Here is a 115,343-nt window from a genome sequence, read left to right as displayed (position 1 = left end):
CGGCCTCCAGCGTGCCGGTCTGCGCCTCGATGCCCAGCGCCTTGGCGGCGTTGGCGGTCATCCAGGTGATCGCGCGTTCCGGCGCAATCTCCGGCATGTGCGCGCGGCGCGCGGCGGCCATCACCTTGGCTGCTTCCTGGTTCAGGCGCTGGATGCCCTCGGGCGAGTCGGAGTGGACGATGGCGCAGCTGTTCTTCGGCCGGTCGACCAGCGCGATGTTCTCGGCGATGCCGTCGAAGGCTTCCATCTTGAAGCCCCACCAGTCGGCCCACAGTGCCCCGCACACGCCTTCGGCCGCCAGCCGGTCGGCCAGTTTGTAGGCCTCCACGCCGTGGTGGAAGGCGGCCACCTTGAAGCCGAATTCCTTGGACAGGTCGAGCATGGTGGCCATTTCATCGGCGCGATAGCAGTGGATGTGCACGCGGATATCGCCCTGGATCGCACCGGCGAGCGTATCCAGCTTGAGGTCGCGCTTGCCGCCGGCATCACCGGCGCTGTCACCCTTGTCGCTGCCGAACCAGCCCTTGCGCTTGGCCGGCTTCGGCTTGTTCTTGGCGATGTAGTCGGCTGCGTCGATGAAGGCTGCGCGGTAACCGGCCACGTTGCCCATCCGCGTTGCAGGTGCCACGCCCTTGCCGCCACCGTAGACGCGCTTGGGGTTTTCGCCGCAGGCCATTTTCAGGCCCCACGGCGCGCCGGGGAACTTCATCGCCTGGTAGGTGGTGGCAGGCACGTTCTTCAGCGTTACGCCGCGGCCACCGACCAGGTTGGCCGAGCCGGGCAGCACCTGCATGCTGGTCACTCCGCCTGCCAGCGCCGCCTGGAAACCGGGGTCCTGCGGCCATACCGAGTGCTCGGCCCAGACGTTGGCGGTGACCGGCGCGGTCATCTCGTTGCCGTCGCTGTGCGCGCCGACACCGGGGCTGGGATAGACGCCCAGGTGCGAGTGCACGTCGATCAGGCCGGGCGTCACCCACTTGCCGTCGGCGTTGATGCGGGTGACGCTGGCATCGACCTGCAGCGCATCGCCGACGGCGACGATGCGGCCATCGCGCAGCAGCACATCGGCGTTGTCGAGGCGCTGGCCGGTGCCGGTCAGCACCGTTGCGTTCTGGATCAGCAGCGGCCCATCGGGGTGCGCCTGGTAGGTGCTCGGGTAGGGGTCGGCCACGAAGCGCGAAGCGCCCACGGCCGGCGCCGTGCTCAGCGATACCAGCGCCAGACCCAACCCGGCGCGCAACAACGTCGATGTCATGCAGATCCCCTTGGCAGCGTGTTCAACCCACCGACGCTAGCCGGGGAGCGGCGTGCTTGCCAAGTGTCCTTTTTCACGGGTCGCCATCGGCCATCTCGACGGCAACGACCGCCTCCCGGAAAATGGTGCTCCCCACGCCGTACCGGAGCGCCCATGAAGAGCAAGCAGGACATCGTCGACAACTGGCTTCCGCGCTATACCGGCGTGCCTCTGGACCAGTTCGGCCAGTACATCCTGCTGACCAACTTCGGGGGCTACCTGCATACGTTCTCCGCGCTGACCGGGGCGCCGGTGATCGGCCTGGACCGGCCGATGGCCAGCGCCACCATCGACGGCATCACCATGATCAACTTCGGCATGGGCAGCCCCAATGCCGCGATCATCATGGATCTGCTGTCGGCGGTGATGCCCAAGGCCGTGCTGTTCCTGGGCAAGTGCGGCGGGCTGAAACGCAAGAACGAGCTGGGCGACCTGGTGCTGCCGATCGCGGCCATCCGCGGCGAGGGGACCTCGGGCGACTACCTGCCGCCGGAAGTGCCGGCCTTGCCGGCCTTCGCCCTGCAGCGTGCGGTTTCGACCATGATCCGCGACCTCGGCCATGATTACTGGACCGGCACCGTCTACACCACCAACCGCCGGGTCTGGGAGCACGACGAGGCCTTCAAGGAGCGGCTGCGGGCGATGCGCTGCATGGCCATCGACATGGAAACCGCGACGATCTTCGCTGCCGGCTTCGCCAACCACATTCCCAGCGGGGCCCTGCTGCTGGTTTCAGACCAGCCGATGATCCCGGACGGGGTGAAAACCGAGGCGTCCGACGCCAAGGTCAGCTCGCAGTTCGTGGAAAACCATATCCAGATCGGCATCGAGGCGCTTAAGCTTATCCGGCGCAACGGCAAGTCGGTCCGCCACCTGCGCTTCGACGAATGATGATGATGGCCTGGCGCGGCGCGCCGGCCCTGGGGAGTAGGTGATGGACGTTGCCGCGCAAGTGGTGGATTTCTGGAAAGACGCGGGCCCTGAAAAGTGGTTCACCCGCGATGATGCGTTCGACGCGCGGTTCCGTACGCTGTTCGCGGACGAACACCACGCTGCCGCATCGCGCGCGCGCGAGCACTGGCTGGGCAGCGCCGAGGGCGCGCTGGCGCTGATGCTGCTGCTGGACCAGTTCCCGCGCAACTGCTTCCGCGGCACGGCCCATTCCTATGCCACCGATGGCCTGGCACGGCACTACGCCACGCGCGCGATCGAAGAGGGGCTGGACCTGCAGCTGGTCCCCAAGCTGCGCGCCTTCATCTACCTGCCGTTCGAGCACTCCGAAGATCCGCTGGACCAGGACCGCTCGGTCGCGATGTTCGACGTGCTGGGTGACAAGGAATACCTGCAGTACGCCGAACTGCACCGCGACATCATCCGCCGCTTCGGCCGGTTCCCGCACCGCAATGCGGTGCTTGGCCGCATTCCGTCGCCGGAAGAACTGGATTACCTGGCCGAAGGCGGGTTTGCCGGGTAACCGGAACGTCAGCCCCCGCGCTTGGGGCACGGAAGGAGTAGATCCACGCCATGCGTGGATGGGCTCAACAGAAAACGCCGGCTTTCGCCGGCGTTTTTCCTATGCATCAAGCGCAGCCGATCAGTACTTCGGCACGCCGTTGTCCACTTCGTCCGACCAGGCATCGATGCCGCCGGTGACGTTGAACACCTTGCTGAAGCCCAGCGCACGGAACTGCTCTGCTGCCTGCGCGCTGCGGCCACCGTGATGGCACAGGAAGGCCAGGGCGGTGTCCTTGGGCAGGGCTTCCAGCTCGGCGCGGCCGTTGCCATCGAAGCTCTTGAACGGCACGCCGACAGCGGCAATGGCGCGTTCTTCGGCCGGGCGCACGTCCACCAGCATCACGTTGCCGGCACGCACCAGGTCGTCGGCATCACGCACGCTGATTTCCTGCACCGGCTTGGGCGCGTTCGGGTTGTCGATCGCCAGGCCCTTGCCACGGATGTCGTCGACCCAGTCGATGGTGATGCCATCGGCGCGGCGGGCGCTGGCCAGGTCGAACTGCACGCGCAGGCCGTTGGACTCGGCGGCGATCGCGCCTTCATCGTACGGGGCCAGCTGGAAGTTCGGCTGGAAGCGGGCATCGATGCCCAATTGCAGCGACGCACCCGGCGAATCGGCCAGCGCGCCCTTCAGCATTTCCACCGCGGCCGGGGTGACGGTGATGCGCGGCGGGGTGCGGTCCGGTGCAGCCAGGCCCAGCACGCTGCTCAGCTCACCGCTCGCGGCCATCTGCAGCACGATGTCGCTGCCGCCGACCAGTTCGCCGTCGATGTACAGCTGCGGGATGGTCGGCCAGTCGCCATAGGCCTTGATGCCTTCACGGATCTCCGCGTCAGCCAGCACGTTGACGTGGGCGAACTCCACGCCCAGGTCCTGCAGGGCACCCACGGCCTTGGCCGAGAAGCCGCACTGCGGCATCGACGGCTGGCCCTTCATGAACAGCACGACGCGGTTGTCGTTGAGGATGGTTTCGATGCGCGAACGCAGGGCGGGATCGAGGGACATGGCAGTCATGGGTCCGAAAAATTCGAATCATCAATTCTACCCCCCATGGCATCATGGGGCATGACCAACGCAGGAACATTGCATCGCATCCCGACCCGGCCCTGGCGCTGGGTGCCCTGGCTGGGGCTGTCGCAGCTGGCCGTGATCCTGGTCTGGGTGCTGGCGGGCTGGCACTGGGGTCTGGCCCTGATGGTGGCAAGCCACGCGTTGTTCATGGTGCCGGTGTTCCTGCCCAACAGCCGCTTCTACGCGCCGGTGCTGAGCCGGTTGCCCGAGGCCGGCAACAGCGTCTGGCTGACCATCGACGACGGCCCCAGTGAACAGACCCCGGCGGTGCTGGATCTGCTGGACCGGCACCAGGCGAAGGCGACCTTTTTCCTGGTCGGCGAGCGCGTATTGGCCCATCCGGCCCTGGTGGAGGAGATCCTGCGTCGTGGACACGACCTCGGCAACCACAGCCACAGCCATCCGCAGGCGCGCTTCTGGCGGCTGGGCCCGGGCACGATGGCGGCGGAGATCGAGGGCTGCCAGCAGGCGCTGCAGGCGGTGAGTGGGCGACCGGTGCGCTGGTACCGCTCGGTGGTGGGCATGACCAACCCGTTCGTGGCGCCGGTACTGCGCAAGCTGGGCCTGGTGCGCGTGGGCTGGAGCGCCCGCGGTTATGACGGCGTCGGCTGCACCCCGGATGGCGTGCTGGCGCGTCTGCTCCCGGACCTGCGCCCGGGCGCGATCGTGCTGCTGCATGAAGGTGCCGCACATGGCCACAACCTGGCCATCATCGAACGGGTGCTGCAGGTGCTGGACGAGCGCGGCCTGAAAGCCGAACTGCCGGCCAGGTGACCGGTAGCGCCGGGCCACGCCCGGCAAGCGCGCAGCGCGGCAAGAGCGAAGCGACCCGCGTTTGCCCTTCGCTTTTCTCCTGTCTTCCGTGGTGGACGCGCCCGTAAACCGTCCGTGCCCGGGTGGGATGGGCTGCGCGGGGTATCCGCGCCATGGATGGCGCGGCTAAGCCCCCAAGGAGGGGTTCACGGCGTCCCCGCGCAGCCCATCCCGCCCGGGCAGCCCCCGTAGACAGCCGCCCACCACGAGGGGCTCAGCCGTTGGCCGCAGTTCCCGGCCGCTCGGCCACCAGCAACCAGCTGTTGAACGGCGTGCGCCCATGCAGCGGACGCAACGGAGCCACCTGCATGCCGGCAGCCGCCAGCGTGGCCTGCAGCCGCTGCGGATCCGGGTAGTGGCGCGGTTGCGTGCCCATCCAGCCGACCAGCCAGGCAAGGCGGTCAGCCACCCGCGTGGTGCGGTCGCGGCGGTCGCCGGTCGCCAGCGGCGTGCGCAGCAGCAGGCGGCCACCGGGCGCGACCCGCGCGCTCACCGCGCGCAGCAGCTCCAGTTGCGGCGCTTCGTCCAGGTACTGCAGCACATCCAGCAGCAGCACATGCCCACCATGCGCCGGCAACGGCGCCTGCACATCCAGACAGTCGAACCGTACGTCGGCCAGGCCGCTGCCGGCGCGCTGCGCACGGGCGATCTTGTCGCTGTCCACGTCCACCCCGAGGTACCCCTGCTGGCGACCGCGCTGGCGCAGCACATGCGCGAACAGGCCCAGCCCGCAGCCCAGGTCGAGCACCGGCTGGCCGTCATCGGGAAGGTGCTGCAGCACGCCGTCATACAGCGGGTCGCTGCCCAGCTTGCCGCGCGTGTAGTAGTAATCGCGGCGGCTGCCCCAGGCCTGCATCGGCCGGAAGGACTCGGCGATCAGGCGCGCCTGCCCGGCATCCAGCGGCGAGCAGGGCAGGGGCGTGCCGTTCCGTGGCGTGCCGTCCATCGTCTCAGTCCGTCCTGCCCAGCAGGTGTGCGGCCACCGGCAGCGCACGCGCGCTCCACAGCGCGTACATCCGTGCGGACGGGTGCAGGCCATCCTCGGCGATCATCGCCGGGTCAGCGCCGGTGTCGCGGCTGATATCGGTGATGTCGACGAAGGCCACGCCCTGCTGGGTGCTGATCACCTCGGCGGCAGCGTTGAACTCGTCGGTTTCCAGTTCGATCTGGCCCAGGTCGCGGCCGCTGCCTGCACCGTACGGCGTGGTGCCCCAATCCGGGAAGGACAGCACCAGGACCCGGTCCGCACGGCCGCCGGCAAAACCAATCGCGCGCTGCAGCAGGGCCTGGAACTGCACCTGGTACTCGTCCAGCGGACGCCCGCGATACTGGTTGTTGACGCCGATCAGCAGGCTGACGAAGTCGAACGGCCCTTGCGGCGCAACGTCGTTGATGCCGGCGTCGAGCTCGTCGGTGGTCCAGCCGGTGGTGGCGATGGTCTGCGGGTCGCCCAGCGCGATGCCCTGCGCGCGCAGGGCGGCGGCGAGCTGATGCGGCCAACGGCCGTCGACCGCGACCGCTTCACCGATGGTGTAGGAATCGCCCAGGGCCAGATACGACAAGCCCATCGATCAAGCCACCGACCGGCGGGGCTTCATCGGCACCACCTTGGTGGCGTCTTCGGCACGGCGGGCGAGGGCGCGGTCGATACGGGCGAACACGTCGCGCATCACCGACGCCTCCGGCAGCAGGGTCACGCGGAAGTGATGGCGGTAAGGCACGTTGAAGCTCGAGCCCGGCACCACCAGCACGCCGTCGTTGTTCATCAGGTCCAGCGCGAAATTATGATCGTCGAAGCCCTTGGCAGCGGCACCGACCACGGCCGGGAACGCATACAGCGCGCCGGCGGGGGCAACCAGCGACAGGTGCTCGCTGGCCTCGCAGGCTTCGATCACCGCACGACGGGTTTCATACAGGCGGCCACCCGGTGCGCACAGCTCCGAAATGGTGTCCGGACCGTTCACTGCGGCGTCGATGGCGTACTGGCCCGGCACGTTGGCGCACAGGCGCAGCGCGCCCAGCAGGTCCAGCGCGGCGCGGAAGTCGCCCAGCCGCGCGTCGTCGCCGCTGAGGTGCGCCCAGCCCACCCGCCAGCCGCAGGCGCGGTGCACCTTGCTCAGGCCGCCGAAGGTCAGGCAGGGATGGTCACCGGCCAGCGGTGCGACCGGCTGGAACACCGCGTCGTCGTACAGGATCTGGTCGTAGATCTCATCGACCAGCAGCAGCAGGTTGTGGCGGCGCGCGATCTCCACCACCTGCTCCAGCAGCTCGCGCGGGTAGCTGGCACCGCTGGGGTTGTTCGGATTGATCAGCACGATGGCGCGGGTGCGCGAGGACACCAGCGTCTCGATCTCGCTCGGGTCCGGCTGGAAGCCGTTCTCGGCGGCGCAGCGGTAATACACCGGGCGGCCATCGTTGAGGATGGTCGAGGCCGACCACAGCGGGTAGTCCGGCGAGGGCACCAGCACTTCATCGCCCGGGTTGAGCAGCGCACGCAGCGACAGGTCGATCAGCTCGCTGACACCGTTGCCGACGAACACGCGGTCCGGATGGGCATCCGGTGCGCCACGGCGGGCGTAGGCAGCGGCGATGGCCTCGCGGGCGACCGGCAGGCCCTGCTGGTGGGTATACGGATCGGTGCGGCCCATGTCATCGGCGATCGCGCGCTGCAGGTGTTCCGGTGCACGGAAGCCGAAAGCGCCGGGATTGCCGATGTTGAGCTTGATCAGCTTGTGGCCCTGCGCTTCCAGCTCCCGGGCTCGCCGTGCCAGTTCTCCGCGGATTTCGTAGCGCACTTCGGAAAGGCGCTCGCGGATGACCAGGGGTTTGGGCGAGGGAGTGGACATGGGCGGTGGGCCGCAAAAGGCATGGGGCTTCCATGGTAGCGGAATTGCTGCAGCGCATGGCAAGGGCCGCAGGGCCCGCCAACATTGGGCTGGGCGGCACCACACAGGTAGAATGGCGGCGATGACCCATACCCCCGATTTCACCGCTCTGCAGACCATTGGCTGGCCCTGGCCGGGCCCGCCGCAGCAGGCCGACTGGCAGGCTGTGATGGCCGCACACCCGCAGGCCCACCCGGCGCGGGTGATCGAGCAGCATCGCACCCACTATGTGGTGGCTGATGGCCCGGAGGCATCGATCAAGGCCGAATCGCTGCCGGAGTGGCAGCGCCCGCGCTTCCCCAGCCACGAACGGCCGGCGGTGGGCGACTGGGTGCTGCTGGATGGCATCCGCATCGTTGCCCTGTTGCCGCGACGTACCGCCATCAAACGTGGCGCTGCCGGTGAGCATTACCACCAGCAGGTGATCGCCGCCAACATCGATACCGTCTTCATCGTCTGTGGCCTGGATGCGGACTTCAATCCGCGTCGTATTGAACGCTACCTGCTGCTGGTGGGCGGTGGCGGTGCCGAACCGGTGGTGGTGCTGACCAAGGCCGACCAGACCGAGTACAGCGAAGATGCGCTGGCGGTGCTGGAAGAACTGGAGATGCAGGGCATCGCCCTGCACGCGATCAATGGCCTGGATGCCGACAGTGTTGCAGTGCTGGAGCCGTGGTTGGGCCCCGGCCGCACGGTAGTGCTGGTGGGTTCTTCCGGTGCGGGCAAGTCGACGCTGACCAACACGCTGCTGGGCGAACAGCGGATGAAGACCAATACGGTGCGCGCCAACGATTCGCGCGGCCGCCATACCACCACCCACCGCGCACTGATGCCACTGCCGATGGGCGCCTGCCTGATCGATACGCCGGGCATGCGCGAACTGAAGCCGACCGGCGAAGAAACGCTGGCCGAAGGCGGTTTCGCCGACATCGAAGCGCTGGCCGCGCAGTGCCGCTTCCGCGACTGCATGCACCAGCAGGAACCCGGCTGTGCCGTGCGTGCGGCGATCGATGCCGGCGAGATCGAAGAGAGCCGGCTGCTGAATTACTTCAAGTTGAAGGAAGAAGTGGCCGCCGCCGCCGCCAAGCTGGCCGTGCGCCAGGCCGAGACCGCGCAGGAACGCGGTGGCAGGAAGGGCAAGAGCCAGCAGTTCCGCCCGGCGGGCAAACCGCGCCGGCGTTGACCCCGCGGTGCCGGAAACCCGCTTCCGGTAGGTGCCAACCTTGGTTGGCACGGAGGCGTCCGAAGCCGGCCTCTGCCCGCTCTTGGTGGGTGCCAACCTTGGTTGGCACGGAGGTGTCCGAAGCCCGCCGTCGGCGGATGCCAACCAAGGTTGGCACCTACCAATGCGCGGGCAGGGCGTTATAGTCCGCCCATGGAACCGACCGCGACGCTGGACCGTGACGTGGCCCACCATGCAGCGCTCGATGCGCGCCTGGTCGAGGCCGTAGGAGGCATCCGCCTGCTGGGCCTGACCAGCTGGCCGGCGACACTGCAGGCACCCTTCCTGGACAGCGTGGCCCGTGGCCAGCCGACGCTGCCGGTGGTCGACTACCCGAAGCTGGACTTCAGCGACGAGCGTCGCGCGCTGGCCGCGCTCGCTGCCGAGTGTGACGAAAGCCATCCGCTGGGCCATTACGTGCGGCAATCCGCGCAGAGCTGGGATCTGGCAGCGCAGCTGCTGGAAGGCCTCGGCACCGCGGCCGTGGATGCTTGTTCGATGCAGTTGTTCGGTTCGCCCGAGCAGCCGTTGCCGGGCAACGGACCGAGCACGCGCGATGCGGCGCGCCACTTCATCCAGATTGCTGCCGAACTGGATCACGAACTGCTGGCACCGGAAGAGCAGGTGCCGGTTTCGGCCATCGCCCTGCAGCTGCAGCTGCAGAATGATCTCGATGCGTTCTTTGAATCACGCATCATCCAGGTGCAGCTGGACCCGGCGCTGGTCTCGAAGGCGGCTGCCGGATCGACCCGCATCCGCCTGCGCACCAGCGCGCGTTTCAGCGCCTACGACCGCGCGCAGCTGTTCCACCACGAAGCGCTGGTGCATTCGTTGACGGCGTTGAACGGTCGCGCGCAGCCGGTGCTGCCGAGCCTGGCGCTGTCCTCGCCACGGGTGACGGCCACCCAGGAAGGACTGGCGACGTTTGCCGAGCAGATCACCGGCAGCATCGACATCGAGCGCCTGAAGCGCATCAGCCTGCGTACCGAGGCGATCGCGATGGCGCGCGAAGGTGCGGACTTCATCGAGGTGTTCCGCTACTTCTGCGATGCCGGGCAGAACCCGGAAGAGAGCTTCGCCTCGGCGCAGCGGGTGTTCCGCGGAGTGCCGCCAAGTGGCGGCCTGGCCTTCACCAAGGACACGGTGTACCTGCGCGGGCTGGTGTCGGTGCATACCTTCTTCCGCCACATGCTGGCCGAGGATCGCCTGCAGGTCTGCCGCTGGTTGTTCGCCGGCAAGATGAGCCTGACCGATGCGATTGCGTTCGCCCCGCTGTTCGAATCGGGTGTGCTGAAGCCACCGCGCTGGCTGCCGCACTGGATGAGCCGGGCCAACGGCCTGGCTGGCATGCTGGCGTTCTCGCTGTTCGCCAACCGCATCCGGATGGACCAGCTGGCGCCGGAATGAAATGCGTTGGCGGGATGATGCGCTGGCGCCTCGATTGATATCGGTTGGCGGCGGTGGGGCACCCTGGCCAGGACACGCCGTAAACCCATCCATGGGGGCTCGATCGGCGCATCCATGCGCCTCACGGTCCTGGCCAGGGTGCCCCACCGCCGCCAGACAGTTTCCCGCGCGGGCGGCAGCACATCACCGCGCCGAAGGGATTGCGCTTGAAAAGCAAAGAGCCGGGCACTGCCCGGCTCTTTGCTTTTGCTTTTGCTCTTGCTTTCCATTGCCTCCGCGCCGGCGCGGGGAACTGTCCAGCGCGGGTAGGCAGGCCCATGCAGGACCGTTGGCGCCATGGATGGCGCCATCGAGCCCCCATGGATGGGTTTACGGCGTGTCCTGCATGGGCCTGCCTACCCACGCCATGCAGGAACAATCAACGCGCCGCAGCGCCCGCTTTCGACTTAGAACTCCGCCTCCACCGTAATGAAGATCTGCCGCGGCGCACTCGCATGGATTGCATACCGCGTGCCCTTCGGATCGGTCGGTGCGAACGAACTCAGCTGGCCCGCATAGCGCTTGTTGGTCAGGTTGGTCGCGTTCAACGACACCCGCACGTTGCGCAGGCCCATGCCCGGGCCGAAGTCGTAGCCGGCGCCGGCATCGAAGGTGGTCACGCCCGGCACCGACTGGTCGTTGGTGTAGGTGTAGTACCGCTTGCCGGTGTACTTGGCGCGCAGGCTGGCGAAGAAGCCATCGCGGTTCCAGCTGATCTCGCTGGACGCCATGCGCTGCGGCGTATCCACGGTGATCTTGCCGGCCACCGGTACGATCGCACCGCCCGAGGTGTAGTCATCCTCGTAGGTGGTCTTGTTCCAGGACAGCGCGTTGTACCACTGCAGGCCATCGACCGGCTTGAGGATGAAGGTCAGCTCTGCGCCATGGCTCTTCACCGAACCGACGTTGATGAAGCGCGTCACGCACTCCGGACGCGTGCCTACCTCGATGCTCGAGCACGGGTTCAACGACAGCAGACGGTTGTCGAACTTCACGTTGTAGGCCGCGATCGACGCCTGGTATTTCTCGCCGAAGGTACGGAAACCAGCTTCCAGGCTCTTGGACTTCTCCGGCTCCAGGCCGGCGCTGGCCGCGAACGATTCCGGCGACACCTGCAGCGGGCCACCGCTGCCGCCGCCGACGAAGGCGGCGATGTTCTCGGCGTACGAGGCGAACACTTCATTGTTGGCATTGAGCTTGAAGCCCACGCCCAGCTGCGGCAGCACCGATTCCTTGGCGGTCAGCGTACCCGAGGCGATGCTGGTTTCCATGCCCGGCTGGGCCTTGGCAGTCATGCGCGTGTTGGGGCTCTTGATGCCCACGTCCACGGTCAGGCGCTGGTCGAGGAAGCGCATGCGGTCCTGCACATAGAACTGGCGGGTACGGATGTCGAAGTCCTGGTTGAACAGGCGACGGTCCGGATTCTGCAGGTACAGGTCGTCCAGGAACGGGCCGCTGATGTAGTAGAAGTTGCGCGAGACGTTATGGTCGTTCTGCTCGTACCACACGCCGGCTTCCAGTTCGTGGATGCCCAGCGTCCACGACAGCGCAGCGGTCACGCCATCGCGGTTGATGGTGTAGTTGGTGCTGCGGATCGAGATCGGCAGCATCCTGTCGGTGCCCGGGTAGGACGGCTGGCCCGGTGCCCACCAGTGGCCCTGGCCACGGTTTTCGTGGTGGTAGCCCAGCAGTTTCAGGCGGCCCTGTTCACCCAGGCGGATGTCGGCGTCGATCGAGTACAGGTTGTCATCGCGCAGCGCACGGCTCTGGTAGTAGGCATCGTCGATGCTGTTGACGCCGCCGCTGAATGCACAGCGTGCCTTGTTGTAGGTGCCCGGTGCGCAGTATGCAGCCGCGACGGCGCGATCCCAGTCCGGTGCATAGATGTTCCAGTCATAACCCAGTCCGCGCGCCAGCATGTCCTTGGACAGGTAGGCATAGTTGGCCTGGCTGGCGCGCGAGGTGGCGACGAAGGCACCGAAGCGGTTGTCGCCCACGTTCCATACCGCCTTGGCATTGAACTGGCGGGTGGTCTGGTTCTGGTACGGCGCGGCCCACATGTCCTGGTCCTGATGCACGCCGGACACGTAGGCCGAGAAGCCGTTGATGTCGCCGGTGTCCACCCGCAGGTAGCCGCGGCGCTGGTTGTCATCGCCGACGGTGATGCTGGCGCGGCCGCCGAATTCGGTGGACGGGTCCATCGAGAAGTACTGGATGGTGCCGCCAAGGTTGCTGGTCGAGGCCACGCCCAGCGAGCCGATGCCCTGCGACAGCTCGGCGCCGGCCAGGTTCTCGGCGATCAGTGCACGGGCGATGCTCAGGCCGTTGTAGTTGCCGTAGCTGTTGTCGCCCAGCGGGACGCCGTCCAGCGTGTAACCCAGGCGGCTCTTGTCGAAGCCACGCAGGCTGATGGTCTGCGATTCCTCATTGGCACCGAATGCATCGTTGGACTGCACCGACACGCCGGGCAGGCGGTCGAGGATCTTCTGGCCGCTGGTACCCGGCGGCAGCACCTGCTTGTCGACGGTGGTGATGCGCTGCACCTGGCGGGTCTCGCCCTGGCCGATGACCGAGACGGTATCCAGCGTCTGCGCGCTCAGCGCGGTGTCGGCGGTGGCGTCGGTGGCTTCAGCGGCGTGGGCGCTGGCGGCGGAAAGCGCGATCGCCACGGCGATCGTCAGGTATCGGGTCTGCATGATGGTCCGTTGCATGGGGGATGGTCACCGGCCCGGGGGCGTGGTGCACGGCCACTATGCGAACGGAACATGAAACCTTGTTTACGGAAAAACAACGAACGGCGTCGTGGGGGAAGCCGCGCAGGGCGTGAATCTGCCGGGGGAGGGAAGCAGACCCACGCCCTGCGCGGAGAGGGCTAGCCCATGTACAGGCCACCGTTGACCGGATAGTCGGCACCGGTCACGTAGGAGGCTTCATCCGAAGCCAGCCAGGCACACAGGCCGGCCACTTCTTCCGGGCGACCCAGGCGCCGCACTGGTACCGACGCGGCCAGTCGATCCAGCACGTCCGGTGGGAAGCTGCTGATCGCCTGGCTGGCGATGTAGCCCGGCGACAGCGTGTTGACGGTGACCCCGCGCGAGGCGACTTCAGCGGCCAGCGCACGGCTGAAACCGTGCATCGCGGCTTTTGCCGTGGCGTAGTTCACCTGGCCGATCTGGCCCTTGTGGGCGCTGACCGAACCGATGTTGATGATGCGGCCCCAGCCACGCGTGGCCATGCCATCGACCACCTGCTTGGTCAGGTTGAACAGCGAATTGAGATTGGAGGCGATCACCGCATTCCAGTCCTCCACCGTCATCTGCCGGAACAGCAGGTCGCGGCTGCCGCCGGAGTTGTTGACCAGCACGTCCACCTCGCCGACCTCGGCACGCACCTTGGCGAAGGCCGCCGTGGTCGACGCCCAATCGGTGGCGTTGCCTTCGGAGGCGATGAAATCAAAGCCCTGTTCGCGCTGCTCGCGCAGCCAGTTGGCCTTGCGCGGCGAGTTGGGCGCGCAGCCGGCGACCACGGTATGGCCGGAACGGGCCAGGCTCTGGCAGATGGCAGTGCCGACACTGCCCATCCCGCTGGTGACGTAGGCGATGCGAAGAGTCATTGCAGAACGCTCCTTGGTAAGGAAATCAGGCCGTGAAGGGATAGAGCCCGAACAACAGGCCGCCGATCATCAGCAGCAGCGAAATGGCGATCGCCCACTTCAGGGTGAATTTCTGGTGGTCGGCGAATTCAACCTTGGCCAGCCCGACCAGCAGATAGGTGGAAGGCACCAGCGGGCTGAGCAGGTGCACCGGCTGCCCGGCCAGCGACGCGCGGGCCATTTCCACCGGGGTGATGCCGTAGTTGCCGGCCGCCTCGGACAGGATCGGCAGCACGCCGAAGTAGAACGCGTCGTTGGACATGAAGAAGGTGAACGGCATCGAGGCCACGGCGGTGATCACCGCCAGGTACGGGCCCCAGCTGTCGGGGATGATCGCCAGGAAGCTGTGCGACATCGCCTCGACCATGCCGGTGTTGTTGAGGATGCCGGTGAAGATGCCTGCGGCGAAGATCAGCGCCACCACCGACAGCACGCTGCCGGCATGGCTGACCACGCGGCGGCGCTGTTCGGCCAGGTTCGGGTAGTTGATCACCAGCGCGATGGCGAAGCCGATCATGAACAGCACCGGCATCGGCAGCACACCGATGATGAGCGCGCTCATCAGCGCCAGGGTCAGCACCAGGTTCACCCACAGCAGCTTCGGGCGCTTGGTGTCTTCGGCGTCTTCGACGGTCGGCAGCGTGTTGCCGTCATCGGACACGCTGTTGTCCATCCAGCTGCCGCCCTTGGGCAGGGTCACCACGCCCAGGCGACGACGCTCCTTCAGGCCCAGGTACCAGGCCAGCAGCAGCACGCCAGCGCAGGCGATCACCATCGAGGGAATCAGTGGCACGAACACATCGGCCGGATCCACGTGCAGTGCGGTGGCCGCGCGTGCGGTCGGGCCGCCCCACGGGGTCAGGTTCATCACGCCACCGGCGAGAATGGTCACGCAGGTCATGTTCAGCGCGTTCATGCCCAGCCGCTGGTACAGCGGCAGCATCGCCGAGACGGTGATCATGTAGGTGGTCGAGCCATCGCCGTCGAGCGAGATCAGCATCGCCAGCACGGCGGTGCCAAGCACGATCTTCATCGGGTCGCCCTTGACGAAGCGCAGGATGATCCGCACCAGCGGATCGAACAGGCCTGCATCGATCATCACGCCGAAGTAGAGAATGGCGAACATCAACATCACGCCGGTCGGCGCGATCTTCTTGATGCCTTCCAGCATCATCTCGTCGATGCCGGCGGCGAAGCCACCGATCAGGGCGAAGATGATGGGAATGGTGATCAGGGCAACGAGCGGCGACAGTCGTTTGCTCATGATCAAGTACATGAACGTAATGACCATGCCAAAGCCGAGGATGCTCAGCATCATCTGCGGACTCCTAGAGGAAACAGGACGTGGGACGTGGAAGGGGCCCGAGCGGGCGTGCCCGGGGAAAACGCGTTAGAAGTCGAACTGCAGGCGCCCGGTGACCGCGCGCGTGCGATCCACCGTGGTACCGGCGAGGCGGTCGCGGTTGCGGCTTTCGATCGCGTTGAGCATGAAGCGCAGGTTGTCGCGCAGGTACCAGTTGCCGCCCAGCGTCCAGCCCTCGGTACTGCCACGGCGCAGGTCCGGCGCACCATCGAGGTGCTGCGCGCCCCACATCTGGTCGTAGCGCAGGGCCACTTCGAAGGCACCGGCCTTGTGGCGGATGTTCTTGACCCGGGCGAAGCGGCCGGTCTTGCGGTCGTAGGCGCGGCTTTCGCCGGTAACGAACCAGCTGAGCATGCCGTAGGCGGCCATCACGTCACCGCGCTGGGCGCCATCATCGAAGGTGGCGCCGCTGAACTCGCCCTGCCATGACAGCGGGCCGCGCACCTGCGCATATTCCAGCGACCACTTGTTGACGTCGGTATCGCGGCCAGCGGAGAAGTCGACCAGGGTCAGGCGGCTTTCGTCGGACAGATGGCCGGCCGGACGCGGACGGATCTTCAGGCCCGGGGTGCCGTTGCCGCCCGGGTTGTCATAGGCCTCGCGGGCCAGCGACAGGCCCAGGTGCAGCACGTCGCCCTCGCTGGGTGACGGCGCCCAGGTAACGCGTCCACCTGCAGCGCGGCCCTTGACCTGCCAGGCATCGATGCTCTCCAGGCTGTAGACGCTGGCCGCCCAGGTGAAATCGCCCGGGTTGGCCTGCCACGAGGCGCCCAGCCGGTACAGCGGCGCCAGCGTGGTGCCGGCGTTGCCGCGCTCCAGGAAGCTGCCGTAGTTGGAACCGGTGCGGTCGTCCAGCGAGAAATACTGCTTGAACTGGCCCACGGTGAGGCGGCCGGCATCGCCGAAGCTGCGGCTCAGGTAGACGTCTTTGGCCTCGACACGGTCGCCGGAGAAATCGGCTTCCAGCTTGTAGTCGACCACGAAGAACTTGCCGGACACGTCAACCCAGGCGCGGCGGATCTCGGTGTCGTCCTTGTTCGGCGTACCCCGGTTGTCGTTGTCGAAGGTGGCGAAGTCCAGGTGCAGGCGGCCGCCCACCGTGGCGGTCACTGGACGTTCGTCTTCGGCGAAGGCCGGCGCGGCCAGCGCAGCCAGGGCCATCATGGCGGCAGGACGCCGCCAGGCAATGCTCAATTCCACAAACCCTCCCAGGTGCGCGCCAGGCGCGCGGCAATCGTGGGCACCGGACGGTGCGCGGCCGCAGTCTGTGTCGCGCAAGCTGTCATCGTCCTGTCAGCGGTTTGTGCGGTGCAGCGTAAATGGTCTCCGCTGCGCTCCCCGGGCATGGCCCGGCGCTACCCGGCGACGATGCACCCGGGGGCGCCGATCCATGACCGGCGGAACAGGTCAGCATCGGTAGCGCCCGGCCATGCCTGGCGAGCGCAGCGGCGCCATGCGGTAGCATTCGTTTCCCCTCCCACTGTTGTGCCCATGCGCCTGCTGCTGGTCGAAGACAACCCGGACCTGGCCGATGCGATCATCCGTCGCATGCGCCGCAGTGGTCACGCGGTGGACTGGCAGGCCGACGGCCTGGCCGCCGCCAGCGTGTTGCGTTACCAGAGTTTCGATCTGGTGGTGCTGGATATCGGCCTGCCAAAACTGGATGGGCTGCGGGTGCTGGCCGGCATGCGCGAGCGTGGTGACAGCACACCGGTGCTGATGCTGACCGCACGCGATGGCATCGAAGATCGCGTGCAGGCACTCGATGTCGGTGCTGACGACTACCTCGGCAAGCCATTCGACTTCCGTGAATTCGAAGCGCGCTGCCGCGTGCTGCTGCGACGTGCACGCGGGCAAGCCAGCGAAGTGGTGCAGATCGGTGGCTTCCAGTTCGACAACGCTGCGCACCGGGTGACCCTGGATGGCGAGCCGATCGAGCTGCCCAACCGCGAGTATCGGTTGCTGGAGATCCTGGTCGGGCGCTTGGGCCAGGTGGTGGGCAAGGATGAGATCGGCAATGGCCTGTTCGGCTTCGATGACGAAGCCGGGCCGAATGCCATCGAGCTGTACATCGGTCGCCTGCGCAGAAAGCTGGCGGGCGCGCCGCTGCGCATCACCACGGTGCGTGGTGTCGGCTATCTGCTTGAAGCCAGCGACGGCCCGGCCGATGCCGATGGCTGACGCGCGCAGCGCAAGTGCCGCCCCCGGGTCGCTGCGGCGCACCCTGCTGCTGTACCTGGGCGCGTTGCTGGCGGTGTTCGCGGTGGCGCTGCTGTTCGCTGCACGCGACTACGGCCAGCGTGCCGCCAACCGCTCCTACGACCATCTGCTGGTGTCGTCGGCCCTGTCGATCGCCGATTCGGTGGCATTGGTCGATGGCCAGTGGCAGGTGGACCTTCCGTATGCCGCGCTGGACCTTCTGGCGATGGCGCCGGAAGACCGCGTGTTCTACCGGATCGCCGACAGCCGCGGCAACCTGATCACCGGCTACGGTGACCTGCCTGCGTCGCCGCGGCGGCCGGGCACGCAACCGCAGTTGTTCGATGCGCCCTACAGCGGCGAGATCGTGCGTTTCGTCGTGGTCGGCCGCAGCTTTGCCGCGGCCTCCGCGCAGGGCGAGGTGCAGGTGCAGGTGGGGCAGACCCGGCGTGCGCGCGAAGCGGTGGCGCAGGAGCTGGTCACCCGCGCGCTGTTGGCCATCGGCGTGTTGTCGGGATTGCTGCTGGCACTGGTGGCGTTCGGCGTGCACCGCGCGTTCCGGCCGCTGGTGCGGGTCGAGCGCGAGCTGTCACGCCGTGAGCCGTCCGACCTGAAACCGCTCGATGCGCGCGTGCCACGGGAGATGGACCAGATGGTGGCCGCGCTGAACCGCTTCATGGAGCGCCTGTCCAGCAGCAATGAAACCCTGCGCGCGTTCATGGCCGAGGCCGCGCACCAGATGCGCACGCCGTTGGCCGCGCTGCGTGCGCAGGCACAGCTGGCGCTGGACGACGACGATCCGGAAGACATGCGGCGCAGCCTGCAGGCGATCGAGCGCAACGCCACCCACATGAGCCGGCTGCTCAACCAGCTGCTCAGCGATGCCAGCGTGATCCATCGGTCACATCTGCAGCGCTTCGCCACCGTGGACCTGGCCGAGACCGTGCACCAGGCCCTGCATGAAGCGCTGCCGCAGGCAGGGCCCGCCCCGCGCGTGCAGCTGGCGATGACGGCCGAGCCGGTGCAGGTGCATGGCGACGCGCTGCTGCTGCGCGAAGCCATCAAGAATCTGGTCGACAACGCGCTGAAGTACGGCGGCGATGGCCCCTTGCAGATCGCGCTGACCGCTGAAGGCGGGCAGGCCGTGCTGACCATCGCCGACCACGGCACCGGCATCGCCGCCGCCGATGCCGAACGCGTGTTCGAGCGTTTCGCGCGCGGCGAAGGCGCACCCTCCGGCGGTGCAGGCCTTGGCCTGGCCATCGTCAAGCGGGTGGTCGACAGCCATGGCGGCCAGATCGATCTCAGCAATCGACCGCAGGGTGGCCTGGTCGCCACCATCCGCCTGCCCCGGAGCAGCACATGATCCGCCTGTTCGTCGTTGTTGTTGCCCTGTTGCTGGCGGTGCCGGTCCTTGCCGCGCCGGGCGATGTACGCCGCTTCCCCGCCCAGGGCGCCGCCACCGCGCAGCTGCGCATCCACGGCACCACCGATATCGAGGTCTTCGCCGAGGTCATCGCCGACTACCAGCGGCTGCATCCGGGCAGCGAGGTGGTGTACGAAGACATCATCACCCAGGACCTGTACGCGCGTTACCTGCGCGACCGCAGCGGGCCTGCGTCGCCGGACCTGCTGATCTCCAGCGGCATGGACCTGCAGACCAAGCTGGTCAACGACGGCCACGCGTTGCCACACCGCTCGCTGCAGACCCAGGCGCTGCCAGCGTGGGCGCAATGGCGTGGCGAGGCATTCGGCATCAGCTACGAGCCGGTGGTGATGGTCTACAACACCCGCAGGCTGCCGGCCGCGAAGGCGCCGCACACGCGTCGACAGCTGCTGGACCTGCTGCGCGCGGAAGGGGCGCCGTTGCGCGGCAAGGTCGGTACCTACGATATCGAACGCAGCAGCGTGGGCTACCTGCTGGCGACCCAGGACGCCCAGCGCGGCAGCATCGCCGGTGCGTTGCTCGGTGCGCTGGGCGACAATGCGGTGGTGCGCGAGGAGCGTACCGGGGTGCTGCTGGACCAGGTAGCCAGCGGCCAGTTGTCGCTGGTCTACAACGTGCTGGGCTCGTATGCGCAGGCGCGTATCGATGCGGGCGCACCGCTGGCCATCGTCGAGCCGGAAGACTACACGCTGGTGGTACTGCGTACGGCGGTGATTCCGCGTACCGGCGCGCACCCGCAGGAAGCGCGGCGTTTCCTCGACTACCTGCTGTCGCCGCGCGGCCAGCAGGTGCTCGCGCGGGAAGCGCGGCTGATGCCGATCGTGCGCAGCGATGCAGGCGGCGGGGACGCCCCTGGCCGCAGCCGTCGCCCGATCCAGCTCGGCCCCGGCCTGCTGGTCTACCTGGATGCGCTCAAGCGCCGCCAGTTCCTGGATGCATGGCGCAGCAGCGTGGAGCCGGCGGGGCGGTAGCGCCCGTACTGGTGCTCCGGTAGCGCCGGGCCATGCCCGGCGGAGGCAGTTCGCTGCCCGTACAATGGCCGCATGAGCGAATACACCATCCTGATCGCCGATGACCATCCGCTGCTGCGTTCGGCGGTGGTGCAGTCGTTGCGGCAGAGTCTGCCGCTGGCGCAGGTACGCGAGGTGGCCAGCGCCGAAGCACTGGCCACCTCGCTGGACGCACAGCCCGATGTGGATCTGGTGCTGCTGGACCTGACCATGCCGGGCGCACACGGATTCTCCGCGCTGCTGCACGTGCGCGGTTCGCACCCGGATATTCCGGTGGTGATCCTGTCCTCCAACGACCACCCGCGGGTGATCCGTCGCGCGCAGCAGTTCGGCGCGGCCGGATTCATTCCCAAGTCCGCGCCTGCCGAAACCATCGGTGAAGCGGTGGCAGCGGTGCTCGATGGTGGCCTGTGGTTCCCGGCGATGGCCGCTGAGCGTTCCGAGGCCGACGCGTTGCTGGCCAGCCGCCTGGCGCAGCTGACGCCACAGCAGTTCCGGGTGCTGCTGTGCCTGGCCGACGGGCTGCTCAACAAGCAGATCGCCTATGAACTGGGCTTGGCCGAAAACACGGTGAAGGTGCACGTGACCGCCATCCTGAAGAAGCTCGAATGCCACAGCCGCACGCAGGCGGCAGTGCTGGTGAAGGCGCTGGAGCCGGAAGGCGATGCGCGCGTTGGATTGGATGGCTGACAGAGACGGGACGTTGGCGCATGTACTGCGTCGTTGTGGATGCTGTTCCGCTTTCCTGATCAGTTCCCGCTGATCGAATTCAGTTCGGGATCGGTAGAGAACATGAATCTGTTCTCGTATCCCTCGCCGAGCTTCTCAGATACTTCGGCGTAGCTGTATGTGGGAGATGATCGGTCTGACGCCAGTCTGTGGCCCTCGCTCAGGTGCGACTGACTTACCCGCGATGCCGCAACAGCAGCTGCGTCATCAACGCCCGCAGCGCCGGCGGCCGCACGGGCTTGAGCAGGAAGCCCCAACCGTTCTCGGCAGCATGCACTTTCAGCGCATCATCGCGCTCAGCGGTCACCAGGATCACCGGTGGCCGCGCCTTCCACAGCGTGCACAGCGCTTCATACAGGTCCGGTCCGTGCCACTGCCCCATGCGCACGTCCAGCAGCAACAGCTGCGGCACGTTCAGCGCACTGGCGATTTCCAGTGCCCCCTGGGGGCCATCGGCAAGTTCCACATGGCAGCCCCAGCGTTCCAGCAGGGCACGGGTCGCCGCACAGACATGCGGGTCATCATCGATGCTCCAGACCCGACATTGCCGCAGCGGGCTGTCATCAGACGGCTCGGTTGCGATGACCGGCGCCGCCGGCGGTGCAATCACCTCGTCGGCGCGCCCGAGTGCCACGCTCACGGTGAATACGCTGCCCTTGCCCAGCGTGGAACGCAGGCTGATGCGGTGTCCGAGCAGTCGACCGATACGCTCGACGATGGCCAGGCCCAGGCCGGCGCCCCGTTCCTGCTCCACGCCGTCGTTCAGGCGCCGGAATTCCTCGAAGATCTCGCCCTGCAGGCTTTCCGGAATACCTGGTCCCTGGTCATGCACCTCGATGCGCAGCTGGTCGCCTGCACGCCGGCAGCCGATCAGTACGCGGCCACGTGGCGTATAGCGCAGCGCATTGGACAGGAAGTTCTGCAGGATGCGCCGCAGCAGTGCTTCGTCGCTGACGATCACCGCACGGGTGTCCACCCAGTCCAGCTGCAGGCCGCGGCTCTGTGCGGCGATGCCGAACTCGCGCGCCAGGGTTTCCAGCAAGGGAGACAGCGCGAATGCGCGCACCCGTACCTGCAACGACCCCGACTCCAGCCGTGAAATATCCAGCAGGCTGTTGAGGATCGCGTCCTGCGCGGCCAGTGCGGCGTCGATATGGTCGCTGGTCTGTTGCTGTTCGGGGTCGGTGAGCTTGCCGCGCAGCACCGACACGAACATGCGCGCGGCATTCAGCGGCTGCAGCAGGTCATGCACGGCCGAGGCGACGAAGCGGGTCTTGTAACGGTTGGCCTGCTCGGCTTCGCGGCGGGCTTCGTCCAGATCCTGGGTGCGTTCGGCCACGCGGTGTTCCAGCGCATCGGCCAGCGAGCGCAGTTCGCGTGCAGCGTTCTTGTAGCTGGTGATGTCGGCATAGCTGGTGACGAAGCCACCGTCGGGCAGCGGGTTGCCGCGGATCTCCAGCACCGTGCCGTCGTCCTTCTCGCTCTCGCGCATGTGTGGGCGGCCACTGCGCAGGTGGGTCAGGCGGCGTTCGATGGCCTCGTCGATCGGGCCGGGCCCCAACAGGCCGCGACGTGCGTTGAAGCGGAACAGTTCCTCGATCGGGCGGCCCACCCGCACCAGCCCCGCCGGGAAGCGGAACAATTCCAGATAGCGCGAATTCCACGCGACCAGACGCTGTTCCTTGTCGATCACCACCACGCCCTGCGGCAGATGTTCGAGGCTGCGGCTCAAGCCAACGTCGGCATCGGTCGCGGCTTCCAGCAAGCCGTCCTGGGCGGTCCGCAGTTCCTGTGCATGCTGCTTGAGCAGGGTTTCCAGTTCACGCCGGCTGCGCTGGCGGTGCTTGGACAGACGACGCCGTTGCTGCACGAACAGCACCAGGAAACCCAGCGCCAGCCAAGCGGCGGCGCCGGCCACTGCCGCACCGCGGCCGGCGCTGGTGGCCGCGCTGGCGTCGTGCAGCAGGTGCAGGCTCCAGTCTTCGTCGGGCAGCGCCAGGGTCTGCCACAGCATCGCCTGTGGCAGTGCCGGGTCGAGCAGGCGCACCATGCGGCCACCATCGGCCAGCACGTCCTCGGTGCGCACGCGCAGCGGCTGCAGCGAGCGGTCGGCATACTGCCGCGCCGCGCGCATCTCGCGGCGTTCCTCCGTGCCGAGCGGACGCAGCAGGCGGTAGCGCCACGCATCGCGGTTGGCCAGGAACACCACGTCGTGGTTGTCGCTGGTCAGCACCACGTCCGGGCTGTTCAACCATTCCTGTTCCAGTGCCGACAGCTCGATCTTGATCACGATCACGCCGATGCGCTGGCTGTCGGCATCGAGGATGGCCTCGGACATGAAGTAGCCGGGCACGCCGGTGGTCATGCCGATGCCGTAGAAGCGACCACGACCATGGGCCAGCGCCTGCTGGTAGTACGGACGGTAGCTGTAATCCTCGCCGACGTTGCTGGTCGGCTGGTCCCAGTTGCTGGCGGCCACGGCCACGCCATCGCGGCCGACCAGGGTCAGTGTCGAGGTGCGGGTAACCTGGTTGGCGCGCTGCAGTTTGAGGTTCAGGCGCTGCCGCTCGGCGGGCGGGGGCGGTACCTGCAGTGCATGTAGCAGGTCCGGGTCCAGCGCCATCACCTGCGGCAGGGTGCCGAACCGGTCGATGCGCTGTTGCAGGCCCTGGCCATACAGCTGCAGCTGCCGCTGCACCTGCGCGCTTTCGGTGCCCAGCGCGCGACGCCAGGCGTAGTGGCCTGCGGCGGCCGCGCACAGCACGGTGCCGGCCACCATCACCAGAATAGTCAGCAACTGCAGGCGGTGTCGGCTGAGCCAGTACATGGCGGCAGTCTACGCAGGGCCGGCGGGCGTGGCATGCACGCCCGCCGGGATCTGACGCGTGGAAGGGATCAGAAGTGCATCTGCGCGCGAAGTTCGAAGATCTCCGGGGTGCTGCGCACACCGCGACGGCTGGCGTCGACCTTCACGTAGTTGGCCTGGAACTTGAAGTGGCTGGTCAGGTACCAGTTCGCGCCCAGGGTCAGGTCGTGCTGGCGGCCACCGAGGATGCTGCCGTCGTCCAGGTCCAGGCGGCTGTAGCGGGCCACCAGTTCCACCGCACCGTAGTCGTGCGCCGGCTTGATGTTGGCAACGGCGCCGGCGTTGTACGGGCGTGATTCGCCGGTCAGCACCCAGCTGGCCATCGCGTACTGGCCGTGGCCGGTGTAGTCGGGCTTGCCATCATTGCGGGTGACGGTGGCCTGCAGCGCTTCGGCCTGCAGCGAGAACGGACCGCGGATCCAGATGCCTTCCAGGCCGGTGCGGCGGATCTGGTCGGCGGTGACCAGCGCCCCCGAATCGACCAGGCGGATGTCGGTCAGGCCGGCTTCCGGACGGGCCCGCAGGCGCGCGCTGGCTTCGTGGTGCACGTCGCGGCCATCGTGGTAACCGCGCGGATTTTCCTGCGAATAAGCCAGGCCGAGGTGGATCACATCGCCCGGTGCCTTCACCGGCGTCCACACCGCACGCACCGCCTGGGTGGTGCCGGGGTTGTCGCCCTGCAGGTCCTTGCCGCCATAGGCGCCGGCCTGCAGCAGGTACTGCGGACGCTCCAGCACCCATTCCACGCCGGTGCGGCGGCCTGCGTAGAACGCCTGCACGGGCAGCGCGGTTTCGAGGAAGCTGCCCGCGCGCGAGGAGGTGTTGGCATCCAGGCCGACCGGGGTCTTCATATAGCCGAAGCGGAAGCGGCCGACATCGCGGCCGAAGAACGCCTTGCTCTCCAAGCGCACGAACACGTCCAGCCAGGTATCGGCCTGGAAATCGTAGTAGACCATCGCGTCGTACACGCCCTTCTTTTTCAGGGTCGCGCCGAACTCCTTGCGACGCACCGCATCGTCATCCTCGATGCCGCTGGCGGACGAGAAGTCGTTGTAGTCGTAGGCGATGTTGGCGGTAGCGGCCAGCTCGGTGCCGTCGCCGAAGGCGTACTTGGTCGGCCAGTTGTCGAAATCCGCAGCGGATGCGAAGGCGGGGAGGGCGGCCAGGGAAAGGGCCAGCAAGGTGGGAATCGGGCGCATGGGTGGTGCGGCTCTCTCGGATTGCGTGTGGACAGGACAACAACGGCCGCGATGGCCGGAACTTTCGCAATGACGCGCCCGGCCGTTCAGGTCGGGCCACCGGCGTCCCCGCGATCAGGGGTGCGGCGCCAGTGTAGGCAGCGCAGCCACCTGAACCGGGGGGCTAGTACCAATAGGTTATCTGCGCCGGCGTGCCCGGCGCGTACAAAGGCGTCCATTGGTCGCACCCCTGCGCCTGCAGTCACGGGGCGTGCGGTCAGTTTCCACGGTAACGGTTCCCGTGCATTTCCGGGGCCGTACGTGCCTGAAAACGCCCCTTCCGGAGTCCGCCATGCACATCCCGACCGCTGCGCCGGTGCCCAGCAAGCCGTTGCCGCTCTACCGCCAACTGTATTTCCAGGTGATCGTGGCGATCGTCCTGGGTGCTGTCCTCGGCCACTACGAGCCGCTGATCGGCGAGAAGATGAAGCCGCTCGGCGATGCCTTCATCAACCTGGTGAAGATGATCATCGCCCCGGTGATCTTCCTGACCATCGTCACCGGCATCGCCGGCATGACCCACCTGCGCACGGTGGGCCGGGTGTTCGCCAAGGCGATGGCGTATTTCCTGTTCTTCTCCACGCTGGCGCTGATCGTCGGCATGATCGTGGCGCACGTGGTGCAGCCCGGCGCCGGCATGAACATCAACCCGGCCGAGCTGGACCAGACCGCGGTGCACAGCTATGTCGAGAAGTCGCACGACCTGACCCTGGTCGGCTTCCTGATGGACATCATCCCGAAGACGCTGATCAGCGCCTTCGTTGACGGCAACATCCTGCAGGTGCTGTTCGTGGCGGTGCTGTTCGGCATCGCGCTGGCCTCGGTGGGCGAGAAGGGCAAGCCGATCCAGAACTTCCTGGAAGCGCTGGTCGCGCCGGTGTTCAAGCTGGTGCACATCCTGATGAAGGCCGCGCCGATCGGTGCCTTCGGTGCCATCGCCTTCACCATCGGCAAGTACGGCGTCGGCTCGCTGGTCAACCTGGCCTGGCTGGTCGGCTCGTTCTACCTCACCGCGTTCCTGTTCGTTGCGGTGATCCTGGGCGTGGTCTGCCGCCTGTGTGGCTTCTCGGTGTTCAAGCTGGCCCGTTACCTGAAGGCCGAGCTGCTGCTGGTGCTGGGCACCTCGTCGTCGGAGTCGGCGCTGCCGTCGCTGATGGAGAAGATGGAACGTGCCGGCTGCAGCAAGTCGGTGGTCGGCCTGGTGGTCCCCACCGGTTACTCGTTCAACCTGGACGGCACCAACATCTACATGACCCTGGCCGCGCTGTTCATCGCCCAGGCCACCAACACCGAGCTGACCCTGGGCCACCAGATCGCGCTGCTGCTGGTGGCGATGCTCAGCTCCAAGGGCGCTGCCGGCGTCACCGGTGCCGGCTTCATCACCTTGGCCGCCACCCTGGCGGTGGTGCCGGAAGTGCCGGTGGCCGGCATGGCGCTGATCCTGGGCGTGGACCGCTTCATGAGCGAGTGCCGCTCGCTGACCAACTTCATCGGCAACGCGGTGGCCACGGTGGTGGTCTCGCGCTGGGAAGGTGCGCTGGACCGCGACCGCCTGAAGCTGGCGCTGGATGGTCGCGAAAGCGAACTGCCGCCGCCGGTCGATGCCGTGCCGCTGGCGATGACCGAGGCGCTGCCCGCCAAGGGCTGATCCGGGTGTGTGGTACTGCGGGGCCGGTCACGACAGTGGCACGGCCCCGCAGCGTTTCAAGGCGTCCCACGGCTGTCATCGCCAGCGCCGAAGCTGTGCTCTGGTAACGTCGCATACGCCATGGAATTGTGCGGTCGCAGCATCACTGCGACAGCATAGCGACAGGTCCGACCGCTCCAACGGGGGTATGATCCCCTGTCCCTTCTGCCCATTCATGTAACCCACATCGATGTCCAACGAAGATTTCAAACAGGCCGCCCTCGATTACCACCGGATGTCTCCGCCCGGCAAGATCAAGGTTTCCGCTACCAAGCCCATGCTGACCCAGCGCGACCTGTCGCTGGCGTATTCGCCGGGCGTGGCGTACGCCTGTGAAGCGATCAAGGCCGATCCGCAGCAGGCCAGCGAGCTGACCGCCCGCGGCAACCTGGTGGCGGTGATCTCCAACGGCACCGCGGTGCTGGGCCTGGGCAACATCGGCGCGCTGGCCGGCAAGCCGGTGATGGAAGGCAAGGGCGTGCTGTTCCAGAAGTTCGCCGGCATCGATGTGTTCGACATCGAAGTGGACGAGAACGACCCGGACAAGCTGGTCGACATCATCGCCTCGTTGGAGCCGACCTTCGGCGGCATCAACCTGGAAGACATCAAGGCACCGGAGTGCTTCATCGTCGAGCGCAAGCTGCGCGAGCGCATGAAGATCCCGGTGTTCCATGACGACCAGCACGGCACGGCGATCATCGTCGGTGCTGCGGTGCTGAACGCCATGGCGATCACCGGCAAGAAGATCGAAGAAGTGAAGCTGGCGACCACGGGCATGGGCGCGGCCGGCATTTCCTGCGTGAACATGCTGGTGCAGCTGGGCCTGAAGCCGGAGAACATCCTGGCCTTCGACCGCGAAGGCGTGATCCACACCGGCCGTACCGACCTGGACCCGGAAAAGCTGCGCTATGCGCGCGACACCGACAAGCGCACCCTGGCCGAGATCGTCGATGGCGCGGACATCTTCCTGGGCCTGTCGGCGCCGGGCATCCTGACCGCCGAGATGGTCAAGACGATGGCGCCGGACCCGGTGATCTTCGCCCTGGCCAACCCGACCCCGGAAATCATGCCGGAACTGGTGCGCGCCGCGCGTCCGGACGCGATCATCGGTACCGGCCGTTCGGACTACCCGAACCAGGTCAACAACGTGCTGTGCTTCCCGTACCTGTTCCGCGGTGCGCTGGACGTCGGTGCGACCGCGATCAACGAGGAAATGAAGATCGCCTGCGTGCGCGCGATCGCCGCGCTGGCCCGCCGCGCCGCCACCGACATGGGCTCTGCCTATGGCGGTGAGACCCCCAGCTTCGGCCGCGAATACCTGATCCCGCGTCCGTTCGACCGCCGCCTGCTGGTGGAGCTGTCGGCCGCCGTGGCCCAGGCCGCAATGGATTCGGGCGTGGCCGCCCGTCCGATCGCCGACATGGAAGCCTACCGGCAGAAGCTGTCGCAGTTCGTCTACCGCACCAGCCTGATGATGAAGCCGGTCTACGATCGCGCGCGCAGCGACAAGCAGCGCGTGGTGTATGCCGAGGGCGAAGAAGAAGTGGTGCTGCAGGCGGTGCAGAACGTGGTCGACGACGGCCTGGCACATCCGATCCTGATCGGCCGCCCGGAAGTGATCGAATCGCGCATCGAGCGCCTCGGCCTGCGCCTGAAGATCGGCGAGAACATTGAAGTCACCAACATCAATGACGACCCGCGCTTCAACGAATACTGGCAGTACTACCACGGCCTGACCGGCCGTCGTGGCGTCACCGTGGCCGCTGCCAAGAACCTGATGCGTTCGCGCCCGACCCTGATCGCTGCAGTGATGGTGGCCCGTGGCGAAGCCGATGCGATGCTGACCGGCATCGTCGGCCGCTTCCACAAGAAGCTGGGTTACGTGCGCAGCGTGCTGCCGCTGGAATCGAAGGTCACCTCGACCTCGGCGATGACCGGCGTGATCAACCAGCAGGGTGTGTTCTTCTTCGTCGATACCCATGTGCAGGAAGACCCGACCGCAGAGCAGCTGTGCGAAGCGACCCTGCAGGCCGCTTACCGCATGAAGTTGTTCGGCGTCGAACCGAAGGTGGCACTGCTGTCGCACTCCAACTTCGGCAGCCACGATTCGAAGGATGCGCTGAAGATGCGCCAGGTGCGCGAGCTGCTGCTCAAGCGCAACCCGCGTCTGAACGTGGACGGCGAAATGCAGGGCGACACCGCATGGGATGAAGCCCTGCGCCAGAAGCTGCTGCCGGGCTCGACCCTGCAGGGCCGTGCCAACCTGTTCGTGCTGCCGAACCTGGAAGCGGCCAACATCGCCTACAACCTGGTGCGCGTGTTCACCGATGGCGTGGCGATCGGTCCGATCCTGATGGGCGTCAACAAGCCGGTGCACATCCTGACCACCAGCGCGACCTCGCGCCGGATCCTGAACATGACCGCGATCGCCGCGGTTGATGCGCAGATCCGTAAGCAGATCGAAGCGGAAAAGAAGGCATAAGCCTTCGTTCCGCTGCGATCTGCAGAAACGCGCCCCACGGGGCGCGTTTCTGTTTCCGCAACGCGGAAACGGTAGTGCCGGCCGCTGGCCGGCAACCGCGCAGCGCGGCGCTTCCCGTATTCCGCCGGGCATGGCCCGGCGCTACCGGAGAAGCAGCGCGGAAACGGTAGTGCCGGCCGTTGGCCGGCGAGCGCGCAGCGCGGCGCTTCCTGTATTCCGCCGGGCATGGCCCGGCGCTACCGGAGAAGCAACGCGGGAACGGTAGTGCCGGCCGTTGGCCGGCGAGCGCGCAGCGCGGCGCTTCCCGTGTTCCGCCGGGCATGTTCCGCCGGGCATGCCCCGGCGCTACCGGAGAACTGCAGCCGCCCGGTAATCGCCCTGCAACCTCGCTGCGGCCCAATACGCCCACGCGGCCTGGCCGTGGGAAGGGACCGGACCGGCCTTCCCACTCTGGGCCCGACCAACTTTCCATGGGCGGAGCAGTGTCATGCGCAGTCGAGTGAGCAAGCGGTATTTCCAGCAGTTGTTCGCGCTGTACGCCGGCTTCGTGCAGTCGCGTTGAAAGCCGGGGCATCGCCCCGGCGTCGAGCTTACCGCCGCTTCGCGCGTCGCGCGGGCGGCGGCGCAGGGGCCGGGGAGCGCGGCTTGGCATACTCCGCCCACAGCGCCGGCAGGGTCTTGCCGGTGTGCTTCTGCCACAGCGCCGGTGCATAGCGCCCGTCGCGCAGATCCTTGTCCAGTGCCAGCACCAGTCCCGGGTGCGCCGCTTCGGCCCACTTCAGGAAGGCACCGGTCACCCGGTAGCCGCTTTCCACCGTCTGGCCCTGGCTCAGCTTGTCCGGCAACGCCCAGCCGGCAGCGGCGTTGTTCATGCCGTAGCGATCGCGGGCGTAGTCGGCGATGCCCTCCACCAGCCAGCCCGGCACGCGCTTGTCGCCATAGCTGGGGTAGCCCTGCACGATGTGCATCGCTTCGTGGGTGACCAGATCGATGTCATCCGGGTGCTGGACCAGCCAGCCCGGATTGATCGTGATCGTGCTGGCCTTGTCCTTGTCGCCGACGAAGGCGACGCCGTTGTACGCCGGATCGATCACGATGCGCACTTCGTTCGGCGCGGCCGGGCGGAAGTCCGCACGCTCGCGCAGGTAAGCAAAGTAGAACGTATCGATGATGCGCTTGCGCACCGGCGCGGCCAGCGCGCCGGTGGCATCCTGGTAGTACAGGGTCACCCCGTCACGGCTGACCTGGCCATCGAAGGCCTGGGTCTGCGGTTGTGCGTGGCTGAGGCTGGGAAATACAAGGGCGGCAAGAGCGAGGGGGAGCAAACGTAGGCGCATGGACGTCATTGTAGGGGGGAGGGCGCCAACAGTTCGATCTCGGCCAGCTGCAGGCGCCCCGGCGCAGCCAGGCGCAGACGGTACTCGGCGTAGCGTGAGGGCGAGGCGATACGGAACGGGCGGGTCTGCCGCGCCGAGGTGAAGTCTTCGCCGCGTCGCTGGTCCAGCGTTACCCAGCGCCGGTTGCCGGCACGCGCTTCCAGCGTCCACTCACCGCCACGGATCGTGCCGTCACCGCTGGTCAGCGTGTACATCGTCGGTACGCCATCGCCCACGTGGCTCAGTGCGATGGTCACGCCGCCGCCCAGCGGCACGGCCGTGTTGGCATCGTCGTCGATCAGCGCGGGCAGGGCACGGCCATCAGCCAGTGCCGCCTGCGCGCCGTTGCCGAGCAGATCGTGCAGCAACTGCGGGCGCTGGCCACGGGCGGTCAGCGAGCGCGGTACATCATCCACGCCGCTGCCCCAGCGTGACGGCTGCGGGCCCATCACGAAGTCCAGGGTTGCACCCTTGGCGATCACTTCGTGCGGCACCCAGGTTTTGCTCCACGGCTTGCCGTTGATCTTCAGCGACTGCACGTACACGTTCTCCGGCGAATTCTGCGGTGCATTGACGGTCAACACCGCGCCGCCCTGCAGCTCGACGCGCGCATGCTGGAACGCTGGCGAACCAATCACGTACTCCGGCGCACCCATGCGCAGCGGATACAGGCCCAGCGAGGCCAGCACGTACCACGCCGAGGTCTCGCCGTTGTCCTCGTCGCCCGGATAGCCCTGGCCGATCTCGCTGCCGACATACAGCCGCGACAGGATCTCGCGCACATGCTGCTGGGTCTTCCACGGCTGCCCGGCATACAGGTACATCCACGGGATGTGGTGTGCCGGCTGGTTGCTGTGCGCGTACATGCCCATGCGCACGTCGCGCGCTTCGGTCATCTCATGGATGGTGCCGCCGTAGGAGCCGGCGAATGCGGCGTCGGCGGTTTCCGGGGTGGCGAAGAAGGTATCGAGCTTGGCGGCCAGCTTGTCGCGGCCACCGTACAGCGCGGCCAAGCCTTCGCCATCGTGCGCGGCGGTGAAGGCGAACGTCCAGCCATTGGACTCGGTGTAGTCGTGGCCCCACACGCGCGGGTCGTAGTCCTTGGCCTGCAGGCGCCAACTGCCATCGGGCCTGCGGCCCTGGAAGAAGCCGGCGGCCGGATCGAACAACGTCGCGTAGCTGCCGGCGCGGTGGCGGAAGTAGTCGGCCTCGGTGGCGTAGCGTTCGCGTGCGGACGGTGTGGTCGCGCGCTTGGCCAGGGCATCGGCCATGTTGGCGATGCCGAAATCATTGAGCGCACCTTCCATCGTCCACGACATGCCTTCATGCACGTCGGCGCTGGCATAGCCGCGGAACGTCGAACGATCCATGCCCTTGCGGCCGACGTGGCGGTCCGGTGGCACCACGGTGGCGTTCTTCAGCGCTGCGGCGTAGGCCTCTTCCGGATCGAAGCCACCGATGCCCTTCAGCCACGCATCGGCGAAGGCGACGTCCGAGCTGGTGCCGACCATCAGGTCCGCGTAGCCCGGCGAGGACCAGCGCGCGACCCAGCCACCGGCGCGGTACTGCTCGATGAAGCCCTGTACCAGCTGCCCGGCATCATCCGGGGTGAACAGCGCATACGCCGGCCAGGTGGTGCGGAACGTGTCCCAGAAGCCGTTGTTGACGAAGACCTTGCCGTCGCGCACCGGTGCGAAGCTGCGCGTCGCGCTGCCGTCGGTGTTGTCATCGGCGGCGCTGGCCTGGCTGGCATAGCGCCACTCGGGCGCGGCGGCGGTGCCCACATTCTCGTGGCCGGAATTGGGGTACAGGTACAGCCGGTACAGGCTGGAGTACAGCGTGGTCTTCTGGTCGTCACTGGCATTGCCGATGTCGAAACGGGCCAGGCGTGCATCCCACGCATCCTGTGCGCGTCCGGCCACGCTTTCCAGCGTATCGGCGGCGGCGATTTCCAGTGCCAGGTTGTGCCGCGCCTGCTCGACGGAGATCAACGAGGTGGCGATGCGCATCGTCACCCGGCGCTCGCTGCCTGGGTCGAACTTGATGTAGCCGGTCGGGCGGCCGGTGCCGATCTGGCCGCTGCTGCGCCACGGCCTGTCGAAGCTGGCCACCACGTACATGCGGGTGGCGCCGTTGGACAGGCCGCTGCGGGTATCGGTGTAGCCGGTCAACGTCTGCGTGGCGGCATCGAGGGTGAGTCCGCCGCGGGCATCGACGTTGTCGAACAGCAGGTTGGCGTCGCCGCCTTCGGGGAACTCGAAGCGGAACAGCGCGGCATGGTCGGTGGGGGCGATGGACGCGGCGATGCCGTTGTCGAAGCGCACGTCGTAGCGGTACGGGCGCGCGTTTTCCTGCGTGCGGTCGAAGGACAACGCCCGCTTGCTGCGGTCCGCTTCGGGCACACCGCGCGTGGCGGAGGGCATCACCTGGAAGGTCTGGCGGTCGCCCATCCACGGGCTGGGCTGGTGGCTCAGCGCCAACGCCTGCAGCTGCGGCCGGTTCTTCGCATCGTTCTGCTCGTTCCAGCGGTACAGCCAGTTCAGTGCGCCGGCATCGGTCACCGGCGTCCAGAAGTTGAAACCGTGCGGTACCGCAGTGGCCGGGAAGTTGTTGCCGCGCGAGAAGGTGCCGTTGGCCTGGGTTCCGCGCGTGGTCAGTACCCAGTTGGAGACCCGCTGCGGCGCCTGCCGTGGCTGCACGTCCAGGCGCACGTCGTCGATCCAGCCCGACACAGGCGCGCCATTGGCGCTGGCCACCTCGAGCTCGATGGCCAGCACGCGGCGGCCCTTCAGCGCCGGCATGTCGCCCAGCCTGACCGCCTTGCGCGCCCACTGCTGCGGGTACAACGTCTTCGAATCGCCCTGCGCCCGTGCGCCCAGCGCTACGCCGTGCTGGTCGCGCGCGCCGCTGGCGGAGACGCGGCTGCCATCGTCCAGCAGCAGGTCCAGCGAGACATAGGTGGAGGCCACGGTGTCCTTGCCGACGATCTCCGGCAATACCAGCCAGGACAGCGTGGTGTCGGTGTCGATGGGCAGATCGGTCTTGAACAGTTCGCGGCGTGCCTGGCCGCCACTGGTGCTGTAGTGCAACGCATGCAGGCCGCTGTAGCCGACGTTGCGCTTGGCCGCGTACGGCGCGCCGGGGCCACTGCCGACGTCGATGGACAAGGTGCCATCGGACCTGGCCGGTGCCGGTTCGCCCGGCTCGAAGGAGGTCTGCAGCCCTTGCGCCAGCACCGGCGTCGCAGTGGTCGCACAGGCCAGGGCCAGGGCGAGCGGAAGCAGGGCGCGGCGCGGATCGTACAGGGTCATGCAGGGTCTCCCGGTAGGGCAGGCGGCAGGCAGAACCCGCATCGGCGAACACCACGGACAGCATCGCCCCGTCCGCCGCAGGGCAGTCGGGAGGCGATGCAGGTCCGGTGGGGGGCGGGCCATGCGATCGGGTCAGGAATGGATCGCTGCCGATGCTGCAACAGCCGGCAGCGCCCTGACAAGTGCCATTTAGTTCGATCCAAATGCGGGGAATTCGAACGACGACCGATTCCGCGCGGAACTGACTGGCCTGCCTGGGATTTCCCGCCGATGGGGCAGGGCGACGGCGGCGCGGGAGGGGCAGGGCGGTCGCACGTGGCTGCACCGGCGAAGGCTGCAAGCGGGCCGCCGCGCGCAGCGGCCACGCCGCGCACGGTGTTTGCCGGGCCCAGATGCTAGAATCGCAGGCCTCGCAATCCGTTCATCGACATCCGCCATGAGCCATACCGCCACCGCGCCCGCCAACGCCGAAAAGCGCTACACCGTGCACCGCAGCGATCTGCCGCTGAGCTGCCCGACCCCGGAAATGGCGCTGTGGAACTCGCATCCGCGGGTGTACCTGCCGATCGAAGACGAACCCAACGGGCAAGCGCAGTGTGCTTACTGCGGCGCCGTGTTCGTGCTGGCCGACTAAACGGCTGCCCCCTCGATGCGCCGATTGACCGTGGTGCAGTTGCTGCCGGCGCTGCACTCCGGCGGTGTCGAGCGCTCGACCCTTGAAATCGCCGCGGCCCTGGTCGCTGCCGGCCATCGCGCGCTGGTGGTGTCCGCTGGTGGTCGCCTGGTGCAGCCGCTGCTCGACAGCGGTGCCGAGCACCTGACCCTGGATATCGGCCGCAAGTCGCTGCTGACGCTGCGCCATCTGCCTACCCTGCGTCGCCTGTTCACCGAAGTGGGCGCCGACATCGTCCACGCCCGTTCGCGCCTGCCGGCGTGGCTGGGGCTGTACGCGATCCGTGCGATGCAGCCGGCGCAACGCCCGCATTGGGTGACTACCGTGCATGGGCTGAATTCGCCCAGCCGCTACAGCGCGGTGATGACCAGCGGCGAACGCGTGATCTGTGTGTCCAACAGCGTGCGCGACTACGTACACACGCATTACCCGACGGTGCCGCACGACAGGCTGCAGGTGATCCCGCGCGGGGTGGATGTCAGCCAGTTCCCGCGCGTGGCACGCGCTGATCGGCGCCCCCGGCTGGCGCTGGCGGCCGACTACCCGTGGCTGGCCCAGGTCGACGGACCGCTGTTGATGCTGCCCGGTCGCGGCACCCGCCTGAAAGGCCACGCCCACGCGTTGCAGCTGCTTGCCGATGTCCGTGCAGCAGGCGTGCCGGCACAGTTGTGGATGCTGGGCACCGACGAGCCTGGCCGGGAAGCCTATGTGGCAGAGCTGCGCAGGCAGGCGGCCGCACTGGGCGTGACCGGGGCGGTGCACATCAGTACGCCGACTGCGCGCATCGCCCAGGCGTACGCCGCCAGCGATCTGGTGCTGCAGCTGTCGGACAAACCGGAAGCTTTTGGTCGCACCGTGGTCGAAGCGTTGTCGGTCGGCCGCCCGGTGCTGGGTTGGAACCATGGTGGGGTCGGCGAACTGCTGCAGCAGCTGCAACCCAGTGGCGCAGTGCAGTTGGGCAATGCGCAGTTGCTGGGTGAACGTGCGCTGGCCCTGTTGGCACAGCCGCCGTCGCTGCCGGGCCGTATCCCGTTTACCCTGCAGGCCATGCAGCGCGATACCCTCCGTCTTTATGCCGACCTCGCTGGCTGACGCCACGCCGCCCCTGCGCGATGAGCGCGCCGGCCGCTGGGCACCTTGGTGGGTGCTGGCCTACGTCGCGTTGTGGCCGCTGCCGGGTATCGCCGAAACAGTGCTGGGCCTGGGGGCGTTGTACGCCGCCGCACGCATGGTCATCCGCCGGGTGCAGCATCGCCCTCATCTGCTGAGCCCGGCAGCGTGGGCACTGACATCGATTCTTTTCCTTGGCTACTGGTTGCCGCAGGCCTTCTCGGCCTTCGATGCCGTGGACCCTTCGGCGTCGTGGACCAAGGCTGCGGCCGGGCTGCGCTATCTGCCTTTCATGTGGCTGGTGGCGATCGCCGCGGCCAACCCGCAGCGGCGGCGCCTGACCTTGGGTGGGTTGGCGGTGATCACCGGCCTGTGGACGCTCGATGCGCTGGTGCAGGCACTGGCAGGCACCAGCCCCTGGTTCTGGTCGCTGCAGCAGATCAAGCTGGCCATCAGCGGCAATGCATTGTGCCCGGCTGAAGAAGCCGCGCTGGCCGACCGTCTCAGCGGCGCGCTTGGGCCGTGCAACCTGAAATTCGGCCAGGTGCTGGCCAGTCTTTCGCCGTTCCTGTTGTTGCCGGTGGCGCGCCGTTTCGGCAATGCGGGCTGGTTGCTGGCCGTCGCCGCGGTGGGCGTGGTGCTGCTGCTGGCCGGCTCGCGTGCCTCATGGATCACCTTCGGCCTGGTGGTCGCCTACAGCGGCGTGCGCCAACTGGGATGGAAGCGGCTGGGCCTGCTCGCGCTGGTGGGTATTCTCTCGGCGAGCGTACTGGCCGCCAGCGTGCCGCAGCTGCGTGAGCGTGTGGCGCGAACGGCAATGGCCTGGGACGGTGGCGAGGATGGGGTCGAGCAGGCCCTGTCCGGCCGTACCCGCATCTGGAGCGCGGCGGCCTGCATGATCGAAGCACACCCGATCAATGGTGTCGGTGCACGTGGCTTCCGCGATGCCTATCCCCACTGCGTTGCGGATGAAGGACCGGCGGTGTGGGGCACCATGCCCGCGCTGCACGCCCATCAGATCGTGCTGGAGATCCTGGCCGAGACAGGTGTGCTGGGGCTGCTGCTGTGGCTGGCGGCGGTGGCACAGGCATGGCGGGCATGGCGTTTCGCCCCGGCCCCGGCGCGCGAACGTGCACGCCCGGCAATGCTGGCACTGGCGGTCACCGTGTTCCCGCTCAATACGCACCTGGCGTTCTATTCCGCGTTCTGGGGCGGCTTGACCGTCCTGCTCGCCGCGCTGTTCGTCGGCACGTTGCTGGCGCGCGAACCGGACGATCAGCCGGGCGCCGGGTAATTTCCGCATCCACGCATGGCGTGGATCTACTGGATTGTGCGGGGGTGGGGAACGTCTCGTCCACGCATGGCGTGGATCTACTTGCGTGTGCGGGTTGGGCCCTATCCACGCATGGCGTGGATCTACTGGATTGTGCGGGGTGGCTGGTCGTATCCACGCATGGCGTGGATCTCCGGGGACGTGTCTGGCGGGGGAGCAGTAGATCCACGCCATGCGTGGATGGGCTTTCCCATGAACATTGGCCGGTGTCGCGGCTTTTCCCGACTGGCCGCAGGGTGGTCCGCCAATGCAAGGATGACCGGGCAAACCGCAGTCTGTCCCCATGGCAAGCCCCAGACTCCGCTACGGTCGCTACTCCCGCACGGGAAATGTCTATTCCCTGACCACGACAACACACGGCCGGGAGCCATTCTTCTCCGACGCAGGCAATGTCGCTGTGCTGGTGGACGCGCTGCGCTTCGTCGAACGCAGCGGCATCAGCCACAGCCTCGCCTGGGTGGCGATGCCCGACCACCTGCACTGGTTGATGGAGCTGCAGAAGGGAACGCTGGCCCAGTGCATGGCGTTGCTGAAATCACGCAGCAGCCGGCAGCTGAACCGGATATCGGGACGAAAAGGGCCGCTCTGGCAGCACGGCTATCACGACCATGCGGTGTGTACCGATGAATCCCTTCATGACAAGGCGATGTACATCCTGGGCAATCCGGTGCGGGCCGGATTGGCTGGTGGGCTGGGGGACTACCCTCACGCCTGGTGTCGTTGGCCGTTGTAGATTCCGGCATCGGAAGAGAGAACATCCACGCATGGCGTGGATCTACTGATCGGCATTCCCAGTAGATCCACGCCATGCGTGGATGGGACGTTCCTTCCCTACCACCCGTCACTTGTAGAAATCGCTGCGCCCACCGGGCTGGCGCTTGAAGCGGCGATGGATCCACAGGTACTGGTCCGGTGCCTCGCGCACCATCTGCTCGATGGCCTGGTTGACCCGCGTGGTATCGGCTTCGACGTCCTCGCTGGGGAAATTCTCCAGCGGCGCGCCGATCTTCAGGAAGTACTTCCCGCCTTCGCGGCGATGGAAGTAGGGGATGACCGCACAACCGGTCATCCGCGCCAGCTGGTGGGTTGCGGTGATGGTGGAGGCAGTGTGGCCGAAGAACGGCACGAACACGGTGTCCTTGCCGCGCATGTCCTGGTCGGGTGCGTACCAGAGGAAGCCGCCCTTTTTCAGGTGGCGCACCGTCGCGCGGATGTCCTCGTTGGCGTACATCGCCTTGGCATAGCGCAGGCGGCCGAACTTCACCGCCCACTCGTACACCGGGTTCTTGTGCTTGCGGTACATGCCGGACAGGTCGACGTGGTCGCACAGCAGGCGGCCGCACATTTCCAGAGTCATGAAGTGGCCCGAGACCAGCAGCACGCCGCGGCCTTCGGCCTGCATCTGCTTGAGGTGTTCCAGCCCTTCGATGTGCACCTGCGGACGGATGCTGTCGATGCTGCCCCACCAGGAACGCGCGCATTCGAAGATGCCCACACCCAAGGCGTCGAAGCTGTCGCGCACCAGGCGCTTGCGCCAGGCCTCGTCCTTCTCGGGGAAGCACAGCTTGAGGTTGACCTCGGCGGCATGGCGGCGGCTGCCGGCCAGGCGCCAGGCGATCGAGCCGACCCCGCGGCCCAGCACGCGCTGCAGCGTCCACGGCAGCCGGGCGATCCCGAAGGCAGTGAACATGACGGCAAACATCGGCCAGTTGCGTGGATCACGCAGCGACGGACGGACGGCGGTGGTGGCATCGGACATGCCGCCATTCTACCAACCCGGCCGCGTGTCTTTCCCGGGGGGCTCCCGTATCCTTGCCGCATGCGTAAAGACCCTGTCGAATGGATCCTGCGTGGCCTGTACTCGGCCGTGCTGTACCTCCTGCTGCCGATCACCGTGTACCACCTGGTCTGGCGCGGCTTCCGGGTCCGTGAATACTTCCGGCGCTGGGATGAACGCTATGCGTCCTATCCGCAGCCCAGCGGCCAGCCCCGGGTCTGGCTGCATGCGGTCTCGGTGGGCGAGGTCAACGCCGCTGCGCCGCTGGTCAATGCGCTGCGCGCGCAGCGGCCGGACATCCGCTGGGTCATCACCACCATCACCCCGACCGGCTCGGAACGGGTGCGCGCGCTGTGGGGCGATGCGCTGGACCATGTGTACCTGCCGTACGACGTGCCGGGCAGCGTCAACCGCTTCCTGGGGCACTTCCAGCCCAGCCTGGCGCTGATCCTGGAAACCGAGCTGTGGCCGAACATGCTGTTCGGCTGCCGCGACCGTCGCATTCCGGTGTACATCCTCAATGCGCGCCTGTCGGCCCGATCGCTGCGCGGCTACCGCGTGCTGGCGGCGTTGATCCGGCGTGCGCTGCGCACGGTCACCTGCGTGGCCGCACAGTCGCAGGATGACGCTGCGCGGTTCGTGCAGCTGGGCGCGGCGCCGGAACAGGTGCAGGCACTGGGCAACCTGAAGTTCGACATCGCCACGCCGGACGTGCAGCCCTTCATCGAACAGTTCCATGCCCATGTGCCGGCCACGCGCCCGGTGTGGATCGCGGCCAGCACGCATGATGGTGAAGAGCAGGCAGTGATCGACCTGCACCGCCGCCTGCGCCAGCAGCATCCGGACCTGCTGCTGCTGTGGGCGCCGCGGCATCCGGAGCGCTTCCCCAAGGTGGAGGCGCTGGCCCGCGAGCAGGGCTGGAACGTGTCGACACGGCGCGCACAGCAGTGGCCGGACGCGCGTAGCGATGTCTTCGTCATCGACACGCTGGGCGAACTGATGCCGTTCTACGGCTGTGCCCAGGTCGCCTTCGTCGGTGGCAGCCTGCAGGCCATCGGCGGCCACAACCTGCTGGAACCGGCAGCGATGGGCACCGCAGCGGTGACCGGCCCGCATCTGCACAACTTCGCCGAGATCTCGCGGCGCATGCGCGAGGCCGGTGCACTGCTGATCGGCGAGGACGTGCAGGCGGTGGGTGATCTGCTGCTGCACCTGCTCGACGACGTGCAGGCGCGCGAAGACATGGCCCGCGCCGGTTGCACGCTGGTCAGCAATGGCCGCGGCGCGCTGCAGCGGACCCTGCAGCTGGTGGCTCCACACCTGCCGCCGCCGCTGGCCTGAGACCCCGCCTGTCGCCCTCAGATGTTTCAAGGGCGCCCTGCCTTTGCGCTGTCGTGAACGCCTGCATCAAGCCCGCTTGATGGTGGTGAATCTGTCGTAGCTGGACCGCTCGCGCCGACCACGGCGTGCAAGCTGTCACATCATCGTTCGTATGGCGCAGATTCCGATTCCGCTTACCGCGTCAGGCTGCCAGCCTGTTGTCGACCACGCTTGGGCGACATCAAGGGAGCTTTGAATGATCGGTGACAACGGAGGCGCGCTGCACGCCAGCGCGAAGCCCGGGAGGCTGGGCACCGACCATCTGCTGGTGGTGGCGCTGACCCTGCTGTTGGGCGGCAGCGTTGTCGCCCTGGTCGGGCAGCACACGGCGGCACAGGCGGGGCCCGCCATTGTCCTCAGCCTGTTGCTGGCGGCGTTGGGCGCAGTGCCGATGCTGTATTGCCTGCGCATGGCGATGCGGCGCCTGCCGGATGCTTCGGGTCTGCATGGTCTGCTGCGTGCCGCCTGGGGCAGGCTGCCTGCCGACGTACTGGTGATTGCCCTGCTGCTGGAACTGATGGCGACCATCGCAGGGCTGGCGCAATCGATGGCGCGTCATCTGTACGCAGCCGCCGAGGTCATCGACGCCGCACCCGGGCAGTGGCTGCCCTTGCCGCTGGCGGCGGCGATCCTGGTGCTGCTGCTGGGGGCTGCCACTGCAGTGCTGCGGACGCCGCGCGCGCTGTTGTTGGCCAGTGCACTGTTGACGGTGAAGCTGGGCGTGGGCCTGCTGCTGTTGTTGCTGGCAGCACGCCATGTGCACTACGCGCATTGGATTCCGTGGCTGCCATCGGCTACCGCGCCCTATCGCTTCGGGTTGGGTGGCGTGTTGGCAGCGGGCGTGGCATTGCTCGGCGTCCTGCTGGGTGCAGGTCTGCTGGCAGGGTTTTCCGGGCGGGTGCCGCGCCCTCGTTCGCAGGTTTCCAGAGCCGCTGGCGCAGCGGTGCTGATGGCGATGTTGTGGCTGATGGTATTGGCTGCGCTGCAGTCGGGCCTCGTCGAGTTTGCCGCGTTGGCCAGCACGCGGCCGCTGTCGGTGGCGTTGCAGGGGATCCCGCAGCTGCAGTGGTTGCTGCCACTGTTGCCGTTGGCGGGCGGCGCGGGGCTGGCGGCCCTGCAGTTGGTGCTGCTGCTGTTGGCCGCGCGGCTGGGGGTGGAAGTCTGGCCGCCGAAGTCCGGCGAAGTGGGTACCGGTGCGCGTTTGCTGCTGACGCTGGCGCTGACCGTGCTGTCGGCGGCGTTGGCGCTGTCGCTGCCGGAGGGGTGGCTCCCACAGCTGCCGGGGCCTGCAGGCCTGCTGGTCCTGGCCGCCGTGTGCCTCGGCGTTGCCCGCAGCCAGTGGCAGGTGCGGGCCGCGGCCGGCGAACGGCGGCTGATCCCGATGGTGCTCTCCCCAGTGGCAACCGCACTGTGCCTGTTGCCGGCAGCCACGTCGCGGCTGTTTCTACCGGTGCTGGTGGTGCTGGCGGTCGTGTTGGCAGGCGTCCTGTTGCGTCGGCGCGCCGGGCGTTCGCGCTAGCGCACCCCCACACACCGCAGGCCATCTGCAATCAATAAAAAAGCCACCCTCGCGGGTGGCTTTGTGACCAGGCCGGTCGCGCCGACTCAGTTCGTGGTCGTCGACGGGTTGCCCGCGTCCTGGGTCAGCAGGCGGTTGATGTCCTGCAGTTCGGCGACATCCAGGCCACCCACGGCCTGGCTCAGCAGCAGGCGGTTCTGCAGGAAGTTGTAGCGGGCCTGCGCGTAATCCAGCTGTGCGGAGAACAGGATGCGCTGGTTCTGGATCACGTCCAGCACGGTGCGGGTACCCACTTCCAGGCCAACCTGCGAGGCATCGTAGGCGCTCTGCGCGGAAACCACGGCCAAACGGCGCGCTTCCACTTCGCTGATGCCCTGCACCAGGGTCTGGTAGGCATTGCGGGTGTTGCGGTCCAGCGCGCGCTTCTGCTGCTCGAAACCATCCTGGGCGATGTCACGCTGGGCCAGCGCCTGGCGCACGCCGGACTGGGTGGCGCCGCCGGAGAAGATCGGCACGCTCAGGGTCAGGCCGATGCTGTTGGTGCGTGCATCGGGGGAGAGCGAACCGGCACCGACGCTGTCGCCCCAGGTCGCGCTCTTGCCCCAGCTGCCGCCCAGCGACAGGGTCGGGTAGTGACCGCCACGGGCGGCCTGCACGCCGGCTTCGGCGGCGCCGACCTTCAGCTCCTGCGCCTTCAGCGCCGGATTCTGCGTGGTCGCCTGCTGCACCAGCTGGTCCAGGTTGCCGCGGTTGGCCGGCACTTCCGGACGGAAATCGGCCGGCAGGCCCTTCAGGTTGACCACCGGCTGGCCGGTCAGTTCGGTCAGGGCCTGGTAGTTATCGGCCAGGGTGTTCTGCGCAACGATGGTGTTGGCGCGCGCCTGGTCGTACTGGGCGCGTGCTTCATGCACGTCGGTGATCGGCGCCAGGCCCACTTCCAGGCGCTTGTCGGCGAAGTCGAACTGCTTCTTCGCGGCCGCTTCATTGGTCTGTGCGGCGTTCAGCGATTCGATCGCCACCAGCACGTTGAAGTAGGCCGCCGAGGTGCGCACGATCAGGTTGTCGTTGGCCGAGTCGAGGGTGAAATCAGCCGCCTTGCTCAGCTCGCGCTGCGAGCGCAGGTTGTTGATCTGCGTCCAGTTGAACAGCGTCTGCGAACCGTCGATCGTGTAGTTGCGGCGCTTGCTGGTGACCGTGCCGGAGTTGGCGTCATGGTCGGCTTCGGTGCGGGTGCGGCTCAACTGGGCCTGGCCATTGATCTGCGGCAGCAGGGCAGCACGCGCCTGCACGGCGCCTTCCTTGTCGTACAGCCGGGTGGATTCGGCGGCGGACAGCTGCGGGTCACCATTGCGCGCCATTTCATAGACCTGCAGCAGGTCGGCGGCATGGGCGGACAACGGCAGCAGGGCAGTGGCCAGCGCAACAGCGAGGGATCGGCGGATCATTGCGGCTTCCTTGGACTCAGAGGTGGAACTGGGGGGCCGGGGCGGCACCACGCAGGTAATCGATATCGGTCTCGAACAGCGACTCGGTGCTGCCATCGGCCTTCACCAGCAGTGCTTCCATTGCCGGCGAACGGCCCTGGATGACATACAGGCGACCACCCGGACGCAACCACGAAGCAAACTGTGACGGCACCACGTCGACGGCGCCAGTGACACAGATCACGTCGAAGCGGCGTTCGGTCTGCCAGGCCAGGCCATCGGCCACTTCCACGCGCACGTTGGTGCCCAGGCCGGTGGCATCCAGGCGGGCGCGCGCAGCGGCGGCCAGTTCCGGATCGATTTCCAGGCTCAGCACGTCGCGCGCCAGCGCGCCGATGCAGGCCGACAGGAAGCCGCTGCCGGTGCCGATTTCCAGCACTTCGTCACCCGGCTGCAGATCCAGTGCCTGCAGGGTACGGCCCTCGATGACCGGCTTCATCATCTTCTGGCCGTTGCCGATCGGCAGTTCGACATCGGCATAGGCCAGCGCCCGGTGCGCGTCGGCGACGAAGGCCTCGCGCGGCAGGCGGGCCAGGACGTCGAGCACCTTGATGTCCAGCACGTCCCAGGGACGGATCTGCTGTTCCACCATCAGTTCGCGGGCGTGGGCGTAATCAATCGTCATGAGGTTCAAATCCAGCGCAGTGGGCCGGCCATTTTACCGGTGCCGGGGGCCGGCGGCGCGCCCAGAGCATCAGCTGCGGGGTGGCCGGGGTCGCAGTGCCGGAAGTCATCGCGACCTCCGGTTCGTTCAGTTTTGGTTATCCAGCATTCCCAGCCCCCCGCGGCGCGTAGGCGCGCAGGAAGAAATCCACACTGGCGGCCACATGGATCGCAGCATCGGTCTCGACGGGGGACAGTGGCATGCCGCACATCATATGCATGTGCACTTCGCCCTTCACCAGGGTCAGGAACTGCTGGCCGGCGATGTAGCAGTCGGGGATATCCAGTTCGCCGCGCTCGGCACGCGAACGCATGAAGTCGGCCAGTGCCTCGCAGGTGCGTTGCGGGCCCGCCTGCCAGAACAGTTCGCGCAGGCGCTCGTCGGTCTCCGGCGCCATCATCATCCGCTGGATCGACAGGGCCGCGTCGGAGGTGATCATCTCGAAGAACGCCATGCCGATGCCCAGCAACTGGTCACGCAGGGGGCCTTCGACGTCGGCCACGAACAGCGCGTCGGGCAGCATCTCGATGCACTTGGACTGCACAGCTTCGGAGAACAGGGTCTCTTTGTCGCCGAAATGGCTGTAAACGGTCAGCTTCGAGACGCCGGCCTGGGCAGCAATGCTGTCCATGCTCACGCCGCTGTAGCCCTGTTCGATGAACAGTGTCTTGGCTGCCTCGAGTATTGCCGCGCGCTTGCCCAGATCCTTGGGGCGCCCGGGACCGGCAGCCTTGGCAGCGGGCTTGGCCGTCGGCTTTCGGGAAGTGGAAGAACTCATTCCGCTAATACTAGACCAAGCGGTTCGATATTTATACTATACCGGCTGGTTCACTAATGTCCGCGTTGCAACAGTATGTTGCCGGCGCGTTCCCCCCGGATTTCTTTTCAGGTCCTGTACCTCATGAAAAACATGCGTTGGTTGGGCGTAGGCGTACTGGTCGTGGTGTTGGCAGCGTGCGGCAAGCAGGCCGCCGAGCCGGCGGCGGCCATCCCGGTGCTGGTGGTGCATCCCACCACGCAGGATGGACAGGCCGCGGCCGCCTACCCCGGCGAGGTGCGTGCCCGCCAGGAAAGCCCACTGTCGTTCCGGGTTGGCGGCAACCTGGTCAGGCGCCTCGTCGACGCAGGCGAGCGGGTGAAGAAGGGCCAGCTGCTGGCCGAGCTGGATGCGGCCGACTACGCCTCGCAGGCGGCGGCGTCGCAGGCGCAGCTGGCGGCGGCGGAAGCAGACCTGGTGCGCGCGCGCGATGACCAGAAGCGCTATGCCAAGCTGGCGGAAGACCAGCTGGTGAGCCGCTCGGCACTGGACCAGCAGACGGCGGCATTCAAGGCTGCACAGGGCCAGGCCAACGCCGCCCGGGCCAACCTCGCCGTGGCCCGCAACCAGGCCGAGTACGCGCAGCTGCGCGCACCCGCCGATGGCGTGATCGCCAGCCGCCAGGCCGAAGCCGGGCAGGTCGTGAGCGCGGGGCAGACGGTGTTCACCCTGGCCGCCGATGGTGGCCGTGAGGTGCTGATCGCGCTGCCGGAAAGCAGCATCCGCGACTACAAGGTCGGCCAGTCGGTGCAGGTGGAACTGTGGAACCGTCCGGGCCAGCTGCTGCCGGGCACCCTGCGCGAGATCGCCCCGGCCGCCGATGCACAGGCGCGCACCTATGCCACGCGCGTGAGCCTGGCGCCGGAAGCACTGAGCGAAGTGGAACTGGGCCAGAGTGCGCGGGTGTTTGCCACCGCCGGGCGCAGTGGTGCGTTGCAGCTGCCGCTGGCGGCTGTGCTGCGCGGCAGTGATGGCAAGGCCAGCGTGTGGGTGGTCAATCCGTCCAACGGTGCATTGAAGGCAACGCCGGTGCAGGTGGGTGCCTACGGCGCGCAGGCCGTGCCGGTCGTGTCCGGCGTGGGCGCGAAGGACTGGGTGGTCGCTGCCGGCGGCCATCTGCTGCGCGAAGGCCAGGTGGTGACGCCGGTCGACCGCCAGAACCGCCCGGTGCTGGCACCGTCGGCCGCCAAGCCGGCGCCGGCCGCAGGCAAGGGGCACTGACCCGTGCGCCGCTTCAATCTCTCCGAATGGGCGCTGGGCAACCGTGCGCTGGTGTTGTTCGCGATGCTGGCGTTCGCCGTCATCGGTGCCTGGTCGTACAAGCACCTGGGCCAGTCCGAAGATCCGCCCTTCACCTTCAAGGCGATGGTGGTACGCACGATGTGGCCGGGCGCCACCGCCGAGCAGGTCTCGCGGCAGGTGACCGAGCCGATCGAAAAAGCGCTGATGAACACCGGCGAGTACGAATTCATCCGTTCGTACTCGCGGCCGGGCGAATCGCAGGTGATCTTCATGGCGCGCGACAGCCTGCGCTCCAAGCAGATTCCGGACCTGTGGTACCAGGTGCGCAAGCGCGTGGGCGATATCCGCGCGACGCTGCCGAGGGAGATCGTCGGGCCCTTCTACAACGATGAGTTCGGCGACACCTTCGGCAACATCTATGCGTTGACCGGCGAAGGCTTCGACTACGCGGTGAAGCGCGACTATGCCGACCGCATCCAGCTGGAGCTGCAGCGCGTGCCCGACGTCGGCAAGATCGACCTGGTCGGCCTGCAGGACGAGAAGGTGTGGATCGAGCTGTCCAACACCAAGCTGGCCACGCTGGGCGTATCGCTGCAACAGGTGCAGCAGGCGCTGGCCGACCAGAACGCGGTCAGCGCCACCAGCTTCTTCGAAACCCCGACCGACCGCGTGCAGCTGCGCGTGACCGGTCAGTTCGATTCGATCGAGGACATCCGCAAATTCCCGATCCAGGCCGGCGAACGCACGCTGCATCTGGGCGACATCGCCGAGGTCAAGCGTGGCTTTGCCGATCCGGCCTCGCCGAAGATGCGCTTCATGGGCCAGGATGCGATCGGCCTGGCGGTGGCGATGAAGGACGGCGGTGACATCCTCAAGCTCGGTGCCACCCTGGATGCCGAGTTCGAACGCCTGCAGAAGACTCTGCCGGCCGGTATGCAGCTGCGCAAGGTGTCCGACCAGCCGCATGCGGTGGAAGAGTCGGTGGGCGAGTTCGTGCAGGTGCTCACCGAAGCGGTGGTGATCGTGCTGCTGGTCAGCTTCTTCTCGCTGGGCCTGCGTACCGGCCTGGTGGTGGGCGTGACCATCCCGCTGGTGCTGGCGATGACCTTCTTCGTCATGCACTACTTCGATATCGGCCTGCACAAGATTTCGCTGGGTGCACTGGTGCTGGCACTGGGCCTGCTGGTGGACGATGCGATCATCGCGGTGGAGATGATGGCCACCAAGATGGAGCAGGGCTACGACCGCCTGCGCGCGGCCAGTTTCGCCTGGGAATCCACCGCCTTCCCGATGTTGACCGGTACCCTGATCACTGCCGCTGGCTTCCTGCCCATCGCCACGGCGGCATCCAGCACGGGTGAGTACACCCGTTCGCTGTTCCAGGTGGTGACCATCGCGCTGGTGGTGTCGTGGATCGCGGCAGTGCTGTTCATCCCGTACCTGGGTGACAAGATGCTGCCGGACCTGTTCAACCCGCAGCTGCCGAAGCCGGACAGCCTGGCCGGCCGCTGGCGCGCCAAGCGCCTGCAGTGGGCCGACCGGCATCCGTCACTCGCGCGCTGGATCGCACCGAAGGAGCATGCGCACGATCATGATCCATACCAGCGGCCGTTCTACACGCGCTTCCGGGCGTTCCTGGATACCTGCCTGCGCCATCGCTGGTGGGTGATCGCTGCGACCATTGCCCTGTTCATCGGTTCGCTGATGCTGTTCCGCTTCGTGCCACAGCAGTTCTTCCCCGACTCGACCCGCCCGGAGCTGATGGTGGACATCGAGCTGGCCGAAGGTGCGTCGCTGGCCGCGACCCAGGCACAGGCCGACAAGCTGGAGAAGCTGCTGAAGGGGCGCGAAGGCATCAGCAACTACGTGGCCTACGTCGGCACCGGTTCGCCGCGCTTCTACCTGCCGCTGGACCAGCAGCTGCCGGCCACCAACTTCGCCCAGTTCGTGGTGCTCACCGAAGACGCCAAGGCCCGCGAATCGACCCGCGATTGGATGCTGAAGGACGTGATCAGTCAGTTCCCGGATGTGCAGATGCGGGTGACGCGCCTGGAGAACGGGCCGCCGGTCGGTTATCCGGTGCAGATGCGCGTGTCCGGCGAGCACATCGCGCAGGTGCAGGCGATCGCGCGCCAGGTCGAGGCCAAGGTGCGCGAGAACCCGCACGTGATGAACGTGAACCTGGACTGGAGCGAGCCGAGCAAGGTGGTGCGGCTGGTGATCGACCAGGACCGCGCCCGCGCGCTGGGCGTCAGCAGTGCGCAGGTCAGCCAGTTCCTCAGCAGCTCGTTGTCGGGCATGAGCGTGAGCACCTATCGCGAAGGCAACCGCCAGATCGAGATGCTGCTGCGTGGCCCGGACAACGAGCGCGCGCAGCTGGACCTGCTCGGCAGCCTGGCGATTCCGACCAGCAGTGGTACCGCGGTGACGCTGTCGCAGGTCGCGCGGCTGGAATACGCCTTCGAGGACGGCATCATCTGGCACCGCAATCGCCTGCCGACGGTGACCGTGCGTGCCGACATCAGCGATGGCATGCAGCCGCTGGACGTGGTGCAGCAGATCGTGCCGACCCTGGATGGCATCCGTGCCGACCTGCCCAGCGGCTACCTGCTGGAGACCGGCGGCTCGGTGGAGGATTCGGCTCGCGGGCAGAACTCGATCAAGGCCGGCATGCCGTTGTTCCTGATCGTGGTGGCCACGTTGCTGATGCTGCAGCTGCGCAGCTTCTCGCGTGCGGCGATGGTGCTGGTGACCGCACCGCTGGGCATCATCGGCGCGACGCTGTTCCTGTTGCTGTTCCGCGCGCCGTTCGGCTTCGTGGCGCTGCTGGGCACCATCGCGCTGGCGGGCATGATCATGCGCAACTCGGTGATCCTGATCGACCAGATCCAGCAGGACATCGATGCCGGGCATGACCGCTGGCATTCGATCATCGATGCGACGGTGCGGCGTTTCCGCCCGATCGTGCTGACTGCGCTGGCGGCGGTGCTGGCGATGATCCCGCTGTCGCGCAGCGCTTTCTATGGCTCGATGGCGATTTCGATCATGGGCGGTTTGATCGTGGGCACGGTGCTGACGCTGGTGTTCCTGCCGGCGCTGTATGCGGCGTGGTTCCGGGTCAAGCCGGATGAATCCGGGGCGTGATGCCCCGGGTTTCCCGGCCACCGGGCTGAGCCCCCTCTGCGGTGGGTTCAGAAGCGGGATCGCTGGTCCGGGCCGGGTGGGTGGGCTGTTCGGGGGGCGCCGCAAGTACGTCCTTGTAGGCTTGGCAGCCGCATCCATGCGGCTGACACCCCCGCCCAGCCCACCCACCCGGCCCCTGACAGTTTCCCGTGGCCTGCACCGCAGGAAGAGAAAGAAGAAGAGCGAAAAGCAACAGCAACAGCCGCGTGCTGATGGTTGGGGTCGGATCCGTTTTCCATTGGAAAACGGATCCGACCCCTTCTTGCTTTCCGATACACCTCATCCACGCACGGCGTGGATCCACCAACCGTCATCGGGAAATTGTCGAAGGCGGGGAGGGGGCAGCTGGCGGGACCGTCCACGGCATGGATGCCGTGGCCGAGCCTACAGGGACGTACTTGCGGCGTGTCCCACCAGCTGCCCCCTCCCCGCCAACCAAGCAACAACCCAGAGCCGCTCCGGCTTTTGTAGTTGCTTTTGCAGTTGCAGTTGCCTCGGCGGGCGCCGGGCAGCCGCCCGGCCGATCACCCCTGTAACTGCAGCCGCTCACGCAGCAGCGGCACCAGCCAATCCAGGAACACCTGCACACGTTGCGCGCGATGCTGCCGGTGCGGCAGCAACAGGGTCACCGGCAGCGGCTGCGCCGCGTGCTGGGGCATCACTTCCACCAGTGCACCGGTTTGCAGTTCCGCCTGCACGTCGTAGCGTGGAATCTGCAGCAGTCCCAGCCCTGCTACGCAGCAGGCAATCGACGCCTCGGCGCTGTTCACCCGCACCCAGCCGGGCATCGGCAGCGTGCGCAGCTGCGCGCCGTCCTGCCATTCCCACGGCTCCACCCGCGCCGTGGTCGGCGACGCATAGTTCACCGCGCGGTGCTGCTGCAGGTCGGTGGGGTGCTGCGGTACGCCGTGCGCGTGCAGGTACGCTGGCGCGGCAACGTTGACGAAGTCCAGCTGGCCCAGCGTGCGGGCCACCAGGCTGGAGTCACCCAGCTGGCCCACCCTCAGCACCGCATCGCAGCCGTCCTCGATCAGATTCACCGCGCGATCGGTCATGCCCAGGTCCAGCTCGACCTGGGGGTGCCGTGCGAAGAAGTCCGGCAGCGCCGGGGCGATGATGCGGCGGCCGATCCGGCTGGGTACATCGATCTTCAACAGGCCACTCGGCTGTGCGCCGTTCTGGCGGAACAGCGACTCGGCGTCTTCCACCTCGGCGATCAGGCGCAGGCAGCGCACGTAGAAGGTGTCGCCGTCGTGGGTGGTGGAGACCCTGCGGGTGGACCGCTGCAGCAGGCGCGTGCCCAGGCGCTGCTCGAGTTCCGCCACGGCCGCCGAGACGGTGGAGCGGGGCAGGCCGAGCTGGTCGGCGGCGCGGGTGAAGCTGGTGCACTCCACCACCCGGGCAAAGATGCGGAAACGCTCGATCCGGTCCATTGTTCGCCCGCTTTGGAAAGTTAAGTCAATGTTGCGGTCTTTATCCGCAATTTCTGCACGATATCGTCGTCGGCACAGGGTTGCCAGCCCGGCAGCCTCTTCCCGAGACCGATGCCATGACCGACCACCGTATCCAGGGCAAGACCGTGCTGATCGCCGGCGGTGCCAAGAACCTCGGCGGGCTGATCGCCCGCGACTTCGCCGAACAGGGCGCCAAGGCCATCGTCATCCACTACAACAGCGCCGCCACCCAGGCCGACGCCGAGGCGACCGTTGCGGCGGTGCAGGCCGCAGGTGCCAAGGCCGTGGCGCTGCAGGCCGATCTGACCTCGGCCGCTGCGATGGAGCGGCTGTTCGCCAACGCGGTCGCCGCCGTCGGTCGTCCCGACATCGCCATCAACACCGTCGGCAAAGTGCTGAAGAAGCCGATGCTGGACATCAGCGAAGCGGAGTACGACCAGATGAGCGCGGTCAATGCGAAGACGGCCTTCTTCTTCCTCAAGGAGGCAGGACGCCATGTCAACGACGGCGGCCGCATCTGCACGCTGGTCACGTCGCTGCTGGGCGCGTTCACGCCGTTCTATTCCAGCTACGCGGGCACCAAGGCGCCGGTGGAACACTTCACCCGCGCGGCATCGAAGGAGTTTGGCGAGCGTGGAATCTCGGTGACCGCGATCGGCCCCGGGCCGATGGATACGCCGTTCTTCTATCCGGCCGAGAGTGCCGATGCGCAGGCCTACCACAAGACCGCCGCGGCGCTGTCGGCGTTCACCCGCACCGGCCTGACCGATATCGCCGACATCGTGCCGTGGATCCGCTTCCTGGTGACCGACGGTTGGTGGATGACCGGGCAGACCATCCTGGTCAATGGCGGTTACACCACCAAGTAGAGACACGCGAGACTTGGGTTTGCGCAGTAGATCCCCAAGTGGACAGCTTCAGGGCGTTCACGGGCACAATAGCGGGCTGTCCCGGGGCCGGAGAGCCTGCATGTTCCCTCGCACGATCCGCGCTTGCGTGCTGATGCTGGTTGCCTGCTGCGGTCATGCCGATGCAGAGCCGGCGCAGACCGAGGCCCTGCGCTTCCAGCAGAACCTGCTTGCCGTGCTCGAATGCCGTGCCAGTGCAGATACCCGGCAGACCGTCGCCAGCACCCTGCGGGCGGCACGCTACGGCGATCCGGCCGGTCGCCCGTTGCATCTGCGTGACTGGCATTTCGAGCAGGCCGGAGACGCCGACGCTGCTTCGGTGACGATCATCGATATGCCGGTGCCGTTGACCGCGCAGGGCGTCCGGACCCAGCGCGTTTTCGCAGACGCGCAGGGGTTGTCCATTGCCATCGACGCTGCAGCGCGTGATCGTATCGTTGCCCGCCACGGCCTGCAGCTGCAGTCGAGCACGCTGCGTGAACCCTTCCGGGTGTGGTCCGCACGATCGGTTGATGGCAACACGTCGGCCACGTCGATCATGGTGAGCAGCGATGGCGACGGCTATCGGTTGGGATGTACTGCCGCAGCTGCCAGCACGCAGGGAACGTTGCCACTGGATCGGCAGCAGCATGCAGATGCCAATGACCTCACAGCGGCCATCGTTTGCCGTGCCGACGATGCGGCCCTGCGCCGCGTCGGGCGCTTGCTGCAGCAGGTGATGGAACAGCCGCAGGGCGAATGGCCGGCAGAGGTGCACGCAGTGTCGGCACCCACGCATGCGATCAACGGCACGGTGCTTCCCGTCTTCCAGATCGAACTGCCGACGCCGCTGCAGATCCAGGGCATCGCCACCGACAAGGTGCTGGCCGCACCGGCCGGCCTGTTCGCTGCAGACCTTGGCAGAATCAACGTGGCAAGCGTGTTGCTCGATGCCGGTCTGACAACTGCTCACCAGCAGGCCGGCGTGCAGGTCTGGCAACGCGAAGCATCGCGCAGCGGCTTGCCTTCAGGCAGCATCCGAATCCATGAACGCGTGGTGGCCAGAGCTGACGACGGCACTGTCCTGACCGGATGCAGCAGCTCGCAGATGCGCGCGGCCGCGAGCGATCCGCAGAGCGCGAACATCCCGCACTGAGTGAGTCAGTGCGGGATGCGCAGAGAGAACGGGCACCGGACGCCGTCCGGTACCCCGATCACTCATCCCAGTTTGGCCAGCACCGCGTCGGTGGCCGTCGCCGTGCTCACTGCGTGCCCCTTGGCGGCCAGGTCTGCGGTGAACACGCCATCGTCCAGCACCGCGTGCACCGCCGCTTCCACCGCCGCTGCTTCGTCTTCCAGCCCCAGCGAATGGCGCAGCAGCATCGCCGCGCTGAAGATCGTCGCGTACGGGTTGGCGATGCCCTTGCCGGCGATGTCCGGTGCCGAGCCGTGGATCGGCTCGTAGATACCCACCGCACCCGGCTCGCCCAGCGATGCCGATGGCAGCAGGCCCAGCGAACCGGCCAGCATGGAGGCCTCATCGGTGAGGATGTCGCCGAACATGTTCTCGGTCACGATCACGTCGTACTCGCGTGGCTTGGCCAGCAGATGCATCGCCATGGAATCGACCAGCTGGTGTTCCAGCGCCACGTCCGGGAATTCCTCGCGGCCGATGCGCGCGGCCACGTCACGCCATAGGCGTGAGGTTTCCAGCACGTTGGCCTTGTCCACCGAAGTGACCTTGCCGCGACGCTGCTGCGCCAGCCGGAAGGCACTGCGCAGCACACGCTCGATCTCGGCCACGGTGTAGCGGCACAGATCGCTGGCGCTGTCGGTATCGCGGGTCTTGTCGCCGAAGTAGATGCCACCGGTCAGTTCGCGCACCACGACGAAGTCCACGCCCTGCAGCAGCTCGGCCTTGATCGGCGAGGCGTGCAGTGCGGCTTCATGGGTGCGCACCGGACGCAGGTTGGCATACAGGCCCAGCGCCTTGCGGATCGCCAGCAGGCCCTGTTCCGGGCGGACCTTGGCGTTCGGGTCGGACCACTTCGGCCCGCCCACGGCGCCCAGCAGCACAGCGTTGGCGGCCTGGCAGGCGGCCAGGGTCGACGCCGGCAGCGGTTCGCCGTGGCGGTCGATGGCGATGCCACCGAGGTCGTGCTCGCTGAAGGTGAAGGTGTGGTTGAAGCGCTTGGCGACGGCGTTCAGAACGGCGACCGCGGCGGCGGCCACTTCCGGGCCGATGCCATCACCGGGCAGGACAACAATTTCAGCGTGCATGCTCACTCTCGTAATGTTCGATTTCAGGGACACGGCCCAACAGATAACCCAGTTGATCGACGCCTTCCAGCAGGCAGGTCTGCGAGAAGCCGTCCAACGGGAAGGAGTAGACGCGGCCATCGGGCGTGCGCAGCTCGCGCGCCGCAACGTCGATGGTCAGCTCATCGTCAGGGCGCTGCATCAGCAGCTGCACGTCGGCCTCGTCCAGTACGATCGGCAGCAGGCCGTTCTTCAGCGAATTGCCGCGGAAGATGTCGGCGATCTCGCTGCTGACGATGGCACGCAGGCCGAGATCGGTCAGTGCCCACGGCGCATGCTCGCGCGATGAGCCGCAGCCGAAGTTGCGCCCGGCCAGCAGGATGCTGCGGCCGGCGTTGTGCGGTTGGTTGAAGGCGAAGTCCGCCACGGGCGAGCCATCGGCCTGCCAGCGCCAGTCGTTGAACGCATTGCGGCCCAGGCCAGCACGTTCGGTGGTGGACAGGAACCGCGCCGGAATGATCTGGTCGGTGTCGATGTTGGTCTGGCGCAGCACCACGCTGGCCGAGCTCAGGGTGCGGAAGCCGCTCATCAGGCCACCTCCTGGGCGAACAGCTCACGGGCATCGGCGACGTGGCCCTGCACAGCGGCCCAGGCAGCACTCATCGGCGAGGCCAGCAGCGTGCGCGAGCCCGGGCCCTGGCGGCCTTCGAAGTTGCGGTTGCTGGTGCTGACCGCCAGTTGGCCGGGGGCGACCAGGTCGCCATTCATGGCAATGCACATCGAACAGCCCGGCTCGCGCCATTCGGCACCGGCCGCGCGCACGATCTCATGGATGCCTTCGGCCTCGGCCTGGCGCTTGACGATTTCAGAACCAGGCACCACCAGCATGCGCACGCGCTCGGCGATGCGACGGCCACGCAGCACCTGTGCCACTTCGCGCATGTCGCTCAGCCGGCCATTGGTGCAGGAGCCGACGAACACCACGTCCACGGGCGTGCCGGCCAGCGTCTGTCCCGCCTGGAAGTGCATGTAATCCAGGCCCTTCTGCGCGGCGGCATCGTTGGCCGCCGGGATCGGCGCATCCACCGCGATGGCGGTGCCAGGGTGGGTGCCCCAGGTCAGGGTCGGGCGGATATCGGCGGCATCGATGTGCACCTCGCTGTCGAAGCGCGCGCCCTCATCGCTGCGCAGCTGCGTCCAGCGGGCAACGGCAGCGTCGAAGTCGGCGCCCTTGGGGCCACGCGGCGTATTGGCGACGAAGTCGAATGTCACCTGGTCGGGCGCGACCATGCCGGCGCGTGCACCGGCTTCGATCGACATGTTGCACAGGGTCATGCGCTGTTCCATGTCCATCGCTTCGATGGTGCTGCCGCGGAACTCGATCACGTGCCCGGTGCCGCCATTGACGCCGATCACGCCGATGATGTGCAGGACCACGTCCTTGGCGCCGATACCCGGCGCGACCTTGCCATCAACGGTGATCGCCAGCGTCTTCGCCTTGCGCTGCAGCAGGCACTGCGTGGCCAGCACATGGCCGACTTCGCTGGTGCCGATGCCGAAGGCCAGCGACCCGAATGCGCCGTGGGTGGAGGTGTGGCTGTCGCCGCAGACGATGGTCATGCCCGGCTGGGTGAAGCCCTGTTCCGGTGCGATCACGTGGACGATGCCGCGGTTGTCCGAGGCCATGTCGAACAGTTCGATGCCGTGCTCGGCGCAGTTGCGCGCCAGCATCGCGACCTGTGCTTCGGAGGCGACACTGGCGTAGGGCAGCGTACCGTCGGCAGCGGCCGGCAGGGTCGGCGTTGAATGGTCCATCGTGGCCTTGGTCCGATCCGGACGGCGCGGCTTCAGGCCACGCTCGCGCAGCTCGGTGAAGGCCTGCGGCGAGGTCACTTCATGGATCAGGTGCAGGTCGATATACAGCACGGCGGGCGCGCTGTCGGTTTCTGGAACCACCACGTGGGCGTCCCACAGTTTGTCGTACAGGGTGCGGGGTGCGGAAGTCATGCGTTTGCCTGGCAGGAGTACGGAGTAACGGGCATCGAAGAGAAAGTAACAGGAGCAGGTCAGCGGCGCCGCGCGAGCACGCGCAGGCGCACGTAGTCGGCCAGCGGCTGGCCGGCGGCATTGCGCGGCAGGTCGGCCAGCAGGGCAGTGGCGGCATCGCGCACCGTGGCGCGCGCCTCGGCCGGCAGGTCGTCCAGCAGTGGAGCGGCGAATACCCGCAGCCAGCCGGCAACGCCGGTCGGCAGCGCGGTCGGTCGCGGCAGGCATTCGATCAGCTGCACCTGGAAGCCATGCTGGCGCAGGCGGTCTGCGTAGGCATCGGCAGTGGGGAAGTACCAATGGAATGCGCTGGCACCATGACCATGGGCGACGCGCGCGGCCTGCACGGCGGCAATGATCGTGGCCACGTTGCCATGGCCGCCGAACTCGGCGACCAAGCGCCCGCCGGGGCGCAGGGCGCGGCGCACGCCCTCCAGCACGCGATCCGGGTCGGGCATCCAATGCAGGGCTGCGTTGCTGAACACCGCATCGAACGCACCGTCGAAGGCCAGGGCGTGGCCGTCCATCACCTGCGCATCGACGCCCCGCGCACGCGCGGCGATCACCATTTCCGGCGAGGCATCGACGCCCTGCATATGTGCGCCGCTGAGGGCCAGTTCGGTGGTGAGCACGCCATCGCCACAACCCAGGTCGAGAATGCGTTCTCCGGCACGCGCATCGAGCAGGCGCGCTACGGCGCCACCGAGGCGCGGCACGAAGCCGGCATCGATCGCATAGTCCTGGGCATTCCACTGCTGGCCAGCGCTGCTGGTGGTGGTTGCGGTGTCGAAGGCGCTCATCTCACATTCCTCAGGCAGTGGCGGTGGCAGGTGATTCAGTACTGATGCCGGCGTTGGCCTGGCGCTGGCGCAGCAGGCGGTTGGCCACGTCCAGCCAGGCCAGCGCGGACGCTTCGATGATGTCCTTGCTGGTACCGGTGCCGTCGTACTCCACGCCCTCGTGGCGCACGCTCAGGTTGGCCTCGCCACGCGCGTCGGCGCCGATGCCGACGCTGTGCACGTGGTAGCTGTCCAGCATCAGCTGCACGCCGGTGGCGGCCGACAACGCGCCGAACAGCGCATCGACGGGGCCGTCGCCCTGCGCGGTCTCGGCCACGCGGTTGCCGTCCGGGTCGGACAGTTCGACCAGCGCGTTGGCGCGGCTGCCGACATCGCTGATGGTCATCGAAGCCAGACGGTAGCCCTGGGCATTGGAGCCGCCCTGCATCAGCGTCTGCAGGTCGGCATCGGTGACAACACGTTGCTGCTCGCACAGTCCCTTGAACTGCTCGAACACCAGCTTCAGCTCGTCTTCTTCCAGCCAGAAGCCCAGTGCGCGCAGGCGTGCTTCGACGGCAGCGCGGCCACTGTGGCGGCCCAGCACCATCTGCGAATCTTCCCAGCCCACGTCTTCCGGACGCATGATTTCGTAGGTGCCGCGGTGACGCAGCATGCCGTGCTGATGGATGCCCGACTCATGGGCGAAGGCATTGGCACCCACGATGGCCTTGTTGCGCTGTACCGGCATGCCGACCAGGCGCTGCAGCAGCTGCGAGGTGCCGACGATGCGCGGGGTGTCGATGGCGGTGTCCTGCTCGTAGAAAGCCTGGCGCACCTTCAGCACCATCGCGATCTCTTCCAGCGAGCAGTTGCCGGCGCGCTCACCGATGCCGTTGACGGTGCATTCGACCTGGCGCGCGCCGCCTTCGATGGCGGCCAGCGAGTTGGCCACGGCCAGGCCCAGATCGTTGTGGCAGTGGGCGCTGAAGATCACGTTGGCCGCGTTCGGCACATCGGCGACGCCAGCGATGACCTGCTGGAACATCGTGCGGATCTCTTCCGGCGTGGTGAAGCCGACGGTGTCGGGCAGGTTGATGGTGGTGGCGCCGGCAGCGATCGCCACGCGCGAGACCTCGATCAGGTAGTCCAGTTCGGTGCGGGTGGCGTCCTCGGCGGAGAACTCCACGTCATCGATGTAGGAGCGGGCCAGCGCTACGTGCCTGCGTACCGATTCCAGTACCTGCTCGCGGGTCATCCGCAGCTTGTGCTCACGGTGCAGCGGGCTGGTCGACAGGAATACATGCAGGCGCGGGTTGGCAGCGGCTTCCAGCGCACGCGCCGAGGTTTCGATGTCGGCCTGCAGGCAGCGCGACAGCACCGCCAGGCTCAGGCTCGGGCGGCGCAGTTCGCGGCCGATCAGGGCCATCGCTTCGCGGTCGGACTGCGAGCTGGCCGGGAAGCCGGTCTCGATGATGTCCACGCCCAGTTCGTCCAGCGCACGCGCCATCACCAGCTTCTGCGGCGGGCTCATGCTGCAGCCGGGGGACTGCTCGCCGTCACGCAGGGTGGTGTCGAAGATGCGGATGCGCGGGGTGGTAATTCGTTCGATGGTGGTCACAGGGAAATCTCCTCGACAGCGGGTGCGACGGCTTGCAGGGGGAAAGGGGAAGGCGTGGGAAAAGCGGTGGCGGTCGCCTTGCCGGGCGAGCGCGGGGTTTCTGCCCGGCGTCGGCGCGGCTTGCGTGGCGGGCGTGGGCGGATGTCGGTGAGCAGGCCGGCGAGCACGCCGGCGTCGATGTTGCCGCCGGAGACGACCGCGCACTTGCGGCGCCCGGCGACGCGACGGCCGGCGGCCAGTGCCAGCGCACCGGCGCCTTCGGCGATGATGTGTTCTTCCAGTGCCAGCCGCACCAGGGTCTCGCGCAGCTCGGCTTCGCGCACGATCACCACATCGTCCAGCAGCGAGGTACACAGGCGACGGGTCAGGAAACCGGGGATCTTCACCCGCACGCCATCGGCCAGCGACGGCACAGGATTGATCTCGCGCACGTCGCCGCGGATCGCGCGGGCCATCGAATCGACTCCCTCGACCTGCGCGCCGACGATGCGCACGCCCTGCGACTTCAGCGCCAGGGCTACGCCGGATGCCAGGCCGCCACCGCCGATCGGTACGATCACCACGTCCGGCGCGTGTGCGGCCAGCTCGATGCCGACGGTGCCCTGGCCGGCGATGACATCGGCATCATCGAAGGCGGACAGGAAGCGGTAGCCATGACGCTGCGCCAGTTCGACGGCGAACGCATAGGCCTCGTCATAGCTGTTGCCGTGCTGGCGCACCGTTGCACCCCAATGGGCGACGCCAGCGATCTTGGTGGCCGGTGCGCCATGCGGCATCACGGTGATGGCCGGCACATCCAGGCGATAGGCGGCCCAGGCCACGCCCTGGGCATGGTTGCCGGCCGAGGCGCAGATCACCGGCCGGGTATCGCCACGTTCGCGGGCGGCCAGCAGGGCATTGAGTGCGCCGCGCACCTTGTACGAGCCGGTGCGCTGCAGGTTTTCCAGCTTCAGCCAGGTGCCGAAGCGCTCGGCATGATGCAGCGGCGTGGGCGGCAGGAAGCGGCGCAGGCGGGCCTGCGCGGCCAGTACGTCGGCAACGGTTACGTCGCCGACATCGCTTTCCTTGCTGGCGTCAGCGGCCGGCATGGGCCACCAGCAGGGTGTTGCCGACCACCGCATGCGGGTACGGGCGGCGAAGAAGACGCCTCCGTACCGGCACCGTGTTGCATACGGTACGGGCGTTCATGCGGATGCTCCTTCCAGTGCGGTCATCTGCACCGAAACGCAGTCGTAGATCTTTTCCATCTGCCGGCACAGCGTTTCCGGCGGGCGCTGGCTGTCCACCACCAGTTGCAGGTGCCAACGGCCATCATCGGCGGCCATCGGCGCACCGGTGATCGCGCGCGGCGCGAAACCGCGGCGTTCGGCCATGCCGATCACGCGCAGCAGCGCGCCCTCGGCCGGTTGCAGCACCAGGTCAAGCCGGTATTGCATTGGGGATCTCCTGGCGTGCATGTGCAGGGTTGCTTTCCAGCATGGTGCTGTTGGCGGTATTGGGCGGTACCAGCGGCCACACGTTCGCGCGTGCATCGATGGCCACGTGCAGCAGGGCCGGGCCGGGTTCGGCCAGCAGCGCGGCCAGGCCACCTTCGACGTCATCACGTGCATCGATGCGCGTGGCCGCGATGCCGAACACCTTGGCCAGGGCGACGAAGTCCGGGTTGTCGGACAAGTCGATCTCGCTGTAACGCTCGGCAAAGAACAGTTCCTGCCACTGCCGCACCATGCCCAGCGAACTGTTGTCCAGCAGGATGATCTTCACCGGCAGGCGGCAGCGGGCGATGGTCGCCAGCTCCTGCACGTTCATCATGAAGCTGCCATCGCCGGACACCAGCACCACCGTGCGCTCGGGGCAGGCGAACTGCGCGCCCATCGCCGCCGGCAGGCCGAAGCCCATCGTGCCCAGGGCACCGCTGGTCAGGTGGTTGCGCGGATGAGTGAAGCGGCAGTGCTGCGCAACCCACATCTGGTGCTGGCCGACGTCGCAGGCGACCACCGTATCGGCCGGCGCCAGTTCGCTCAGGCGCTTCAGCAGCGCCGGGGCGTAGATGTGCTGGCCGGGTGCGTCGTAGCGCGCGGCGAAGCGATCGCGATGCTGGGCGCAGCGCTTGCGCCATGCGTCCTGGTGGGCCTTGGGGGAGGGGAAGGCCGCACGCAGGGCGCGGATGGCGTGGCCGACGTTGCCGGGCACGGCGACATCAGCGCTGCGCAGCTTGGAGATCTCGTACGCATCGGCATCGATGTGCACCACGCGGGCAAACGGTGCGAACTCGGCCAGCTTGCCGGTCGCCCGATCATCGAAGCGCGCACCCAGCACCAGCAGCAGATCGCTTTCCTGCACGGCCATGTTCGCCGCGCGGGTGCCGTGCATGCCCAGCATGCCCAGCGACTGCGGGTGCTGGGGAGGCAGCGCGCCCAGCCCACGCAGGGTCATCACGGTGGGGATGGCGCTGGCTTCGACGAATTCGCGCAGGTCCTGCACGGCATCGCCCAGGGCGATGCCACCACCGGCGTAGACCACCGGCTTCTCGGCCGCCGCCAGAGCCGCGATGGCCTCGGCGATGGCCGCGCCGGCCGGGGCCGGCGGCGGTTCCACATTGGCCGGCACATGCGCCGGCAGGTGGCTGGCATCGGCCAGCTGCACGTCCTTGGGCAGATCGATCAGCACCGGGCCGGGACGGCCTTCGCGGGCGATGCGGAAAGCATCGGCCACCACGCGCGGCAGGTCATCGACGCTGCGCACCAGCCAGCTGTGCTTGACGATCGGCATCGTCAGGCCGAACACGTCCAGTTCCTGGAACGCATCGGTGCCCAGCAGCGGCGTGGCGACCTGGCCGGTGATGCAGACCATCGGCACCGAATCGAGCATCGCATCGGCGATGCCGGTGACCAGGTTCGACGCGCCCGGCCCGGAGGTCGCCACGCAGACGCCGACCTGGCCACTGGCGCGCGCAAAGCCGTTGGCGGCCAGTGCCGCGCCCTGCTCATGGCGCACCAGGATGTGCTTCAGTGACGAATCCACCAGCGCGTCGTAGAACGGCATGATGGTGCCGCCCGGATAGCCGAACAGCGTACGGACACCCTCGGCCTCCAGCGCCTGGGTCAGCCAGCGCGCGCCGTTGGGCGGCGCGCTGCGGTGTGTGGGAGAGTTCATGGGGGAACCTTGCAGAGCGGGTGGGGGTGCCGCGTTGTTACGCGGCTTGACCTTGCAACCAGACCATCTTGGCGCGCAGTTCCTTGCCTACCTTCTCGATCGGGTGCTCCAGGTCGGCCTGCTTGAACTTGTTGTAGTTCGGCAGGCCCGCTTCGTACTCGGCCACCCAGTTCTTGGTGAAGGTGCCGTCCTGGATGTCCTTCAGCACTTCCTTCATGCGCGCCTTGGTACCGGCGTCGATCACCCGCGGGCCGCTGACGTAGTCGCCGTACTGCGCGGTCTCGGAGATGAACTCCAGCATCCGCGAGATGCCGCCTTCGTAGAACAGGTCGACGATCAGCTTCAGTTCGTGCAGCACTTCGTAGTAGGCGATTTCGGGCTGGTAACCGGCTTCGACCAGCGTCTCGAAGCCCGCCTGCACCAGTGCCGAAGCGCCGCCGCACAGCACTGCCTGCTCGCCGAACAGATCGGTTTCGGTTTCTTCCTTGAAGGTGGTCTGGATCAGGTTGGCGCGCGCACCACCCAGGCCGGCCGCATAGGCGAGCGCGTACTCGGCGGCCTTGCCGCTCTTGTCCTGGTAGACCGCCCAGATGCATGGCACACCGCGGCCGATTTCATATTCGCGACGGACCAGTGCACCCGGGCCCTTCGGTGCGACCAGCACGACGTCCAGGTCTTCGCGCGGCTTGATCATGTCGAAGTGCACGTTCAGACCATGCGCGAACAGCAGCACCGCGCCCTGCTTCATGTTCGACGCCAGCACGTCCTCGTACAGCTTCTTCTGCACCATGTCCGGGGTCAGTACCGCGACCAGGTCGGCATCCTTCACCGCATCGGCCGGTGCCTTCACGGTGAAGCCATCGGCCTGTGCCTTGACCTCGGTGGGGCCGCCCGGACGCAGGCCTACCACCACATCGAAGCCGGATTCACGCAGGTTCAGCGCGTGCGCGCGGCCCTGGCTGCCGTAGCCGATGACGGCGATCTTGGTCTGGGGCAGTTCGTTGGTGCTCATGGGGGAGGTTCCTTGCGGGTGGGAAGAAAAAAGACGGCCGGCAGTCGAAGCGACGTACCGGCCGGTCAGGGAAAAGCGGGGAGGGCAGCGCCGCGCATCGCACAGGTACTGCCACCACGAGAGTTCGTGGTGCAGCAGGTCCAGGTTGTGGAGGAGGCGGTGGTCATGGTGGTTGCGTCTGAAACCAGGTCCTGAAATGAAAAAACCCGCACCTGGGCGGGTGCGGGTTTTTGAAGAGTTCCGGTGTGTTTGTTGCTTACACGCTGGCTCGTCCCGCACCTGTTGGTTGGGTAATAAGTACGAGCACAAGAATCGAACGCAGCGAGGCGGCGCCGGTATCGGCGGCTTCGATGTGGGTTCGCGGTGGTGTGTTGTGATGCAACATGTGATCGAGAAAACCACAGCCATTTCCGCTGTGTCAACCCTCGCAGCACTATTTCCGTCAGTTTCCGCTGCATGCAGTGCAATCGCTTGTGGCACAAGGATGGTTGCTGCTGAAAGTGTTTCGGTGAACCCGAATTCACTCTTTTCAACGGGTTTTTTGCGCGGATTCCGGCGATACCAGCTGGGCTCGCCGGGTCGTGCAGCGCCCCGTGTGCCGCGGGAGGTTCCGCGCGCATTGCGATGCGTTCGTGGCAATGGCGCCCGTGGCTCCATGAGGCGCCCCATGACCTATGCCCGATGGCCCCCGGTCGCGGTAGCGGCGAAGATCGGGTCACCACCCCTTCCCTCGGAACCTGACCGTGTCCCGACGTCTTGCCCGTTCCCTGCTGGCTGCTGCCGTGCTGGCTGCCGTGCCCATGCTGTCCCAGGCCGCCGACCGCATTACCGGCCACACCTTCGCCACCCGTTCGGAGGTGATCGCCCCGCATGCGATGGCCGCCACCTCGCAGCCGCTGGCTACCCAGATCGCGCTGGACGTGATGAAGGCCGGTGGCTCGGCCGTCGATGCCGCCATTGCGGCCAACGCAGCGCTGGGGTTGATGGAGCCGACTGGCAATGGCGTCGGCGGCGACCTGTTCGCCATCGTGTGGGACCCGAAGACGCAGAAGCTCTACGGCTACAACGGCTCGGGCCGTTCGCCGAAGTCACTCACCCTGGCCGAGTTCCAGCGTCGTGGCCTGAAGGAGATCCCCGCGACCGGCCCGCTGCCGGTATCGGTGCCGGGCGCGGTTGATGGCTGGTTCGCGCTGCACGAGCGCTTCGGCCGCAAGCCGATGGCCGACAACCTGGCCCCGGCCATCCGCTACGCGCGCGACGGTCATCCCGTTGCCGAAGTGATTGCCTATTACTGGGATCGCTCGGTGCCGAAGCTGTCGCAGTATCCGGGTTTCAAGGAACAGTTCACGATCGATGGCCACGCGCCGCGCAAGGGCGAGATGTGGAAGAACCCCAACCTTGCCGACACCCTGCAGAAGATTGCCGACGGCGGCCGTGATGCCTTCTACAAGGGCGACATCGCCCACACCATCGGCGATTACTTCAAGAAGAACGGCGGCTACCTGAGCTACCAGGACATGGCCGACCATCATGGCGAGTGGGTCGAGCCGGTCAGCAGCAACTACCGCGGCTACGACGTGTGGGAGCTGCCGCCCAACAGCCAGGGCATCGCCGCGCTGCAGATCCTCAACGTACTGGAAGGCTACGACTTCTCGAAGATTCCGTTCGGCTCACCCGAGCACGTGCATCTGTTCGTGGAAGCCAAGAAGCTGGCCTTCGCCGATCGTGCGCGCTTCTACGCGGACATGGCGTTCCAGCCCGCGCCGGTACAGAAGCTGATTTCCAAGGAGTACGCAGCGCAGCGTCGCGCGCTGATTTCGATGGACAAGGCGCTGAAGGAAGTGCAGCCGGGCACGCCCAAGCAGCTGGAAGAGGGCGACACGATCTACATGACCGTGGCCGATGCCGACGGCATGATGGTGTCACTGATCCAGTCCAACTACCGCGGCATGGGCAGCGGCATGGCCCCGCCGGGGCTGGGCTTCATTCTGCAGGATCGCGGCGAGATGTTCGTGCTGCAGAAGAACCATCCCAACGGTTACGCACCGGGCAAGCGTCCCTTCCAGACCATCATTCCGGCCTTCATCACCAAGGGCGGCAAGCCTTATGCAAGTTTCGGCGTGATGGGCGGTGCGATGCAGCCGCAGGGGCACGCACAGATCGTGATGAACCTGGTGGACTTCGGCATGAACCTGCAGGAGGCCGGTGATGCACCCCGCATCCAGCATGAGGGATCGACCGAACCGACCGGGCAGGCGACGGCGATGACTGATGGTGGCGAGGTCAATCTGGAAACCGGGTTCCCGTACGAGACGGTGCGGGCGCTGATGCGCAAGGGGCACCGGGTGGTGTTCGCCGATGGTCCGTATGGCGGTTACCAGGCGATCCTGCGTGATCCGGAAACCGGCGTGTACTACGGCGCGTCGGAGAGCCGCAAGGATGGGCAGGCGGCGGGCTACTGAGGTTTACCGGCCAACGGGCTGAGCCCCCTCTGCGGAGGGTTCAGAAGCGGGATCGCTTGCCGGGCCGGGTGGGTGGGCTGTTCGGGGGACGCCGTGAATCCGTCCCTGGAGGCTTGGCAGCCGCATCCATGCGGCTGACACCCCCGCCCAGCCCACCCACCCGACCTCTGACAGTTTCCTGCGGCCGCCACCGCAGGAAGAGAAAGAAGAAGATCAAAAGCAAAGGCAGCAACGGCCGCGTGCTGATGGTTGGGGTCGGATCCGTTTTCCTTTGGAAAACGGATCCGACCCCTTCTTGTTTTCCGATACACCTTCATCCACGCATGGCGTGGATCTACTGCCGTCACCGGGAAATTGTCGGAGGCGGGGAGGGGGCCGATGGCGGGACCGTCCACGGCATGGATGCCGTGGCCGAGCCTACAGGGACGTACTTGCGGCGTGTCCCGCCATCGGCCCCCTCCCCGCCAGGCAAGCAGCAACCCAGAGCCGCCTTGGCTTCGGCCGTTGCCTTTGCCTGAAAAAAGCGGTGCAGCCGCAGGCTGCAAAACACCTCAATCCTGATCCTGCGCGCGTGCCGCCTCCGCCTGGGTCTCTTCCTGCGCCGCCATCTCGCGTGCGATCCACGCATCGATCATGCGCCGCTGGCGCTGCGCCTGCCGCCGCTCGCGCGTGTACTCCTGGTCCAGCACCCGGTACAGCGACACCATCACCAGCACCATCAGCAGCGCGAACGGCAACGCGGCAATCGTGATCATGCCCTGCAGCGCATCCAGCCCGCCCGCCAGCAGCAATGCCGCCGCAATCAACGCTACCGCGATACCCCACGCCAGCTTGCGCTTCAGCGGCGGATCCCCGGCTTCGTCGGTGGACATGCTGGCCAGTACCAGAACCGCCGAATCGGCCGAGGTCACGAAGAAGATCATCAACAGCACCAACGCCACCGCCGACAGCATCAGCGACGCCGGCAGGCTGTCGAACAGGGTGAACAGCACCGTCTCATAGCCATTGCCCAGTGCCTGTACAAGGTCGGCGTGGCCGAAGATCTGCGCCCACAATGCCGTTCCCCCGAACACGGCGAACCAGAAGAACCCGAGCAGGGTCGGTGCCAGCACCACGCCGATCACGAACTCGCGCACGCTGCGGCCGCGCGAGATGCGCGCGATGAAGGAACCCACGAACGGGGCCCACGAAATCCACCAGGCCCAGTAGAAGATCGTCCAGTCGGCCACCCACGTGCTGCCGGAGAACGGCGACATGCGCAGGCTCATGGTCACCAGCTGGTTGAGGTAGGAACCCAGCGTGGTGGTGAACGTATCGAAGATGAAGCCAGTCGGCCCCAGCACAAGTACGGTCGCGGCCAGCAATGCAGCCAGTGCCAGGTTGAAGTTGGACAGCCACTTCACGCCGCGCTCCACACCGCTGGCGGTCGAGGCCATGTACAGCACGAAGGCAATGGCGATGATGGTCATCTGCACCGGTACAGTCGCCTGCAGACCAAATACGCGCTCCACGCCTGCAGCGATCTGGATGGTGCCGAAGCCGAGCGTCGTCGCCACGCCGATCGCCGTGGCGACCACCGCCGCGATGTTGACGACACGGCCGATCCAGCCGCGATGGTGGCGGCCGATGATCGGCTGCAGCATATCGCTGACCAGCCCGCGTCCATTGCGGTTGAACTGGAACCAGGCCATCGCCAGGCCGATCAGTGCATAGATCGCCCACGGATGCAGGCCCCAGTGGAAGAACGCATAGCGCATCGATGCACGCGCGGCATCCATGCTCTGTGGCGCAATGCCTTCCGGTGGCTTGGTGAAGTGTGAGATCGGCTCGGCCGCGCCCCAGAACACCAGGCCGATGCCCATGCCGGCGGCGAACAGCATCGACATCCAGCTGGCGCGCGAAAATTCGGGTTCGGCGTCTTCGCCACCGATGCGCAGGTTGCCGAAGCGGCCGAAGGCCAGGTACATCAGGAACACCAGCGCCAGGAACACCACCAGCAGGTACAGCCAACCGACGCTGCGGATGACATCAGCCAGCGCCGCCTGCACGACGGTATTGAAGGGACCGGGCGCGAGGCCGGCCAGCAGCACCAGGGCAAGCACCAGTGCGATGGAAATGCGAAACACCATGAAGGAGCTTCTCCGATCAAGGGATTGAGGGGAGCGAGCGAAAGCTTGCAGGGAGTAGGCCGGCGACAGTGTGCGCGCACCGGACAGGCACCGCGATGGCGGCAGGGAAAGCGCCACGTGCAACGGTGCGGCGCGCGTGCACGTTACTGAATGCGACGTCACGGTTCTGTTAACGCGGCTGCGGCAGATCTGCGCCCTGCGTGGATGAACGGCCAGGAGGCCGAGTGGTTTCTATGCTCTAATGCCCACCAAGAAGCGGGGGTACCGCGGCCTTGTGGCCACGGTTGAGATAGTCCCTTGGAACCTGATCCGGCTCATACCGGCGTAGGGAAGCTTTGCAATGCAGCCGTACCCGGAACCTGCCCAGGGAGCGCCTTGGTGCCGTCCGGGCGCGGTGGCAGTGCGCCGCCGCTTCGTCCCTGACCTTCCTGGACGATGCCCGATGAACGCACAGCTCTCCGCCCTGCAGCAACAGGCCCAGCAACTCTCCGAATCCGTGACCCGGCCCATTCCCGGCTCGCGCAAGATCCACGTGCCTGGCTCGCGCCCGGACCTGCAGGTGCCGATGCGCGAGATCGCGCTGACCCGCACGCCGACCGTGTTCGGTGGCGAAGAGAACGCACCGGTCACCGTCTACGACACCTCCGGCCCGTACACCGATCCGGACGTGCGCATCGACCTGTCTGCGGGCCTGCCGGCACTGCGCCGTGGCTGGGTGGAGGAGCGCAACGACACCGAACAGCTCGACGGCCTCAGCTCCTCGTTCGGACGCGCGCGCGAGCATGATCCGAAGCTGGACCCGGTGCGTTTTCCCGCGCGCAGCCTGCCACGTCGCGCGCGGGCCGGCGCCAACGTCACCCAGATGCACTATGCGCGCCGCGGCATCATCACTCCGGAAATGGAATTCGTGGCAATCCGCGAAAACCAGCGGCTGGAAGCGATCCGCGATGCCTCACTGCTGCAGCAGCATCCTGGCGAGGCATTCGGTGCGTCGATCCAGCAGATCATCACCCCGGAATTCGTGCGCGAGGAAATCGCCCGCGGCCGTGCGGTGCTGCCCAACAACATCAATCACCCGGAAAGCGAGCCGATGATCATCGGCCGCAACTTCCTGACCAAGATCAACGCCAACATCGGCAACAGCGCGGTGTCCTCGGGCATTGCCGAGGAAGTGGAAAAGCTGGTGTGGGCGATCCGCTGGGGCGGCGACACGGTGATGGACCTGTCCACCGGCAAGCACATCCATGAAACGCGCGAATGGATCATCCGCAATTCGCCGGTGGCGATCGGTACGGTGCCGATCTACCAGGCGCTGGAGAAGGTCGACGGCCGCGCCGAAGCGCTGACCTGGGAGATCTTCCGCGACACCCTGATCGAACAGGCAGAGCAGGGCGTGGACTACTTCACCATCCATGCCGGGGTACTGCTGCGCTATGTGCCACTCACCGCCAGGCGGGTTACCGGCATCGTCAGCCGCGGCGGTTCGATCATGGCCAAGTGGTGCCTGGCCCACCACAAGGAAAACTTCCTCTACACGCATTTCGAAGACATCTGCGAAATCATGAAGGCCTACGACGTGACCTTCTCGCTGGGTGATGGCCTGCGTCCTGGCTGCATTGCCGATGCCAACGATGCGGCGCAGTTCGGCGAGCTGGAGACGCTGGGCGAGTTGACGAAGATTGCGTGGAAGCACGACGTGCAGACCATGATCGAAGGCCCCGGTCATGTGCCGATGCAGCTGATCAAGGAGAACATGGACAAGCAGCTGCGTGAGTGCGGCGAGGCGCCGTTCTACACGCTCGGTCCGCTGACCACCGACATCGCACCGGGCTACGACCACATCACCAGCGCGATCGGTGCGGCGATGATCGGCTGGTTCGGCACTGCCATGCTCTGCTACGTCACGCCGAAGGAGCATCTGGGCCTGCCCAACCGGCAGGACGTGCGCGACGGCATCATGGCCTATCGCATCGCCGCCCATGCTGCTGACCTGGCCAAGGGGCATCCGGGGGCGCAGGTGCGTGACAACGCGCTGAGCAAGGCACGTTTCGAGTTCCGCTGGGAAGACCAGTTCCACCTCGGCCTGGACCCGGAGAAGGCCAAGGAATTCCACGACGAGACCCTGCCCAAGGACGCGCACAAGCTGGCCCACTTCTGTTCGATGTGCGGCCCGCATTTCTGTTCGATGAAGATCACCCAGGACGTGCGCGAGTACGCCGAGAAGGGCATGCAGGAAAAGTCCGAGCAGTTCCGGGCGGCCGGCGCCGAGGTGTACCAGCAGGGCTGATCGCAGATGGGCAGTGCCGGGTCATGCCCGGCACCGTCCAGTCACCCAACTCACCGACATGCCGCTATCCTCGCCCCATCGTTCCCCGGGGACACGGAACCATGCCCATTGCCGTCACCACCCGCTGGCTGGCCATCGCCCGCCGTCATCCCTCTGCCTGGCTGCTCGGCGCACAGCTGTTGTCGGTACTGCTGTACCCGGCGTTGGACGAAACTGCTGCCGGGCGCGCGGCAGTAGGCGTATTCGGCATGGCCGTGCTCGGCCTGGCACTGTGGGTGGTGCAGCGCAGCCCGCTGGGGACATGGCTGGCGTTGGTGCTGGCCATCCCGGCGGTGGTGTTTTCCCTTTCGGCGGCCCTGCTCGACCGGCCTGCACTGGGCATCACCGCGCAGCTGCTGGAAAGCCTGCTGTATTTCTACACCGCCGGTGCGCTGATCGCTTACATGCTGCAGGACCACAAAGTGACGCGCGACGAGCTGTTCGCCGCCGGTGCCACGTTCACTCTGCTGGCATGGGCATTCGCTTTTACCTTTGCCGTATGTCAGCAGTGGTATCCGGGCAGTTTCCAGGGCGCCAGTGGCGGCGCGCAGCGCACATGGATGGAGCTGCTTTATCTGAGCTTCAGCTTATTGTCGGGGGTAGGTCTCAGCGACGTCGTGCCACTGCATCCGCAGGCCCGCGCGCTGGTAATGCTGGAGCAGTTTTCCGGCGTCATGTACGTAGCGCTGGTGGTTTCGCGGCTGGTTGGCCTGACCATGCTGAAACGCTTCTGAAAATGAACGCCAGATAAAAATATCGCGCCCAAAAGGGCGCGAATGATGATGCGTATTATGTGAATGCGTCGGCGAGAGAGAGCCTGATGTCGACCACGCGATAGGCGAGGTAACTCGCATAGGCTAATATCCGGAGGCTTCGTTTTTTTTGCGGTATGCGCCGATGCTTTGTGCGGAATCTGGCTTCTTGCTGTGCCAAGGATGGGAAGGGATCGATGGTGAACAGTGTTTGCGGCCTGTTTCAGCCCCATAGCAACGAATGATCAACAGCGAAATCCAGTCGCCTGAATCCGACCGCGTCCGCGTCGGTGAGTGCATCGTTACTTTGTCCTCGCGTGAGGTCGAAGTCGCCGGTGCCCGCCGTACACGCCGTTTGACGCCCAAGTCGCTGGGCGTGCTGCGCGTGTTGATGCGGCAGCCGGGGCGGGTGGTGACCCGTGACGAGCTGTTCGCCGAAGTGTGGCCGGACACGCTGCCGACCAACGATGTGCTGACCCAGGCCGTGACCCAGCTGCGCAAGGCGTTCAGCGTCGACGACGACAACGGCCAGGCGTACATCGAGACCATCGCCAAGACCGGCTACCGCCTGCTTGTGCCGGTGCAACCGCTGGCGGACCACGAGACCGATGCGATCGCCGTTGCAGAGGACTCGACCGCATCACAGCCGCCTGCGCCGGATGCCGTGGCCGCCGCCGGCGTGCCGGTGGTTGAACGCGGAAGCCGCCGCTGGCGCCGTCTGCGCCGTCGCCTGCTGCTGGCACTGGGCGTGGTGATGCTGCTTGCGCTGGTGGTGTTGAGCGTACTGCTGCTGCGCCGCCCGGCGCCGGTGAATTCTCCGGTGGATGCGGCAGTGGAGAACGGCACGCGGGTGATCGGAAGCCCTGAGCGGCCGTATCGATTGATTACCGCGACGGCCGGTTTTGAGACCTATCCCACACTTTCTCCTGATGGATCGCAGGTCGCCTACGAAGGCGCCAACGACGATGGCACCGGCGGCAACGCCATCAAGGTGCAGACCTCCGGCAATGCCCCCGCGCGCCAGCTGCTATCGCCACCGGCAGGTGCCAGCGACCGCTTCCCTAACTGGTCGCCCGATGGCCGCGAAATCGCCTTCGCCCGCTTTGGTGCCGATGCCAGCTGCCAGGTGCTGATCGCCAGCGCCACCGGCGGCGCCGTGCGCCAGGCCACGCGTTGCGACGGCACCGAGCTGCTCAGTTTCGACTGGACGCCCGATGGTCGTGGCCTGGTCTTCGGCAGCATGGTCGGTCGCTATGCCCATCGCGGCATCCGCGTGCTCGATCTGGCCACCGGCCAATGGCGTGCGCTGGAGTACGCTGTCGACGAGGATGATTTCGACTACGCCCCGCGCTATTCCCCGGATGGCCGATGGCTGGTGTTTGTCCGCAACCCCCAGCTGGGCGACCTGTGGCGGATGCCTGCCAGCGGCGGCACGCCCGAGCAGTTGACCACCGAATCGGCCGAACTGCGTGGTTGGGCGTGGTTGGGCGACGGTCGGCATATCGTGTTCGGTCGCCGCGTGGACAGCGAAGCACGCCTGTACTACCTCGACGTCGAGCGCCGCACATTGCGCGACGCTGGGCTCGACGATGCGCAGTGGCCGGCAGTGTCCCGCCGCGGCGACATGCTGGCGTTCGTGCATCGGCGCGCGCAGTTCGGGGTGTTCAGGATGCCCGCGCAGGGCGGTGCCGGTGAGCGCCTGTTCGCCTCCAGTGGCCGCGACGGGCAACCGATGGTGGCACCGGATGGGCGGCAACTGGTGTTCAGTTCCGATCGTTCCGGCAGCTTCGCCCTGTGGTGGGCCGACATGCAGCGGCCGGAGTCGCTGCGGCCGATCGAGGGGCTGAAGCCCGAGGCACGGCAGGCGCCCGACTGGTCGGCCGACAGCCGGCATCTGCTGGTGGTGGGCCGCGATGAGCATGGCGAAGCGGTTGTCTACGAGATCGCACCGCGCGATGAACAACTGCATCGGCTTCCGGTTCCCGCCGAGCAGCCATTGCAGGCGTTGTACGGCGCAGACGCGGAGCAGCTGCTGGTGGTCGAACGTGATGCCGACCAGCACACCCGCTTGAGCCTGTTCGACCGCAGCGCGCAGCCATGGCGGCGGTTGGCCAGCCTTGAAGGCGTATCGCAGGCGCGTTTCGACCGCAGTACCGGGCGGGTGCTGTTCACCCGGCTGGCAGCCGGTGGGCTGTGGTCGGTGGACGCGGCGTTGACCCCTGCCAGCGTGCAGCAGGTCAGTGAGGACCGGCCCAGCCGTTGGCGCTACCGGACCTGGACGGTGGCCGGCAACGGCAGCATCGACTACCTCGGCAGCAGTGCCAGCTGCGGCACGACCCTGGTCCGTATCCAGTCCGGACGCGAAGAAGCCGAGCGTTGCCTGGACGCCCAGCGGCTGAGCGCGGGCAATGGACTCAGCGCCAGTGCCGACGGAAACAGCCTGTACCTGGCCCTGGCCATCAGCGATGGTGCCGACATCGGTGTGATGCGACTGCCCGAACAACCGCCCGCACTGTTCCCGGCATTCTCCAAATTATTGATCTTGAACGAGAAAGGGCCTTCGTAATTTCTTCGTGACGATCTCGCCGCGAATTCGTGGCGATCTCGGCAGTCTTTCCTGACGCGCTGTCACCTCATTTGGCAAAACGGAGGCCTGTACTTGGCAAATCCGTGGTGCCCCTATGCGTCAACTCTCGCTGGCCGATCGTGGCCAAACCGTATCCCTGGACAAGGCGATCGACGATGTCGCGCCGACCTGCATGGGGGTTGCCCGCCTCGGCAGCCTGCAGACCGCCGGCACCAGCTTCAGCGTCTGGATGCAGGTGCGCGGCACCTCGTGGGTTGAAGCCAAGGAAGGGCGGTTCCGGCTTCGCCAGGGCGAGTGGATCGCGTTCGAGAAGGAGTCCAGGCCGCTGGTCCAGGCCGGACGCAACGGCTTGTGCGTGGGCATGAACCTGAACGTGGAAGCGCTGCGCGTGCTGACCGAAATGGCCGACTGCGGCCTGTACGCCGGTCGTGGCCAGATGAACCGCGCTGATGCGCGGGTGGCGCTGCGCCTGTGGCGTGACGCCCTCGCCAGCGGGCAGCCGGCGCAGGCACTGCGTCCGTTGCTGCTGCATCTGGCCGGTCTGCAGCGCAGCCTGGCCGACAACGTACAGCGTTGCCCGGGCCGCTCGCGCAGCCGCAAGCGCCAGGTATTTGGTCGCATGCAGCGCGCGCGCCTGTATCTGGAAGGCAACAGCCACCGTGTGGTGCGCATCGGCGAACTGGCCGAGCTGACCAACTTCTCCAGCTGGTATCTCTCCAAGACGTTCCAGAGCCTGTACGAGGAAAGCCCGCAGTCGCTTTCGGCACGGTTGCGCCTCGAACGTGCGGCCGATCTGCTGCGCGATACCGACATGATGGTCGGCGAAGTCGCTGCCGCCAGCGGTTTCGACAACTGCTGCAGCTTCGCGCGTGCGTTCCGCGCCCGCTACGGCCAGTCCGCCTCGCGCTTCCGCGAGAATGACGGACAGCTTCCGCCACACTCCGCAAAGTCTCCGGTTGTGTCGCGCAAATACAGCGCTGCAACGCAATCGTAACGTGCTACGGCGTTTTAACACGCTACTAACACGTACCTTGGAGAGATTGATGAACGTTCGTATTCCTGCAGTGCGGCTCGGCTTGTTGCCGGCCGGCATTGCGCTTGCCTTGGCACCGTCCTTCGCTTCGGCGCAGGACGCAGCTGCCGGCGGCACGACCGACCTGGACCGCATTTCGGTCACCGGTTCGCGCATCCGCCAGGCGAGCATGGAAACCGCTCAGCCGGTGATCGCGCTGCAGCGCGCCGACATTGAAAAGCAGGGCTTCACCAGCGTTGCCGACATCGTGCAGAACCTGTCGGCGACCGGTTCGCCGGCGATCAGCCGCGCCGATGCCCTGTCTTCGGGCGAAGAAGTCGGCGGCCAGTACGTCGACCTGCGCAACCTCGGCCCGGAGCGCACCCTGGTGCTGCTGGACGGCAAGCGCATGGGCACCAGCACCGGCGGCTACACCGACCTGGCCTCGATCCCGACCTCGGTCGTGGAACGCATCGAAGTGCTGACCGACGGTGCATCGGCCATCTATGGTTCCGACGCCATCGCCGGCGTGGTCAACATCATCACCCGCAAGAACTTCGACGGCCTGGAAGCCAGCGTCTACGGTGGCCAGTACGGCCAGGGCGACGGCCAGAAGCAGGTCTACAACTTCGTCTACGGCCAGACCGGTGAGCGCGGTTCGATCACCTTCGGCGCTGAATACAGCAAGGAAGACGAGGTCAAGGCCAAGGATCGTTCCTTCAGCCGCTACCCGAACGGTCGCTTCCACCCGTTCCCGACCGACGACGATGCCAATGGCTGGTCGCCGGCGTCGAACCAGGGCGTGCTGATCGACGACATGGGTACCCCGAAGGACGCCAACGACGATATCTGGTACACCCGTGCCAATACCGGTGCCGGCAACGGCATGGGCGACTTCCGTGAGTTCGGCACCGCCGACTACACCAATGCCAGCCAGGAAATGTGGCTGCAGAACAAGCTGACCCGTCGCTCGGTCTTTGCCAACGGCAACTACGACCTGACCGACAACATCCGCGCCACCGCGAACGTGCTGTACACCAAGCGCACCGCGACCTCGCAGATTGCCGGCTACCCGTACCAGTCCGAGGTCTACGGCACCCCGCTGTCGGCCGACAGCATCTACAACCCGCTGGGCAAGGACGCGAACTTCATCCGTCGCACCTCCGAGTTCCCGCGCCAGACCGAATCCGAGCAGGAAACCTTCCGCTTCTCGGCCGGCCTGGAAGGTTCGTTCGAGTTCGCCGACAAGTTCTGGGACTGGGACGTGGGCTACGTCTACAACCAGAACAAGGGCGTCAAGACCGGCACCGGCAACCTGTTCATCCCGAACGTGCAGAACGCCGTCGGCCCGTCCTTCATGGACGGCGACGTTGCCCGTTGCGGCACCCCGGGCAAGGTGATCGCCGGTTGCACCCCGTGGAACCCGCTCGCACCGTACGGCTCCACCGGCAACGGTTCGCTGGCTGACCCGGCACTGCAGGCCTACCTGTTCCTGCCGAGCCACGACACCTACACCAACACCACCAAGGCCTACAGCGCCAACATCTCCGGTTCGCTGTTCACGCTGCCCGCCGGTGACCTGGCCATCGCTGCCGGTTACGAGCACCGCCAGGAAAGCGGTGAGTACAACCCGGATGCACTGCTGCAGTCGGGCCTGAGCACCGACCTGGCCGGCGCACCGACCAAGGGCAGCTACAAGCTCGACGAGTTCTACGTCGAACTGAACGTGCCGGTGCTGGCCGACATGCCGTTCGCCAAGGAACTGTCGCTCGACATGGCTGGTCGCTATTCGGACTACAACACCTTCGGCGACACCATCAACAGCAAGTTCGGCCTGAAGTGGAAGCCGATCGACGACCTGCTGGTGCGTGCGACCTATTCGACGGGCTTCCGCGCGCCGAACATCGCCAACATGTACGGCGGCACCTCGCAGACCTTCGATGCCTACACCGATCCGTGCGACAGCAGCTTCGGCTCGGCTTCGCGCAATCCGTCGGTTGCCGCGGCCTGCGGCGCACGTGGCGTTCCGGCGAACTTCCGCCAGATCACCTCCGGTGGCGCACAGTCGACCGGCCCGGGCACCCAGTCCTACAGCGCCTTCGAGTCGGGTTCCAACCCGGAACTGCAGCCGGAAACCTCCAAGACCTGGACTGCTGGCCTGGTCTACAGCCCGAACTTCGTGCAGGGCCTGGACGTCAGCCTGGACTGGTGGAAGATCCGCATCGACAACGTGATCGCCGCCGAGTCGGTGACCTCGATCCTCAACCAGTGCTACGTGCTGGGCGTGGCTTCGGCGTGTGACCGCTTCAGCCGCGGTACCGAAGGCCGCACCGTCAACCAGGTGGTCGACGTTACCCGTACCCTGATCAACGGTGGTTACCAGGAAACCGCAGGTTACGACCTGGGCATCAAGTACCGCCTGCCGGAGTTCTCCTTCGGCAAGATCGTGGTTGACTGGAAGACCACCTACGTCGATTACCTCGAGTACAAACGCGACAACGAAGCCGAGACTCCGGTCGAGCAGCACACCAGCTGGGCAACCGGCGACTGGGGTGCGAACTTCCGCGTCCGCTCGAACCTGAATGTCGATTGGAGCCTGGGCAACCTGGGCGTGAACTGGGCCGTGCGTTACTACTCGAGCATGAAGGAGCCGTGCTCCTACGACACCGAGTGCAACCTGCCTGACTTCACCTCGGCCTACACCCTGGGCCAGCCGACCCGCAAGGTTGGTTCGAACACCTTCCACGATGTGCAGGTGCGTTACACCCTGCCGTGGCAGGCTACGGTCTCGGTCGGTGCCAACAACGTGTTCAACCACGAAGGCCCGGTCATGTACAGCCAGCCGAACTCGAGCTTCTCCTACTACGGTGGCTTCGACATCGGTCGCTACTACTACATGAAGTACACCCAGCGCTTCTGATCCATCGAAGCGTGACAGCAGAAAGAGGAGGGCGGGCCGCAAGGTCCGCCCTTCTTGTTTGTGCGGTCGAGCAACGCGGCTGTCCACGCCGCGCGCGCCGAACCTCCGGTCACTTCCAGTAGATCCACGCCATGCGTGGATGAACTTCCGGCACAACGAAAAAAGGCAGGCCACACGGCCTGCCTTTCGTCCCCTTCGTACTCGCCTGACGCTACGCCTCAGGCCTCGCTCGGCACCAGGCCCATCAGGCTGTTGGCGTGCTCGCGCCACTGCGGCAGCTTGTTCAGCACACCGGCGCGCTGCAGATACTCTTCATCCACCGGGTCACCGTTGACCAGCGCCAGTGCCACGTGCACCGCACCGGTCACCCAGAAGCTGCGTGTATTGGCGCGCTGCGGCTGCAGATGGAACGCCACCGCCTCGATGATCGGCATCGGCAGGCCCCACAGGCCCAGCAGATAGGCGCCGGCTTCGGCATGCCCGGGGCGATCATCATCGGCCGGCTCCGGTTCGCTGCGCTCGTTGCGTACACCCGGCAGCAGCAGGCCGATGTCGGCCAGCAGGGCGGCGGTGGCACCGAGTTCGGCGCTGGAGTCGGGCAGCAGGCGTGCGGCCAATCGCGAGGCCATCAAGGCACGCTGCTGCAGCGAGTTGCGTTCGGCCCCTGACAAGGTAGGCGCGGAGAACACCTCACTGGCCAGCACCAGGTCACGCAGCGTGGCCAGGCCCAGCCGGGTCACGGCGGTGCGCAGGTCGGCGATGGTGCGGCCCTGGCTGAAGAACGCCGAATTGGAAAGCTGCAGCACCTTGGCCGCGATCGCCGGGTCGGCGGCCACCAGCTTGGCGACATCGGCGCTGTCGGCGTCGTCGTCATGCTCCAGTGCCTGGGTCAGGCTCAGGTACAGGTGCGGCGGCGAAGGCAGCTTCTCGATGCGGCCGATGGCATCGCGCAGGCGCGGGCTGTCCAGCACTTCGCGCAGCTCTTCCAGGCTGGTCAATGCTTCCAGCAGTACTTCTGGTGCCAACGGCAATGGCAGGAAGCGATGGGCGACCCCGATCAGGCGTGCCGGCGGCGGCCGGTTGCCATGCTGTGCATCGACCAGTGCGATGCGGATCGTCTCCGGGCGCAAGGTGCGGATCTGTCCCAGCAACGTGGTCGCGTTGAGATCAGGCAACTGCGGGCAGACGATCACCGCGTCCACGCCCTGGGTGGCGACCGCGGTCATCGCGGCATGGCCATCGGTGGCGGTCAACGGCTGCCAGTCTTCCCCAAGATCGGCAATGAATTCGGTCAGCTCAGCCGGCAGGCTGGCTGTATCCCCAACAAGCAGAATACGCACGACACATTCCCCTGGCTGTCTCGACGGTCGATGTCGATGACGTGTGAAGTGACGCAATTTACCTAATACGGCGGCAAAGGTGATGTGCCGCCGTCATGAAACGTGACCCGCATCGCTCCGACGCCGCGCGCCGGAGCAATGCTGTTCAGTCTCAGGCCTTGCTGTCGAGGTGGCGCTGGTGCGCCTCGATCAGGATCTGCTTGGCCTCGGCCGCGCCGCCCCAACCGTCCAGCTTGACCCACTTGCCCTTCTCCAGGTCCTTGTAGTGCTCGAAGAAGTGGCCGATGCGCTCCAGCCAGTGGCTGGACACCTGGGCGATGTCCTCGACGTGGGCATAGCCGCTGAAGATCTTCGAAACCGGTACGGCCAGGATCTTCTCGTCGCTGCCTGCCTCATCGCTCATCTTCAGCACGCCGACCGGGCGGCAACGCACCACCGAACCCGGGACCAGCGGCAGCGGCAGCACCACCAGCACGTCGGCCGGATCGCCGTCGCCGCAAAGGGTGCTCGGCACGTAGCCGTAGTTGCAGGGGTAGCGCATCGGGGTGGACAGGATGCGGTCGACGAAGATCGCGCCGGTTTCCTTGTCCACTTCGTACTTCACCGGCTCGGAATCCTTCGGGATCTCGATGATGACGTTGATTTCTTCCGGCGGGTTCTTGCCGGGCGAGACGAGTTCCAGACCCATGGTGTGCTCCAGGTGGGGGATGTGGACGGATAGCCCTCCATTTTATGCCTTTGCCGGTCGCTGTGCAGGGTGGGGCGCCGACGGGCCGTCGCGGTAGCCGACGACCGGCCAGGACGGGGTTTCCCGATGGGGCCGGCCGGGCGGCCGGGGCAGGCTGGAACCCTGAACCGAGGAGACCTGCCATGAACTGGAATCGTTGGCGCTGCGGCGCCCTGCTGTTGCTTGCTCCGTTGGCCGCGCTCGCGCGCGGGACGCATGTCGACCTGATCCACTACCCGACCCGGGAGGCTGGGTGGGACAGGGCCTACGCGCTTGAGGGAGCGCTTGCACAGGCGCTCGACCGTGTGTGCGCCGATACCTTCTGCGAAGGCGATTACAGCAACTACCGGGTGATGGAGTTCCGTTGTGCGGTGCTGGCCCATCGGGGCACGGTGCAGCGGTGTGTGTGGGTGCTGGCGGCCAGCGAACTGGTGGTGCAGGGTGACACCGGCCAGGTGCAGGTCGACAACGGTCGCTGGACCTGCCCGGTGGAGATGCGGCCCGGGGTGCCGGTTGAAGCCTTCTTTGCCGCGCTGGAGGCGCCGGATGGGCTGATGGCACCGTTGCCCGGGCTCGATCATGGGCTGTTCGACGGGCTTGCCGACTGCCTGCGGGCGCAGGGAAGGGACGCCTGATGCGCACTTTCCCGGGACGATGGCTGCTCTGCGGTCTGATGGTGGTTGGCGCTGCGCAGGCCGCGCCGGCGTTCGTGGACGCCCGTGACTATCCCGATCCAGCGACCGGCCGGGAGCGGTTCCTGGCCGCCGAACGGATGCTGGTGCGCGGGTTCGATGATGTCTGCGGCGACACGTTCTGCGAGGGGCAGTACTACAACCTGTGGGCCATGCGCCTGCGCTGTTCGGTGGAGCGAGCAACAGATGTGGTCGGCAGCTGTATCTGGACCTTCGCCGGCAGCGATACCTGGGTGCGGAAGGAAGGACGGATCGATGTCGACCTTGGCAGCTATGCATGCGTGCTGCCGCTGGCATCTGGAACCCGGTTGGAGCAGCTCCTGCAGGTCTGGCAGGTGGGTTCCGGGGATGAGGCGATCCACGCGCCGTTGCCCGGTACGACCACGAGCGTCTATGACGGGCTGACAGACTGTCTTTGACGTCGATGATTGCGAATGCAAACGTGATTTATTCGCATTAACGGAGTAGCATGCGCGCCGCCCTGTCCGTCCCTTGGCTCCGCGCATGTCCTCCAATGCCCTCACCCTGACCGAACTGCTGATCCGCGAACGACCGGCACTGCTGCGACGCGTGCAGCGCATCCTCGGCGGCGACAGCGGGGCCGAAGACGTGATCCAGGCGGTCTGGTTCAAGGCGCGTGGGGTAGACAACAGCCAGGGCATCGACAATCCGCGCGCCTATCTCTATCGATTGGCCATCAACCTCGCCACCGATCACGGCCGCGAATCGACGCGCCGCAACCGCCTGCTGGCCGAGCACTACCTGTGGCAGGAGGACGAGCATATCTCCACCGAGGAACACGTGATGGCGCAGGATGAACTGCAGCGTGTGCTTGATGCCGCCGGCCACCTGCCCGAGCCGACGCGCACCATCTTTCATCTCAATCGCCTGCAGGGCCTTACCCAGGCTGACATCGCCCGGCGCCTCGGTGTGTCGGTGACCACGGTGGAGAACCACGTACGCACCGCGCTGCAGCGGCTTGCCTGGGCGCGCAGTGGCCGATGAACGATCCGGCTTGGGGGCGCACACCCGCCATGCGTCTTGATTCGCAGGCCCCCCATGCGCTCTAGTCCTTCCGCCCACCTCTGACCGTGTCCCCTGCCAGCCGATGAGCCCGCCCCCGACACCCCGCAGCACCGCCGATGATGCCGTGGCCGAACAGGCCAGGGACTGGATCGTGTGCCTGGCGTCCGGCGATATCAGCGACGCGCGCATGGACGCGTTCGAGCAGTGGCTGGCCGAGCCCGCGAATCGGCGTTCGTTCGAGCATGAGCGCATGCTGTGGCGCAGTGTGGGCCCGCGCCCGGCCGCCACCGAACGCAGGCAGGCAGCGCGCCGTCCGCGGCGGCTGCGCTGGGCAATGGCCACGGCCGCTGCGCTGGCGGTGCTGGTGGCCTGGCCCGATGCCTGGCTGCGCCTGCAGGCGGATCATCGCAGCGACCACCGGGTGCAGGATGTGCATCTGCCCGATGGCAGCCGCGCCGTGCTAGATGCCGACAGCGCGATCGCCGTGCACTTCGATGACCAGCGCCGTCGCATTGAACTGCTGCGTGGCCGCGCCTGGTTCGACGTGGCGCCCGATGCGCAGAGGCGATTCAGCGTTGCTGCTGGCAACGGTGTAGTGGAAGACATCTCCACAGCTTTCACGGTCGCCCACGTTGCGGCCGGGGTGGAGACCGAAGTCGGGCAGGGCCGGGTACGCGTGGCCAGTCCTGTCGATGGCGGCTGGACCTATCTGCAGGTGGGGCAACGTGCCAGCTATGGCGAGCACCGAGGCGTGCAGCGCCTGGCTGACGTTGCTGCGGACGGCGTCGGCGCCTGGCGCCAGGGCGAACTGCTGCTGGAGCAGGCCAGTGTGGCCGACGCCGTGCACGCGGTCGGCCGCTATCGCGCAGGGCCGACCTTCGTGCGCGGCGATTTTTCCACGATTCCAGCCGTGAGCGCGGCGCTGCGCGTCGATCATCCGGAGCAGGCACTGGATGCACTGGCGGCCACCGCCGGCCTGCAGGTCACCCGCCTGCCGCTGGGCGTGGCGATCGTGTACCGGTAGTACCGCGCCAGGCGCGGATGCAGCGGATGCAACGCATCGGTCTTGGGGAAAGCGCGCCGCCACTCGTCTCATCCACGAACGTACCCGCCGCCGCCACGTACGTCGTTGGGTCCGCGCATGCGCGGATGATGCCGCGCCCGCGGCCACGCTTCTCTGACAGGTTCCCCCATGTACGAATTCCGCCGCCCGGGCCGCGCACCGCGCCCGTCCCGTCTGTGCATCGCGTTGCTGGCCGCCGGCCTGGCAACCGCCGCCCCCGCCGTGATGGCGCAGTCCAGCAGCGCTGCTCCGGCAGCGGCACAGCACTTTGATATTCCCGACCAACCGCTGGACGATGCACTGCGCGCCTACATGCGCCAGTCCGGTGTGCAGGTGGTCTATCCGAGCACGCTGGCCAAGGGCGTGATCTCGCAACCGGTCAGTGGCACGCTGTCAGCCGACGAGGCCCTCGCCCGTCTGCTGCGCGGCAGCGGCCTGAGCGTGCGCCGGGTAAGCGTCGATGCGGTCACGCTGGAGGTCGCTGCGGCGGGACAGACGGGCGGCGTGATCGTCACCGGTACCCTCAGCGTGGCCGGAGACCGCGTGCAGGGCGGTGCGGTCAGCGATGAAGCGCGCCTGCTCGACAGCTACCGCAGCGTGGGATCGACCACCACCATCGGCCGCGTCGCGCTGGAGCGTTTCCGCGGCACGTCCAACGGCGACATCGTCAAGGGCGTGGCCGGTGTCACTGCGGGCGATCCGCGCGTGGGCAACGGCTTCGACGTCAACATCCGCGGCATCCAGGGCCAGAGCCGGGTGCCGGTCATCATCGACGGTGGCCAGTCCAGCATGGACACCTACCGTGGCTATGCCGGCCAGTCGCAGCGCACCTATCTCGACCCGGACCTGATCTCGCGCCTGACCATCACCAAGGGCCCGAGCCTGCAGGCCAATGCCTCCGGCGGCATCGGTGGCGTGGTCGAAATGGAAACGCTGAATGTCGATGACGTGCTGCGTGAGGGGCGTGATGTCGGCGTGCGCGTGCGTGGGGGGCTGGCCAACGGCAGCGCCAACAACCTGCCCGGCTACGAAGCCGCGCCGCGCAGCGATCGTAGTGCCACCGGCAGCCAGTTCTTCAACGTGGCCGCTGCCGGTCACTGGGACCGCTTCGACCTGGTGGCCGCCTATGCATACCGCGACAACGGCAACTACTTCTCCGGCAAGCACGGCTATGACGATTTTCCGCAGACCCGTCGCACGCTGGCGCCGCTGAATCCGCCACGCACCGAAGTGTTCAACACTTCCTCGCGCTCGAAGTCGACCCTGCTCAAGGGCACTTGGCGCATCGACGACGCGCAGACGCTGGAAGCGGGCTATCGTCGTTACGAAGGTACTGCGGGCGAGATCATGGCGTCGCAGATCATCCGCGTCGACCGCGACCGCGTGCCGCAGTGGGACCCGGGCCATGTGGACATGGACAGCTACAGCCTGCGCTACCGGTTCAACCCGGACAGCGAGCTGATCGACCTGCGCGTCAACGCGTGGTACACCGACGCCGACAGCGTGATGTACAACAGCCTGACCGGCATCAGCCCCTGGTACTTCGATCGCCGCACCGAGTGGTACGACGCACCCAGCTTCAGTGGCAATCCCGGCTACAAGGATGCCTACCGCAACCCGTTGCGGCAGAAGCGCTTCGGCCTGGACGCCAGCAACACCTCCGTGTTCGACGGCAGTGCCGGCCGCTTCACCCTCGATTACGGCCTGTCCTACAGCGACGAGGACATCGCCCCGGGCAGCTCCGGGCCGATCATGCACGACGACCTGGTCAACAACCGCTTCCTGCGCAATGCCGAGCGCAAGGAATACAGTGCGGTGGCATCGCTGAAGTGGGCACCGGACGAACACTGGGAGATGCTGCTGGGTGGGCGCTGGAACCGCGTGGACGTGCATGACCGCAACCGCCTGGCCACGCCGGACGGATATGAAGTGCAGGGTCAATACCGCTACACCGAACTGCTCAACGGCAATCCCAAGCTGCCGTCGTGGCGGGCCAAGCGCATCGCCCTGTTGAACTGGTATCCGGACGCCAACGGCAACTTCACCCAGGAGTCGCTGCTTGCCTCCCCGTACAAGAAGGGCACCGTCGGTGACATCGGTGGCTGGAACTTCCATGACGCTGACGCCGCGGAGGACCTGAAGGTACCGGTGAGCTGGACCTGGTCCCAGCCGATCCGCCGTCGTGACAGCGCGTTCTCGCCGACCGCCAGCGTGGCCTTCCGTTTCAGCGAAGACAGCATGGTCTACCTGAAGTACGCAGAAGGCACCAAGCTGCCGAGCCTGTTCGAAACCACGCTCGGCCTGTTCACCGCGGCCAAGCCGGTGGATGAACTCAAGCCCGAGCGTGCGCACAGCTGGGAACTGGGCGCGAGCACGATCCAGCACGACCTGTTCACTGCCGGTGACCGCCTGGCGCTGAAGCTGGCCTACTTCGATACCCGAATCGATGACCTGATCACCCGCGACTACCGCACCCTGTCGGCCGGACTGATCCGCAACGTCGACCGCTTCAAGGTGTCGGGCATGGAGTTCCAGTCCAGCTATGACAGCGGCAAGGTGTTTGCCGATCTGTCCGCGCACTACTACTTCAAGGCCAAGACCTGCGCACCGGACATCGCGGCCGAACGCCGCGCCTACGGTGTCCAGCGCAGGATCGAGGAACTGGTCGGCACGCCGGACTGCGTGGATGGTGGTTTCGAAGGCTCCTACAGCAACACCCAGAACCCGCCGCGCTACATGGTCAACCTGACCCTGGGCTCGCGCCTGTTCGACGAGCGGCTGACCTTCGGCACCCGCGTGGTCCACAACGCTGGCCCGATCAGCAAGCTGGACAAGGAATGGAACGTCGGCCTGTCGGCGATCCAGCAGCTGTACCGGCCGACCACGCTGGTGGATCTGTTTGCGAGCTGGAGCTTCAACGACCAGCTGTCGGTGGAAGCGAACGTGGACAACGTGACCGACCGCTACTACCTGGATCCGCTGGCGCTGGGCGTGATGCCCGCACCTGGCCGGACTGCGCGACTGGCCTTTACCTGGCGGTATTGATCAACCCTCCACGCTTGCACCGGTGGAGGGGGCGGATCCCTTTCCCGCGGAAAGGGATCTGGCCCCCTCGGGTCCGGTCATCCACACATGGCGTGGATCTACTGGCGGCAGCGCCGGGCCATGCCCGGCGCTGCCGCCAGGCGCTTACAGCCCGGTCGCGGCCTTCACCGCCGCTTCGTGCAGCGCTTCATTCAGTTCGTCCACCACGGTGGTCCATGCCGCATCGGCCTGCAGCGATTCGGCCAAAAACTGGCGCTGGGCCTCGTTCCAGTACGGGGCATCGGCCACTTCCACGCCGGCGGCCAGCTGATGGTCGGCGATGAACCGGGCAATGCCCTCGGCACTGGCATCCAGGCCCAGCTGCAGGAACAGGTTGGTCATGCGCGGTTCGGTGGTGATCATCGGTGGTGCCCTGGCAATGGAAAGGAACCTGCATTATCGACGCAAGCAGGGTTGGGGGAACCCTCGCCAGGATCGTCTACAGGGGGACGCTTTCCCTGGCACTCCCGATGACCGTTCAGACATCCCTCGAAGACAGCCGCAGCGTGCGGCTGAAGGCCGCCACCCGTGACAGCCATGGCGCCCTCGACAAGCGCATCATGGCCGGCGACATCTTCGCCGACCGCCGCAATTTCGCTCGCTTCCTGCGCGTGCAGTACCGCTTCCACCGCAGCATCGACGCGTTGTACGCAAGCCCTGCGCTGGACGCATTGCTGCCGGACCTGGCGGAGCGTCGCCGCCTGCAGCAGGTGCGCTGCGACCTGCAGGACCTGGAGCAGGCGCTGCCGGGCGAGGACATCGCGGCCCTCCGCGACGACCTGCCGCTGCCGACCGCGTTGGGCTGGTTGTATGTTGCCGAAGGTTCCAACCTGGGCGGCACCGTGCTCTACAAGATGGCCGCTGCACTCGGCCTGGATCGGAGCTTTGGTGCTCGTCACCTGGCGGCACATCCCGATGGGGCCGCGCGGCATTGGCGCGAATTCACTGCTGCTCTCGATGCAGTGGTGCTGTCGCCGGCACAGGAACAGGAAGTGATCGATGCCGCCGATGCCGCGTTCCGCAGCGTGCACGGCCATGTTGAAGTGGAGTTCTCCTGATGCACCTGCACCGCCCGCTGGCGCGCGATTGATGCGCTGGCTCTGGTTCGCGCTCGGCTGGTTGATGGTCGCGCTGGGGGTGATCGGCGCACTGCTGCCGGTCATGCCGACCACCATTTTCCTGATCCTGGCGGTGGCCTGCTTCGCACGCAGTTCGCCCAGGTTCGAACAGCGGCTGCTTTCCCATCCGCGCTACGGTCCGTCGCTGCGCCTGTGGCGTGAGCAGGGCGCGGTATCGCGCAAGGGCAAGGCGTTTGCCAGCGCCGGCATGGCGGTGGGATTCGCGATGTTCTGCTGGGGCGCACACCCGTCCTGGCGTCTGCTGCTGGGCGTGGGACTGTTCTTTGCGGTCAGTGCGGGTTATGTCCTGAGTCGACCGGCGCCCCGTTTCGATCCAGCGCCGCTGGTGGGCGTGGAGGACGCCACCGATCCGCGCGCTGCCCGCCGTCGCACTACTTCTACCGATTCCAATGGAACCTCCGACGATGCTGCCTGCTGATCTGGCTCCCATGGCCGCCCCCGCACTGACCCCCTGGGGCATGTACCTGGCCGCCGATGTGGTGGTGAAGGGCGTGATGATCGCCTTGGCCGTGGCCTCGCTGGCCACCTGGACCGTGCTGCTGGCCAAGGGCTGGGAACTGGCCCGGCAGGCACGCGCGTTGCGCCTGGCGCGAAGCGTGCTGCTGTCGGCACCCAGCCTGCCGGTCGCAGGCGGCGAGCCCGCACTGCAGCAGAACATCGCCGCAGCCATGCTGGATGCCGCGCGCACCGAACTGCATCTGTCGCAGGAACTTGATCACCGCGAGGGGATCAAGGAGCGGGTGGCATCACGACTGGAGCGCCTGGAACTGGAGACCGCACGCAACCAGCGTCGTGGCATCGGCGTGCTTGCCAGCATTGGCGCGGTGGCGCCGTTCGTAGGCCTGTTCGGCACCGTGTGGGGCATCATGAACAGCTTCATCGGCATCGCCCACAGCAATACCACCAACCTTGCCGTGGTGGCGCCAGGTATTGCCGAGGCGCTGCTGGCCACAGCGCTCGGTCTGGTCGCGGCGATCCCGGCGGTACTGGTCTACAACCACTTCACTCGGGTGCTGGCAGGCCTGCGCGGCCTGCTGGGCGATCTTTCCGCGGCTGTGCAGCAGCTGGTGTCGCGTGATCTGGACCGGGCTGCACGCCGGGCGCCGACAGGCACGCTGCGTGCAGTGAACTGAGGCACGCCATGGCGATCAGGACCGCATCCACACGCGATGACACCCCGGAAGAAGCTCACGAGATCAATGTCACGCCCTTCATCGACGTGATGCTGGTGCTGCTGATCATCTTCATGGTGGCCGCGCCGCTGGCCACGGTGTCGGTGCCGGTGCAGCTTCCTGCCAGCAGTGCGCAGGCGGCGCCGGCAGAAAATGAGCCGGTGTATGTGACCGTGCAGGCCGATCTGTCGCTGCGGGTGGGCGAGGCGCCGGTGGCACGCGATGGCCTCGCCTCTGCGCTGCGCTCGGCAACGCATGGCGATACGTCGCAGCGTCTCTATCTGCGTGCCGATCAGCGCGTCTCCTATGGAGACCTGATGGCGACGCTGGATGCGTTGCGCAGTGCCGGTTACCTGAAGGTCGCCTTGGTCGGGTTGGAGCAGGGCGCACGATGAGCGGGCTGCAGCGCTGGGCAACCAGCCTGGCGATCGTGCTGCTGGCCCATGCGGTGCTGATCGCTACGGCGTGGTGGTGGGCATCGCGTACGCCGCGGGTCGTCGCAGCGGCACCTCCTGCCGCCTTGATGCTGGAACTGGCTCCCGCCGCACAGGCCCCACCGGTACCGCCGCGCGCGCTGCCGGCCGGACCGCTGCAGCAGGAGCAGCAGCGGCGCGTGACCGTGCCCAGGCAACAAGAACAGATCAAGGCGCCGATGCTGCCCCAAGGCGAACTGGCGGCCCCGGCCGAGCCACCTGCGGTACCGGCAGAGGAAGCGGCGGACAGCAACATCGATCGCACGCTGGCGCCGCCGGACGTTCCTGCCCAGGCCGCAGCGAGCTACGCCGCACCGCGTACCACGGCCGGCGAACGCAGCAGTGCCAACGCCACCTGGCAGGGGATGCTGCTGGGACACCTGCAACAGCATCGGCGCTATCCACGCCAGTCCGAACGGTTGCGCCAGCAGGGCGTGGCCTATGTGCGCTTTGCCGTTGCCCGCGACGGCCGCGTATCGGCGCCGCGTATCGAGCGCAGCAGCGGCTTCGCACTGCTCGACCAGGAGACGCTGGACACGGTGCAGCGCGCCAGCCCGGTGCCGGCGCCGCCGGCCGATGTGGCCGGCGACCCGGTGGAGGTGATGGTACCCGTCGCGTTCTTCCTGCGCGGGCGGTGATCGTCGGCGGGGTCGGATCCCTTCCCGCAGGAAAGGGCTCTGACCCCATCGGAGGCGACCCCATCGGAGCCGCCATCCACGCAAGGCGTGGATCTACAGCAACGGCACCAGCAGCAGCGCCACGATGTTGATGATCTTGATCAGCGGGTTGATCGCCGGGCCGGCGGTGTCCTTGTACGGGTCACCGACCGTGTCGCCGGTCACCGCTGCCTTGTGCGCTTCGCTGCCCTTGCCGCCGAAGTGGCCATCCTCGATGTACTTCTTGGCGTTGTCCCAGGCACCGCCGCCGGTGGTCATCGAAATGGCCACGAACAGCCCGGTGACGATCGTGCCGATCAGCAGCCCGCCCAGCGCGCGTGGTCCCAGCAGCAGGCCGACCACCACCGGCACGGCCACCGGCAGCAGCGACGGTACGATCATTTCGCGGATCGCCGAGCGGGTCAGCATGTCCACCGCCTTGTCGTACTGCGGCTTGGCGGTGCCCTGCATGATGCCGGGAATCTCGCGGAACTGCCGCCGCACTTCCTCCACGACCGCGCCGGCCGCGCGACCGACGGCTTCCATCGCCATCGCACCGAACAGGTACGGAATCAGGCCACCGATCAGCAGGCCGATGATCACCGTGTGGTCGCTGAGGTCGAAGCGGAACTCCTGGCCGGGATTGGCCGCCTGCAGGTTGTGCGTGTAGTCGGCGAACAAGACCAGCGCGGCCAGTGCTGCCGAACCGATGGCATAGCCCTTGGTGACCGCCTTGGTGGTGTTGCCCACCGCATCCAGCGGATCGGTGATGTCGCGGATCTCCGAAGGCAGCTCTGCCATCTCGGCGATGCCACCAGCGTTGTCGGTGATCGGCCCGTAGGCATCGAGTGCGACGATCATGCCCGCCATCGACAGCATGGCGGTGGCGGCGATGGCGATGCCGTACAAACCGGCCAGCGCGTGCGCGCCCCAGATCGCCGCGCAGACGGCGATCACCGGCAGCGCGGTGGACTTCATCGAGATGCCGAGGCCGGCGATGATGTTGGTGCCATGGCCGGTGGTCGAGGCCTGCGCCACATGCTGCACCGGCTTGTACTGGGTACCGGTGTAGTACTCGGTGATCCACACGATCAGGCCGGTCAATACCAGGCCGATCAGCGCACAGCCATACAGCGCCATCGGCCCGTACACGTTGTCCGCCATCAGTCCTGTGGTGATCGGATAGAACGCGATCGCTGCCAGCACACCAGAGACAATCACGCCCTTGTACAGCGCGCCCATGATCGAGCCACCGGGCTTCACCTTCACAAACAGCGCGCCGATGATCGAAGCGATGATCGAAACACCGCCCAGCACCAGCGGATACAGCACCGCATTGGCGCCGGCCTCGGCCAGCATCAGGCTGCCCAGCAGCATGGTGGCGATCACGGTGACCGCATAGGTTTCAAACAGATCGGCGGCCATGCCGGCGCAGTCGCCCACGTTGTCGCCCACGTTGTCGGCGATCACCGCCGGGTTGCGCGGGTCATCTTCGGGAATGCCTGCTTCGACCTTGCCGACCAGATCGGCGCCGACATCGGCCCCCTTGGTGAAGATGCCGCCGCCCAGGCGCGCGAAGATCGAGATCAGCGATGAGCCGAAGGCCAGGCCGACCAGTGCATGCAGTGCCTGTTCCATCGGCAGGCCCAGCCGCAGCAGCAGTGCGTAGTAGCCGGCCACGCCGAGCAGGCCCAGGCCGACCACCAGCATGCCGGTGATCGCACCGCCGCGGAAGGCCACGTCCATTGCCGCGCTGATGCCGTGGCGCGCTGCCTCTGCGGTGCGTACGTTGGCGCGCACCGACACGTTCATGCCGATGTAGCCCGCTGCACCGGACAGCACCGCACCGACCGCGAAGCCGATCGCGGTGTACCAGCTCAGGAAGATGCCGACCAGCACGAACAGCACCACGCCGGCGATGCCGATGGTCAGGTACTGGCGGTTGAGGTAGGCGCGCGCGCCTTCCTGGATGGCCGTGGCGATGGCGACCATGCGTTCATTGCCGGTGGGTTGGCGCAGGATCCAGCGCGCCGAGACGATTCCGTACAGGATCGCGAGAATGGCGCAGCCCAGCGCCAATGACAGCCCGTGACGTTCCAGCATTAGACCCCTCCGCAGAATGGATGGACAAGCATCCAGTGGCGATGAACGGCACCACGAGGGGGACGACGGGCTGCAGCCTGGAACCAACCCGTACCGACCTTGGTGGTCGTCCGACGTATGGCGGTGTTCAGCATTCCCTGGTGTCCGCAGTATGCGTGCACCCGCGCCCGGATGGTAGCGCCGGGCCGCGCCCGGCGAGCGCAGCGGTTGCTGCAACGACGCGATATCCGTCGTCGCCATCGCCACCTTTGCACCCCGTTAAGGCAACCTCTGCAAGCCTGCGCGCAGTCCCGTCGGAGAATCCCCATGCGCCTGTCCCTGTTGATGCTTGCCGTTCTGGCCCCGGCCCTGCCTGCCTTCGCGGCGGAAGCACCGGAACTGCAGCGAGCGGTGGGTGCACCACAAGCGGTCGGCGCGGTGCACACGCTGCGGCAGATTCCCGAAGCCTGTGCCCGCCTGGAAGGCGCGTTCACCGGCCAGGCGGCGGAGCCCTATCGTTTCTCGGCGGTGCGCACCAGCGAGCAGTGCCAGCCGCGTGCCCGCTTTGTCGACTACAGCAAGGCGCAGCCGAGCGCTGACAAGGGCTGGAAACTCAATGATGTGATCCGTGTTCCGAATGCCGCCTGCCCGGCGCAGCAGGCGGTGGTGCGCGTGTGGCGTCTGCCGGTGAACAACGCCCAGGCGCTGGATGGGCAGGGACAGTCGCGCATCTATCTGGAGGAAGCCAAGAAGCAGGCCGCTGCCGGCAAGATCCCGCAGGTGACGATGTTCGCCGCGCAGCTGCAGATGGAAGGCAAAGCCTGCAATTGAGGCCGAGCATCCACGCATGGCGTGGATCTACTGGGAGGGAGACCTGGGTAGTGCCGGCCGCTGGCCGGCAACCCCGCGATCAATCCGCAAGCCTCGCTCCACGCGCCACCAGCAGCTCGCGCAGTGCCGACCGGTGGCAATGCGCCTCGTCCTCGCAATAGCAGCCCACCGCGATATCGCTGTGCTGCGACAGCGCCGCGAGCAGGTCCAGCGCATGCGCTGCATCCGGTGCCTTCATTTCGGCGTTGTAGTGACGGAAGAACGCCGTCCAGTCGGCGGCGCTCTTCGCCTCATGCGCCTGTTTCACCAGCTCCGCGCTGGGTGACAGCGTCGGGAACCACACGTCGTACCAGTCCTGCCGGGCAAATTCGCTGCGCGGCACACCGCGCGGCGGGCGCCGCACGGTGCCGATGCGCAGGCCTTCACCGGGCGCACGCGGAGAGCCAAGTCGAACAACGCGCAACGCCATGGCATTCCTCGCAAAAAGGGGACGGAGGGGGTCAGCCTTCGAACGCAGGCAGCTTCTGCTTCACCGCCACGTTCTTCAGCGTCACGTACTTGGGCAGGCCATCGCTACCGTAGGGCAACGGTGCTTCGCCCTTGATCAACGGCTGCAGGTAGGCGCGCGCCTTGGCCGTGATGCCGAATCCATCGCGACGGATGAAGCTGGCCGGCATCTTCTTCTCGTGGTTGGCGATCTTCGACAGCGGTGCGGCTTCGATCTTCCAGCGATACGGTGCATCGCTGCTGCGCACGATCACCGGCATCACCCCGTTCTGGCCCTTCAGCGCCAGCTGCACCGCGGCCTTGCCCACCGCCTGGGCCTGTTCCCAGTCGGTTTTGCTGGCCAGGTGGCGGGCTGAGCGCTGCAGGTAGTCGGGCAGGGCCCAGTGCACCTTCAGCCCCAGCTGGTCCTTGACCCGCCCGGCCAGATGCGCGGCCACGCCGCCCAGCTGCGAATGGCCGAAGGAGTCCTTGCCGCCGCCGGCGTCGGCGACGAAGCGGCCATCGGCAGTGGCGATGCCTTCCGACGCCACCACCACGCAGTAGCCCACGCGCGCGACCACGGCCTTGACCTTGGCCAGGAACGCGGCCTCGTCATAGGCGCGCTCGGGCAGCAGGATGATGTGCGGGGCGTCGTCCTCGCCGGTGCCGGCCAGGCCGGCGGCCGCGGCCAGCCAGCCGGCGTGGCGGCCCATCGCCTCGTAGATGAAGACGCGGGTGGAGGTCTCGGCCATCGCGGCCACGTCCAACGCCGCTTCGCGCACGGACACGGCCGTGTACTTGGCCGCCGAGCCGAAGCCGGGGCAGGTGTCGGTCACCGCCAGGTCGTTGTCAATGGTCTTGGGCACGCCGATGCAGGTCAGGTCGTAGCCGGAGCTTTTTGCCAGCTGCGACACCTTCAGTGCGGTATCGGCCGAGTCGTTGCCGCCGTTGTAGAGGAACCAGCGCACGTCATGGGCGCGCAGGACCTCCAGCAGGCGGTCGTAACGTGCACGGTCGGCCTCCAGCGATTTCAGCTTGACCCGGCACGAGCCGAACGCGCCGCCGGGGGTGTGGGCCAGGGCGCGGATGGCCGCAGCACTCTCCTTGCTGGTGTCGATCAGCTCCTCGCGCAGGGCGCCTAGGATGCCGTTGCGCGCAGCCAGGACCTTGATTCCCTTGGCGCGGGCCTGTTCGATCACCGCCGCGGCAGTGGCGTTGATGACGGCGGTGACGCCGCCGGACTGGGCGTAAAGGAGGGTGCCATTGCGCATGCTTCTACCTGTTCGGGGGAGGGGACATTGCAGGGACATTACCCGGATGCGCTAAAGTGGCGCTATTGCGGTGCAGCGATACCGGACCGTCCGGGGCGCGAACCTTCTTTATTTTCAACACGTTGGAGTCAGGTCAATGCGATTGGTTCTGTTGGGACCGCCCGGTTCGGGCAAGGGGACACAGGCGACGCGCCTGAAGGAAAAGCTCGAGATCGCCCACATTTCCACCGGCGACATGCTGCGCGCTGAAATTGCCGCCGGCTCGGAGCTGGGCAAGCAGGCCAAGTCGGTGATGGATGCCGGCAACCTGGTGTCCGATGAGATCCTGCTGGGCATGCTGAAGTCGCGCCTGGCCCAGGCCGATGTCGCCAAGGGCTTCATCCTTGACGGCTATCCGCGCAATGTGGCCCAGGCCAACGCGCTGGACGGCATGCTGGCCGAGATCGGCCAGCCGCTGGATGCGGTGGTGCAGCTGGACGTGGCCACCGAACTGCTGGTCGAGCGCATCGCCGGCCGTGCGCAGGAGCAGGGCCGCGCTGACGACAATCCGGAATCGGTGCGCAAGCGCCTGCAGGTCTACACCGAGCAGACTGCTCCGGTGGTGGACTTCTACGCCGGCCGGGGCACCCTGGCCCGCGTCGATGGCGTCGGCGAACTGGACGAGATCGAAGCCCGCATCCTGGCGGCGATCAAGCGCTGACCCTGGTGTGGCCGGTTGATGCCGGCCACCGCAGGCGCAAAAAAACAGGCCTGATCCGCGAGGATCAGGCCTGTTTCGTTTCATAGGTGCCAGCAAAGGGCTTGCTCAGGGCCCCCACAGCATGAGCTCCCTTGGGGATGGCCTCTTGGGGAGTAGGACCGGTTCGGGTACTGCGGCTGGCATCCTGAATTGTGTCCGGGTTCACAGAACATCGCTATCAGGAATTCCCTGACATATGGCTGGAGTTTTCTCACAGCAGCTGTAGGGGTTCTCTTACCCCGGTGCTGACAATGGCCCTATACAGCCGTGATCGGTCACAATCCCCGGTCATGAGCAGCGTACATATCCTTGCAATCGCCGGCACCTTCATGGGTGGCGTGGCCGCCCTGGCGCGGGAACTGGGCCATACGGTCAGTGGCAGCGACCAGGCCATCTATCCGCCGATGTCGACCCAGCTCGAGCAGCTGGGCATCACTCTGGACCAGGGCTACCGCGCCGACAGCGTGCCGGAGGGCACCGGGCAGGTGGTGATCGGCAACGCGCTGTCGCGCGGCAATCCTGCCGTCGAAGCCGTCCTGGATGCCGGCCAGCGCTACATTTCCGGCGCCCAGTGGCTGTCCGAGCAGGTCCTGCCGGGCCGTGACACCCTGGCCGTGGCCGGTACCCATGGCAAGACCACCACCACCACCATCCTGACCTGGCTGCTGGAGAATGCTGGTCGCTCCCCCGGCTTCCTGATCGGCGGCGTCGCCGAGGACTTCGGCGTGTCCGCCCGCTTGGGCCAGGGCCGCGAGTTCGTTGTCGAAGCCGACGAGTACGACACCGCGTTCTTCGACAAGCGCAGCAAGTTCGTGCACTACCGGCCGCTGGTGGCGATCCTCAACAACCTTGAATACGACCACGCCGACATCTTCCCCGACGTGGCGGCGATCCAGCGCCAGTTCCACCACCTGGTACGTACCGTGCCGGCGCGCGGCCGCCTGATCGTCAATGGCGAAGACGCGCACCTGGCCGAAGTGCTGGCGATGGGCTGCTGGACCCCGGTCGAACGCTTCGGCTTCGACCCCGCGCTGGAATGGCATGCCGAGCTGTTGGCCGCCGATGGCAGCGCGTTCCGCGTCCATCATCGCGGGCAGGCGCTGGGTGATGTGCACTGGTCGCTGCTGGGCCGGCACAATGTGCTCAATGGCCTGGCTGCACTGGCCGCTGCGCACGCAGTCGGTGTCGCGCCGGCCGAGGTGATCCCGGCGTTGGCGCGCTTCCGCAGCGTCAAGCGGCGCATGGAAGTGATCGGCAACCACGATGGCATCACCGTCTACGACGACTTCGCCCATCACCCGACCGCGATTGCGACCACGCTCGAAGGCCTGCGTGCCAGGGTCGGTGATGCCCGCATCGTGGTGGCGATGGAGCCGCGCAGCAATTCGATGCGGTTGGGCGCTCACGCACAAGCACTGGCACCGTCCTTGGCACTCGCCGATGAGGTGGTGTTCCTGCACCGCCCGGAGCTGGCCTGGGATGCGGCAGCGGTGATCGCGGCGGTGCGCGGACAGGCGCATGCCGTGGCCGACACCGATGCGCTGTTGGCGCAGCTGCAGGCCGACGTGCGCAGCGGCGACCATGTGGTGTTCATGTCCAACGGCGGCTTCGACGGCGCGCCGCGTCGCTTCCTTGCAGGGCTGCAGGCACGATGAGCAGTGAGGGTTCGCTGCCGCTGTTCCCGCTGCATACGACGCTGCTGCCGGGCGCGGCCATCGGCCTGCGGGTCTTCGAGCCACGCTACCTGGATCTGGTGCGCGAAACCGGCCGCAGCGGTGAAGGTTTCGGTGTCTGCCTGATCCTGGAAGGAAACGAAGTGGGAGCGCCGGCAACGCCGGCCGCCTTCGGCGTGCAGGTGAAGATCGAGGATTTCGATGTCGGCGCCGATGGCGTGCTGCAGCTGCGATTGCGCGGCACCCGTCGTTTCCACGTCGAGCGCACGCGCGTCCGCGACAACGGGCTGGTGGTTGCCGATGTGCGTTGGTGCGATGAGGATCCCGATGACGAACTGCGTCCGCAGCATGCGCTGCTGGCGACGGTACTGGACCACATCATCGAGCAGGCGGGCACGGCGTTCGCACCGGCCTCGCCGGCCTTGATGGACCAGGCCAGCTGGGTCAGCTGGCGATTGGCCGAGCTTCTGCCGCTGAGCGAACAGCAGCGCCTGCAACTGCTGCAGCTGGACGACCCGCACCAGCGCCTGCAGCAGCTGCTGGGCTGGATGCCGTAAAAACCGGCCGTCGTGCTCGCCGGGCATGACCCGGCGTCGTCGGTAGATGCCAACCTTGGTTGACAGCCTTTCCCGAAAGCGCCAACCAAGGTTGGCAACTACCAGAGCGGGACGGTAGCGCCGGGCCATGCCCGGCGCCTTCGTTACGGCGTGGCGGTCTTCAACCGCAGTACCGGCAGCCCGGTCTCCGGCTGCACATCCTCGCGCTGCGGCAACGACTGCACCGCTTCCTTGACCGCGTTCAACGCCGGGTCGATGCCCCGCACCGGGTGCCACATGCCGATCCACTGGAAGTGGCGCTCGTAGCGCAGGGTCTGTGCGCTGCCCAGCCACAACGGGGTGTCGCCCGGCTGCAGCTGCGCCGGCGCCTGCCACAAGCGCAGCACGTAACGCTCGTCGGCCTGCGCGCCCTGGCGCACCATCAGCAGCGCTTCAACGCGCGTATCCAGTGTCGCCGGCAGTACCGGCAGTTCATTGGCGCCGGTGTTCTTGTCCAGCATCAGCAGCGCTTCCTGCCAGCCGGCCTGGGCCTGCACCTGCCAGCCGCGCGCTTCCAGCTGCGCCTGCAGCGGCGCCAACGGACCGGCCACCTGCACGTCCAGTGGCCAGCGCTGGTCATCGTCGAATTCGTTGCGACGCGCCGGCAGCTTCGCCCAGTCGTGCTGCCACCAGGCCTGCGCGTCCATCGCCAGCGGCGCCGGCAGGGTCGGCTCGAAGCGTTCCAGCTTGATGGCGATGTTGCGCGGCGCGTACCACATCGCCGCCACCACGAAGACGCCGTAGAACAGCCATGCCACCGGCTTTACCCAGAACGAGCGGTTGAAGCGGCGGCGGTAGGCGATGCCCAGCACCAGCAGCCAGAACGTCCCGAACAGCATGCCGCCGATGACATCGCTCAGCCAGTGCGCGCCAAGGTACAGGCGCGCAAAGCCGATCAGGCTGACCACGATGCCCGACACCAGGTAGGGCCAGACGCGGGTGCGGCCGGGCATTTCGCGGGCGATCAGCACCGCGAAGAAGCCGAAGGTGATGGTGGCCATGGTCACCGACACCGACGGGAAGCCGAAGCCGCTGCTGGCATCGATCGGGCGCACCACATCGACGGTGGTACCGAGCAGTTTGGTCAGGGCCAGGCCGAAGGCCAATGCGGCCAGCCAATGGGCGGCCGCCATCCAGCGCCGGCGCCAGACCAGATAGCCCATCGCGGCAGCGGTTGCCGGCAGCAGCACCTGCCATGCGCCAAGCGAGGCCAACGCGGCCATCGGATAGTCGGCCAGCGGATTGCGCAGGGCCAGCATCGCTTGGTGCACCAGCAGGTCCACCGCCAACGGCTCGCCATGGGCGACCACCACCGTCAGCAGCGCGAACCAGCCCCAGCCCAACAACAGCAGCATCAGCGCCAGCATCGCCAGCGGCACCGATTCGCGGCGTTTCGGGTCGAGCACGCCCACCGTGTAGCGGCCCAGCGTCGGGTGCCGGTTGGACCAGTCGAGCAGCCGCGCCAGCCAGCTGTCCATGCGCGCGGCCGACCAGCGATAGCCGTACAGCACGATGGCCCAGACCAGGCTGAGGATCACTGCCAACAAGCCCACCACCACCACCAGCCGGCCGGCAACGGCAGCGACGGCATCATAGGCTTCGCCAAGAATCCAGCCCGGTGCCAGGAACAGCACGGCCCAGGAAATACTGGCGATGCCACTGGCCTGCACGTAACGGCTGGCGGGCATTTTCAACATGCCGGCAATGGCGGGCACGAACGGCCGGATGGCACCGACATAGCGGGCGATCAGGATGCTCTTGAACGCATTGCGGCGGAACAGGTTCTCGCCCCGGTCAAGCAGCTGCGGGTAGCGGCTGAACGGCCAGACGCCACGCAGGCGGTCGCCCCAGCGCCGGCCTATCCAGTAGCTGATGCCATCACCGGCGAACGCACCCAGCGCCGCGGCGGCAACCGCATACGGCCCGGAGATCTGGCCCAGACCGATGAACACGCCAACGGCGAACAGCAACGGCAGCGCCGGCACGATGGCGCCAAGAATGATGACCGCATCGCAGAAGGCGATCAGAAAGATGACCGCACCCGCCAACACGGGATGAGCGGCAATCCACGCGAGGGTGGCGTCGATCCATGAAGAGTCCATTGCCCGATTATAGGGGCGTGAAGGTGACTGGTTCCCAGCCGCTTGGTGACCGTTTGCAACCGGCGCCATCGCCTAGAATGTCGCCATGCCTGTATCCAACGACGCGCCAACGCATGCACTGAAGGCCGACAGTTTCGGCCGGATCCTCCTCGTGCAGGGGCCTGAAGGCCCCTTCGTGCGCCGCGATCTGGGGGCCACGCCGCTGTGGCTGCGGTTGCCTGCGTGGTGGTTGGCGCGACGCGAAGCGCGCGCATTGCGCCATATCCATGGCATGGTCGACGTGCCGCAACTGCTGGACTGGGATGGCCGCCACCTCGACCGCAGCTTCATGGCCGGCGATGCGATGTACCAGCGCCCGCCGCGCGGTGACGTGGCCTGGTTCCGCGCCGCACGCCGCCTGCTGCAGCAGCTGCATCGGCGCGGTGTGGCCCACAACGACCTGGCCAAGGAAGCCAACTGGCTGGTGACCGAGGACGGTCGACCGGCCCTGATCGACTTCCAGCTGGCAGTGATCGGCGACCCGCGCTCGCGCTGGATGCGCCTGTTGGCGCGCGAGGACCTGCGCCACCTGCTCAAGCACAAGCGCATGTACTGCCGGGAGTCGCTGACGCCGGTGGAGAAGCGCGTGCTCAAGCGTACCTCGTGGGTGCGCGATCTCTGGTTCGCCACCGGCAAGCCGGTCTACCGCTTCGTCACCCGCCGCATCCTGCATTGGGAAGACAACGAAGGGCAGGGCCCCAAGCCGTGAGCGCCCAGCTGAGCGAAGGCAGCGTGCTGCGTTCGCAACTGCCGGGTGCCGATTTCGTCCATGCCTGCCAAGAGGCGGCGCCGCGCAACGGCCGTTCGGCACTGCAGGCCTACCGCGATATGGCAGCGACGGTGCCCGGCTGGTTCGATGGACTGATGGCGCTGCGCAACAGGGTCATGCGGCTGCTGGGCATGAAGGATCTGGGCTCGCTGCGCGGAGTGCAGCAGACCGCCGACCCGCAGCCCGGGCAACGCCTCGGCATCTTCACCCTGCGGGCGCTGGACGAGGATGCCATCGTGCTGGAAGACAACGACCGCCATCTGCGCGTGCAGCTGGCGCTGCAATGGCACGGCGATATGTTGGAAGTGGCGACGGTGGTGCACACCCACAACGCATTCGGCCGCCTGTACATGCTGCCGGTGGCACCGGTGCATCGATGGATCGCGCCGCACCTGCTGAGCAAGCAGGTGCGCGGATATCAGTAGATCCACGCCATGCGTGGATGCGCGTTGCCGCATGGCGCGGCAAACCCCTACGGCGTCACCGGCACCACCTGCTGGCCGATGAAGTTGCGCTTGCCATCGAAGTCATAGCCGATCTGCAGCTGGCCCACGTCCGGGCACGCATGGCAGTCGCGCAGCGGCGTGCGGTACAGCAGGCGGATGCCGCCCCCATCCAGCGCCGCGGTACCCGCGGCCTGCGCCGGCGCGAACGGCGTGGCCTGCGGATGCGCCTTGAGCGCCTCCTGCACGCCGGGATCGGCGCGCAGCGTGTCGTCCAGCTGCACCGCATCCACGTCGATACGCTTGCCTGCGGCATCGACCAGGCGCGTGCCTTCATTGGTATTGGCGCGGAAGGGATACTCGACGGTGGCCACGCCCAGGCCGTCGTGTTCATGCCAGGCGGTCACGTAGGCCAGTTCGCCACCGGTGGACAGCTGCTCGGCCGCAGTGACCGCATCGGCACTGGCCCCACCGGACCGCATCGCATCGCGCAGGCAATCGCGGGTGGCCGCGCTGTCGCCCTGGCGGCAGGTGTTGAGGTCACCATCCCAGACAACGGACTCGCTCCAGCGCAGCTTGCCATCACCGGTGGCCTTGTCGACGCTGGCGGCGTCATCCTTGGCCGGCGCGCTGCCGGGTTCGGGCGAGCGGCCCTGGCAGGCGGTGAGCAGGGCCAGGCCCAGGGCAGGCAACAACAGGCGGGAACAGCGCATGGCATGGACCTCGTGCAGTGACCGGGGCGCCAGTATCGTCAACGTGCGGTGAACTCCGCGTCGGCGCGGCATACTAGCGGCTCATTGCATACGCTGGAGTGTGGAACGTGGGCAGTCTGCAGGGCAAAACCCTTTTCATCACCGGTGCCTCGCGTGGCATCGGCCTGGCGATCGCGCTGCGGGCCGCGCGTGACGGCGCCAACGTCGCCATTGCCGCCAAGTCGTCGGTGCCCAATCCGAAGCTGCCGGGCACCATCCACAGTGCTGCCGAGGCCGTCACTGCAGCCGGTGGCCAGGGCCTTGCGCTGAAGTGCGACATCCGCGAAGAAGACCAGGTGCAGGCGGCCGTTGCTGCCGCCGTGGACACGTTCGGTGGCATCGACATCCTGGTCAACAACGCCAGCGCCATCTGGTTGCGCGGCACCCTGGACACGCCGATGAAGCGCTTCGACCTGATGCAGCAGGTCAATTCGCGCGGCAGCTTCCTGTGCGCGCAGGCCTGCCTGCCGTACCTGCTGCAGGCGCCGAACCCGCATATCCTGACCCTCGCGCCGCCGCCGAGCCTCGAGCCCAAGTGGTGGGGCGCGCATACCGGCTACACGCTGGCGAAGATGGGCATGAGTTTTGTCACCCTCGGCCTGGCTGCCGAGTTCGGCCCGCAGGGCGTGGCGGTCAATGCGCTGTGGCCGCGCACGGTCATTGCGACCGATGCGATCAACATGATTCCCGGCGTGGACGTCGGTGGCTGCCGCACGCCGCAGATCATGGCCGACGCTGCACACGCGGTGCTGGTGCGCGAGGCGGCCGGTTTCCACGGCCGTTTCCTGATCGATGACGAGGTGCTGGCCGAAGCTGGCGTGACCGATCTTTCCGGGTATGCGGTGGATGCGTCGCGTCCGTTGCTGCCGGATCTGTTCCTGGATTGAGCCTGCCGGTAGGGAAAGGCCGATGGCTGCCGCCTTCGGCCCGCTGCGCTAGAATGCGCGGCTGTAATCGTTTTCAACAGGGATGTGAGCCCATGTCACGTACTCTTTCCATCGCGGCGCTCGCCGCTTCGCTGTCGCTTCTTCTGGCTGCCTGTGGTGGCAAGGCGCCCGCAACCGACGGCGACGCGGGTTCCGCCGGCAAGCCGGAGGCCAGCACGGCGCCGGCTGACGCCCAACAGCAGTTGACCGCAAAGCTCAACGCCTACATCGGCTGCTTCAACGCGCTTGATTCGAAGACGCACGGCAGCATCCAGACCTACACGCGCTGGATCAAGGACGTGGACGCCGGCCCGAGCGGGCGCGAGACGAACGTGTACGGACCGTTCGAGATCGGCGATTACGACATGAAGCAATGCGACGCCCCCGTGACCGAGGCGATGGCTGCCAAGCCGGCGCTTGCCGATCTCGATGCCGCTGCGGGTCGCTATCAGCAGGCGCTGAAGGCCCTGGTGCCGATCAGCAAGGACGCGCACGACTACTACGATCGCCAGGACTACGAAGACGACGGGTTTGCCAAGGGCAAGCAGCTGCACGCGCCATTGATGGCCGCCTTCAAGGATTTCGCCGTTGCCAGTGAAACGTTCAACGCCGAACTGGAGCGCCAGAACGACGCTGCCCAGCGCGAACAGCTCAAGGCGCTGGAGCAGGCCGAAGGACGCACCCGCGAGTACTACCGACTGGCGATGATGCTGGAAGCGAAAGCGATCATGGAGATGATGGGCGAGGACGACTTCGACGTGGCCCGGGCACGGGAGCGACTGGACGCCTTCAACCGCATTTCCGACGAAGCGCATGCCAAGGTGGCCGATCAGGAGCCGGGCAAGCTGGACTGGAACAGCTTCGAACGCGAGGCCGAGAACTTCCGCCGCGAAGGCAAGGAGCGGCTGCAGCGGGTCAGCGGCAAGGTTCCGTACACCGATTTCGAGCAGAGGATGCTGGCGTCGCCGTCGATGGCGCCGAGCGGCTCGACCGGGCGACTGCTGCACATCTACAACGCACTGGTGTTCCAGAGCAATCGCCAGTAATCCGGCGCACTGCCCCCACTTTTGTCGCATTCGACCTGGCTGATTGCGACGTGAAGGATGGGGTGTCCCGTCGTCTCAATGGCATCGGCGTCCGCGTATGCGGGCTGTTCCACCGCGCGCGAGAATGTGCGCCGTCTCTTATCTGCAAGGAACCGGTTTGAATTCTTCCGCGCGTGTACTTTCTCTGCTTATGCTCGGCGCTGCCGCCGCCCTCTCTGGTTGCAACGGATCGACAGGACTGGCGGTGGCCGATCCGGGCATGCAGAAGATCAACGCCTACATCGAGTGCTACAACGGCGTCGAACAGCCCATCCACGAGGGCTTCCAGACCTATACCGGCTGGATCAAGGATCCCGAAGCCGGGCCGACGGGCAAGGAAGCGCAGCCGCGCTCGCCGGGCAAGGTGCTGTCGCATCGTGTCGAGTACTGTGGTCAACCGCTGACCGATGCATTGGCCCGGACGCCGGCCACGCCGCTGGATGAGCCGGTGCAGCAGTACCAGACGGCCTTCCAGTCGTTGTATGCGCTGATCGAACGCGCTGATGGCTATTTCACCCGTGAGGACTATCGGCGCGACAACGGCGAAGGCATGCGCGCGCAGCATGCGCCGCTGATGCAGGCCTACGCTGACTTCTTCAAGGCCAGCGAGGCCCTGGATGCGGCGCTGGAGAAGAACGAGGAGGAACGCCGTGCCGCGCAGCTCAAGCAGATCGAAGCGGACGAAGGTCGTTCACTGGCGTACTACCACCTGCGCATGATCGGTGACGGCAAGCAGCTGGTGATGGTCCTGCAGGGCGACGAACCGGAGCTGACCGAGGCCCGTCGGCAGTTGGCCGCCTACCAGGCGATGCTGGCCGAAATGCAGAGCGCCGGCGTAGGCAAGGACAACCCGATGTGGGCGCATGTGCAGCGCTCGGCCGATGTGCTGGTGCGCGATGCCGGACGCCGTATCGACCGGTTGGCATCGGGCAAGCCGTTCACCGCGCGTGAGCTGCAGGAAGATCTCGAGGCGAAGGGCAGCATGCTGACTGCACCGGACGGGGCGCAGTCGAAAGTGGTCGCCGCCTACAACGATCTGGTGACCACCAGCAATCGCATGAATTGAGCCAGTGGGTCGACTGCGATGGATGGATGCGGGACGCCGTATCCATCCATCGCGCGGATCTGATGTGTGCCTTTGGTGGGTGCGGACCTTGGTTCGCTCGCGATGGCTCCGGTGGGGCTTCATCCACGCATGGCGTGGATCTACTCCGCTGGCTATGATGGGGCCGGCCGTCGGCCGGGCTCACCCTCAGTGGCTGAACGTATCCGGCAACGATCCGCCACACTTGCGGCAGTGCCGCGCATCCGGCTCGTGGCCTTCCAGCCCGCAGTGCGGGCAGCCACGTGCATCGCGGCGCGCGGCCAGCTCGGCATCGCGCATGGTGCTGGCCAGTTCGGCGGTGTAGATGCCGGTGGGCACGGCGATGATGCTGTAACCGATCAGGATCAGCACCGAGGTGACGAAGCGGCCGAGCACGGTCTGCGGCACGATGTCGCCGAAGCCGACCGTGGCCATCGTCACCACCGCCCAGTACATGCTGCTGGGAATGCTGGTGAAGCCATGGTTCGGTCCCTCGATCACGTACATCAGCGTGCCGGCGATGATGGTGATGGTGACCACCGTGAACAGGAACAGCAGGATCTTGCGCCGGCTGCGCCACAGCGACTGCATCAGCACGCCGCTTTCTTCGATGTAGCGGGTCAGCTTGAGGATGCGGAACACGCGCAGGATGCGCAGTGCGCGCACCACCAGCAGGCTCTGCGCACCGGGAATGAACAGCGACAGGTAGGTCGGCAGGATCGAGGCCAGGTCGATGATGCCCCAGATGCTCACCGCGTAGCGCAGCGGGCGCTTGACCACCACCAGCCGCAGCACGTATTCGGCGGTGAACAGGATGGTGAAGCCCCATTCCAGCACGTAAAGCCAGTCGGCATGGGCGATGTGGAAGCGCTGCACGCTGTCGAACATCACCACCAGCACGCTGGCGATGATCGCGTACACCAGCAGCAGGTCGAAATTGCGCGAGGGCCGGCTGTCGTGGCGGTAGATGATGTCGAACCACCGGCGGCGCCAGCCGGTCTCGGTGGCGGGGTTCAGCTGGGGGGCGGAAAACGGTCGCATGCGTGCATTGTGCCGCACGGGTTCCAGCGCGAGAATGGGCATTCCTGAACCCTGCTGACCGCCATGACCGCCGCTACCGATCCGCTGATCTCCCTGTCGCACTACTACCTGCCGGTGTACAAGCCCCGCCAGGTGGTGCTGGAGCGAGGCCAGGGCGCCCGCGTGTGGGACAGCCAGGGCCGTGAGTTCATCGACCTGGCCGCCGGCATTGCCGTGTGCGGCCTGGGCCACAACGACCCGGACCTGGTCGCCGCGCTGGTCGAACAGGCCGGCAAGCTGTGGCACACCAGCAACGTGTTCTACAGCGCGCCGCCGCTGCACCTGGCCGAGGAACTGGTGAAGGCCAGCCGCTTCGCCGAGCGCGTGTTCCTGTGCAACTCCGGCGCCGAAGCCAACGAAGTGGCGATCAAGATGGTCCGCAAGTGGGCCTCCAGCCAGGGCCGCCCGGCCGACAAGCGCGTGATCATCACCTTCCGCGGCAGCTTCCACGGCCGCACCATGGGCGCGGTGACCGCCACCGCGCAGCCGAAGTACCAGGAAGGCTACGAGCCGCTGCCGGGGGGCTTCCGCTACATCGACTTCAACGATGAAGTTCAGCTGGAAACGGCGATGGCCGCTGGCGACGTGGCGGCGGTGATGCTGGAGCCGATCCAGGGCGAGGGCGGGGTGATGCCGGCCAAGTCCGGGTTCCTCAAGCGCGTGCGCGAACTGTGCGACCAGCACAACGCACTGCTGGTGCTGGACGAGATCCAGGCCGGCATGGGCCGTACCGGTACCTTGTTCGCGCATTGGCAGGATGACGTGGTGCCGGACATGGTGACCCTGGCCAAGGCACTGGGCGGTGGTTTCCCGATCGGCGCGATGCTGGCCGGCCCGAAGGTGGCCGAGACCATGCAGTTCGGTGCCCACGGCACCACCTTCGGCGGCAATCCGCTGGCCGCGGCCGTCGCCCGCGTGGCGCTGCGCAAGCTCGCCTCGGCCGAGATCGCGGCCAATGTCAGCCGCCAGTCGAAGGCGCTGCGCGATGGCTTTGCCCGCATCAACGATGAGTTCAAGGTGTTCAGCGACGTGCGCGGTCGCGGCCTGATGCTGGGCGCGGTGCTGAGCAAGGCGTTCGCTGGCCAGGCCGGTGCCATCCTCGACCACGCCGCCGAACAGGGCCTGTTGACCCTGCAGGCCGGCCCGGACGTGCTGCGCTTCGTGCCGTCGCTGAACATCACCGACGAAGAAGTGGCCGAAGGCCTCAAGCGCCTGCGTACGGCGATCGCCGCGTTCGTCGCCGCGCGCTGATCATTGACCAAGGTAGCGCCGGGCCATGCCCGGCGTTGCTTTTGCGCTGCGCTCGTCGGGCATGGCCCGGCGCTACTGCATCCCGTAGCGCTTCAGCACCTTCCCCAGTCCGCGTCCGTCCTGCACGGTTTCCGCGTGCAGGCCGGCTGCGCGTGCACCGCGCACGTTGACGAACAGGTCATCGACGAACAGCGTGTGCGCCGGTGCCACCTCGAGAGCTGCCAGCGTGCGCAGGAACACCTCCGGCGCCGGCTTGCGCAGGCCGAAGTCCGCGCTGCAGAACACCCGGCCGTGCAGCATGGGAAACAGCTCCGGCAGCAGCGTCGGCAGCGCCTGCGTCATCAAGGCACCATTGTTGGTCAGCACCGCCATCGGCACCTGCAGGGCATGCAGCCGTTGCAGCACGGCGTGCTGCGGGTGGCTGGCCGCGTGCCGGGCGGCGATCCAGGTGTGCAGCGTTACCGTTGTGCCGAGCCGTTCGCCCAGCTGGGCCAGATAGCGCGCGCCATCCAGCGTACCGCTGTCGTGTGCGGCTTCGAGCCCGCTGTCGTACAGCGCGGCCTGCACGTGCGCGGTCGGCACGCCCAGCGCCTGCGCCAGATGCAGCACGCGCTGTGCGCGCTGGTAGTGCAGCAGCACGCCATCAACATCGAGCAGGAGAAGATCGATCCGCATCGGTCGAGCATGCCATTGCCGTATCCCCGCGCAAACCCTGGACCACCACTGCGACACACGGTCGCAGCCGGGTGGCCAGGTGTCTGCCTAGAATGACCACCGAACCTGCAGGAGACGCGACGATGAAGGCTTGGATGGTAGCGGTGGGGCTGGGTGCGCTGATGCTGGCGCCATCGGCGATGGCGCGCGTATGTGCGGTGAGCATCGACAGCACCGACCAGATGAGCTTCAGCAGCCGGGAGATCAAGGTGGCCGCCGATTGCAGCGAAATCGACCTGACCCTGCGCCACACCGGCAGGCTGGCCGCCACCGCGATGGGCCACAACTGGGTGCTGACCCGCACCGCCGACTACCAGCCGGTGGCGATGGCGGGCATGCGCATGACCCTGGCCGACAGCTACCTGCCGAAGGCCGACAAGCGCGTGCTGGCCCACACCAAGGTGATCGGTGGTGGCGAGACCGCCCGCGTGCGTTTTTCCACGAAGGGCATGCAGAAGGGCGGCGATTACACCTTCTTCTGCTCGTTCCCCGGCCACTTCGCGATGATGAAGGGCAAGTTCGTCTTCGGTTGAGTGCGCAGCAGCCACGCATGGCGTGGCTCTACTCCAGGGACGCAGCTCGCCATGCGTGGATGAAGCACATCGATCCAGTAGATCCACGCCATGCGTGGATGAAGCACGTCGATCCAGTAGATCCACGCCATACGTGGATGAAGCACATCGCTCCAGTAGATCCACGCCATGCGTGGATGAGGGCAGGCAGTGCCGACCACGGTCGGCACCTACCAGGCCGGGGTTCAGCCCTTGGCCGCCTTGAACGCCACGCGTGCCGCTGCCAGCGTGGCCTCGATCACGTCATCGTCGTGTGCGCTGGACAGGAAGCCGGCCTCGTACGCCGACGGTGCCAGGAACACACCCTGGTCCAGCATCGCGTGGAAGAAGCGGTTGAACGCCGGGATGTCGCAGGCCGTGGCCTGGGCGTAGGTCTCCACCTTCTCAGCGGTGAAGAACAGCCCGAACATCGCGCCCACCTGGGTGGTGGTCACCGCTACGCCTGCATCGGCGGCGGCAGCTTCCAGCCCCGCGCACAGGCGTGCGGCGCGCGCGCTCAGATCGTCGTGGAAACCCGGCTGCTGGATCAGCTCCAGCATGGCCAGGCCGGCGGCCATCGCCACCGGGTTGCCGCTGAGCGTGCCGGCCTGGTAGATCGGGCCAGCGGGCGCGATCTGCTGCATCAGCTCGCGGCGGCCGCCGTAGGCGCCCACCGGCATGCCGCCGCCGATGATCTTGCCGAAGGTGGTCAGGTCCGGGCTGATACCGTAGTGCGCCTGCGCACCGCCAAGGGCAACGCGGAAACCGGTCATCACTTCGTCGAAGATCAGCAGCGCGCCATGCTGCGTGCACAGCGCGCGCAGGTGCTGCAGGTAGCCTTCGCGGGGCGGAATGCAGTTGGCGTTGCCGACCACCGGCTCGATGATCAGGCCGGCGATCTCGCTGCCGCGTGCGTCGAACAGGGCGGTGGCCGCCTCGAAGTCGTTGTAGGGCAGGGTCAGGGTCAGTTCGCTCAGGCCGGCCGGCACGCCGGGCGAGGTCGGCACGCCCAGGGTCAGCATGCCGCTGCCGGCCTTGACCAGGAACGAGTCGCCGTGGCCGTGGTAGCAGCCTTCGAACTTGACGATGCAGCTGCGGCCGGTGGCACCGCGTGCCAGGCGGATCGCCGACAGGGTGGCTTCGGTACCGGAGTTGACCATGCGCACCATCTCGCACGACGGCACCAGCCGGGTGATGGTCTCGGCCATGGTCACTTCCGCTGCGCACGGCGCACCGAAGGACAGGCCGTTGTCGATCGCCTTCTTCACCGCCTGGCGTACGGCGGTGTGGTTGTGGCCGATGATCATCGGGCCCCACGATCCCACGTAGTCGATGTAGCGGTTGCCGTCGACGTCGTACAGGTAGGCGCCGTCAGCGCGCTCGACGAAGAAGGGTTCGCCGCCGACCGACTTGAACGCGCGCACCGGTGAGTTGACGCCGCCAGGCAGCAATTCCTGGGCGCGGGAGAACAGGGCGTGGGACTGGTCGTGGTTCATGGGGTTTCCTGGGGGTTACTGCTGCGTATCGAATCGGGCGAGGTAGGCGCGCTGGGTCGCGACCGGGTCCTGCGCGGCGTAGATGCCGCTGACCACGGCCAGCAGGTCGGCGCCGGCATCGATGATGGGACCGACATTGTCCGGGCTCAGGCCACCAATCGCCACCCGCGGCACGCCCAGTGCGGCGCTTTGCCGCAGCAGGTCGGGGTGGGCGCGGCTGCTGGTGACCTTGGTGGTGGTGGGGAAGAACGCGCCGAAGGCCACGTAGCTGGCGCCGGCCGCCACGGCACGCTCGGCGTTGGCCAGCTGGTCGTAGCAGGAGGCGCCGATGATGGCGTCCGGGCCGAGCAGGCTGCGTGCGGCGCCGATGTCACCGTCGGTGCCGCCCAGGTGCACGCCCGCCGCGCCGATGGCCTGGGCAAGCTCGGGGTCGTCGTTGACGATCAGCGGCACGCCGTGGGCGGCGCACAAGGCCTGCAGCGCCGTGGCCTGTTCCCGTCGCAGGGCATCGCTGGCGCTCTTGTTGCGGTACTGCAGCCAGGTGGCGCCGGCGGCGAGCAGCGGCGCGGTGCGCGCCAGCAGGCGGGCGGTATCGGGTTCATCCGGGGTGATCAGGTAGACGCCGCGGGGCGCCGGGGAAGCAGAAGTCATCGATGGCTACCGGTGAGTGGACCGCGATGGGACAATGGCGGCCCGTGAATCCAGCCCCGATTATCCGATGAGCGAAGCCACCCCCACCACCCTGCGTACCTGGATGTGCGTGGTCTGCGGATTCCTGTACCGCGAAGCGGACGGGCTGCCGGAAGAGGGCATCGCCCCGGGCACGCGCTGGGAAGACATTCCCGAGACCTGGACCTGCCCGGATTGCGGCGTGACCAAGGACGATTTCGAGATGGTCGAGATCGATTGATCGCAATCGCCGCCGGGCATGGCCCGGCGCTACCGGTGGGGCGGATCGTTGGCGGTGGGGGCGGACCGTTGGTCCGCACACCGGACAACCTCAATGCAGCCGCGGTACCGGGCCGCCCAGGTCGATCAGCTTCTCGCGCAGCCATTGCGCGTCGCTGGCCTCGGGGTTGCGCTTGAGGTACAGGCCCAGGTCGTTGCGCGCGCCGGCCAGGTAGTCCAGCTGCAGGTAGGCCAGGCCGCGATCGCGCAGGGCATCGTCCTGTTCGGGGGCAAGCTTGAGCAGGCGGTCGGCACTGCGCGCGGCACGATCCCACTCGCTGGCCTCGGCATAGACCCCATGCAGGTTGCGCAGCATGCGGATCAGGATCGCGCGGCTCGGTGCAGGATCGAGGATCTGCGCCAGCACCTGGTCGTCGGGCATCTGCCCGCCCAGGTGTGATTTGGCGCGTTCGCGCAGTTCGTCCACGTCCAGCGGCCGGCCCCCATTGAACGGGTCCATCACCAGCACGCCATCGTCAACCGGCAGGCGCACCAGGAAATGACCGGGGAATGACACGCCGTCCAACGGAATGCCCAGCCGTCGCGCCACCTCCATCTGCACCAGTGCCAGCGAGATCGGATTGCCCAGACGGCGCTCGAAGACCTGGTTGAGGTAGCTGTTGCGCGGGTCGTAGTACTCCTGGTGGTCGCCGCTGTAGCCCAGCTCATCGAACAGATGCCGGTTGATGGCCGCCATCTTCAGCGGGCTGTGCTCGATGCTGTCCACCTCGGCGCGCAGGTGCTCGACGTGGCTCTGCACCAGCGCATCGTAGGTCGACGGCTGCAGATCGGGATATTCATCGCGCGCGATCAGCAGCGCGGTCGGCAGCAGTGGCAGCGCCTCGTCGTCGAAGTCGGCCAGTGCATCCCAGTCGGGGAGTGTGATCCGGTCCTGCATGTCCACAGACTGGCGGCAATCGCAGGCGGTTTCAAGCAGCGTGGCGTGAATTCATCATCCCCCACGTGTCCCCATCCACGCATGGCGTGGATCTACCGTGTCGACCAAGGTCGACACCCACCAACAGCGGCAGGAAGCTGTCAGAGGTGGGGTGGTGTGGGCTTGCAGGCCCGCAGGCGCCATGGATGGCGCCTACGAGCCCCCAGGGATGGGTTTACGGCGTGTCCTGCAAGCCCACACCGCCCCACCATGCCTCGATAACCCAGCTCTTGCTTTTGATGTCGATTCGGCGGGTGCCGGGCGCAGCCCGGCCGCCCCTACTTCTCGATGCCCGGGCCGAAGATCAGCTCGGTGCCATCCTTCAGCTTGAGCTTCTCCGCCTGGCCGGCATTGAGTTCCAGCACGAAGCGTGCCGGGCCACCGCTGGGGTAGGGCGGGCACATGTCACCGGCCGAGCACGGCGGCACGTCGCGCTGCTGGCTCACCAGCCGCCGCTCGCTGTCGAAGTACAGGATGTCCAGCGCGATCTTGGTGTTCTTCATCCAGTACGCCTGCATTTCCTCGCGGTCATGCACGAACAGCATGCCGTGGTCCTCGGCCATCTGGTCGCGGAACATCAACCCGCGCGCACGGGTTTCATCGTTGGTGGCCAGTTCAACGTCATAGCGCGCACCGTCAAGTTCCACCCAGTGGCGGGCAGCATCGGTGGCGCAGCCGGTCAGGGCCAGCAGCGGGAGCATCAGCAGTGAGCGCAGCAACGACATCGTCAGGGTCCTTCGAAAGGGTCAGAGCACGATCGGCGGCTCGCCGCCGACGATCACCACATCGGCACGGCGCCGTGCGAACAGGCCGACGCAGACCACGCCCGGCAGCTGGTTGAGCTCACGCTCCAGTTTTTCCGGATCGGTGATCTGCAGGTTGTGGATGTCCAGGATCTGGTTGCCGTTGTCGGTCACCACGCCCTCGCGCCAGGTCGGCTGGCCGCCGGTCATGTCGCGGATCTGGCGGGCAACCAGGCTGCGGGCCATCGGGATCACTTCCACCGGCAGCGGGAACCTGCCCAGCACCGGTACCTGCTTGCTCGGGTCGACGATGCAGACGAAGCGCTCGCTGGCCTCGGCGATGATCTTCTCGCGGGTCAGCGCAGCGCCGCCGCCCTTGATCAGGCACTTGCCGGGATCGCACTCGTCGGCGCCATCCACGTACAGCGACAGGGTGCCGGTGTGGTTCAGCTCGATCACCTCGATGCCATGCTGCTTCAGGCGCGCGGTGCTCTGTTCGGAACTGGACACCGCACCCTTGATGCGATACTGGATGCGGGCCAGCGCATCGATGAAATAGGCGACGGTGGAACCGGTGCCGACACCGACGATCATGCCGTCTTCGACGTACTCGATGGCCTTCTCGGCGGCCAGGCGCTTGGCTTCAGACATTGCGGAGAACTCTCAGGCAGGGAATCAGGATTTCTTTTCCAGCGACAGCAGCAGCTTCCACTGCGCAGCGGTCACCGGGAACACCGACAGGCGGTTGCCCTTGGCAACCAGCGGGAAGCCTTCGCCGAGTTCCTCGGCATGCAGCTTGATCTCATCCAGCGCGATCACCTGCTTCAGCTTGCGGTCGAAGGCCACGTCCACCAGCATCCAGCGCGGGTTCTCGCGCGTGCTCTTGGGATCGTGGTAGTCGGATTTCGGGTCGAACTGGGTGTCGTCCGGGTATGCCGCGCTGGCCACCGTGGCCAGGCCGACGATGCCGGGCACCTTGGTATTGGAGTGGTAGAACAGGATGCCGTCACCGACCTGCATGCCATCGCGCATGAAATTGCGCGCCTGGTAGTTGCGCACGCCGTTCCAGGGTTCAACCTTGACCTTGGCCAGGTCGTCGATGGAAAAGGCGTCCGGTTCGGACTTCATCAGCCAGTAGCGCTTGCGGGCGGTCATGCGTTCACGGGGGCAGCGGAAGGGAGCAGGGTGCCGGCTTCAGTGCAGATCGCATCCACCGGCACGTCCCAGGACGCCACCGGCAAGGACTCGACCTGCTGCACCGAGAATGCCGCGCCGACCAGCCAGGGTGGCGCCGGCCGATCATGGCGGAAGGCGAAGCTGCGATCATACCAGCCACCTCCCATGCCCAGCCGCCGGCACCGTGCGTCGAAGCCCACCAGCGGCGTCACCACCAGGGCCATCTGCGCCGGTTCCAGCGTGTCTTCGATGGCGATGTCCGGTTCGGGAATGCCGTAGCGGTTGCTGGTCAACGGTTGGCCGGGGCGCCAGGGCGCGAAGCGCAGCACGTCGCCGTGCAGCACCGGCAGGCAGTAGGTCAAGCGATCGGGCAGCTGCAGTTGCCAGCGGTGCAGGGCGATTTCGCCATCCAGCGCCCAGTAGCCGGCCACGGCGCCTTCGCGCGGGGCGAACGGCAGCGCCAGCAGCGCATCGGCCAGCGATTCGGCAGCGGCGATACGGGCGGGGGCGGAAAGGTCGCGGCGGCGTTGCCGCAGCTCGTGGCGCAGGGCCTGTCGCGGGTCGGTCATGGCAGCGTGCGGCAAGGATCAGCCGTCATTGTGCCGGAAAGAACAAGGGCGACGCCCGAAGACGCCGCCCTTGCTGGAATATTGCATTCTCCGCAATGTCGATGCATGCGAAACGACCTTGAACCCGGGGGCTCAAGTGGGAACGCTGGAGAACCATCGGGCTTCCCGCTGCAAGGCGGACCTGCACTCCCGGCGCTGTCGCGCTCCCGGTGTCGTTCTTAAGGGACAAGGCGAATGTTTGCACATGCCGTCGAGTACCGCAGAGAACGCGTGGCCATTATAGCTACCGCGCGTGATCTGGATAGGCCGTTCGTCGGCAACAGTGCGTGCCAATTCAGAAAAGAGAAGGCGCATTCCGCGCCTATCTCAGGTGCTGCTGTCGATCGCCCGGTCCAGGCGCCGGTTCAGGTCGGCCAGGGTCTGTTGCAGGGCGACCGCCTGGCGGGCGTTCTCATCGCGCAGCAGCTGCAGTTCGTGTGCCAGGTTGAGTGCCGCCAGCACCGCGATGCGGTCCACCGCGGCCATCCGGTTGCTGCCGCGGATCTCGCGCATGCGCGCATCCAGCAGGCGGGCGGCCGCCATCAGGCTGTCGCGTTCATCGCCACCAACGCCGACCGTGTATTCGCGGTCTAGGATTCGGACGCTGACCGGTTCGGCACTCATGTGTGCTGCTCCAGGGATTTGAGCCGGGTGATCATCGCTTCGACCCGGGAACGCGCCTGCTCGTTCTTGGCCAGCAGCGTCGAGCGCTCGGCCACCAGCTGTTCCTGCTGGTGGCGCAGGCTGCGGTTCTCCTCGGCCAGCCGCTGGTTGCGGTCGAGCAACGCCTCCACACGGGCGGCGAAGGCCTGCAGCTGGGCAAGGGGATCGGCGGGTTCCATGCCCGCACGATAGGCAAGCCGGGTCAGGGCGGTCAAGCACTGTCGCAGCAGGGCCCGGCGGCTACGGAGAGCAGGCGGACACATTGCTACACTACCGGGCTCACGGGCGCGCGCGTGCGCGCTCCGCAGTTTCCCTTCCGAACGAGCCGCACGATGACCGAACTTCCCTCCGTCGACGACGTTACCCGCGCCAGCCAGGAACTGGGCCTGGGCGCCACTGCTGCCGAGCTGCATGGCGGGCTGTGCGGCTGGCTGGCCGCTGGTGGTGCTCCCGGCAACGATTGGCCGGCGCGCGTGCTGGCCGACGACAATCTGCCGCAGGCAGCTGCCGACAGTGCGCTGGCGCAGTTGCTGGAGGCCACCATCAAGCAGCTGGAAGACCGGGACTTCGCCTTCGAGCTGCTGTTGACCGACAGCAGCGACGTGGCCGCGCAGGCGGACGCCATGTTCAGCTGGACCCGTTCCTTCCTGGGCGGCTTCGGCCTGGGCAGTGGCGGCCACCGGCCGGCCCTGTCCGAAGAAGGCGAGGAGGCGCTGAACGACCTGGCCAGCCTGGCCCGTGCCTCGAGCGAGGATTTTGAAGCGGGCGGTGATGATGACGACGAAGCCCTGTCGGAGATCGAGGAGTTCATCCGCGTGGCGGTGCTGCTGCTGCACGGTGACGTGGTGCTGGCCGCGCGCCATCGGCAGCGCCTGAACTGATGGATATCAAGCAGCGCACCGGCATCGCTGCCGGCGAGTACAAGCGTCGTCGCCGGCAGTTGATGGACATGGCGGGCGAAGACGCGATCCTGGTGCTGCCGGCGGCATCTGAGAAGGTGCGCAGCCTTGATACCCATTATCCGTACCGGCAGGATTCGGATTTCCAGTACCTGAGCGGCTTCCCGGAGCCGGAAGCGGTACTGGTGCTGATTCCCGGCCGGCGCCACGGCGAAGCGATCCTGTTCTGCCGCGAGCGCGATCCCGAGCGCGAAGCCTGGGATGGCGGTCGCGCCGGCCAGGAAGGCGCCGTGGCGCAGTTCGCGATGGACGATGCCTACCCGATCACCGACCTGGACGACATCCTGCCGGGCCTGCTGGAAGGGCGTTCGCGGGTGTACTACCACTTCGGCCGCGATGCGGATTTCGACCTGAAGCTGATCGGCTGGGTGAACCGCGTACGTTCGCAGGTGCGTCATGGTGCGCAGCCGCCGCATGAGTTCCTGGAACTGGGCCATCTGCTGCACGAGCAGCGGTTGTTCAAGTCCGGTGCCGAGGTGGCGTTGATGCAGCGCGCGGCCGACATCAGTGTGCTGGCGCATCGCGCGGCCATGCAGCGTGCGAAGGCGGGCATCCACGAGTACGAACTGCAGGCCGAACTGGAGCGGGTGTTCCGTGCCAACGACGCGGTGCCTGCGTACTGCAGCATCGTCGGTGCCGGCCGCAACGCCTGCATCCTGCATTACCGCGACAACAACGCACGCTCGCGCGACGGTGAACTGGTGTTGATCGATGCCGGCGCCGAGTACCGCGGCTACGCCAGTGACATCACCCGTACGTTCCCGGTCAATGGTCGTTTCAGCGCCGAGCAGCGCGCGCTGCATGATCTGGTGGGTGCCGCGCAGGCGGCGGCGCTTGCCCAGGCCAAACCGGGCGTGGCGTACGAAATGGGCCATCTGGCGGCGGTGCAGACCCTTACCGAGGGGTTGCTGCAGCTGGGCCTGTTGAAGGGCACGCTGGAAAAGAATCTCACCGAAGGCTTGTACCAGCGCTTCTACCGGCACAAGACCGGGCACTGGATCGGGCTGGATGTGCACGACGTAGGCGACTACCGCCTGGCCGGCGATTCACGCCTGCTGGAGCCGGGCATGGCGTTCACCATCGAGCCGGGGCTGTATATCGGCGTGGACGACACAACGGTGGAACCGCGCTGGCGCGGCATCGGCATCCGTACGGAAGATGACGTGCTGATCACCGACGACGGGCATCGGGTGTTGACCGAAGGGCTGGAACGCAGCGCCGACGAGATCGAAGCGTTGATGGCGGGGTAAGGGTGTTTTTGCAGGGCTTGCAGCCCTGCATCCGCTACAAGCCAGAGCAACAGCAACAGCAACAGCGGCATTCGATGGGATGGCGGGGTACTGTGGGTTTGCGGGGCCGCCGCAAGTACGTCCTTGTAGGCTTGGTCGCGGCATCCATGCCGCTCACACCCCGCAAACCCACAGTACCCCGCCTTCGACAGTTTCCCGCGGCTGTTGGTAACGGCGGTTGTCGGCACGCGGGACTATTGGTAGGTGTCGACCTTGGTCGACACGGAGCGAGCGCAGCAAGCGACCCGCTCCTGCTTTTCTTTTTTCTTTTCCGTGGTTGGACGCGCGCAAGGAACTGTCAAAGGCGGGGTACGAGGGGTTTTGGCAGGGCTTGCAGCCCTGCATCCGCTACAAGCCAGAGTAACAGCAACAGCAACAGCAACAGCGGCATTCCGTGGGATGGCGGGGTACTGTGGGTTTGCGGGGCCGCCGCAAGTACGTCCTTGTAGGCTTGGTCGCGGCATCCATGCCGCTCACACCCCGCAAACCC

Annotated in this window: 98 protein-coding genes, 1 other RNA gene and 1 riboswitch (1 of these 100 running past the window's edge); of the genes, 51 read left to right on the top strand and 48 right to left on the bottom strand. The window is 66.8% G+C overall.

Going from position 1 to position 115,343, the window contains the following annotated elements; all coding sequences use genetic code 11:
• Positions 1–1,255 carry the 5' portion of an amidohydrolase gene (locus M2299_RS10815; RefSeq protein ID WP_033831986.1) on the bottom strand. Its footprint begins 155 nt before the window's first position, so only the first 1,255 of its 1,410 coding nucleotides appear in the window; it begins with the start codon at positions 1,253–1,255; its stop codon lies beyond the left edge, outside the window.
• Positions 1,256–1,408: 153 nt separating this feature from the next.
• On the opposite strand from M2299_RS10815, the gene M2299_RS10810 reads away from it, so the two are divergent.
• Complete coding sequence (locus tag M2299_RS10810) at positions 1,409–2,185, top strand: AMP nucleosidase (protein ID WP_134833063.1); 777 nt, start codon at positions 1,409–1,411, stop codon at positions 2,183–2,185.
• A 43-nt stretch (positions 2,186–2,228) separates the two neighbouring features.
• Positions 2,229–2,768, top strand: a complete 540-nt coding sequence (locus M2299_RS10805) for a DUF924 family protein (protein ID WP_059065070.1) — start codon at positions 2,229–2,231, stop codon at positions 2,766–2,768.
• A 120-nt stretch (positions 2,769–2,888) separates the two neighbouring features.
• On the opposite strand, the gene grxD is transcribed toward M2299_RS10805, so the two are convergent.
• Entirely contained in the window at positions 2,889–3,815 is a 927-nt protein-coding gene (gene grxD, locus M2299_RS10800; RefSeq protein ID WP_025874107.1) for a Grx4 family monothiol glutaredoxin, read from the bottom strand.
• A 60-nt stretch (positions 3,816–3,875) separates the two neighbouring features.
• On the opposite strand from grxD, the gene M2299_RS10795 reads away from it, so the two are divergent.
• Entirely contained in the window at positions 3,876–4,655 is a 780-nt protein-coding gene (locus M2299_RS10795) for a polysaccharide deacetylase family protein (protein ID WP_280884330.1), read from the top strand.
• Positions 4,656–4,908: 253 nt separating this feature from the next.
• Here M2299_RS10795 and M2299_RS10790 read toward each other — a convergent pair whose 3' ends face one another.
• Genes M2299_RS10790 through M2299_RS10780 form a run of 3 tightly spaced genes read right to left on the bottom strand, consistent with a single transcriptional unit; the run spans position 4,909 to position 7,540 of the window.
• Positions 4,909–5,640, bottom strand: coding sequence for a class I SAM-dependent methyltransferase (locus tag M2299_RS10790; protein WP_280884329.1), 732 nt, complete (start codon positions 5,638–5,640; stop codon positions 4,909–4,911).
• Between the two features lie 4 nt (positions 5,641–5,644).
• Complete coding sequence (locus M2299_RS10785; protein ID WP_099843620.1) at positions 5,645–6,262, bottom strand: SGNH/GDSL hydrolase family protein; 618 nt, start codon at positions 6,260–6,262, stop codon at positions 5,645–5,647.
• 3 nt (positions 6,263–6,265) lie between these two features.
• A complete protein-coding gene (locus tag M2299_RS10780) occupies positions 6,266–7,540 on the bottom strand; it encodes a pyridoxal phosphate-dependent aminotransferase (protein ID WP_099843618.1) in 1,275 nt (424 codons plus the stop codon).
• A gap of 121 nt (positions 7,541–7,661) precedes the next feature.
• Here M2299_RS10780 and rsgA point away from each other — a divergent pair, with 121 nt between their 5' ends.
• Both rsgA and M2299_RS10770 read left to right on the top strand, forming a co-directional pair.
• The gene (rsgA, locus tag M2299_RS10775) at positions 7,662–8,762 is read left to right on the top strand and encodes a ribosome small subunit-dependent GTPase A (RefSeq protein WP_207759525.1); all 1,101 of its coding nucleotides are present in this window, start codon (positions 7,662–7,664) and stop codon (positions 8,760–8,762) included.
• Positions 8,763–8,954: 192 nt separating this feature from the next.
• Positions 8,955–10,208 (top strand): flavohemoglobin expression-modulating QEGLA motif protein, encoded by a 1,254-nt coding sequence (locus M2299_RS10770; RefSeq protein WP_280884328.1) that lies wholly within the window; start codon positions 8,955–8,957, stop codon positions 10,206–10,208.
• A gap of 446 nt (positions 10,209–10,654) precedes the next feature.
• On the opposite strand, the gene M2299_RS10765 is transcribed toward M2299_RS10770, so the two are convergent.
• From M2299_RS10765 to M2299_RS10750, 4 genes are all read right to left on the bottom strand, one after another.
• Entirely contained in the window at positions 10,655–12,943 is a 2,289-nt protein-coding gene (locus M2299_RS10765; protein ID WP_280884327.1) for a TonB-dependent receptor, read from the bottom strand.
• A 176-nt stretch (positions 12,944–13,119) separates the two neighbouring features.
• Complete coding sequence (phbB, locus tag M2299_RS10760) at positions 13,120–13,860, bottom strand: acetoacetyl-CoA reductase (protein ID WP_025874115.1); 741 nt, start codon at positions 13,858–13,860, stop codon at positions 13,120–13,122.
• Positions 13,861–13,885: 25 nt separating this feature from the next.
• A complete protein-coding gene (locus M2299_RS10755; RefSeq protein ID WP_025874116.1) occupies positions 13,886–15,214 on the bottom strand; it encodes a CitMHS family transporter in 1,329 nt (442 codons plus the stop codon).
• Positions 15,215–15,289: 75 nt separating this feature from the next.
• Entirely contained in the window at positions 15,290–16,426 is a 1,137-nt protein-coding gene (locus M2299_RS10750; protein WP_280884342.1) for a porin, read from the bottom strand.
• 327 nt (positions 16,427–16,753) lie between these two features.
• Here M2299_RS10750 and M2299_RS10745 point away from each other — a divergent pair, with 327 nt between their 5' ends.
• The 4 genes from M2299_RS10745 (at position 16,754) to M2299_RS10730 (ending at position 20,608) form a co-directional block, all read left to right on the top strand.
• On the top strand, positions 16,754–17,443 hold the full coding sequence (locus tag M2299_RS10745; RefSeq protein WP_025874118.1) for a response regulator transcription factor: 690 nt from the start codon (positions 16,754–16,756) through the stop codon (positions 17,441–17,443).
• Positions 17,436–18,827: a sensor histidine kinase gene (locus M2299_RS10740; RefSeq protein ID WP_032975453.1), complete on the top strand. Its 1,392-nt coding sequence runs from the start codon at positions 17,436–17,438 to the stop codon at positions 18,825–18,827. Before M2299_RS10745 ends, M2299_RS10740 begins: the two co-directional genes overlap by 8 nt.
• Positions 18,824–19,879, top strand: coding sequence for an ABC transporter substrate-binding protein (locus tag M2299_RS10735; protein ID WP_025874120.1), 1,056 nt, complete (start codon positions 18,824–18,826; stop codon positions 19,877–19,879). Before M2299_RS10740 ends, M2299_RS10735 begins: the two co-directional genes overlap by 4 nt.
• Before the next feature lie 72 nt (positions 19,880–19,951).
• Positions 19,952–20,608, top strand: a complete 657-nt coding sequence (locus M2299_RS10730) for a response regulator transcription factor (protein WP_033831979.1) — start codon at positions 19,952–19,954, stop codon at positions 20,606–20,608.
• Between the two features lie 214 nt (positions 20,609–20,822).
• On the opposite strand, the gene M2299_RS10725 is transcribed toward M2299_RS10730, so the two are convergent.
• The gene (locus M2299_RS10725; protein ID WP_280884326.1) at positions 20,823–23,474 is read right to left on the bottom strand and encodes a PAS-domain containing protein; all 2,652 of its coding nucleotides are present in this window, start codon (positions 23,472–23,474) and stop codon (positions 20,823–20,825) included.
• A 68-nt stretch (positions 23,475–23,542) separates the two neighbouring features.
• Positions 23,543–24,712, bottom strand: a complete 1,170-nt coding sequence (locus M2299_RS10720; RefSeq protein WP_025874124.1) for a porin — start codon at positions 24,710–24,712, stop codon at positions 23,543–23,545.
• A gap of 331 nt (positions 24,713–25,043) precedes the next feature.
• Here M2299_RS10720 and M2299_RS10715 point away from each other — a divergent pair, with 331 nt between their 5' ends.
• Together M2299_RS10715 and M2299_RS10710 are read left to right on the top strand one after the other, a co-directional pair.
• The gene (locus M2299_RS10715) at positions 25,044–26,399 is read left to right on the top strand and encodes a dicarboxylate/amino acid:cation symporter (RefSeq protein WP_025874125.1); all 1,356 of its coding nucleotides are present in this window, start codon (positions 25,044–25,046) and stop codon (positions 26,397–26,399) included.
• Between the two features lie 229 nt (positions 26,400–26,628).
• Complete coding sequence (locus M2299_RS10710; protein ID WP_025874126.1) at positions 26,629–28,920, top strand: NADP-dependent malic enzyme; 2,292 nt, start codon at positions 26,629–26,631, stop codon at positions 28,918–28,920.
• A 590-nt stretch (positions 28,921–29,510) separates the two neighbouring features.
• On the opposite strand, the gene M2299_RS10705 is transcribed toward M2299_RS10710, so the two are convergent.
• Positions 29,511–30,266, bottom strand: coding sequence for a basic secretory protein-like protein (locus tag M2299_RS10705; RefSeq protein ID WP_032951610.1), 756 nt, complete (start codon positions 30,264–30,266; stop codon positions 29,511–29,513).
• A complete protein-coding gene (locus M2299_RS10700) occupies positions 30,263–33,607 on the bottom strand; it encodes a GH92 family glycosyl hydrolase (RefSeq protein WP_280884325.1) in 3,345 nt (1,114 codons plus the stop codon). Before M2299_RS10700 ends, M2299_RS10705 begins: the two co-directional genes overlap by 4 nt.
• 436 nt (positions 33,608–34,043) lie before the next feature.
• Between M2299_RS10700 and M2299_RS10695 the strand changes: the two genes are divergently transcribed.
• From M2299_RS10695 to M2299_RS10680, 4 genes are all read left to right on the top strand, one after another.
• Positions 34,044–34,241, top strand: coding sequence for a zinc-finger domain-containing protein (locus M2299_RS10695; protein ID WP_025874129.1), 198 nt, complete (start codon positions 34,044–34,046; stop codon positions 34,239–34,241).
• A 15-nt stretch (positions 34,242–34,256) separates the two neighbouring features.
• Positions 34,257–35,372, top strand: a complete 1,116-nt coding sequence (locus M2299_RS10690; protein WP_280884324.1) for a glycosyltransferase — start codon at positions 34,257–34,259, stop codon at positions 35,370–35,372.
• Positions 35,353–36,684, top strand: a complete 1,332-nt coding sequence (locus M2299_RS10685; RefSeq protein ID WP_280884323.1) for an O-antigen ligase — start codon at positions 35,353–35,355, stop codon at positions 36,682–36,684. Before M2299_RS10690 ends, M2299_RS10685 begins: the two co-directional genes overlap by 20 nt.
• Positions 36,685–37,006: 322 nt before the next feature.
• Positions 37,007–37,456 (top strand): transposase, encoded by a 450-nt coding sequence (locus M2299_RS10680; RefSeq protein ID WP_280884322.1) that lies wholly within the window; start codon positions 37,007–37,009, stop codon positions 37,454–37,456.
• Positions 37,457–37,564: 108 nt separating this feature from the next.
• On the opposite strand, the gene M2299_RS10675 is transcribed toward M2299_RS10680, so the two are convergent.
• Entirely contained in the window at positions 37,565–38,482 is a 918-nt protein-coding gene (locus M2299_RS10675) for an LpxL/LpxP family Kdo(2)-lipid IV(A) lauroyl/palmitoleoyl acyltransferase (protein ID WP_099843598.1), read from the bottom strand.
• A 60-nt stretch (positions 38,483–38,542) separates the two neighbouring features.
• Between M2299_RS10675 and waaA the strand changes: the two genes are divergently transcribed.
• Entirely contained in the window at positions 38,543–39,841 is a 1,299-nt protein-coding gene (waaA, locus tag M2299_RS10670; RefSeq protein ID WP_025874134.1) for a lipid IV(A) 3-deoxy-D-manno-octulosonic acid transferase, read from the top strand.
• Between the two features lie 235 nt (positions 39,842–40,076).
• On the top strand, positions 40,077–41,399 hold the full coding sequence (locus M2299_RS10665) for an amino acid transporter (protein ID WP_238379116.1): 1,323 nt from the start codon (positions 40,077–40,079) through the stop codon (positions 41,397–41,399).
• A gap of 86 nt (positions 41,400–41,485) precedes the next feature.
• Here the strand turns inward: M2299_RS10665 and M2299_RS10660 are convergent, their stop codons facing one another.
• The 3 genes from M2299_RS10660 to M2299_RS10650 all read right to left on the bottom strand — a co-directional run bounded on the left by M2299_RS10660 (position 41,486) and on the right by M2299_RS10650 (position 44,325).
• Positions 41,486–42,844: a TolC family outer membrane protein gene (locus tag M2299_RS10660; protein ID WP_025874136.1), complete on the bottom strand. Its 1,359-nt coding sequence runs from the start codon at positions 42,842–42,844 to the stop codon at positions 41,486–41,488.
• A gap of 16 nt (positions 42,845–42,860) precedes the next feature.
• Positions 42,861–43,508 carry a protein-L-isoaspartate O-methyltransferase gene (locus M2299_RS10655; protein ID WP_032975442.1) on the bottom strand — a complete coding sequence of 216 codons (648 nt, stop codon included), beginning with the start codon at positions 43,506–43,508 and terminating at the stop codon, positions 42,861–42,863.
• A 136-nt stretch (positions 43,509–43,644) separates the two neighbouring features.
• Positions 43,645–44,325 (bottom strand): TetR/AcrR family transcriptional regulator, encoded by a 681-nt coding sequence (locus M2299_RS10650; protein WP_099843594.1) that lies wholly within the window; start codon positions 44,323–44,325, stop codon positions 43,645–43,647.
• Between the two features lie 123 nt (positions 44,326–44,448).
• Between M2299_RS10650 and M2299_RS10645 the strand changes: the two genes are divergently transcribed.
• Together M2299_RS10645 and M2299_RS10640 are read left to right on the top strand one after the other, a co-directional pair.
• Complete coding sequence (locus M2299_RS10645; protein WP_100436883.1) at positions 44,449–45,585, top strand: efflux RND transporter periplasmic adaptor subunit; 1,137 nt, start codon at positions 44,449–44,451, stop codon at positions 45,583–45,585.
• A gap of 3 nt (positions 45,586–45,588) precedes the next feature.
• Positions 45,589–48,750: an efflux RND transporter permease subunit gene (locus M2299_RS10640; protein ID WP_280884321.1), complete on the top strand. Its 3,162-nt coding sequence runs from the start codon at positions 45,589–45,591 to the stop codon at positions 48,748–48,750.
• 563 nt (positions 48,751–49,313) lie between these two features.
• Here the strand turns inward: M2299_RS10640 and M2299_RS10635 are convergent.
• Positions 49,314–50,222, bottom strand: a complete 909-nt coding sequence (locus tag M2299_RS10635) for a LysR family transcriptional regulator (RefSeq protein ID WP_280884320.1) — start codon at positions 50,220–50,222, stop codon at positions 49,314–49,316.
• Positions 50,223–50,338: 116 nt separating this feature from the next.
• Here M2299_RS10635 and M2299_RS10630 point away from each other — a divergent pair, with 116 nt between their 5' ends.
• Positions 50,339–51,112, top strand: a complete 774-nt coding sequence (locus M2299_RS10630) for an SDR family oxidoreductase (protein WP_280884319.1) — start codon at positions 50,339–50,341, stop codon at positions 51,110–51,112.
• Positions 51,113–51,212: 100 nt separating this feature from the next.
• The gene (locus M2299_RS10625) at positions 51,213–52,286 is read left to right on the top strand and encodes a hypothetical protein (protein ID WP_280884318.1); all 1,074 of its coding nucleotides are present in this window, start codon (positions 51,213–51,215) and stop codon (positions 52,284–52,286) included.
• A 62-nt stretch (positions 52,287–52,348) separates the two neighbouring features.
• Here the strand turns inward: M2299_RS10625 and leuB are convergent, their stop codons facing one another.
• From leuB to ilvC, 9 genes are all read right to left on the bottom strand, one after another.
• Complete coding sequence (leuB, locus tag M2299_RS10620) at positions 52,349–53,410, bottom strand: 3-isopropylmalate dehydrogenase (RefSeq protein ID WP_280884317.1); 1,062 nt, start codon at positions 53,408–53,410, stop codon at positions 52,349–52,351.
• Positions 53,400–53,978 carry a 3-isopropylmalate dehydratase small subunit gene (leuD, locus tag M2299_RS10615; RefSeq protein WP_280884316.1) on the bottom strand — a complete coding sequence of 193 codons (579 nt, stop codon included), beginning with the start codon at positions 53,976–53,978 and terminating at the stop codon, positions 53,400–53,402. The genes leuB and leuD overlap by 11 nt, the downstream gene beginning before the upstream one ends.
• Positions 53,978–55,396 (bottom strand): 3-isopropylmalate dehydratase large subunit, encoded by a 1,419-nt coding sequence (gene leuC, locus M2299_RS10610; RefSeq protein WP_280884315.1) that lies wholly within the window; start codon positions 55,394–55,396, stop codon positions 53,978–53,980. The genes leuD and leuC overlap by 1 nt, the downstream gene beginning before the upstream one ends.
• A gap of 59 nt (positions 55,397–55,455) precedes the next feature.
• Complete coding sequence (locus M2299_RS10605) at positions 55,456–56,235, bottom strand: class I SAM-dependent methyltransferase (protein WP_280884314.1); 780 nt, start codon at positions 56,233–56,235, stop codon at positions 55,456–55,458.
• A 10-nt stretch (positions 56,236–56,245) separates the two neighbouring features.
• Complete coding sequence (locus M2299_RS10600; protein ID WP_025874148.1) at positions 56,246–57,832, bottom strand: 2-isopropylmalate synthase; 1,587 nt, start codon at positions 57,830–57,832, stop codon at positions 56,246–56,248.
• On the bottom strand, positions 57,829–58,920 hold the full coding sequence (locus M2299_RS10595; protein ID WP_280884313.1) for a threonine dehydratase: 1,092 nt from the start codon (positions 58,918–58,920) through the stop codon (positions 57,829–57,831). Before M2299_RS10595 ends, M2299_RS10600 begins: the two co-directional genes overlap by 4 nt.
• A gap of 96 nt (positions 58,921–59,016) precedes the next feature.
• Positions 59,017–59,268 carry an ACT domain-containing protein gene (locus tag M2299_RS10590; protein WP_099843581.1) on the bottom strand — a complete coding sequence of 84 codons (252 nt, stop codon included), beginning with the start codon at positions 59,266–59,268 and terminating at the stop codon, positions 59,017–59,019.
• The gene (gene ilvG, locus M2299_RS10585; protein WP_100436878.1) at positions 59,252–60,988 is read right to left on the bottom strand and encodes an acetolactate synthase 2 catalytic subunit; all 1,737 of its coding nucleotides are present in this window, start codon (positions 60,986–60,988) and stop codon (positions 59,252–59,254) included. Before ilvG ends, M2299_RS10590 begins: the two co-directional genes overlap by 17 nt.
• Before the next feature lie 37 nt (positions 60,989–61,025).
• Positions 61,026–62,000 (bottom strand): ketol-acid reductoisomerase, encoded by a 975-nt coding sequence (gene ilvC, locus M2299_RS10580; RefSeq protein WP_025874152.1) that lies wholly within the window; start codon positions 61,998–62,000, stop codon positions 61,026–61,028.
• Between the two features lie 800 nt (positions 62,001–62,800).
• Between ilvC and ggt the strand changes: the two genes are divergently transcribed.
• Positions 62,801–64,462, top strand: coding sequence for a gamma-glutamyltransferase (gene ggt, locus M2299_RS10575; protein WP_080149926.1), 1,662 nt, complete (start codon positions 62,801–62,803; stop codon positions 64,460–64,462).
• A 551-nt stretch (positions 64,463–65,013) separates the two neighbouring features.
• Here the strand turns inward: ggt and M2299_RS10570 are convergent.
• The gene (locus M2299_RS10570; RefSeq protein ID WP_025874154.1) at positions 65,014–66,591 is read right to left on the bottom strand and encodes a BCCT family transporter; all 1,578 of its coding nucleotides are present in this window, start codon (positions 66,589–66,591) and stop codon (positions 65,014–65,016) included.
• Positions 66,592–66,838: 247 nt separating this feature from the next.
• A riboswitch (TPP riboswitch) is annotated at positions 66,839–66,940 on the top strand.
• Between the two features lie 93 nt (positions 66,941–67,033).
• On the opposite strand from M2299_RS10570, the gene thiC reads away from it, so the two are divergent.
• From thiC to M2299_RS10545, 5 genes are all read left to right on the top strand, one after another.
• A complete protein-coding gene (gene thiC / locus M2299_RS10565) occupies positions 67,034–68,878 on the top strand; it encodes a phosphomethylpyrimidine synthase ThiC (RefSeq protein WP_099843575.1) in 1,845 nt (614 codons plus the stop codon).
• A 101-nt stretch (positions 68,879–68,979) separates the two neighbouring features.
• Positions 68,980–69,651, top strand: a complete 672-nt coding sequence (locus M2299_RS10560) for an ion channel (RefSeq protein WP_032976761.1) — start codon at positions 68,980–68,982, stop codon at positions 69,649–69,651.
• Between the two features lie 259 nt (positions 69,652–69,910).
• On the top strand, positions 69,911–72,235 hold the full coding sequence (locus tag M2299_RS10555; protein WP_134833046.1) for a winged helix-turn-helix domain-containing protein: 2,325 nt from the start codon (positions 69,911–69,913) through the stop codon (positions 72,233–72,235).
• 115 nt (positions 72,236–72,350) lie between these two features.
• Positions 72,351–73,250, top strand: coding sequence for a helix-turn-helix transcriptional regulator (locus M2299_RS10550; protein ID WP_025874158.1), 900 nt, complete (start codon positions 72,351–72,353; stop codon positions 73,248–73,250).
• 49 nt (positions 73,251–73,299) lie between these two features.
• Complete coding sequence (locus M2299_RS10545; RefSeq protein WP_207759524.1) at positions 73,300–76,188, top strand: TonB-dependent receptor; 2,889 nt, start codon at positions 73,300–73,302, stop codon at positions 76,186–76,188.
• Positions 76,189–76,406: 218 nt separating this feature from the next.
• On the opposite strand, the gene M2299_RS10540 is transcribed toward M2299_RS10545, so the two are convergent.
• A complete protein-coding gene (locus M2299_RS10540; RefSeq protein ID WP_025874160.1) occupies positions 76,407–77,528 on the bottom strand; it encodes an HDOD domain-containing protein in 1,122 nt (373 codons plus the stop codon).
• A 151-nt stretch (positions 77,529–77,679) separates the two neighbouring features.
• Positions 77,680–78,216 (bottom strand): inorganic diphosphatase, encoded by a 537-nt coding sequence (gene ppa, locus M2299_RS10535; RefSeq protein WP_005410935.1) that lies wholly within the window; start codon positions 78,214–78,216, stop codon positions 77,680–77,682.
• Positions 78,217–78,398: 182 nt separating this feature from the next.
• Between ppa and M2299_RS10530 the strand changes: the two genes are divergently transcribed.
• The 5 genes from M2299_RS10530 to M2299_RS10510 all read left to right on the top strand — a co-directional run bounded on the left by M2299_RS10530 (position 78,399) and on the right by M2299_RS10510 (position 84,081).
• Positions 78,399–78,890, top strand: a complete 492-nt coding sequence (locus M2299_RS10530; RefSeq protein WP_099785317.1) for a hypothetical protein — start codon at positions 78,399–78,401, stop codon at positions 78,888–78,890.
• Positions 78,890–79,366: a hypothetical protein gene (locus M2299_RS10525; RefSeq protein ID WP_280884312.1), complete on the top strand. Its 477-nt coding sequence runs from the start codon at positions 78,890–78,892 to the stop codon at positions 79,364–79,366. The genes M2299_RS10530 and M2299_RS10525 overlap by 1 nt, the downstream gene beginning before the upstream one ends.
• Before the next feature lie 85 nt (positions 79,367–79,451).
• Complete coding sequence (locus M2299_RS10520; RefSeq protein WP_280884311.1) at positions 79,452–79,952, top strand: RNA polymerase sigma factor; 501 nt, start codon at positions 79,452–79,454, stop codon at positions 79,950–79,952.
• Positions 79,953–80,055: 103 nt separating this feature from the next.
• Positions 80,056–80,997, top strand: coding sequence for a FecR domain-containing protein (locus M2299_RS10515; RefSeq protein WP_280884310.1), 942 nt, complete (start codon positions 80,056–80,058; stop codon positions 80,995–80,997).
• Positions 80,998–81,165: 168 nt separating this feature from the next.
• Positions 81,166–84,081: a TonB-dependent receptor gene (locus tag M2299_RS10510; protein ID WP_280884309.1), complete on the top strand. Its 2,916-nt coding sequence runs from the start codon at positions 81,166–81,168 to the stop codon at positions 84,079–84,081.
• Between the two features lie 144 nt (positions 84,082–84,225).
• Here the strand turns inward: M2299_RS10510 and M2299_RS10505 are convergent, their stop codons facing one another.
• The gene (locus tag M2299_RS10505) at positions 84,226–84,483 is read right to left on the bottom strand and encodes a DUF2789 domain-containing protein (protein WP_032976752.1); all 258 of its coding nucleotides are present in this window, start codon (positions 84,481–84,483) and stop codon (positions 84,226–84,228) included.
• Positions 84,484–84,590: 107 nt separating this feature from the next.
• Between M2299_RS10505 and M2299_RS10500 the strand changes: the two genes are divergently transcribed.
• The 5 genes from M2299_RS10500 to M2299_RS10480 are packed head-to-tail and all read left to right on the top strand — an operon-like array spanning position 84,591 to position 87,542.
• On the top strand, positions 84,591–85,178 hold the full coding sequence (locus M2299_RS10500) for a biliverdin-producing heme oxygenase (RefSeq protein ID WP_025874168.1): 588 nt from the start codon (positions 84,591–84,593) through the stop codon (positions 85,176–85,178).
• Between the two features lie 31 nt (positions 85,179–85,209).
• A complete protein-coding gene (locus tag M2299_RS10495) occupies positions 85,210–85,677 on the top strand; it encodes a YbaN family protein (protein ID WP_059065020.1) in 468 nt (155 codons plus the stop codon).
• Positions 85,664–86,392 carry a tonB-system energizer ExbB gene (gene exbB, locus M2299_RS10490; protein ID WP_032976748.1) on the top strand — a complete coding sequence of 243 codons (729 nt, stop codon included), beginning with the start codon at positions 85,664–85,666 and terminating at the stop codon, positions 86,390–86,392. Before M2299_RS10495 ends, exbB begins: the two co-directional genes overlap by 14 nt.
• 8 nt (positions 86,393–86,400) lie before the next feature.
• Positions 86,401–86,826, top strand: a complete 426-nt coding sequence (exbD, locus tag M2299_RS10485) for a TonB system transport protein ExbD (RefSeq protein ID WP_099785303.1) — start codon at positions 86,401–86,403, stop codon at positions 86,824–86,826.
• Positions 86,823–87,542 (top strand): energy transducer TonB, encoded by a 720-nt coding sequence (locus M2299_RS10480; protein ID WP_280884308.1) that lies wholly within the window; start codon positions 86,823–86,825, stop codon positions 87,540–87,542. The genes exbD and M2299_RS10480 overlap by 4 nt, the downstream gene beginning before the upstream one ends.
• 93 nt (positions 87,543–87,635) lie before the next feature.
• On the opposite strand, the gene M2299_RS10475 is transcribed toward M2299_RS10480, so the two are convergent.
• Positions 87,636–89,663, bottom strand: coding sequence for a sodium-translocating pyrophosphatase (locus M2299_RS10475; RefSeq protein WP_025874173.1), 2,028 nt, complete (start codon positions 89,661–89,663; stop codon positions 87,636–87,638).
• Between the two features lie 306 nt (positions 89,664–89,969).
• Here M2299_RS10475 and M2299_RS10470 point away from each other — a divergent pair, with 306 nt between their 5' ends.
• Entirely contained in the window at positions 89,970–90,473 is a 504-nt protein-coding gene (locus tag M2299_RS10470) for a hypothetical protein (RefSeq protein ID WP_025874174.1), read from the top strand.
• A gap of 79 nt (positions 90,474–90,552) precedes the next feature.
• Here M2299_RS10470 and M2299_RS10465 read toward each other — a convergent pair whose 3' ends face one another.
• Both M2299_RS10465 and M2299_RS10460 read right to left on the bottom strand, forming a co-directional pair.
• The gene (locus tag M2299_RS10465) at positions 90,553–90,942 is read right to left on the bottom strand and encodes a DUF488 family protein (protein ID WP_099785299.1); all 390 of its coding nucleotides are present in this window, start codon (positions 90,940–90,942) and stop codon (positions 90,553–90,555) included.
• Between the two features lie 31 nt (positions 90,943–90,973).
• Positions 90,974–92,230, bottom strand: coding sequence for a 6-phosphofructokinase (locus tag M2299_RS10460; protein WP_025874176.1), 1,257 nt, complete (start codon positions 92,228–92,230; stop codon positions 90,974–90,976).
• Between the two features lie 136 nt (positions 92,231–92,366).
• Here M2299_RS10460 and M2299_RS10455 point away from each other — a divergent pair, with 136 nt between their 5' ends.
• The 3 genes from M2299_RS10455 (at position 92,367) to M2299_RS10445 (ending at position 95,199) form a co-directional block, all read left to right on the top strand.
• Positions 92,367–92,930, top strand: coding sequence for an adenylate kinase (locus M2299_RS10455; RefSeq protein WP_025874177.1), 564 nt, complete (start codon positions 92,367–92,369; stop codon positions 92,928–92,930).
• Between the two features lie 329 nt (positions 92,931–93,259).
• Positions 93,260–94,624, top strand: a complete 1,365-nt coding sequence (mpl, locus tag M2299_RS10450) for a UDP-N-acetylmuramate:L-alanyl-gamma-D-glutamyl-meso-diaminopimelate ligase (RefSeq protein WP_032976743.1) — start codon at positions 93,260–93,262, stop codon at positions 94,622–94,624.
• Positions 94,621–95,199: an LON peptidase substrate-binding domain-containing protein gene (locus M2299_RS10445; protein ID WP_032976742.1), complete on the top strand. Its 579-nt coding sequence runs from the start codon at positions 94,621–94,623 to the stop codon at positions 95,197–95,199. The genes mpl and M2299_RS10445 overlap by 4 nt, the downstream gene beginning before the upstream one ends.
• A 143-nt stretch (positions 95,200–95,342) precedes the next feature.
• On the opposite strand, the gene M2299_RS10440 is transcribed toward M2299_RS10445, so the two are convergent.
• Positions 95,343–97,340, bottom strand: coding sequence for a bifunctional DedA family/phosphatase PAP2 family protein (locus tag M2299_RS10440; RefSeq protein WP_280884307.1), 1,998 nt, complete (start codon positions 97,338–97,340; stop codon positions 95,343–95,345).
• An 85-nt stretch (positions 97,341–97,425) separates the two neighbouring features.
• On the opposite strand from M2299_RS10440, the gene M2299_RS10435 reads away from it, so the two are divergent.
• Positions 97,426–98,088 (top strand): serine/threonine-protein kinase, encoded by a 663-nt coding sequence (locus M2299_RS10435; protein WP_099785295.1) that lies wholly within the window; start codon positions 97,426–97,428, stop codon positions 98,086–98,088.
• A complete protein-coding gene (locus tag M2299_RS10430) occupies positions 98,085–98,573 on the top strand; it encodes a DUF2867 domain-containing protein (RefSeq protein ID WP_280884306.1) in 489 nt (162 codons plus the stop codon). Before M2299_RS10435 ends, M2299_RS10430 begins: the two co-directional genes overlap by 4 nt.
• 47 nt (positions 98,574–98,620) lie before the next feature.
• Here M2299_RS10430 and M2299_RS10425 read toward each other — a convergent pair whose 3' ends face one another.
• Positions 98,621–99,304 carry a hypothetical protein gene (locus M2299_RS10425; RefSeq protein WP_280884305.1) on the bottom strand — a complete coding sequence of 228 codons (684 nt, stop codon included), beginning with the start codon at positions 99,302–99,304 and terminating at the stop codon, positions 98,621–98,623.
• 107 nt (positions 99,305–99,411) lie between these two features.
• Between M2299_RS10425 and M2299_RS10420 the strand changes: the two genes are divergently transcribed.
• From M2299_RS10420 to M2299_RS10410, 3 genes are all read left to right on the top strand, one after another.
• On the top strand, positions 99,412–100,230 hold the full coding sequence (locus M2299_RS10420) for an NAD(P)-dependent oxidoreductase (RefSeq protein WP_059065008.1): 819 nt from the start codon (positions 99,412–99,414) through the stop codon (positions 100,228–100,230).
• Positions 100,231–100,322: 92 nt separating this feature from the next.
• On the top strand, positions 100,323–101,315 hold the full coding sequence (locus M2299_RS10415; RefSeq protein WP_280884304.1) for a YiiG family protein: 993 nt from the start codon (positions 100,323–100,325) through the stop codon (positions 101,313–101,315).
• A gap of 157 nt (positions 101,316–101,472) precedes the next feature.
• Complete coding sequence (locus M2299_RS10410; RefSeq protein ID WP_280884303.1) at positions 101,473–102,420, top strand: YiiG family protein; 948 nt, start codon at positions 101,473–101,475, stop codon at positions 102,418–102,420.
• Between the two features lie 186 nt (positions 102,421–102,606).
• Here M2299_RS10410 and M2299_RS10405 read toward each other — a convergent pair whose 3' ends face one another.
• Positions 102,607–103,479: an ion transporter gene (locus M2299_RS10405; protein WP_088101241.1), complete on the bottom strand. Its 873-nt coding sequence runs from the start codon at positions 103,477–103,479 to the stop codon at positions 102,607–102,609.
• Positions 103,480–103,542: 63 nt separating this feature from the next.
• Here M2299_RS10405 and M2299_RS10400 point away from each other — a divergent pair, with 63 nt between their 5' ends.
• The gene (locus M2299_RS10400) at positions 103,543–104,769 is read left to right on the top strand and encodes an acetylornithine transaminase (RefSeq protein WP_280884302.1); all 1,227 of its coding nucleotides are present in this window, start codon (positions 103,543–103,545) and stop codon (positions 104,767–104,769) included.
• A 72-nt stretch (positions 104,770–104,841) separates the two neighbouring features.
• Here the strand turns inward: M2299_RS10400 and M2299_RS10395 are convergent, their stop codons facing one another.
• Entirely contained in the window at positions 104,842–105,444 is a 603-nt protein-coding gene (locus M2299_RS10395) for an HAD-IA family hydrolase (RefSeq protein ID WP_280884301.1), read from the bottom strand.
• Between the two features lie 122 nt (positions 105,445–105,566).
• On the opposite strand from M2299_RS10395, the gene azu reads away from it, so the two are divergent.
• Positions 105,567–106,016, top strand: coding sequence for an azurin (gene azu, locus M2299_RS10390; protein ID WP_033831930.1), 450 nt, complete (start codon positions 105,567–105,569; stop codon positions 106,014–106,016).
• Between the two features lie 224 nt (positions 106,017–106,240).
• Here azu and hemL read toward each other — a convergent pair whose 3' ends face one another.
• Together hemL and thiE are read right to left on the bottom strand one after the other, a co-directional pair.
• The gene (gene hemL, locus M2299_RS10385) at positions 106,241–107,530 is read right to left on the bottom strand and encodes a glutamate-1-semialdehyde 2,1-aminomutase (RefSeq protein WP_280884300.1); all 1,290 of its coding nucleotides are present in this window, start codon (positions 107,528–107,530) and stop codon (positions 106,241–106,243) included.
• Between the two features lie 15 nt (positions 107,531–107,545).
• Positions 107,546–108,181: a thiamine phosphate synthase gene (thiE, locus tag M2299_RS10380; protein ID WP_025874192.1), complete on the bottom strand. Its 636-nt coding sequence runs from the start codon at positions 108,179–108,181 to the stop codon at positions 107,546–107,548.
• Between the two features lie 34 nt (positions 108,182–108,215).
• On the opposite strand from thiE, the gene M2299_RS10375 reads away from it, so the two are divergent.
• Positions 108,216–108,440, top strand: a complete 225-nt coding sequence (locus tag M2299_RS10375) for a rubredoxin (protein WP_025874193.1) — start codon at positions 108,216–108,218, stop codon at positions 108,438–108,440.
• 90 nt (positions 108,441–108,530) lie between these two features.
• Here M2299_RS10375 and M2299_RS10370 read toward each other — a convergent pair whose 3' ends face one another.
• The 8 genes from M2299_RS10370 to M2299_RS10335 form a co-directional block, all read right to left on the bottom strand.
• A complete protein-coding gene (locus tag M2299_RS10370; protein ID WP_025874194.1) occupies positions 108,531–109,376 on the bottom strand; it encodes a SirB1 family protein in 846 nt (281 codons plus the stop codon).
• Positions 109,377–109,693: 317 nt separating this feature from the next.
• The gene (locus M2299_RS10365) at positions 109,694–110,140 is read right to left on the bottom strand and encodes a DUF192 domain-containing protein (RefSeq protein ID WP_025874195.1); all 447 of its coding nucleotides are present in this window, start codon (positions 110,138–110,140) and stop codon (positions 109,694–109,696) included.
• Between the two features lie 21 nt (positions 110,141–110,161).
• Positions 110,162–110,809, bottom strand: coding sequence for a ribose-5-phosphate isomerase RpiA (gene rpiA, locus M2299_RS10360; RefSeq protein WP_099843539.1), 648 nt, complete (start codon positions 110,807–110,809; stop codon positions 110,162–110,164).
• A 24-nt stretch (positions 110,810–110,833) separates the two neighbouring features.
• Positions 110,834–111,313, bottom strand: coding sequence for an EVE domain-containing protein (locus M2299_RS10355; protein ID WP_025874197.1), 480 nt, complete (start codon positions 111,311–111,313; stop codon positions 110,834–110,836).
• Positions 111,310–111,903 carry a 5-formyltetrahydrofolate cyclo-ligase gene (locus M2299_RS10350; RefSeq protein ID WP_099843537.1) on the bottom strand — a complete coding sequence of 198 codons (594 nt, stop codon included), beginning with the start codon at positions 111,901–111,903 and terminating at the stop codon, positions 111,310–111,312. The genes M2299_RS10355 and M2299_RS10350 overlap by 4 nt, the downstream gene beginning before the upstream one ends.
• 83 nt (positions 111,904–111,986) lie before the next feature.
• Positions 111,987–112,172, bottom strand: a non-coding RNA gene (gene ssrS, locus M2299_RS10345) — 6S RNA.
• 97 nt (positions 112,173–112,269) lie between these two features.
• On the bottom strand, positions 112,270–112,566 hold the full coding sequence (locus M2299_RS10340; RefSeq protein WP_025874199.1) for a cell division protein ZapA: 297 nt from the start codon (positions 112,564–112,566) through the stop codon (positions 112,270–112,272).
• Positions 112,563–112,784, bottom strand: a complete 222-nt coding sequence (locus M2299_RS10335) for a TIGR02449 family protein (protein ID WP_025874200.1) — start codon at positions 112,782–112,784, stop codon at positions 112,563–112,565. Before M2299_RS10335 ends, M2299_RS10340 begins: the two co-directional genes overlap by 4 nt.
• Before the next feature lie 153 nt (positions 112,785–112,937).
• On the opposite strand from M2299_RS10335, the gene M2299_RS10330 reads away from it, so the two are divergent.
• Together M2299_RS10330 and M2299_RS10325 are read left to right on the top strand one after the other, a co-directional pair.
• Positions 112,938–113,486, top strand: a complete 549-nt coding sequence (locus M2299_RS10330; protein ID WP_025874201.1) for a UPF0149 family protein — start codon at positions 112,938–112,940, stop codon at positions 113,484–113,486.
• Between the two features lie 5 nt (positions 113,487–113,491).
• Positions 113,492–114,814: an aminopeptidase P N-terminal domain-containing protein gene (locus M2299_RS10325; RefSeq protein WP_099844393.1), complete on the top strand. Its 1,323-nt coding sequence runs from the start codon at positions 113,492–113,494 to the stop codon at positions 114,812–114,814.
• Positions 114,815–115,343: the final 529 nt, after the last annotated feature.

The organism is Stenotrophomonas sp. 1278 (assembly GCF_029892765.1).
Taxonomy (GTDB): domain Bacteria; phylum Pseudomonadota; class Gammaproteobacteria; order Xanthomonadales; family Xanthomonadaceae; genus Stenotrophomonas; species Stenotrophomonas indicatrix.
The sequence above is the reverse complement of the archived record's forward strand: the minus strand, read 5'-3'. Positions and strand labels throughout refer to the sequence as shown.

Coding starts and splice junctions, on each gene's coding strand:
- M2299_RS10810 (WP_134833063.1), top strand. CDS start 1,409: ATGAAGAGCAAGCAGGACATCGTCGACAACTGGCTTCCGCGCTATACC.
- M2299_RS10805 (WP_059065070.1), top strand. CDS start 2,229: ATGGACGTTGCCGCGCAAGTGGTGGATTTCTGGAAAGACGCGGGCCCT.
- grxD (WP_025874107.1), bottom strand. CDS start 3,815: ATGTCCCTCGATCCCGCCCTGCGTTCGCGCATCGAAACCATCCTCAAC.
- M2299_RS10795 (WP_280884330.1), top strand. CDS start 3,876: ATGACCAACGCAGGAACATTGCATCGCATCCCGACCCGGCCCTGGCGC.
- M2299_RS10790 (WP_280884329.1), bottom strand. CDS start 5,640: ATGGACGGCACGCCACGGAACGGCACGCCCCTGCCCTGCTCGCCGCTG.
- M2299_RS10785 (WP_099843620.1), bottom strand. CDS start 6,262: ATGGGCTTGTCGTATCTGGCCCTGGGCGATTCCTACACCATCGGTGAA.
- M2299_RS10780 (WP_099843618.1), bottom strand. CDS start 7,540: ATGTCCACTCCCTCGCCCAAACCCCTGGTCATCCGCGAGCGCCTTTCC.
- rsgA (WP_207759525.1), top strand. CDS start 7,662: ATGACCCATACCCCCGATTTCACCGCTCTGCAGACCATTGGCTGGCCC.
- M2299_RS10770 (WP_280884328.1), top strand. CDS start 8,955: ATGGAACCGACCGCGACGCTGGACCGTGACGTGGCCCACCATGCAGCG.
- M2299_RS10765 (WP_280884327.1), bottom strand. CDS start 12,943: ATGCAGACCCGATACCTGACGATCGCCGTGGCGATCGCGCTTTCCGCC.
- phbB (WP_025874115.1), bottom strand. CDS start 13,860: ATGACTCTTCGCATCGCCTACGTCACCAGCGGGATGGGCAGTGTCGGC.
- M2299_RS10755 (WP_025874116.1), bottom strand. CDS start 15,214: ATGCTGAGCATCCTCGGCTTTGGCATGGTCATTACGTTCATGTACTTG.
- M2299_RS10750 (WP_280884342.1), bottom strand. CDS start 16,426: ATGATGGCCCTGGCTGCGCTGGCCGCGCCGGCCTTCGCCGAAGACGAA.
- M2299_RS10745 (WP_025874118.1), top strand. CDS start 16,754: ATGCGCCTGCTGCTGGTCGAAGACAACCCGGACCTGGCCGATGCGATC.
- M2299_RS10740 (WP_032975453.1), top strand. CDS start 17,436: ATGGCTGACGCGCGCAGCGCAAGTGCCGCCCCCGGGTCGCTGCGGCGC.
- M2299_RS10735 (WP_025874120.1), top strand. CDS start 18,824: ATGATCCGCCTGTTCGTCGTTGTTGTTGCCCTGTTGCTGGCGGTGCCG.
- M2299_RS10730 (WP_033831979.1), top strand. CDS start 19,952: ATGAGCGAATACACCATCCTGATCGCCGATGACCATCCGCTGCTGCGT.
- M2299_RS10725 (WP_280884326.1), bottom strand. CDS start 23,474: ATGTACTGGCTCAGCCGACACCGCCTGCAGTTGCTGACTATTCTGGTG.
- M2299_RS10720 (WP_025874124.1), bottom strand. CDS start 24,712: ATGCGCCCGATTCCCACCTTGCTGGCCCTTTCCCTGGCCGCCCTCCCC.
- M2299_RS10715 (WP_025874125.1), top strand. CDS start 25,044: ATGCACATCCCGACCGCTGCGCCGGTGCCCAGCAAGCCGTTGCCGCTC.
- M2299_RS10710 (WP_025874126.1), top strand. CDS start 26,629: ATGTCCAACGAAGATTTCAAACAGGCCGCCCTCGATTACCACCGGATG.
- M2299_RS10705 (WP_032951610.1), bottom strand. CDS start 30,266: ATGACGTCCATGCGCCTACGTTTGCTCCCCCTCGCTCTTGCCGCCCTT.
- M2299_RS10700 (WP_280884325.1), bottom strand. CDS start 33,607: ATGACCCTGTACGATCCGCGCCGCGCCCTGCTTCCGCTCGCCCTGGCC.
- M2299_RS10695 (WP_025874129.1), top strand. CDS start 34,044: ATGAGCCATACCGCCACCGCGCCCGCCAACGCCGAAAAGCGCTACACC.
- M2299_RS10690 (WP_280884324.1), top strand. CDS start 34,257: ATGCGCCGATTGACCGTGGTGCAGTTGCTGCCGGCGCTGCACTCCGGC.
- M2299_RS10685 (WP_280884323.1), top strand. CDS start 35,353: ATGCCGACCTCGCTGGCTGACGCCACGCCGCCCCTGCGCGATGAGCGC.
- M2299_RS10680 (WP_280884322.1), top strand. CDS start 37,007: ATGGCAAGCCCCAGACTCCGCTACGGTCGCTACTCCCGCACGGGAAAT.
- M2299_RS10675 (WP_099843598.1), bottom strand. CDS start 38,482: ATGTCCGATGCCACCACCGCCGTCCGTCCGTCGCTGCGTGATCCACGC.
- waaA (WP_025874134.1), top strand. CDS start 38,543: ATGCGTAAAGACCCTGTCGAATGGATCCTGCGTGGCCTGTACTCGGCC.
- M2299_RS10665 (WP_238379116.1), top strand. CDS start 40,077: ATGATCGGTGACAACGGAGGCGCGCTGCACGCCAGCGCGAAGCCCGGG.
- M2299_RS10660 (WP_025874136.1), bottom strand. CDS start 42,844: ATGATCCGCCGATCCCTCGCTGTTGCGCTGGCCACTGCCCTGCTGCCG.
- M2299_RS10655 (WP_032975442.1), bottom strand. CDS start 43,508: ATGACGATTGATTACGCCCACGCCCGCGAACTGATGGTGGAACAGCAG.
- M2299_RS10650 (WP_099843594.1), bottom strand. CDS start 44,325: ATGAGTTCTTCCACTTCCCGAAAGCCGACGGCCAAGCCCGCTGCCAAG.
- M2299_RS10645 (WP_100436883.1), top strand. CDS start 44,449: ATGAAAAACATGCGTTGGTTGGGCGTAGGCGTACTGGTCGTGGTGTTG.
- M2299_RS10635 (WP_280884320.1), bottom strand. CDS start 50,222: ATGGACCGGATCGAGCGTTTCCGCATCTTTGCCCGGGTGGTGGAGTGC.
- M2299_RS10630 (WP_280884319.1), top strand. CDS start 50,339: ATGACCGACCACCGTATCCAGGGCAAGACCGTGCTGATCGCCGGCGGT.
- M2299_RS10625 (WP_280884318.1), top strand. CDS start 51,213: ATGTTCCCTCGCACGATCCGCGCTTGCGTGCTGATGCTGGTTGCCTGC.
- leuB (WP_280884317.1), bottom strand. CDS start 53,410: ATGCACGCTGAAATTGTTGTCCTGCCCGGTGATGGCATCGGCCCGGAA.
- leuD (WP_280884316.1), bottom strand. CDS start 53,978: ATGAGCGGCTTCCGCACCCTGAGCTCGGCCAGCGTGGTGCTGCGCCAG.
- leuC (WP_280884315.1), bottom strand. CDS start 55,396: ATGACTTCCGCACCCCGCACCCTGTACGACAAACTGTGGGACGCCCAC.
- M2299_RS10605 (WP_280884314.1), bottom strand. CDS start 56,235: ATGAGCGCCTTCGACACCGCAACCACCACCAGCAGCGCTGGCCAGCAG.
- M2299_RS10595 (WP_280884313.1), bottom strand. CDS start 58,920: ATGCCGGCCGCTGACGCCAGCAAGGAAAGCGATGTCGGCGACGTAACC.
- M2299_RS10590 (WP_099843581.1), bottom strand. CDS start 59,268: ATGCAATACCGGCTTGACCTGGTGCTGCAACCGGCCGAGGGCGCGCTG.
- ilvG (WP_100436878.1), bottom strand. CDS start 60,988: ATGAACTCTCCCACACACCGCAGCGCGCCGCCCAACGGCGCGCGCTGG.
- ilvC (WP_025874152.1), bottom strand. CDS start 62,000: ATGAGCACCAACGAACTGCCCCAGACCAAGATCGCCGTCATCGGCTAC.
- ggt (WP_080149926.1), top strand. CDS start 62,801: ATGCTGTCCCAGGCCGCCGACCGCATTACCGGCCACACCTTCGCCACC.
- M2299_RS10570 (WP_025874154.1), bottom strand. CDS start 66,591: ATGGTGTTTCGCATTTCCATCGCACTGGTGCTTGCCCTGGTGCTGCTG.
- thiC (WP_099843575.1), top strand. CDS start 67,034: ATGAACGCACAGCTCTCCGCCCTGCAGCAACAGGCCCAGCAACTCTCC.
- M2299_RS10560 (WP_032976761.1), top strand. CDS start 68,980: ATGCCCATTGCCGTCACCACCCGCTGGCTGGCCATCGCCCGCCGTCAT.
- M2299_RS10555 (WP_134833046.1), top strand. CDS start 69,911: ATGATCAACAGCGAAATCCAGTCGCCTGAATCCGACCGCGTCCGCGTC.
- M2299_RS10550 (WP_025874158.1), top strand. CDS start 72,351: ATGCGTCAACTCTCGCTGGCCGATCGTGGCCAAACCGTATCCCTGGAC.
- M2299_RS10545 (WP_207759524.1), top strand. CDS start 73,300: ATGAACGTTCGTATTCCTGCAGTGCGGCTCGGCTTGTTGCCGGCCGGC.
- ppa (WP_005410935.1), bottom strand. CDS start 78,216: ATGGGTCTGGAACTCGTCTCGCCCGGCAAGAACCCGCCGGAAGAAATC.
- M2299_RS10530 (WP_099785317.1), top strand. CDS start 78,399: ATGAACTGGAATCGTTGGCGCTGCGGCGCCCTGCTGTTGCTTGCTCCG.
- M2299_RS10525 (WP_280884312.1), top strand. CDS start 78,890: ATGCGCACTTTCCCGGGACGATGGCTGCTCTGCGGTCTGATGGTGGTT.
- M2299_RS10520 (WP_280884311.1), top strand. CDS start 79,452: ATGTCCTCCAATGCCCTCACCCTGACCGAACTGCTGATCCGCGAACGA.
- M2299_RS10515 (WP_280884310.1), top strand. CDS start 80,056: ATGAGCCCGCCCCCGACACCCCGCAGCACCGCCGATGATGCCGTGGCC.
- M2299_RS10510 (WP_280884309.1), top strand. CDS start 81,166: ATGTACGAATTCCGCCGCCCGGGCCGCGCACCGCGCCCGTCCCGTCTG.
- M2299_RS10505 (WP_032976752.1), bottom strand. CDS start 84,483: ATGATCACCACCGAACCGCGCATGACCAACCTGTTCCTGCAGCTGGGC.
- M2299_RS10500 (WP_025874168.1), top strand. CDS start 84,591: ATGACCGTTCAGACATCCCTCGAAGACAGCCGCAGCGTGCGGCTGAAG.
- M2299_RS10495 (WP_059065020.1), top strand. CDS start 85,210: ATGCGCTGGCTCTGGTTCGCGCTCGGCTGGTTGATGGTCGCGCTGGGG.
- exbB (WP_032976748.1), top strand. CDS start 85,664: ATGCTGCCTGCTGATCTGGCTCCCATGGCCGCCCCCGCACTGACCCCC.
- exbD (WP_099785303.1), top strand. CDS start 86,401: ATGGCGATCAGGACCGCATCCACACGCGATGACACCCCGGAAGAAGCT.
- M2299_RS10480 (WP_280884308.1), top strand. CDS start 86,823: ATGAGCGGGCTGCAGCGCTGGGCAACCAGCCTGGCGATCGTGCTGCTG.
- M2299_RS10475 (WP_025874173.1), bottom strand. CDS start 89,663: ATGCTGGAACGTCACGGGCTGTCATTGGCGCTGGGCTGCGCCATTCTC.
- M2299_RS10470 (WP_025874174.1), top strand. CDS start 89,970: ATGCGCCTGTCCCTGTTGATGCTTGCCGTTCTGGCCCCGGCCCTGCCT.
- M2299_RS10465 (WP_099785299.1), bottom strand. CDS start 90,942: ATGGCGTTGCGCGTTGTTCGACTTGGCTCTCCGCGTGCGCCCGGTGAA.
- M2299_RS10460 (WP_025874176.1), bottom strand. CDS start 92,230: ATGCGCAATGGCACCCTCCTTTACGCCCAGTCCGGCGGCGTCACCGCC.
- M2299_RS10455 (WP_025874177.1), top strand. CDS start 92,367: ATGCGATTGGTTCTGTTGGGACCGCCCGGTTCGGGCAAGGGGACACAG.
- mpl (WP_032976743.1), top strand. CDS start 93,260: ATGAGCAGCGTACATATCCTTGCAATCGCCGGCACCTTCATGGGTGGC.
- M2299_RS10445 (WP_032976742.1), top strand. CDS start 94,621: ATGAGCAGTGAGGGTTCGCTGCCGCTGTTCCCGCTGCATACGACGCTG.
- M2299_RS10440 (WP_280884307.1), bottom strand. CDS start 97,340: ATGGACTCTTCATGGATCGACGCCACCCTCGCGTGGATTGCCGCTCAT.
- M2299_RS10435 (WP_099785295.1), top strand. CDS start 97,426: ATGCCTGTATCCAACGACGCGCCAACGCATGCACTGAAGGCCGACAGT.
- M2299_RS10425 (WP_280884305.1), bottom strand. CDS start 99,304: ATGCGCTGTTCCCGCCTGTTGTTGCCTGCCCTGGGCCTGGCCCTGCTC.
- M2299_RS10415 (WP_280884304.1), top strand. CDS start 100,323: ATGTCACGTACTCTTTCCATCGCGGCGCTCGCCGCTTCGCTGTCGCTT.
- M2299_RS10405 (WP_088101241.1), bottom strand. CDS start 103,479: ATGCGACCGTTTTCCGCCCCCCAGCTGAACCCCGCCACCGAGACCGGC.
- M2299_RS10400 (WP_280884302.1), top strand. CDS start 103,543: ATGACCGCCGCTACCGATCCGCTGATCTCCCTGTCGCACTACTACCTG.
- M2299_RS10395 (WP_280884301.1), bottom strand. CDS start 105,444: ATGCGGATCGATCTTCTCCTGCTCGATGTTGATGGCGTGCTGCTGCAC.
- azu (WP_033831930.1), top strand. CDS start 105,567: ATGAAGGCTTGGATGGTAGCGGTGGGGCTGGGTGCGCTGATGCTGGCG.
- hemL (WP_280884300.1), bottom strand. CDS start 107,530: ATGAACCACGACCAGTCCCACGCCCTGTTCTCCCGCGCCCAGGAATTG.
- thiE (WP_025874192.1), bottom strand. CDS start 108,181: ATGACTTCTGCTTCCCCGGCGCCCCGCGGCGTCTACCTGATCACCCCG.
- M2299_RS10375 (WP_025874193.1), top strand. CDS start 108,216: ATGGCGGCCCGTGAATCCAGCCCCGATTATCCGATGAGCGAAGCCACC.
- M2299_RS10370 (WP_025874194.1), bottom strand. CDS start 109,376: ATGCAGGACCGGATCACACTCCCCGACTGGGATGCACTGGCCGACTTC.
- M2299_RS10365 (WP_025874195.1), bottom strand. CDS start 110,140: ATGTCGTTGCTGCGCTCACTGCTGATGCTCCCGCTGCTGGCCCTGACC.
- rpiA (WP_099843539.1), bottom strand. CDS start 110,809: ATGTCTGAAGCCAAGCGCCTGGCCGCCGAGAAGGCCATCGAGTACGTC.
- M2299_RS10355 (WP_025874197.1), bottom strand. CDS start 111,313: ATGACCGCCCGCAAGCGCTACTGGCTGATGAAGTCCGAACCGGACGCC.
- M2299_RS10350 (WP_099843537.1), bottom strand. CDS start 111,903: ATGACCGACCCGCGACAGGCCCTGCGCCACGAGCTGCGGCAACGCCGC.
- M2299_RS10340 (WP_025874199.1), bottom strand. CDS start 112,566: ATGAGTGCCGAACCGGTCAGCGTCCGAATCCTAGACCGCGAATACACG.
- M2299_RS10335 (WP_025874200.1), bottom strand. CDS start 112,784: ATGGAACCCGCCGATCCCCTTGCCCAGCTGCAGGCCTTCGCCGCCCGT.
- M2299_RS10330 (WP_025874201.1), top strand. CDS start 112,938: ATGACCGAACTTCCCTCCGTCGACGACGTTACCCGCGCCAGCCAGGAA.